Raw genomic sequence first — 115,343 nt, 5'->3', positions numbered from 1 at the left:
CAATATCTCAATGCCAATACCGAGTTTTGGCTGGTTAAACCAGAAGTTTCCAGCAGTGGCGTTAGCGGCCTAGACGCGCTAATTGGCGGCCCCTACATTGCAATGCAAGTTACCGGCAAAGGCGGCACCATCGCCAAACGCTACTCCGCCTTAAGCAAAGCCCCAGACAGCCGAATTCAGCAACCTGGCCTGCGCCTTAAACTGCGAAGTGATGAACTCAGCTCGGTGAGCATCGGCAGTAAAATTTACTATCGTAAAATCGCCGTTGGCCAAGTTGAAAGCGTGGATCTCGATGCCGACGGGGTCAATATTGGCGTATTCATTCATCAGCGCTACGCCAAACTGGTGCATCGCGAATCACAGTTTTGGAACGCCAGTGGCATTAGCATTAGCGGTGGCCTCAGTGGCTTAGATATCCAGGCCGATTCACTCGCCACCATTGTCGCAGGCGGTATTGCCTTTCACACCCCTGAGGTCAAAAAGCCGCAATTGGCATGGGAGGGACTGCGCTACACTTTGCACCCAGACTATCAGAGCACCTTTGCCGATAAAGGCCGCGATATTTTCTTATACTTCAATAGCGGCAGCAGCATTAACAAAGGCACCGAAATAAAATACCAAGGTATTAAAATTGGCGAGGTCATTGCCGTTGAACTCGACACCAATATGGAGGGGGTCAAAGTAAGTGCCCGCCTTGCGCCCTCGGCCAAGGCACTGGCGCGCACCGGCAGTCAATTTTGGGTGGTTAAACCCCAAATTGGGCTGATCGGCACCCGCAATTTAGAAACCCTTGTCACCGGCAGCTATATAAGTGTTCGCCCCGGCTACGGCACACCGCAAACCAAATTCGCTGCGCTGGACAAGCCACCGCCACTGAGCAAGCCCAGTAGCGGCCTCAATTTGATTGTAACCGCGCCCCAGCGTGGCTCGATCAAAGAGGGTGTTAAAGTCTTTTACCGCGACATTCCGGTAGGTGAGGTTTTTGGTTACGAGCTTGCCGAGGACGCCAGCCAAACCCTGATACACATCAATATCGAAGCGCGTTATGCCGGTTTAGTCCGAGAAACATCGGTGTTTTGGAACTCTAGCGGTATCGCCGTAAAATTCGGCTTATTTAGCGGCGCCACCATCCGCAGCAAGTCGATTGAGTCGCTACTTGAAGGCGGTATTGCGTTTGCCACACCCGACGCCACCCCCTTGGCACCGCAAGTCAGTTCAGGCAAAGTGTTCCCGCTTTTCCAAAGTGCCGAACCGAGCTGGCTGGAATGGAAGCCCAGTATTCCGCTCCCGCGCGAAGCCGATACCGGCGAGAACTGGATCCGTACGGATTAACAAGTTGTCACACCATTGCCTTCGCTATAACGATACAATGCGGGCACAATGTTACTTGGCGGGCTATTTACATTACTTGGCTGCCAAGTAAGCGCATTTGCGTCAACCACCATGACGAATACTTTTACGCCCCACAGAGACCATTCGAGTGTTGAAACAGTCTAATCAAGCCGTCATCGTGGCGATCATCCTTATCCTTGCCACGATTATTGCCGGCGCCTTTTACGCAATGAAGCCCCCCGCAGAAACCATCACCATCGTGCCCCCAGAGCTGATAGTTGACGTTGCCATTGCCGAAAAGCAAACCCTGTCTATTGCGGTAAATTCCCAAGGTAATGTCCTGCCTCGCACCCAAACCACCTTGGTAGCAGAGGTTTCTGGCAAAGTTGTAACGGTTGCCCCACAATTTGAAAGCGGCGGTTTAGTTGAAGAAAATACGCTGTTACTCGCTATTGATGACCGCAACTACCAAGTAGACTTAAAACGCGCCGAAGCCAATCTCGCCAGCGCAGAAAGCAACTTTCTTCGCGAAAAGGGCCTGGCCGCCGCCGCCCGCGCCGACCTTAAAAAGTACCCGCGCAAACAGGCAACTAAAGATGCTTTAAGCCTCGCCCTGCGCAAACCCCAGTTAAAAGAGGCCTACGCAAAACTACAAGCTGCCCTCGCTGACGTCAGCTTTGCCCAAAACAATTTGAGCCGCACCGAAATTAGAGCGCCCTACCGCGGCATGATAAAAAGCCGCACTGTTAATCTTGGCCAATACGTCACCACCGGCAGCCAGCTCGGCCAAGTCTTTGCAATTGATCGCGCCGAAATTCGCCTGCCAATTCCCGCAGACCGACTTCGATACCTAGACCTGCCCAGCGGCAGTCAACCCGATGCCGCGCCTTTGGTGAGCATCGAAAATGATTTAGGCCAGCAATGGCAGGGCAAGATCGTGCGTACCGAAGGCGTACTGGATGAGCGCAGCCGCGTACTATTTGCCGTTGCCGAAATTAGCGACCCCTACCGCCTCGACAGCGAGGGTGACACCTTGATGATGGGCAGCTTTGTTAAAGCCGAAATCAGCGGCAAGCAAATCGATCAACTCATTGCCATACCCCGCTATATTTTACGCACCGGCAATAAAGTATGGGTGCTCGACAGCGAGCAAAAACTAAGCAATCGCAATGTTAAAACCCTGCGCACCGAGGGCTCGCTGGTCTATGTATACGAAGGCCTCAACGACGGTGATGTAATTTGCCTGTCTACCATCCCCAATGCCGTTGCAGGCACCAAGGTTAAAATCAATCACCAAAGTAAAACCAGCACCCTAATTAAACCCGCCGCCACGCACAATAGTATTGCCGTTCTTCACGAAGGGCGCGCGCCGCTATGAGTTTAATTCCAGAATTCGACACTCACAAAGGCACCATTCCTTGGTTTGCCCGCAACTCCGTGGCAGCCAATTTACTGATGATTATAATTATCGGCATTGGTATAGGTTCTGCCTTAAGCATTCAGCGCACTCTCCAACCCGATTTTGAATTAAATCTTGTCAGCATCATTGTGCCCTACCCCGGCGCGACCCCAGATGAAGTAGAGAAAGGCGTTGTTCTCAAAATAGAGGAAGCGCTAAAAGACATTGAATCCATTGAAAGCATCGAGTCTACCGCCGACGAATCCGCGGCGACCTTTACCGTTGAGATATTCGACGGCTACGATACTTTGGCGGTAATGGACGAAATAAAAAGTGCAGTCGACGGCATTGTCAGCTTTCCCGAGCAGGCCGAACGGCCCATTATTAAACGTGTCGATTTTAATAACCACGCCGTAAATATTCAGCTCTACGGCAATATTGATGAGCGCGGCCTAAAGGAATTGGCAGAACAAGTTAAACAAGAATTAATGCTCAACGACGATATTGCCTTTGTTCAAATTAATGGCGCCCGCGACTTTGAAATCAGCATTGAAATTCCCGAACACACCCTACTCCAATACGGGCTCAGTCTCAGCGACGTCGCCGAATCAATCCGCCGCTCCTCCCTCGATCTTCCTGGCGGTTCGATTAAAACCAGCAATGGCGACATTATGCTGCGCACTCGGGGCCAAGCCCGCCACCAGCACGAATTTGAACGCCTAGTATTAATCACCAACCCCGACGGCACTCGCCTTACCCTCGGCGACATTGCCACTATCCGCGACGGTTTTGTAGAGCAAGACGGCTTCTCGTTTTTCGACAGTCAGGCCAGTGTTGGCCTGCAGGTCTTTGCGGTAGGTAAGCAAGATATCATTACCGTTGCCGACGCCGCTAAAGAATACGTCGTCAACAAGCGCGAAACCCTCCCCGACGGCGTTAGCATCACTAACTGGGCCGACATCACCTTCTATCTTGAAGGCCGTATGGACATGATGCTAAAGAACCTCGGTATGGGCGCCCTGCTGGTGTTTATTGTGCTGGGGCTTTTTCTCGATGTAAAACTCGCCTTTTGGGTAATGGTAGGCCTACCTATTTGCTTTTTAGGCACCTTTGCGATGATGCCGGTTGTGGGCATTAGCCTAAATATGCTAAGTCTATTTGGCTTTATTTTGGTATTAGGGATTGTGGTGGATGACGCCATTATTATCGGCGAAAGTGCCTACGCCGAAGCCCAGAGCAAAGGCCACTCGATAGAAACCGTGATAACCGGCGCCCTGCGCGTTGCCACCCCCGCCACCTTCGGCGTGCTCACCACTATCATGGCATTTTCACCCACCTTATTTACCGAGGGTGTATTTTCGCCCTTTCCCGAGTCGGTGGGCTGGGTGGTTATATTGTGCCTGTGTTTTTCTTTAATTGAGTCTAAATGGATACTGCCGGCTCACCTCGCCCACAGCAAACCGAGCACGGGTGGCATCTGGCAACAGCTCGACCGCATACCGCGCTTTTCCAACAAAATGCTCACCGCCTTTGTTGAAAATCAATATCGGCCTTTTATCCACCGCGCCATCGCCAAACGCTATATTACTGGCGCTAGCTTTCTTGCCTTACTCATTATCACCGTGGGCTTAATCACCGGCGGCGTTATTCGCTTTGGGCTGATTCCCGAAGTGCCCAGCGAATTTATTAAAGCCAATGTAGAAATGATCGAAGGCAGCCCAGAAACCCAGACTCGGCTGGCCTTTGAACAAATGGACAAAGCGCTTCGCGACATTGATACCGACTACCAAAGCCAGCATCCGGCCGGCGCCAATAAGCGCCTAGTCAGTCACGTGGTTGCCTTTAGCTCTACTGCCCGCACCGTAAATTTTATGGTGGAACTCACCAAAAATGAGCAGCGTGATATTGATGGCAATGAAATTTCTCGCCGCTGGCGCGACAAAATCGGCGACATTCCTGGCGCCAAAATCATGTCGGTTAGCAGTGCCGACCAAAGCTCTGGGCCTGCCATTTCGTTTAAATTAAGCAGCAACTCCAACAGCCAGCTAGAAGCCGCCGCCAAAGAACTAGAAGCAGCGCTCAGCCATTACAAAGGTGTATTCGACATTCGCAATGGCGCTAGTGCCATCCAAGATGAAATTGTCTTAGAGATCAAACCCAGCGCCGAAGTATTGGGAATCACCTCGGCGTCCTTGGGCCGGCAATTACGCGACACCTTTTATGGCGCCGAAGCCCAGCGCATACAGCGCGGCAACGACGAAGTAAAAGTCATGGTGCGCTACCCCCGCAATGAGCGCGAAGCCGTTTCAGACCTGCAAAATATGTATATTCGCTCCGCAGATCAAGCCTATGTACCGCTGAGCAGCGTTGCCGACATTAAAATTGAAGCGGGCTTCAGCCAGCGCAAACGCATCGACGGCGAACGCTCGATTAACGTAACGTCCCAAGTAGACAAGGAGTTCACCAACCCGAGCAAAGTAACATCCGACATAATGGAGAATCTGATTAAAACGCAGTTTGCCAGCCTCTACCCCGCCGTTAAAGTACAGTTCAGCGGTGAAAGTGAGGAAATGGGCACCTTAATGAAAAGCCTAGGCATTGGCTTTGTGGTCGCCCTATTTGGCATATATGCACTACTCGCCGTGCCGCTTCGCTCCTACGCCCAGCCGTTTATTATTATGGGCGTTATACCCTTTGGTATAATCGGCGCCGTGGTCGGCCACATTGTGCTCGATTTATCCTTTAGTATGATGTCGTTTTTTGGGGTTATTGCGCTGTCTGGGGTCGTCGTCAACGACAGTTTGATAATGGTCGACTTTATTAACTCGGCACTGGCCCGTGGTGAACGCCTATTGGATGCCGTAGTCGATTCGGGTTGCATGCGCTTCCGCGCCATACTGCTAACATCCCTGACCACCTTCTTTGGCTTGCTACCCATGCTGCTCGAAGAGAGTCTCCAAGCCCAGTTCGTCATTCCAATGGCGGTATCCTTGGGCTTTGGTATTATCTTCGCCACCGTGATAACCCTAATACTCATACCCTGTATGTATATGGCCCTTGAGGATGTGCGCGGCGTATTTGGGTCTAAATCCCGCCATAAATTGACGGCAGATTACTGAGGCTAGCCTAGCTAGCGCAACAACCCGGGCACAAACACCCAAACACCAACCACTACAGCAAAACCTGCACTAATTAATACACCCGCCGCCGCCACGTCCTTGGCTTTGCCGACTAACTCGTGAGTCTCGGGCACGGCGGCATCGCACACATATTCCAAGGCGCTATTAAAGGCCTCGGCCAGCCACACAAGTGCGATGGCGGCAAACACCAGAATCCACTCTAGCCCACTCAAACCGGTTAATAGCCCCAGTGCCACCACACAAATAGCCGCGAACAAATGAATACGGGCATTGTGCTGCTCTACAATTAAAATACCCAATCCATTTAGGGCGTCGCGCAGGCTGCTAAAGCGGTCTAGCAAAGAAAACTTGCTGCCGCGCCGACGCCGTTCAGTTTTTGTTCTCATCGCGTTACTATAAGCCTCTATTTACAGAACAGATAAACACTATGCCTACGTTTAAACATATCTCTCCCCAAGACGCCCACGCGATGCTCGAGGCGGGCAACTGCCAAGTCGCCGATGTGCGCGACGAGCAATCTTTTGGCGCGGCCCATATCCCGCAGGCCAGCCACTTAGACAATCAAAGTCTGCAGCAATTTATTGAAGCCGCCGACCCAGATCAAGCACTGATTATTTACTGCTATCACGGTAATAGCAGCCAGAGTGCCGCTCAATATTTTGTCGAAAAGGATTTTACCGAGGTCTACAGCATGGATGGCGGTTTTGAATTATGGCGTCAGCTCTATCCACAAAATACCGTTGCCAGCTAAGCGGCAGCATTAGCCGCCGTGGTGAGTTAATAGCGCTTTAGGGCGCAACGCACAAGATGCAATAAGCATATACACCGCGGCTATCGCGTAATTGCAGCATTGACGACCACGCCGGCAATACACTATTTAGCGTGCTCAACAGCGGCGACGAGGTTTGTAGCAATTGCTTGACCATACCCGAACCCAGCAACAGCTGCATCAGCTCTTCTTCTGGACTTAGTGGCAGTTGCAGCACACGGCTATTCGCATCAGGTAAACCCGCTAGCGCCGCGGCCGAGGCCACGGCTTGTTTAAGCCCACCCAGTTGATCTACCAGCCCCAGCTGCTGAGCGTCGATACCGCTCCACACTCGCCCTTCGGCAATAGGCTCAACCTGCTCAACCAGCTTGTTTCTGCCATCGGCAACAATATTGATAAAGCGGCGATAGCCATGCTCAATACCCGATTGAATCGCCCGTGCCAGAATTGGGTCAAGGGGAATATCGGGGCGCAATTTGCCAGCCACTGTACTAGTGCCAATGCCATCGGTACTAATGCCAAGCCCAGTCAACATTTCATCAACCGTGGGAAAGGCGCCAAATATCCCAATTGAACCAGTCAGCGTCGCAGGGGTGGCCCAAATTTCATCGGCACCAGCGGCAATCCAATAGCCGCCAGAAGCCGCCATACTGCCCATAGAGACAACCAGCGGCTTACCCGCTTCCTGCAATTGAACCAATTCGGCGCGAATCACTTCAGAGGCAAAGGCCGAGCCGCCACCACTGTCGATACGCAGCACCACCGCCTTAATGTCATCGTCTTTTCGCGCTTCACGAATCAGGCTAGCCAAACTATCGCCGCCAATTGCGCCCGCGGGTTGACTGCCGTCAACAATATTGCCGCTGGCCACAATAATACCCACACCAGCCGCTTTAAGCGGGTACAGGCCATCGCTCAGCGCCAAATAATCGCGGTAGAAAATATGTTTATAAGTGCCTTCTTTATCTTCGCCAACTCGCTCAGCTAACATGCCGCGAAGTGTTGGCCGACTAACAATGCCGTCGACCAAACCATAATCGAGGGCGGCTTGGGCAGCATCGCCCTTAACCTTGGCCATCACCTCGTCAATATGATTCACATAGTAATCAAATCGCTCAACACTTATTCCCCGCCGCGCCACAACGGTGTCGCGGTAAACCGTCCACAATTGATCTAACCACGCTTTATTAGACACCTTTGCTGCACCCGACATATCGTTGCGCAGCAGCGGTTCAACTGCCGATTTGAAACTGCCCACTTTAAATACATGAAAGCGAATTTTCAGCTTGTTGATGGCATCTAAAAAATAATTGCGAATTACCGAAAAGCCTTCAAGACCTACGCCACCCATATTGTGAACAAAAATCTGATCGGCAAAACTGGCCAGCAAGTATTGATCTTGGTTGTAGTGGCTGGCGGTGGCGACCACGGTTTTACCGCTGTCGCGGAAGCGATTAATGGATTCCGATAATTCCAAGGTTTTGCTTAAACCAATGTGATCGAGTTCATCCAGTTGCAGTAGCATTACCTCGATGCGCGGGTCATCGGTAGCTAGGTCGATGGCTTGGGCTAAATCGCTGAGCAAGGTCTCTGAGGGCAAGCCTGCAGAACTCAGCTGGGTTAAGGCATCGACGGCGGTAATTTGATCAACCACCACCCCTTGTGGCGCCACAATCAACACCCCGCCATCGGGAACACTAATCCGCTCGGTGCTAAACAGCGCCATTAGCACAAGGCCAATAAAAATCAAAAACGCTATATTAAACGTCCAGCGCCGAGTCGCTTCTATAATGCCGCCCACGCGCGAGAAAAATCCCCGTTTCTTTGTTGCTGTCATTCGCCAGACACCCTCTCTACTTGCTTAGACTTCAGCATTTGTGCCTGCCAGCGAATAAATATCGTCGCACTGCAAAACAACATTACCACCACCGCCAACTCAATATAGTTAAACCAGATCACATAAGGCGACATCGCCTCGGTTACCGCCATGGCAAAATACAATAAAATAGCAAAACACAGCCAAGCAATACTGCGCAGCTGGTGTTTAAAAACCCCGTAGGCAAACAACAATATGGGCACCACCCGAATTAGCCAAATAGTAATGCTGGGCTGGCGGCCCTCCTGAACCCAAACCCATGTTCCCAAGCTCAGACTCAATAAAAAAGCGATGTAACTAATTTTCATTACCCATGCTGCCAGTGCCGCACGTTTTTCAATTGCCGTCATTACTACCTCAGGATTGCAGTTTTTTACTTAGAAGTGCCACACGCCGACCCAGTGCTGCCGCTAATTCTAGCTCAGTGTCATCCACCGCGCGGCCGTCTTGCCCCGCCACATGCGAGGCGCCATAAGGTGTGCCACCCGTTTGGGTAGTTGTTAACGCCGCCTCACTATAGGGCAGGCCAGCAATCACCATGCCGTGGTGCAATAGTGGCAGCATCATGCTCAATAAGGTAGTTTCTTGGCCACCGTGCAGGCTCGCGCTCGAGGTAAATACCGCCGCCGGCTTGCCAATGAGCGCGCCGCTCATCCACAAGCTGGAGCTGCCGTCGAGGAAATATTTCAGTGCTGCGGCCATATTGCCAAAGCGAGTGGGGCTACCCATCACTAAACCCGCACAATTGCGCAGATCGTCTTCGCTCGCGTAGAGATGGCCGCTGTCGGGAATATCGTCGGCAGTCGCCTCGCACACCGCAGACACCGCGGGCACAGTGCGAATTCTCGCCTCCACCCCCGCTTGCTCCACTCCGCGCGCTATTTGCTGAGCCAAGCGCTCAGTAGCGCCGTGACGGCTGTAATACAATACCAATACATAAGATTCACTGCTCAACAACACTGCCCTCTACAATTTCCAACTGCATCTAATTAATCAATCAACGCCAATACATTTTCTGGTGGCCGCCCCAATACTGCACGCTCACCGCTGACTACAATTGGCCGCTCAATTAACTTTGGCTCTTGCAGCATTGCCGCCATCAATTGCGCATCGGTTTTACTGGTATCGGCTAAACCCAGTGTTTTATAGGCATCTTCGCCTTTGCGAAGTAAAGCCCGGGGCTTTACACCCAACTTAGCGATTAGGTCTTTAAGCTCGGTTTTAGACGGTGGGGTGTCTAAATACGCTATAATTTGCGGCTCAATGCCACGATCAAGCAATAGCTGCAGTGTTTGTCTCGACTTTGAACACCGTGGATTGTGGTAAATTGTGTAATCGGACATTGGCTCCCCGCGTAATAATTTCACATTTTAACAGCGGGCATTATACACCGCCCGCCCCCTAGACAGGACCAGCATTGAGTACATCCATGACGACAAATTCAATTCGCACACTCCTTGGCACGCTGTTTTTATGTTTAAGCGCCTGTAGCAAACCCGATTTCACCACGGTTAGCGGCGATAGCGGCCAATTCGCTCAGGGTCAGTGGCAGTTTATAAATTATTGGGCAACATGGTGCGGCCCCTGCCGCGACGAGATTCCCGAGCTAAATGATTTTGCCAAAAACCATGCCGACATCCGTATTTACGGTATTAACTACGACGGTTTAGAGGGTGACGCGCTGACCGCCGCCATTGCCGACATGGGTATCGAGTTTTCATCTTTAAGCGCCGACCCGGCCCCTACGTTCGGTATTCCGCGCCCCCAAGTGCTACCGACCACCTTAGTCATCAGCCCCGACGGCAAACTGGTGGCCAGCCTAATGGGACCACAAACCGCGCAAACCCTCGGCGCAGCTATCGAAGCCGCCAAGCAGAAATCAAACAGCGCGAATCAAGCTTTTTAAGCCTCTGTAGCGGCGATGGCAGCCGCCCAGTGGCCGCGCATTTCAGTACTAAAGGCAAGCAAGTAAATGTCCTCTACCGAGCTATTTGCCGCCCAGCGCCGCAGCGCGGCCACCGCGATCTCAGTCGCGGGGCCATTGGGATAAGCGTAAACCCCACAGCTTATTGCCGGAAAGGCAATAGACCGAAAACCCTCGGCATCGGCAACTTCAATGCAACGCCGGTAGCAAGAAGCCAGTAGGGCTGCCTCGCCGTGCGCGCCCCCGCGCCAAACTGGCCCAACGGTGTGAATTACCGCCTTAGCCGGCAGTAAAAATGCTGGGCTGAGTTTGGCATCGCCGGTTCCACAGCCTTGTAATTGGCGGCAATAGGCCAGTAATTCGGGGCCGGCAGCGCGATGAATTGCCCCGTCTACGCCACCGCCACCTAACAAGCTGTTGTTGGCGGCATTAACAATGGCGTCCACTGCCATTGTGCAAATATCACCCTCTACAATATGAAACGTCGCCATAAGCCCCATCCATTAGCTAATCACGCTTGCTATTCTATGACCCTGAATTCAGATTCGGCCACCTCAAGAAACGACTTCAGCACAGAATAAACGCCCGCGTCGTTCAGCAAATCCATATGATGCAGGCCTCGCCCCAACCACTGCCGGTCAGGATAAAAATTCAAATTAAAGCGCGAGTCACGGTGCTGGCCCAGTGCGCTAGTCACCGACACCAAGCCATCGCCGAGCATATTATTTAGTACTGGGTAGGTGTCTAGCGAGGTCGTCGCCGCAATGGCATAACAATCTACCAATTTAGGTAAAGACAACGCGCGCCGCTGATCGCCAGCCATTGCAAAGCGGTCGCCAATAGCCCAGTCCTCGTCGAGCACATTGCCATAACGCAGATCGGTGATGCCGCTGCTGCGGATTTTAGCCAAGCGCGAAAAAGGTGAACTATAGGGATTGCTGTCGAGCAATACGTTAATCCAATTGCCGCCTCTCTCCAAAGCCGCGCCGTGATGGGGCGTACCCAAAAAAACGATTTTCCGTAGCTGTTCTGGCCAGCGCTGCCCCTGCGCGGTGCCGTAATGATAGGCGCTGCGCGACACCAAGCCGCCCATGCTGTGAGCGACAATATAAAACGCCGTGTCGGGGCCGCCGCAGCCGCCGAGCATGTCCATTAACTCCGCGAGCGCGCGGCCATTTTCTGAGGTGTGTAAACCGGTGTTGTAACGCAGATACAAGGGCGTAAAGCCCAGTTCGGTAGCAAGCAATTCACCATGATTGTGACCCCGTCGCGTCCACTGCTGATCATTCATACACAGGCCGTGAACAAATAACGCAATTTCTTTGTGCTCGGCCAGTAAGGCCACAAGCTCAGTGGCATTGAGGGCATTGCCATCGCGACAAAAAGCCATGGTGATCGCAAGTGGGTTGCCCTTGCGCTGCAGATGATCGCCTAATATGCCATTGAGCGCCGACACCACCGCCGCCCGTCCTGGCGAAGCTTGGTTATTGGCAATAGTATTGGTTAAACGCTGAATTAAGGCATCGAGGCCAATACCAAGCCAAGTATTGATGTGCCGGATACTGCGATACACCAAGCCGCTAACGCCTGTGGTGCGCTTGTTGTTTAACTGTTTGGCGTTCTCGTCCACGCGCTGAGCGTCTTCACGTTCGGCATCACCGCCGTCAAGAACACCGCCAAAACTGAGAATAGCGTGGTGCAGGCCTTCGGCGATGTCGGTGACTCCAGCAATCGCATCTATGGTTAAGCGCCCCGCCCCGAGGATGTCACCCAATGCTTTACGATCTTTATTCACCATGTGCTTCTCTCGCCAGTTTTCCGTCGTTAAAGCCACATATCACATGCGGTGACCAACCACGACACTACTACGACCCAAAGCACAAAAACATTGGCCAAAAAATAAATCTTAGCGGCAGCTCAACCCAAGAGTAGCACCACACAATGCGGCAATACTTCGGTTAAACGGAGCTGGGCGAACGAACCGTAAACTAAAGTCGCGGTATTTAACCGTACAAAGGTGTTTATCTAGGAGGAAAACCTCGGCTATCACGCCATACATTCACCGGCAGAATACGCCGAAATTACACGCCAATACTGGCGAGCTTAACCATGATATCTTTTAAAATTCCGGCCACAGTGGGGTGCTCAACCTCAAAACTAGAAACAAGCTCTTCTAAACGATCCTGTAAACTACTGTCTTCCAATACAAACTGAGGGCCAACACCTAATTCGCGGTCAATATCGTCGACCAAGGCATGTAGCTTTGCGCGATTGTCTTGATCAACAGTTAAACCATCAATTTCTGTTTGCAGGCGCTGTAACTGCTCATGCAATTGTTTCGGATCCATACACTTCTCCCTATCAATCAGCTCAGCATACCAACTTAATGCGAACACTCACACATCTACTGAACTGAACGCGATGATATCGCTACCAACGCCGGCTCAAGTAGGCTCATTTCGATAGCGAAAACTAATATAAGAAATAGTCTAATGGAGCCATATTGCAAGCGGCAGAACACCGCTGTTGCCCGCAAAACTATCTAATGACAATTCTAATGAACACTGCGTTGCAGCAAGCGCTGTGTTTCGGCCCGACAGGCAAGGAAAGAATCGACCTCGCCGGTAGCGTCGTAATGACGGGTTAACATCTGTAGGGAAATTTCAATATTGCGCTGCAAGGGCAAGCCTTGGCCTTGGGGGCTGCGCAGGATTGCGAGTAGACGATAATGAACCTCAAGCAAACAATGTCTTTGCAACTGAAGCTCGCCACAGTGGCGCAAGCATTCCGCCAAAAAATGCCCTGACACCATGTAGCGGTCTAAATACGCCAAGTCTGGCACTGAGCACTGTGTCAGCAGTACTTCACTCAGCTCATAGCTTGAGCCTAAATACTTCAGCGCTGCTCGCCAGTCCTTTTGGCTAAGTGCCTCCCGTCCCGCCTCCATCCACTCGTCCCACCGTATTTCTGCCACCGCCTGACTCCGCAGCAACTGCTGGCGGTGGGTCTCACACAAAAAACGCATCGTCATGGTCACTCTCCTTTTCATAAAACCAAGCGCAGACCTAATACTAAATGATAATCATTATCATTTAAACAGAAAAAGTACTTAAATGAGAAGGTATCTGCGCAACGCCTTAGGCTTTGGTGCCAGCGCCATTGTGGTAACACTCCGGTCCATGTTTATAATTGTGGCCACATTCATCAGAGATCAGGCGAAGATTTATGGACTCTAAAGAAATTCAGTTACTTATAGAACAATACGGCCCCGAGATTGCGTCGATAGGCCTGCGCATTGCCGGTGCGCTGGCCATGATCTTGGTCGGCTACTGGATTGCCAAATTTGTATCCGGCATTATCAAAACCGCCATGGGGAAACGCAGTATTGATTCCACCTTAACCAGCTTTATTAGCAAACTGGTTTTTTCCATTTTATTTGCGCTAACCGCAATTCCCGCTCTTGCTCACGCGGGCATTCAAACCGCCTCCGTTATTGCCGCCCTCGGTGCCGCTGGTTTGGCGGTGGGCTTGGCTTTGCAAGGCTCACTGGCCAACTTCGCCGCTGGGGTACTCCTAATCGCGTTTCGGCCCTGTAAGGTAGGTGATTGGGTTGATGCGGGTGGTTGTTCCGGTAGCGTTGAGAGCATTAGTTTGTTTTCTACCATTCTGCTCACCGGCGATTTCAAGCGGATTATTATCCCTAACGCCAAGGTAATGTCTGACGCCATTACCAACTACAGCGTTATGCCCCGCCGCCGCATCGATTTAATTGTGGGAATTTCTTATGACGCCGATATGCGTCAGGCCAAGGAGATCCTACAAAAACTGGTTGAGGCTGAAGCCCGTATACTCAAAGATCCGGCGCCGACGATTGCGGTCGCTGAGCTGGGTGATTCTTCGGTGAACTTAGTATGCCGCCCTTGGGTAGCCACTGCCGATTACTGGCCAACGCGCTGGAAATTGGTAGAAGACCTTAAAAATGCCTTTGACGCCGCAGGTATCGGTATTCCCTACCCACAAATGGATGTGCATTTCCATAAAGAGTCGTGATAAGCACTGCTTTAACTTACCATTAAGGACCACAATGACGTATACGAAAACCACTTTGGCGGCTGCTTTAGCCGCCGCTTTTGGCGCCACTAGCGCTTATGCTCAAACCAATCCACCAAGCTGGAAAGGCGATGTTGAGTTTGGTTACTTTCAGCTTGAAGGCAATAGCAAAGAATCCAATGCCATTGGCAAAACCAATGGTAAACGGGTCAGTGGCCAGTGGACTTACGATATTGCCGCCGAGGCGCAAAACAGCGAAGCGGCAGGTGTGCGCTCTGCAGAAAAATACGCGCTCAATAATCGCCTTGCTTACGATTTTAGTGAGTTTAATTACAGCTTTGGCTATGCCTCTGCCACAAAAGATCGCTTTAGTGGCTATGTATATCAGGCTACTGTTGCTGGCGGTTACGGTCGCCGTTTACTGAAAACCCCAAAAATGACCTGGGACGCCGAAATCGGCCCAGGTTTTAGGGTTAGCGAATTTGAAACCGACAGTCCCGCTGGCGACGGGCAAGTTACCGAAGCCATCTTGCGTCTTTCTACCGACTTCTCGGCAGCTGTTTCTGAGACCGCGACCTTCGAGCAAAAGCTCACGGTGGAATCTGGCGAAGAAAACACCGTCACCAAATCTATTACCTCATTAAAAACTAAAATTGTCGGCGGACTGGGGCTTAAACTCAGCTATACCATGACTTATAACGAAACTGTGCCCACCGATACCGTGCACATGGACCGCGAAACAGCCGTAACCTTGGTCTACAACTTCTAAATCCATTACGCAGTAATAATAACGGCGCCCTAGTGGCGCCGTTATTGTTTTAATCTCGTATTTATTAAACCAAGGCACGCTCTAACGCGTGCGGGTCCATCACCCGCAACTTGCCGTAGGCCAACTCAATAACACCATCAGTCTCCAAGCGCTTTAATTCCCGACTAATCGCCTGTCGCGACACCCCCAGCATTTTCGCGAGGTCTTCTTGGGGTAAATGCACATTGATCAGTGTGCCTTTACCACCGTCGTCTACGCCGTAAAATTTAAGTAATTCTAAAATGCGCTGGGCTAAACGCTCAGTTAGCGAAAATAGCGCCGCCCCTTCTACATAGCTCAGCGCCAAGCGCAGCTTACGACACAGCATGGGAATAAAAAACTGATACAGTTCCGGCCGCGCCGTAAGCAGGGCATCAAATTTTGCGCGTGGCAAAAACAACGCCGCGCTATCGCCCACGGCAATGGCATCGTGGCTGCGCGGTAGACCATCGAGCAGCGAGATTTCGCCGATCCAATCGCCGGGCTCGACCAACATCACCAATAATTCTTTGCCCTCTTTGCTGCTATTGCTCAGCCGAATACGCCCTTGAATCACGCCAAACAAACCGTCGCCGTTATCGCCTTGGGAATAGAGCCGCTCGCTGTCTAGCAACTCGCGCACCACGCTCACTGCCATCAATTGCTCGACCACATCGCCGGGTAAGCCCGACAATAAGGGGTTGGCCGTTAGTATCTGCCGCTTATCAACCACAACACCATCCGTTCACGTAGCACCTTATCGTGTCCAATATCAGTAACATTGTCGCCTAAGTGACAGATTCTCTAGCACCCTGCCGCCAGAATGGACTATAGCTTAACAACAGCCCATGTATTGCCAAATAGAATAACGAGGACGCACGCAATATGACAGTATCACTCAAAGATCAGGTGTCGGAATCAGAATGGCAGTTGCGGGTCGACCTTGCCGCCGCTTACCGGCTGGTGGCCATGTTTGGCTGGGACGATTTGGTCTTCACCCATATTTCCGCGCGTATTCCCGGCCCCGAACACCATTTTTTAATCAATCCCTATGGCATGATGTTCGAGGAGATCACCGCGTCGTCGCTGGTGAAAATTGACCTCAATGGCGAAAAAGTAGCCGACTCTCCCTACCCCGTTAACCCCGCTGGTTTTACCATTCACAGCGCCATTCACCAAGCCCGAGAAGACGCCCAATGTGTTATGCACACCCATTCCTTAAATGGCGTGGCAGTATCTGCCCAGCGCGACGGCGTTTTAGCCCTCTCGCAGCAGTCGACCTTGGTGTTAGCCAGCCTTGGCTACCACGACTACGAGGGCATAGCCCTCAACGAAGACGAAAAGCCGCGGCTGGTCAGCAATCTCGCTGACAATACTTTTTTGATGTTGCGTAATCACGGTTTACTCACCGTTGGCGCTAGTCCCGCTGACGCCTTTTTAGCCATGTACATCTTCGAAGCCAGCTGTATGATTCAGGTGCGCGCACTGGCGGGTAATCGCGATTTAACACCGATTAATCCAGCCATTGTTGAGGGCGTGAAAGAAGCCGCAAAAATTGTGACCGGTGGTTTGTTTGGCGGGCTCGCGTGGCCGGGGCTGCTGCGCAAACTCGATCGCCAGAACCCAGGCTACGCCGACTAAATTTGCATTTCAACAGAGGGTACATCATGAACGAGCACACTGAAGCGCAAACATCCTTCGCAAGTTTTGCCGAATTTTATCCGTATTATCTAAAAGAACACTGCAATAGAACCTGTCGGCGCCTGCATTTAGTTGGCAGCATTTTGGTTCTTTGCGTGCTATTCACTGCCGTGGTCACCCAGTATTGGACGCTACTCTGGTCGCTGCCAATAATAGGTTATGGCTTTGCTTGGGTTGGACATTTTTTCTTTGAAAAAAACAAACCCGCCACCTTTAAACATCCGCTCTACAGTTTTATTGGCGATTGGGTAATGGCTAAAGACCTGTTGTTAAACCGCATTCCCTTTTAATTGACCCAGCGATATTACGTACAAATTATATGCGCCATAAAGTAAACAAAGCATTGTGTAATCAAACAAATTCCCATTAAGCCTTAGTAACCAAGTGTAAATTGATGCTTAAAAATCCAACTATGACACATTAACAAATATGCATATAAATAAAATAAAAGAATGGAGATACTAAAAGCCCCCATTCTTAATACCAAAAAATGGAAAAGTATCGCACATAAATACTAAAGGACATTCCCCAGTATTGGGCTTGCGGTATTAAGTAAATCAATAGCGACTGGCAGCAAACCTCCAGCGAGATCAGAAACAATTGGAATCCCACCACTGAGCGCACCCGAGCCCACAATTGGATCAAGCATAGGCACCGCCGTGTTTGCCGTTTCAATAACAAGCGGCAACGCCATACCGCCAACAGTGCTGGTAAGCCCAGTAAGCACGGGCAACACCCCGCCACCAACAAGGTCATTCGCTACCAGCCCGTTTACGATAGGGAGAGCGCTATTGACTAAATCTAGTGCCACAGGAGTAACACCTCCTAGCAGGGTGGCGGTTGGCAAGCCTGAGCCCAATAGATTAAGCCCGCTCCCACCACCCAAGCTAAGCGTATTGCCTAATAAGCCAGAAACCAGATCTTGCGAATAACTTACTCCGCTCATTGACATTCCCACAGCTAACGCAAAATATTTCACTTTCATTTTAATTCATCAAAAATATCAAATCACTACGACACAAAGCACCCATTGCTTTAGCGATATAACGCAACAATGATGCCAGCCACTCACAACCATATTGAGCAGCTAACTCACAGCATTAGAAATGGGATAAAGATCACACAATAGCGATCACACTCAGAATATTCTGTGCAATAGGGCATGAGGCTTAAATCATAGATTCAAACATTTTAAGAAAAGTCGTTCTATTTTGAAGCATTGACTGGACGGATAGCGGGCATTAATGCCTTCAGAAATTTTTATTTTATACTTGTTTTCTAAAAAATATTTTTGATAAATCACTCAGTAAATTAACACCCAGCCAAGACTGTGTAATTAGCAAGCCAAATCGCATTACTATGGCACTGCGATCATACTACGCAATATTAGTTGCTTATTAACGCCAGCAATTCCTCGCCGCTGAAATCGCGGCGCCCGCCCTGCTCTGCCGCGTGTACCAAGGCTTTCAAACGATTATTGACCGGCGCGTTTAAGCCGTGCTCGCGTGCTAAAGCAATCACCTCGCCGTTAAGCCACTCCACTTCGGTCTTGCGTCCACGCTCGAGATCTTCCCACATCGACGAGCGCGCCCAGGGATCCATTGCTAACATGGCTTGCGCCAAGCGGGTGAACAAAAAATCGGGCAGGTTTAAAACATGGGGCAACATACTTGTCGGCACGGCTGTTAAGCGTTGCACGGGAATTTCGGCGGCGGTAATTGCCGCTAGCGCTTCAGTCTGCAATAAAGCCAAGCAACGCCGATAAGCGCGCTGGGATAGCTCAGTTTTCAAGGGTAAATTCGACAAGGCATTAACTGGGTTATTTAAGTTTAGTAATAATTTAGACCACAGCACCGAACGCATATCGCGATGCGTTTCAAACGGGGTGCCGCTGGCGGCTAGCGCCGCGCTTATTTTATTCAAGCCCTGCGCCGCTTGCACAATCACCGCGCCGTCGGTGCCCGCGTGAAACCGCCCCTCGCCACGCTGTAATACATTAAAGGCAATCATGCCTGACAACACCACGGCACTGGGCATGGCTTGCCGTAACATAGCGGCATTTGCCACGCCATTTTGAAGGCTGATTATTGTTACCGAATCGCTGATAACGGTGGCTAATTGCTCGGCCACCGATGCGGTATCTCCCGATTTCACGGTAACAATAATAAAATCTAGTTTCGGTAAGTCGGTAAATTCAGTATAAAAACGCAATGCCGACGCAGGCAGCGAATATTTCATGCCGCGGAAATCGCTAATATGCAAACCATATTCAGCTAGCTCATTGGCCATGCGGCGACGGCCCAAAAAACTGACTTCGGCGCCACCCATTTGCAAGGCCGCGCCAATATAGCAGCCAATACTGCCCGCGCCGACAATTCCAATTCGCAGGGTCATTTGCGCCTCAACACGTGTATTTGCATCATGTATTTGCAATATTAAAAAGCATTTTAGCCCTTGTCATTTATTCAAAATGGTAGGCAAGCTCTACCCCAAAGCTACGCGGTTCGCCCCACACCACAGCGCGGTCGGCCTGCGGCAGATTATCAATTGCGTAAACCTCGTACTCTTTATCCAGCATATTTTTAGCCCACAGGGCTACGGTCAATTCCCCACGCGCCACGGCCAGTTGGCCCAAGCTAAGATGGGCGTTCCACAATTGGTAAGATGGCATAAGCGTCAGGGCCTTTTGCACATCACCGCCACCTAGTTTGGTGTCCATAAAACTGGTATTTACATTCAATTGTAATGTAGCGGCGGCGCCCTGCCAGATCAGCCAGTCTAGCGCTGCGGTATAGCTATTCACCGGCGCGGCAGAGAACGCGTAACGATGAGTGACGTCATTGCCAAAACTATCTATTACTTCGGTTATTTCGGCGTCAAGATAGGCGTATTCCACGCTCGCCACCACAAACTCACCCAACAGGGCACTGGCATCAAACTCAAAACCGCGCATACTTGCTTGGCCCGCATTCAATACTTTGGTATCGGCGACTGTGCCATTAAGTAAAAAGTTCATTTGCATATCGTCAAAATCGGTTTGGTAAACATCAGCATTGAGGCGTAAACGACCCTTTAGCCATTCACTCTTCACGCCAATTTCAATGCTAAACGCCTTTTCCTCACCAAAGCCATCGGCAAAACCAACGCCGTAATCTATACCGTCGGAGGCCGCGCCCTGCTTACCGTCTAACTGGGGATCGCGGGTGTTAAAGCCCCCACTTTTATAAGCTTCGACGCCCTTGGCATATACATTTATGTCGTCGTTAAATTCGTATTCTAGCAGGCCACTAAAAGAATCGTCTTTGAAGTGGCGCTGCCCAGCAACATTATTAAAACGCCGATCCCCTGGCAGCCCAGCCTGATTAAGCACTGGGTTAATTACGGCGCCAAGTACTGGGTTTTCTGCCAAAGTGGTTAGCGAAAATGCTTGCGGGGCACCCACTGCTGGGTGGTATTCAAAATACACTTCGTCGCGCTGATTTTTCAGGGCGTAACGCCGGTCTCTGGAATGGCGCGCACCTAGGGTGATATGTATTGCGTCGTCAAGGATCGGTGGCGTCCATCGCAGCTGCCCAAATACGGCCGCAGCTTGATTATCGACTTCGTATTTTTGACTAAGCAAATTCACGATATAGACATCGTCGGTTCCGTCGATCAATGAATACAATTGCAAGTGTAAGGGGCCATTGTCTTCTATCCCCTGCTCTTCAAAGTAATAAGCACCCACCAAATACTCTAGACCATAGCCAGCTATCTCGCCGCTAAACTGCAATTCGTGAGATTGTTGATTATGCTCGACGGTCGGCTTGACTGCCGGCGTTGGCCCACCGTTGGCGATTTGCGCCGCAGCGCCGTCGTAGCGATGAGTATCAAGACGAAAAGCCTCCGCCCCTAAACCACCGCCCAGATCGGTATAGGCCGAATCGAATAATTCCCGATACGCACCTATATACTTAATTTCACCCAGCGCTGTATCGGCATGAATAACCAGAGCATGGCCCTCAACCTCGCTATTGGACGCCTCCAGTGGCGCGCTGGTGGCCATTGAATCGAATCGATGTTGGCCAAACTTGGTTCTAGCCTGCGCGCTGCGCTTTATGGCGTCGGCTTGGCCTTTATTACCGTCTTCTGCCGGCGGGTTAATCGCCTGAAACATGTAATTGTAAAATTCCATTTCCGAGCGGTCATAACTGTAATCCAAACGCAGCTTGCCACTAATATCCCAGCCCAAATCAAACCTTAGGCCCTGCACCTCGCGGTCGCCAAAGTCGCCACCCGGCCCTGTGTTCTCCATAAACCCATCGCGACTTTCGGTGAGATAGGCTAATTTAACGGCCAAGCTGTCGGTTACCGGTAAATTGAGACTGGTTTTACTGCGCAAAAACGCACGGTTACCTGCGCCAACGCTCTGATTAAATACCAGCGCTTCAGTGCTTGGCCGTCGGGTGAGTAAATTGATGGCGCCGCCGGTAGTATTGCGACCGTAGAGCGTACCCTGCGGGCCGCGCAGTATTTCCATGCGCGCCAACTCCGCCACATCCATCGCCGTGCCACTCGACCTTGCGATATACACACCGTCCAAATACACCGCCACCGGCGTGTCTTGGGTGACTTGAATGTCGCCCAAACCAATGCCGCGAATATAAATTCGCAAACTGCCGCCATTTATCGGAAAGGGCTCAATGGTTAACCCTGGTACTTTACTGGCGATATCGGCCAAGCCGCTAATGCCTTCAACCTTTAAGCGCTCCTCGCTAAACACCGTTAGTGAAATAGGGGTATCTTGGAGGGATTCGGTCTTTTTGCGAGCACTAACCACGACCTCTTCGAGCCGATTTAAACCCGCAGCTAGGCTGATCTCGCTGACTAAGCTGCCAGCAATGACCATACAGAGCGAGGTCAGCCGACAAGCGCTAATCGTGGTGCGACGCTGACGCCGCTGAAAACAGTCTTTTTCTGAGGATACCGTCAATCTGACCATGGTACGCTGCCTACTCCCTGTGCAATCCAATACGCTAAAACTCGCTAACAATACCATAGGGCTGGGCTTTCGGTGCAGCCATTAGGCATCGCGGTAAATGCGCATAGAATTGAACTCACAGAATATCTAAGCTTAAAAAGCATATACGTCGTCACGCTGTGCAATGAATACACTCTTGTCATCAAGTCGTCACTGTCAAAGACGGAGGGCTTTCTATAAAATGCGCACATTAACACCCATTATTTAATCATGAGGCCGCGCCCCCCTATGTCTGAACAGCGCCAATCCGAATTATTGGAATCTGAGCAAATGTCCAAGCAAAAGCCGCCACTGCTGTTGATGCAGAGTATTTTATTTTCCAGCACCCTGTTAATTGCACTCATTGGCGTACCTTGGTACGGCTTTAGTCACGGTTTTAGCTGGAGCGGCTGGCTAGCATTTTTTGTGGTGCTAGGTGCCAATGGCATGTCGATTACTGCCGGCTACCACCGTTTGTGGGCCCACAACAGCTACAAAGCCCACCCCCTATTAAAACTGCTATTTGCCTTATTCGGCGCCGCCGCGACCCAAAATAGTATTTTGGTCTGGGCCTCTGGCCACCGTCGCCACCACCGCCACGTTGACGATATCGACCACGATCCCTACTCAGCAAAAAAGGGCTTGTGGTATTCCCATATCGGCTGGATGCTGCGCGACTATAAAGCCAGCAGTGAAGACTTCTCCAATGCCAAAGACCTACAGCGCGATAAAATCGTTATGTGGCAGCACCGCAATTATCTTGCGCTAGTGCTAACCATGAATATTGCCCCAGCCGTTATCCTCGGCTTTATCACCGGCAATATGCTTGAAAATATCTTACTCGCTGGCGTGCTTCGCCTCGTTGTGAGCCACCACACCACATTTTTCATCAACTCGCTGGCCCACTACTGGGGTCGCCGCCCATACACCGATGAAAACACCGCCCGCGACAATGACCTTTTGGCCTTGCTCACCTACGGCGAGGGCTACCACAACTACCACCACATTTTCCAAAATGACTACCGCAACGGCATTCGCTGGTGGCAATATGACCCCACTAAATGGTTAATTAAATCTGCCTCGTGGCTGGGCCTAGCATGGGATTTGCGCAAGGTACCCGACTTTAAAATTCAGCGCGCGGTGCTCACCATGCAGTTCAAAAAAGCCGAGCAAGCCCTGCGCGGTCGCAAAGGTGCCGATGCCAAACAGTTTGGTGCATTTCTTGAGCAGGAATATCAACAGTTCTGCGAGCACCTCAACGATTGGAACGCGGTTAGCCAGCGCTGGGTAGAAACCAAGCGCGATGCCCTTAGCGCCCAAAAAGATGCCTTGCAAGAAAACTTTGCCGACAGAAAAGAGCAATTGCAGCTCAATTTGCATAATGCGTGGGAGCACGCCACCCTGCGCACCCGCCTAAAAGAACTTGAGTACGCTTTAAAAATGCAGCGCAAACGCCTGCAAATGCTCAGCGTACAAATGGCCTAAACTGCGCTGATTTTTTCTTATAAAAGGCGCCCAAGCGCCTTTTATAAGAGCTAAAGAAAACTCGCCTTAATCCACGCGGCCCCGCACGCTGAACGCAGGCGATACCAAACTGCCCTGCCATAACGAGGGACTTTCCATACCAGACAACAACAGCGGCGTTTGATACACCAGCCTAAACCGTTCGCTGGCCGCGCTCACCACCATTGCCGACGAGCCACTGGCGCCACGCTCTAATACGTACCAGCGAGGCTGCCCCATATTTAACTCGATCCGATACACCTCACCAGGCGCAAGATTAATAATATCGTTCTCAACCAACACATAGGGTGAACAGCTCTTATCTGCGGCGCTAAAATTGCGGCCGGTATCACCCAATGATTGCAGAGTAAAACCACAGTGTTTCTCGTTATCTGCAATTTTTAGCGGGGTATCAGACACATTCTGCAAACTCAGCACAATCACGGGGCTACGCTGAGCAATGGTGGCGCTATCCCAGTTAAGGGTATTACTGGTGTCACTACTGGGATTAATCTGTTCTAAACGGATTCCCAAACGACTCCAGCGAAAGCCCGTGAGTACAGCGCGACCACTGCTGCCCACCGCCACCGCCATTTCCAAGGGAACTTGAATTTCGCCCAAACCACCCTGCTTTGTCTCGATGGCATGAGCACTACCCTGCTCTACAAAATATTGCTCAATACCGTAGCTCACCGAGATTTGCCCCGCGGTCACTTCTCTGTTCAAGTGGCCACGCAAAAATAGACCAGAGACGGGTGGCTGATCGCTCAGATAATCCAAATCGTACACATCTACCGGCCCCGCTTTTAGCACCGCATATACCGCAGCCCCGCGGGACAAGGCCAACACTGCTTTTCGGCCTCGGTAATGACTAACATCCACGTTATTAATGCCGTAGCTGAGCCGCACATAATCGCCCCGCATTGGATCGCGGGGGTCGATCGGCGCAGTGCGTAAATAAATATTTTCACCGCGATGACGAATCCACTCGCGCTGCCCAGCCATATAGGCAAGCACCCCAAATTGGCCCACTACCAGCGCTATTATTAAGGCTTTACGCACGGGGTTTCTCCAATATACGACGGGTATTTTGTTTGGCGTAGCGCTGGCCAATTACAAACAGCACCCCCCCCAGAATAAGGAACACGCTAGAACGGGCCAACAAGCTGTAAAACAAATCGGTAAATCTTGCCAAGGCCAGTACACTGATCATGACGCAGCCCAACGCCAAAATTTTACCGCGACCGTGCTCGGTGCCGCGGTAGACATAAAGCAAGCTGTAGGTCAAAAACACCAAATTAAATACCAGCCGGCCGACACCCACCACATTTGCCCCAAACATAGCGGGCACCACCACAACTATCAGCACGGCGAGCACTAAGCCACTTTCTAACCACGCTTCTACACCTTGTGGCCGGCTATTGGCGCTAATCAGCACCCACAGCCAAAGGCCAGTGGCGAGCAATAGCGGAAAAAGTAATTGCAATAGCCCAAAGCCCGGCACCGCCGACATTCCCGCTTGCGAAGGCAACCCAATAAAGGTGCCAATAAAAATCAACAGCAGCCACAGCACAACGCCAACGTCGTTAAACACCGATTCAGCGGCGGGGTTGCCAAGCGAGTTTGATAAACGTGCAAAGGCAAAATAACTGGCGGTTAACAGCAATAATACCGGCGCTAAAAACTGCTCACCAAAAGTCCACACCCCAACAATATACGCCAGTGGCAAACTCACCAAGACCACTGCCAGCAAACTTGAGGAGCGCTGCCACCACGCCAGCGGCAACAGGCCCAGCAGTAAAATCCAGCTCGCTTGGGGCATCGCCTGCTGAAACTCAAAAGTCTCTAAGCCACTCCACAACAGTAATAGCACCGCCGCCAATATGCCCTGCGCCGCCGAGGGCAGCGCCCAGGCCATACTCATAGCGGCTAGGCACCACAGTAAAAATCCGTCAGGGTAATGCGCATCGAAATGATAAATTTGTGCTACCAGCCAAATACCGGCGCCAAACAGTAAGGTACCCAACAAATGCAGACTTTCACCAACGCGGCGACGCGGGCCATCAACACGAAACATCGCCATGCCCACGCCGTGAGCAAGTAAAATCGACAAGCCAATCACGGCAAGTTTGAGATAGCGGTGCATCTCGCCCCAGTTATAGGCAAATAATAGGACGACGCCCATGCCAAAAATAGCGACGCCAAGCGCCGCAAAAATCACCTTGCCCCAATGACCACCGCCAGCGCTACTGCTATTACTGTGACTCCCAAGCCTGCGGCCACGGCTGTGCGCTACGACCACTGCCGGATAGCGGGCATAAAGTACCTTTGCCTGCTCGTCATTGATAATGCCTTCCCTGAGCCATTGCGCTATTTCTGCTCGCAACCAAGGATTGTTGTTTTCCATACCGCTCCCGCTAGCCATTAATTTGCCGGACAGATAGATCCGTCACCCCGCAAAATGGTTCCCTGCAAAACCATTATGGGCATTTGCCAACCATGCCGAAAGGGCTAGCAAAGTACAGGCTAAACTATTTATTGCAGAGTAGTGCAAATTCAGCGTTTTAAGTGCATGGCGGCTAAAACAAAAAAGCCCACAGTGGCAACACGGTGGGCTTAGATAGAATTTGTGCCGGCAACAGACTTTAAACGTTAGCGCTTAGGCATCAATACAATAGACTCGGGGTTAACCGCCGCTACCGAACTACTGGGCGCCACACTGCCGCTCAAGGCAGTATTGGTTAAGAAGTTGCGCCACACCTGAATTGCACCGCCGCCATTGGCTTTTTCGGCCACATACAAATCAACTCCGTCAAAGGCAATATCAACAGGGTTTCCCAAGCCCGTTAGCGTCCCTGACACGCTTTTGCTCACCGGCGTAGCGCCATTGGCACTCGATGCAAATTCCACGGCGAGCAATACGCCATCAGTCGCATCTGCGCCAGATCCTACGTCGGCCAGAATCAAGGTATCTGAGCGCTGGTCGTAGCGAACACTGTGTAAATTTGTGGCCGCAGGGCTGAGGGTAATTGTTCGCGACACCCCATTGGCGCCAAGATCAATCGAGAAGTTATCGTAGGCATCGACACTGCCATTGGTTTGCGCAACGTATAAAGTATCGTTGCGCGGATCGTAATCGCTATCCCAAGGCGTGCCGGTACCTGGCAGTGTCGCCAAAGGCGCTGTATTACCCGCGGCGCAACTGCTAAACACCAAAATTGCGCTCGCGCCGGTATCCGCCACCAGAATCAAGCCCAAATCATCGGCTATTTCGACCCCTTTCGGGGTTACCAAGGTCGTTGCTGCACCAGAAATAATACGATCGCGAGAGGCATTAAAGGCCCCTAAACTACGGCCATCAAGCGCACTGATTACCGCAATACTCGGCGCTGCACCCGCATCGAAGCTAATGTAGGCATCGCCGTTGCGATCGAGCACCACATTTTCTATGCCGGTTAAACCCGCTGCCGCGCCAGATACATTAAAGGTTTGCGCAGGCGCACCCAAATTACGCGAGGTTTGGTAGAGTAAGCCAGCGGGGCCCCCTGCTGGGTTGCTAGTAGTCAGCAGTGTGTAAGCCGTGTTTGGATCAGTGATATCGGTAACGCCCACCATTGGCTCTGTCGCTGCCAGCACCGCAATCGACTCTGGTTTGGTGGTAGCAAAAACCACGTCTGCGGCAATATCGCCCCCCGCGCTTTCAAAGATATTGCGGTAAACCAAAATCGCATCATTCGACTTTTCAGCAATGCGCACATCGCTGCCGTCTAACTGCAAATCGACAGGATTACCAAGCAGTGTGGCCGGACCAAAAATACTAACGCTCGGCGTTACACTGCCGGTGGCAGTACTGGCATGGTCAAACACATACACACGCCCGTCGCTGGTATCTGCGGCAGAACCGACATCGCTGACCACTAAGCGGTCTCCCGCTTGGTCGTAATCAATACCGTGAAAATTACTTGTTGCGCCAGCGGTCGCCGAAGTGAATATACGCGGCGCCATCGCTCCTAGGTCAATAGAAAAACGGTCAAAAACCGCGACCGACCCATTGGTTTGCGCCACAAACAAACGGTCGGCCACGTCGTCGTAAGCTATATCCCATGCATTAGCGCCGAGGCTAACCGTGGCTAACGGCGCTTGATCGCCCGCCGCCGCAGCGCCGAACACCAACAAATTATTGGCGCCGACATTGGCAACCACTATGAGGCCTGCACTCGCTATTTTCGCAACGCCTTTTGGCATGGCCAAGCCAGTGTTCGCGCCAGTCAGCGCGCGACTCGCCTCGCCGGTTTTACGAGCAATGGCGTTACACGCGGTAATAATACTCGCCGGCGCCACAGCGTCTTGGGCCTGCACCAAATGACCGGCTCTATCCACCAACAAACCTTCGTTGCCGCCACTGCTGTAAGTATTCAACAAGCCCAGCGACTCATTGCGCACACGGACATTGGTATCGCCGCCGCCATTACTCGCAATCAAAATAGTGGCTGCCGGAAAGGCTGGCGCACCATCCATACCTGCGCTGCCATTTGCACCGTTGCTACCATTCGCGCCATTGCTGCCGTCCGCACCAGCAACGCCCATTGCACCAGCGCTCCCGTCACGGCCATCGTCACCACCACAGCCAGCGAGGCCCATCACCGCAAAGAGCACTGCCGCGGCAAGCGCAGTGCGACGTCGTGGCATAGAATAAAAATTCTGATGTAAATTATTGTTTGAAATATTCATACGCTAAATACCTTTCAGGGAGGCAGCCACAAATCCTGTGCACTGTAGAATTAACCGGCAACGCCGATTAATGACATTGAATAACCGCGGCAAAGCCGCGCATTCAACCAGCCTTACGAGCGGTTTTGCAGAATGGTTTTAGTTAAGATGAAATATTTTAAGAAAGGTGACGTAGATCAACAATTGCCCCCTAAGGGGCGGCAATACCCCTAGCCCAGTTCCTCCAAAACCCGCTCGGCAAAACCGTGGCCGGCCTCGGCGTACAGGTTAAAGGTGACACAGCCCATGCGCAGCAATTCGTCGTGTTCGTCTTGGAATCGCGACACCACGGCGATCTTGCCTTGGTAATTAAGCTGATTGAGTAATTTAACGACCTCGATATTTTCTTCGTGTTTGCTAAGGCTCACTAATATCATTCTGCGCCGCTGCAGATTCGCCCGCTCTAAAAAGTCACGGTCGCTGGCATCTCCCGCCACACAGTTAATACCCGCTAATTTTAGTTGTACGGCCTTATCCGAACTTTCCTCAACCCCAACAATTTTTTCCGGATAATGCTGGCTGAGATAATCGTAAGCGCCGCCGCCAATCCGACCCATGCCAAAGATTATTATTTCCGCCTCGCCCATATTTACTGGCCGTTCCTGCACCAGTAATTGGCCGCGTTCTAGTTTTTGCAAACGCTCGGCAATACGGGCATACAGGCTGTGAACATGAGTATTAAAGGGCACCGCAATAAACAGCGACAGCGCCATGGCCACCGCCAAGGTTGTCAGCCACTCTGCGGGTAAGGTGCCCGCCTTAACCGCCATCGCAGCAACAATCAACCCAAATTCACTGTAATTAAACAGTGACAGGCCAACTAAGAGCGAGGTTCGCGCCCGCAACCGAAATAAAAGCAGCAGTAAAAAATAAATGAGTGGCCGCAGAAAGATCAGACCGGCCAAGGCCAAGGCCACAACCAGCATGGCGCCGCTGGGCATGCCCTCATAGCCGATACTTAAGAAAAACGCGGTGAGAAAAATATCTTTAAAATTAATCAGGCTTTTATACAGCTCCACGGTTTTGCTAGATTTAGACAGCAACACCCCAAACAATAAAGCGCCCAAACCGCCCTCTAGGTGCACAGCCTCAAATAAAGCAGCAGCCCCTAGCGCAGTACCAATTCCAAACAGCACTAATAATTCGCCGTGCCCAGCATGCTTTAGCAGCGCGACTAATACTGGCCGCAGCAGTGGCAAGGCCAATAGGGCAAACGCCCATGGCGAGGGAGCCTGTTCCGCTGAGAACACCAAATAACTTACCGCAAAAATATCTTGAACAATTAAAATACCAATTGCGAGTTTGGCATGCAGGGCAGCGCCTTCGCCGCGCTCGTCAAATATTTTAACCGCAAACACCGTACTCGAAAATGACAGCGCAAAGGCCAGCATCCACGCCACCGGCGTTTCAACTTGCTCTACGCCGGGGATTAGCCAGTGTAAACTTAGTAACACCAATACCGTCAATGGTATTACCACCGCGCTGTGCAAGGTGGCCGTGGCCCAAATTTGTGGCGCCAATAATTCCCGCACATTCAGCTTTAGCCCAATAGTAAATAGCAGCAGAATAATGCCCAACTCGGCCAGCGAGTGAATCACTTCGGCATTGCCTAATTGCAAGCCACCAGCGAAAAATCCCGCCACCAAATAGCCCAACAAGGGTGGCATACCAAGGCGCTTAAATAGCAAACCGGCAATAAACGCGAGGCCAATTAACAGTGGTTCAATCATGGCAAACTACTCGCCGTAAAATAGATTTCAATCGGTTTTCTCTCTCAGTTTCGGCCTGCGGGGAATGAGTACCGGGGTTTGGGCTTTGTAATGTTGGTAGCGCACATTATTACCCCAGCGCTGATCGGCACTGGCTTCTAACAACGGAATACCGCTGACCTTGCTTAGCAGCAATATAACAAATAGCGGTGACAGCAAGCCCAAATACATCCAGCCGCTCAGTACTGGTAAAGCAATAATGGCAATGCCCAACCACAGCAGTATTTCGCCAAAATAATTGGGATGCCGAGACCAAGCCCACAGTCCATGGTGAATAAATTGTCCAGCATTGCTGGGTTCGGCCCGAAACAGCCGCTTTTGCACATCAGCAATAGACTCTACTACCATACCCAACAACCAGCAGGCAAAGCCAAACAAGGTCATAAGACCCAGCGGCTTTGGATTTTCGGTAGCCATCGCCAACAAGGTGCAAAGCAAGATTAAAAAAATCCACATGCCCTGCAAAGTCCACGTCAGTAAAAAGCGATAAAAATCCGGTTTGATACTGGCGAAGCGTGTATCGCCACCGTCCACCCGCACCCGCCAAAACAGAAACGCCCCCAAGCGCAGAGCCCAAATAACAATACAGGCAAGCAGCAAATAATCGCGTGGCGTTGCCGCGCTAAGACTAAAGCCAAAAACCACAATCCCAATATTGGTAGCAGCGCCGGTTAAATCATAAAATTGCTCAGTCTGATAATAGTATGCGTGAACAAACACCAGCCACTGCACGGCAACGGCAATTAACAATGACCACAGCACTAGCGACAGACCGGCGTAGCGAGGCAGGCCCTGCCCAGCCAGCAGCGCGATTAGCGCCGCAACCGCTAGCATCATAAACACTGCCAGCAACGCCGTTTGCGCAGACTTTTTCATGGGCGCCCCGTGAGCGTAATGTTGCGGCTAGTTCACCGCCTTTGGTTAAAGTGGACGCTTCGGGGTTTTCTTTAAGCTCTTATTCAACACCACAAAACCCAATAAACCCGACAATAAGGAACCAATAATAATGCCCAAACGCTCATCGAATAGCTGATTAACACCAGACTCCTCAAAGGCCAGCGAGCCCACGAACAGGCTCATGGTAAAACCAATACCGCAGAGCAAGGCCGTGCCATACAGCGACAGCCACGAGATCTCATCTGGCAAGGTTGTGAGCTTTAACTTTACGCCCAACCAGCAGAAACCAAATACACCAATCTGCTTACCAACAAACAGACCAAGCGCGATACCCAGCGGTACGCCGTGCAGTAAATGATCTACGCCAACACCGCTAAAACTAATACCCGAGTTGCAAAATGCAAACACCGGCAGAATAACAAAAGCAACCGCGGCGTGAAGATCGTGTTCTAAAGATTTTGCTGGGGATTCGTTGCCCTGAACTGGCGACCGCATGGGAATAAACATGGCCAGCACCACCCCCGCCAAGGTGGCGTGTACCCCAGATTTCACTAGCGCCACCCACATAACAAGGCCGATCAGCAGATAAGGGCTTTTTTCGGATACGTTGCGGCGATTCATAATTGCCAAAATCAGAACACACGTCCCCGCCACAACGAGGGCGAGCAGTGAAATCTTACTGGTGTAAAAAAACGCAATAATAAGAATGGCGCCAATATCGTCAAAAATCGCCAGCGAGGTTAAAAACACCTTTAAGGCGATGGGCACCCGCGGCCCCAATAAACTTAACACCCCTAGGGCAAACGCAATATCGGTAGCGGTGGGTATTGCCCAGCCCTGCGTGGCAATCGCATCACCGCGATTCAAAGCCAAATAAATAAATGCCGGCACCACCATTCCGCCTATGGCGCCAAGGCCGGGCAAAATAATTTTATTTAACTCGGCAAGCTCTCCTTCCATAAACTCGCGCTTGAGCTCAAGTCCCACCATCAGGAAAAACACTGCCATTAGGCCGTCGTTCACCCACATCAGCAATGGTTTAGCGAGTTTAAGCGCGCCAATTTGCACCACTACAGGGGTATCAATTAAAAGATTATAAACACTGAGCAGCGGGCTATTGGCCAACACAATGGCCAAGGCACTGGCCAGAACCAGTAAAATCCCGCCGGCGGACTCTTGTTTAAAAAAATGCTGCAAATACGACGAATCTGATTGCGACATACATACCTATAATTGTTTAGAAGGAATTGCCAACCGCAGCTATACGCGCCAAGGCTAACTCAAGATCATACCGACTGGGGCCAACAACACAATGTTTTCTCACCAGTTTCGGTGCGGTGCATTTGTAGCATTTCAGCGCTATGCTTAAGACAAGACCACTTCAAAAGCACAAACGATCAGGAAATAATAAATGACCGATAAGTCAAAATTACACGGTGCCAACTTTCCCTCTGCTCGGGATGAATTACCCAGTAACCAACAAGACCAACCCGCCGCCTATCGGCTGGCCTATTCCGATCAAGATTTTTTGCTGCGCGAGGAACTGCGCGGCCTGCGCTTTCACCTAGAATTGCAAAAACCCGAAATGACCTTAAAAGAACATGGCGTTGAATCCACCATTGTTATTTTCGGCAGCGCCCGCTTTCCCTCGCCCGAGGACGCCGACGCGGCCTTGGTCATTGCCCAAAGCAGCGGCGACCCCGCCAAGGTAAGAGCAGCCAAACGCGACCAACGCAATAGCCATCACTACGAACAAGCCCGTCGGCTAGGCGAGCTCATTACCGCGCACTCCACCAACTGCGACCCCAACGAACAACTGTATGTGGTCACCGGCGGCGGGCCAGGCATTATGGAAGCGGCCAATCGCGGCGCCTGTGACGCTGGCGGCAAATCGATTGGTCTGAATATTGTGCTGCCCCACGAGCAAGAACCCAATCCGTATATCAGCCCTGAGTTTTGTTTTCGCTTTCATTACTTTGGCATTCGTAAAATGCACTTTATGCTGCGCGCCAAAGCCGTGGTAGTGTGCCCCGGCGGCTTTGGCACCTTCGATGAATTATTCGAGGCCTTAACCTTAATTCAAACTGGTAAGTCTAAGCGGGTACCGGTAATTCTGATTGGCCACGAATTTTGGCGGCAGGCGATTAATCTGGAATTTCTCCGCGACGAGGGCGTTATTAGCCCCGACGACGTTAATATGATTAACATTGTCGATACTGCAGAGCAGGCATGGCAACACATAGTTGATTTTTATCAGCTCAGCCCTGGCCAGTGTATTCGCTGCTAAGGAGCGCCCGCTAATTCGCTGTGGGGCCTGTATTTCCCGCAGCGCCCCCCCGCCAGCAAAACCAAAGAGCGCCGAGAAACTCAGGGCAAATATGCTATAGTGGCCGATTATTTTTTGTTAAGACGGTTGCCCATGTCCGCCCCCATTATTCGCTTTGACGCCATTCGCTTTGCCTATCAGCTAGACCCCATTCTCGACAACTTTAGCTGGCAATGGCCCGCTGGGCAGCATCTCGCCATTTTGGGCGGTAACGGCGCAGGTAAAACCACCCTCGCCAAATTAATTACCGACCAGTTGCGGCCTAATGCCGGCGATATCCATTACGCGCCCAATATTGGCCCCGACGATATCGCCCACATCTCCTTCGATTTACACCGCGAACTGATGGAGCACGACCGCCGCTTTGACGACAGCGAGACCCGCGACGACGCCTTTGACGTTGGCACCCCCGTGCGCGCCATTATTTTGCAGGGTAAGCCCGCCAGCGCAGAATTTGACAGCCTGTGCAGCAGGCTAGGCATTAACCACATATTGGATCAGGGCATCCGCTTTATCTCCACCGGTGAAAGTCGCAAAACCCTGCTCGCCCGCGCCCTCTTAGCCAAACCCGCCGCACTGATTTTAGACAATCCATTTGAAGGCTTGGATGTTAAGGCGCAAGCCGAAATGCGCGCCATGCTCGACGAGTTACTCACCTCGCCAACACCGCTGATTCTGCTGACTAAAGATGCCAACGACATTCCCGACTGCATCGACACCGTATATCAGATGGCGCACGGCAAAATGGTAGGCGAATGCAGTGCGGCCGCCGCCAAGCAAGCCAGCAAAGCCCTGCATCACTACGCCAAACCACTGCCAATTGCCGAGGCACCAGCACACCCCGCCGACAGCGCACTATTAGAGCTGCGCAATATCAATGTGAATTTCCGTGGCAATCAGGTGCTCAGCGACATCAACTGGACCTTAATGCCCAACCAACATTGCTGTATTAGCGGCCCCAACGGCGCTGGCAAATCGACCTTGCTCGGCCTGCTCTGCGGCGAGAACGATAAGGCCTACGGCCAAGAAGTGTACCTATTTGGCAAGCGGCGCGGCAGCGGCGAAAGTATTTGGGAGGTTAAATCGCAATTTGGCCTGCTCAATACCAGCATGCAAATGAATAATTTAAAACGCACCAAGGTGATCGACGTCGTCGCGTCTGGCTTGTTTGATTCGGTGGGTTTGTACGCTAACTACAGCGAATCTCAGCGCCAGATGCTGGTGGCATGGTTAGACGCGCTTGAACTGCTGCCGCTTAAAGAGCAGCGTTTCGACCGCCTCTCATTTGGTGAACAGCGCATGGTCTTACTGGCTCGGGCCATGGTTAAGTCGCCCCGCATCTTAATTTTAGATGAGCCCTGCATCGGCCTGGATAACGATCAAAAATCCCGCCTACTCGGCGCAGTAGACCAAATTGCCGCTCACGGCCAAACCCGTATTTTGTTTGTTAGCCACCGCAGCGAAGAACTGCCCGAGTGCATTAATCAATTTATGGAATTAGTCCCCGCGGCGCAGGGCGGCTACACCGCCCACATCCGCGAATCCTAGGTGGCCTAGTCGAAGACTCGGAACCAACCTCGGCTCTTCTCCGGCTCTGGTGCACAACCGCCCTGATCGTGGGGCGCGCTGCCGCTCATAAAAGGCATATAGCGGGCGTTGTCGCACCACGACTGGCTGAGCTTGCCACTAATCCCGTCCACCCATTGGTACTCTATTCCAGCAACCGGCGAAAACGGCATTTGCTCGGTGCTGGCCTCGGCCATAAATTGCCGCCACACGGTTAAGGCCCCGCTGGCACCCGTTAAACCGGTAGAGGTGTTGTTGTCTAAGCCCATCCACACCACCGCCATATAATCTCCAGCAAACCCAGCAAACCATGAATCGCGAGTGTCATTACTGGTACCGGTTTTACCCGCCACGCGATAGTCCTTAGGCAACAGCTGATACACACCCTTACCGGTGCCTTCGCGAACGGTCTCTAACATAGCGTATTGCAGCAAATGAACCGCCGCAGGATTAATCACTTGCCTAGGTTTTTGCGGATACCGCGCCAACAGTTTTCCGTCGTTATCCGTAATCGCGTAGATGGTACGCAGCGGTGTGTAGCGACCGTCGGCAGCCAAGGTCTGATACATTGCCGCCACTTCTATCGGCGCCAATTCGGCGGAACCCAGCAACATCGACGGCACTTCCAATAAAGGCCGCTGTACGCCAAGGCGCTGAAACATGGCCATGACCTTGTCCAAGCCAACTTGCATACCCAATCTCGCGGTGGCCAAATTATAAGAGTGCGCCAAGGCGGTATGCAGCGACACATCGCCATGGGATTTGCGATCGTAATTCGAGGGTTTCCACTGACTGCCATTAGCATTGCTAATCGACACCGGCCCATCCGACACTTTGGTCATCAAATTATATTGATTCGGTTGATTTAATGCGGCCAAGTAAACAGCAGGCTTGGCCAGCGAGCCAATTGGCCGCAGCGCATCTAGTGCGCGGTTAAAACCCGCGTATTTAGGCCGCTTACCACCAATAACCGCAACCACGTCTCCGCTATTTACTTTGGTGACCACCATGGCCACTTCAAGGTCTTTTTGTCGCGCTTCCAACCGCTGCAAAGACTTTACGGTGGCTTTTTCGGCGCGGCGCTGTAAGACCGGATCAAAGGGTGTAAAAATCCGCAGGCCGCTGGTTTGCAGCTCCTTGCTCTGATAATCACGGCTGAGCTGGCGACGCACAAGATCGACATAGGCGGGATACACCCCAGCCAGCGCCGAGGTTTTGGCTAACTCCAAGGGTTCTTTTTGCCAAGCCGCCAATTGCTGGGTGGTCAGCCAGCCTTCTTCCTCCAACTCGCCGAGCACAATATTGCGGCGGGTTTTAGCGCGCTCGGGGTGACGCCAAGGGTCGTAATACGACGGCCCTTTAACCAGCCCCACCAACATAGAAATTTGCGCTAAATTCAGCTCACCCAAGGGCCGGTTATAGTAATGCCGCGCCGCCAAACCAAAACCGTGAATGGCGCGATTACCTTCCTGACCAAGGTAAACCTCATTGATATAGGCCTCAAGAATGCGGTCTTTGCTGTAATGCATCTCGGTTAAAATCGACATCACCGCTTCTTTCGCCTTGCGCCATAAGCTGCGCTCGTTGCTAAGAATGGTGTTTTTAACCAGCTGCTGGGTGAGCGTGCTGCCGCCCTGCACTGTTCGGCCCGCCTTAATATTGGCAAACATCGCGCGCACAATACTGCGCGGCGAAATTCCAAAATGGCTGTAAAAATGCTGGTCCTCCACCTGCACCAAGGTCTCAATCAGCATTTGCGGCGCTTCGGCGAGGCTTAACATTAGGCGGTCTTCGTGGCGACCTGGATACACGCCACCAATCACCATAGGGTCGAGCTGCTCTTCGGCGATGCGATCGCCCATTTGATTGCGCACCACGCCCACTGTCGTGCCATTCATGTCTACTTCAATCTTACGCGCTGGCTGCTCGCCATCGGCAAAGGAAAAAGGCCGAAGATAAACGCTAAAATGATCGCCTTGACGAAAGTAACTGCCAGGCTGATCTACCAAGCGGCGGTTGCTGTAACCCAGTTCGCCCAATTCCGACTCAAGTTCGTATGCGGTAAGAATCGCGCCCGTTGCCAACACCAAAGGCCGCGCATAAACCTTAGCCGGTTGCTCGTAGCGCTGGCGATCAAAAGTGCCCCGCACTTTGGCATCGCAGTAGGCGAAAAAAAATACCATGAGTACTGCAAACGCCAAACTGAGCTTGACGAATAAACCCAACCACGAAAATTTTGCGGAAGAGCCACTTCCCTTAGACGCTTTCTTAACCATTCAATACGACCAGATACATTGCAAATCAGAATTCAAACCGGATAATAGCGGCACTTTACCGCAAGTGACTGGCAATTCAGATGAAAAAATACCACCTTTATGGAATTGGCGCCGCGTTAGTCGATACCGAAATCGAAATTAGCGACGCCGAACTAAAATCCCTTGGCGTGGAAAAAGGCCTAATGACCCTCGTCGATGCCGCCCGTCAGCAGGAAATCTTGGACAAGCTCAGCGGCCATATGGTTCACGCCAAACTCGCCAGTGGCGGCTCCGCCTGCAATAGTATTGTGGCTGCCGGCTATTTTGGCGCCAACAATTACTATTCTTGCAAAGTGGCTAACGACGAACACGGCCACTTCTTTATGAACGACATTAAAGCCGCTGGCGTCGATGCTAACTTTGACGGCGACAAAGCCACCGGCATTACCGGCAAATGCGTAGTACTCATCAGCCCCGACGCCGAACGCAGCATGAATACCCATTTGGGTATCAGCGAAACCCTATCGGTGGCCGAAATTGATGCCGAGGCACTGGCCAACTCCACATACTTTTATGCCGAAGGTTACCTAGTTACCTCCGACTCTGGCCGCGCCGCCGCCATCGCTGGCCGCGAACTTGCCGAGCGCAGCGGTGTTAAGACCGCACTCAGCTTTTCAGACCCTGGTATGGTGAGTTTCTTCCGCGACGGCTTGAACGACATGCTGGGCAACGGCGTAGACCTCATCTTCTGCAACGAAGCCGAAGCGCTGGGTTGGGCCAACACCGAATCGATTGACGAAGCCGTTGCCGCACTGCAGCAAGTTGCCAAAACGTTCGCAATTACCCTCGGCGCCAAGGGCGCACTGGTGTTTGACGGCAAGCAGCTGCACAACATTGCTGGCCACCCAGTTAAAGCCGTAGACACTAATGGCGCAGGTGATATGTTTGCCGGCGCCTTTCTCTACGGTATTACCCACGGCTACAGCTACCCACAAGCCGGCGCACTAGCCAGCCGCGCCGCTGCCGAAGTCGTATCGCAATATGGCCCACGCCTGCTCGGGCCGCGGCATCAGGCATTGCTTAGCGAGCTAAACGGCTAAGCTATTTTTAGCGTGGCTTTCTCGCGCCCCTCGACGCCGAGAAAGCCGCGCCCTCATCTTGTAGCACTTGAAATTGCTAGGCGCAGGCCACATATCATCGGTATGACCACCTGTATTTAGGACTAGCCATGAGCAATACACCCTCACTACAACTGATCTGCCCAAGCTGCGCCGCCATCAACCGCGTACCCGAATCACGCATCACCGATGCGCCGGTATGCGGCAAGTGCAAACACCTATTGCTCGATGGCAAGGTAATCAATGCCAGCGACGCTAACTTCAACCGCTATATTCAACAAAGCGGCCTGCCCGTGCTGGTCGATTTTTGGGCACCCTGGTGCGGCCCCTGCCGCTCATTTGCGCCGGTCTACAGTGAACTTGCCAGCGAGATGCCCAGCCGCGCCAGTTTTATAAAGTTAGACACCGAAGCCAATCAAAATACCGCTGCGCAATTTCAAATTCGCTCCATCCCAACCTTGATTCTGTTTCATCGCGGCCAAGAAATTACGCGACTGTCTGGCGCCTTGCCAAAAGGGCAGTTTAAGCAGTGGCTAGAACAGCAACTCGGCGGTCTACACAATTAATTTAGCGGGACATTCCAAGCAACAACCGTACTGTTCTATCTGATATCAGCGGGCTTATCGTGCCCCTGTATTGATTGATACGTACATAAGTCCTGCGACCCCACCTTTATGATAAACATTCTTTTGCCATCATAGGCGGTGAAAGGCTTATCCGCCTGAAGCAAGCGTTCAAGAACCTCTTATTTTTTACTCACTATTGTACGCACAGCTACCTGCCGTCCATTAAGCTTCACGACATAACTGGAATTCACCGATGAAAAAAATAATCTTTTTAATTTTAGCAACCTCTGCAATCGCCAAGCCTTTCAAGCGCTTGCTCAAATCGCACAAAGCACCGCAGATGTTGATACCGCAGCTGATCGCGTTTACTAACTTAAAAAATATACGGTTTCCTGGGAGGAAGGAGAGGAAAATATCGTTAAAGGGCGAGACTTAATTAAGCGTGGAAATAGCCGCATTACCGAGGGTGAGTCCAATATTACAAAAGGCCATAAGCTAATCGAGATCGGTCGCGTGAAAATGCAGGATGCGGAATCTAGCTATCGTCCGTAATCTTTGCAGGCATTTCATGGTCGACATCTATGCAATATTGTAATTTATCCCGCGACGGACGCATCCTCCCGTAGTATTTCAGACACAAAAAAAGGCGGTGCGTTTAACGCAACCGCCTTTCGTAAGCTAGCCGATTAGCGCTAGTTTTTACGCAAAAAGCCTACCAGTTTCGGGTCGTCAAACATGCTGTTAAGCACCTCTACCACAAGGCCGTTAACCAGTTCGGCATTGTGCGATTCGCTGGGTGCATTGAAAAATTTCTGTTTGCGCTTCACTCGGTAGCGACCTTCATAGTGCTCATTGCCGCGACGGACTTCTACATTAACAGTGGCGAGCATGTCCATATCGTAACCAACGCCATCTTCTTTGGGGTGGTTATACACCAGCGACTCGAAAATTACGTGCAGGTCGGCGGTGTTGGCGCTGAGGCTATCGGTGTCGTAGCCCATTGCGGCCATGTGAGCTGCCAGCGGCTTTTCTACCGCGAGGGACAAATCGTTGCCTATGGTCACCACCGAGGTGTCGCGGTAGGTGCCACCGCGACTGCCCAAAACTTTGTTCTGGCGCTGATCGCTAACCCTGACATGCACGGGGCTGTTATTGCCATTGTGGCTGGTGGGCGCCGCGAACTGCGGCGCCAATTTAATGGCTTGCGGGCTAGAGGCGCAAGCGGTAAGCCATACGCTGGCGGCAAGTACGCAGGTTTTAAGTAAAGTAGAGTAAGCCATCATTTATCCTTGAGATAACAAGTCACGTAAATCGGTTATAGCACCATTGGCGCGGCTAATATAAGACGCCATCACCAATGAGTGGTTGGCTAAAAGGCCAAAACCACTGCCATTTAAGACCATTGGGCTGAACATTGCCTGCTGGGTTCCCTCTAGCTCACGAATTATTTGCCGCAGGCTCACGCTGGCATTTTTATTGGCCAAGACGTCGGCAAAATCCACTTCAACCGCTTTAAGGAAGCAAATCAGCGCCCAAGCCGTGCCGCGAGATTCGTAAAACACATTGTCGATTTCCAGCCATGGGGTTTTTATCTGTAACTCTGTTGAGGCCGCCGTAGACTGCCGCGCATTGGCGTCGTTGGCCAGATCGGTGTTCAAGCGCGGCCGGCCAACACTGGCACTGAGACGCTGCGACAAACTCCCCAAGCGCGATTCCACTCCCGCCAACCAGTAACGCAAGTTGTCGGCGCGGGCGTAAAATTGGGCCTGAGGCTGATCGACATCGGCAAGACGGCTGCGATAGGCCTTAAGGAATTTAATGCCCTGACGGTATTCTGATTCTGAGGCCGGCACCGCCCAGCTATTATTAGAGAAGTTAAACCGCGGCTCAGCCCGAGATAAATCGCCATCTTCTTGGGATTGCGACTGCGAGCGGCTAAAGTTTTCGCGCATAGCGCGGCTAAGATCCCTAACCTGAATGAGCACACCGTATTCCCAGGCGGGCATATCGTCCATAAAAAGGCCCGGCGGGCTAATATCGTTGCTAATAAAACCACCGGGCTTGTCGAGCAAGGTTTCAGTTACATCGATTAAGGCCGAGGTCGTTGCTGTGCCAATAACAGCCACTTTTGCGTCTTTTTGTAAATACTGGGTATTGGGCATATCGGGCGTAAAGCTCCAATACACACCAAAAACGATCACCACCAACAGATAGACCGGCACGACCACAGCAGCAACCTTGAGTACAAATCCATTGCCAAGCCAGTCCTGCGCGCTCTCTTTGGCCCTAGCGGCTAAGTCGTTTACTTTGTCAATCATCAGTGCATTCCTGTGTGTTCGGTAGAGCTCATATTGGAGCTAGAGGTACTTTTGCTGGGCGCAGATTTAAGCACGCTAACCACTGGGGCATCGATGGCGATAATCTCACCGCCGTCAGTTTTAAGCGTAAACTGCACTCGGTCGCCATCTGCCAGCGGCCGCGTCAAATTGATCAGCATTAAGTGGTAAGCCCCTGGCGCAAAGACAAATTCGCCCCCAGCAGGCACGGTGATGCTGTCTTCACGCTGCATCGACATCATGCCATTGCGGTGCTGATGCCCATGTATTTCTAAATCCTCGGCGGCGTCGCTGACACCGGCAACAATCTGAATGTCTTGATCGCGATGATTTTGCACGCTGAAAAACGCCGCCGTATTGCGCTGACTCGGCGGTAAACCGCGCACATAGGCATTTTCTACCGTAATCTGATTGGGCTGAGCCTGTAGCACCGCACTGAATAGCAGCGCAGCCAACAAACTAACACTCATCCGTTTACAACTCACACATCCTCCAAGGTGCCACCTATTGCTTCGGCGACACAATTATTCGAACACCCTAGTCTGTACTATTACATTCAAGGCCACAGCGCAATTTAATACTGGTAAACTCGCTAGCAATTTATCATTAGGCATCGAAACACCTAATTATGACGTATCATAACGCCACCACCGCAGTGATTGTATTTATGAAACCGCTTTTATTATCGCTTATTTTTCTGGTCTTTGGCGCCAATGCCCATAGTCAGGATTTTTTCAACACCGCCCCGCAAAGCTTTGGTGATAGCAATCCCAGCTTTTTGCCGGTGGAACAGGCCTATCAAGCGGAACTGCTGTGGAATGACGACGACTTATTACTCGGCTGGAAAATAGCCAACGGCTACTATCTCTATCGCGAGCGCTTCCAGCTCAGTGCCAGTGCCGACGGTAAAACCCTTGGCATTACCACCCGCTTTGAAGACGGCAAAGTGAAGCAAGACCCCTATTTTGGCGAAACCGAAGTCTATTACCACAATACGTCGATAATAATCAGCGATATACCCACCCAGCCCTTTACACTTAGCATTACCTCGCAGGGCTGCGCCGATGCGGGGCTGTGTTATCCCCCACAAACCCAGCACTACCGTATTGAGCCAAGCAGCCAAACGATTCAAGATTCTGCGCCCCCTAGTCCGGCCGCAGCCGCCGTTATTCCCACCACCGCGACCACCGGCACTAATGATCAGTCGCTTTGGCTAATCCTAGTTTTTGCCGCCTTGGGCGGCGCCATCCTTAATTTAATGCCCTGTGTTTTTCCGGTATTGGGTCTTAAGGTGCTGAGCTTTGCCAATGCCCGCAGCGGCAGTCCCGCTAGTCATGGTGTGGCGTACAGCGCCGGTGTGGTTTTGAGCTTTGTTGCCGTGGCCGGTGTATTAATCGCGCTGCAACAAGCTGGGCAGGCCATTGGCTGGGGCTTTCAGTTGCAAACACCGTGGTTTGTAGCGCTACTTGCCACCCTATTCTTTGTATTGTCACTGAACTTACTCGGCTTATTTGAAATTGGCGGCAGCTGGATGAACATCGGCGGCGATCTTAGCCGCCAGTCCGGTTACAGCGGCAGTTTCTTCACTGGGGTATTGGCCACCGTGGTCGCCAGTCCCTGTACAGCGCCCTTTATGGGCACCGCAGTGGGCTTTGCCGCCAGTCAAACACCCGCCATTTCACTGCTGGTGTTTGCCTTTATCGGTATTGGCATGGCCCTGCCAGTTATGCTGCTTACCTTGTTCCCCGCAGGGCTGCGCCGCCTACCCAAACCAGGGCAATGGATGGTGACACTGCGCCAGCTACTCGCCTTTCCTCTGCTCGCTACCGCAGTTTGGCTGAGCTGGGTGGTCGGCCGTCAAACCGGCGCCAATGGCATGGCGCTTATTTTGTCTGCTTGGCTCTTGATTGGCTTTGGTCTGTGGCTCTACCCGTTGGGGCGGCTTGCTAAAGTACTGGCGACTACAGCTTATATTGGCGCACTCAGCCTGATGCTCAGCGGCCTCAATAAACCAATCGAAACTGCCAGCGCGGCGAGCGGTTTTGACGTCAGCCAAATTCAGCGCCTGCGCGAGAATGGCCAAAATGTGTTTTTGGACGTTACCGCCGACTGGTGTATTACCTGCGCAGCCAACGAGGCATTGGTATTACATACCGACACCATTCGCGCCGCGTTCATTCTGCACAATGTTCACTATGTCACAGCCGACTGGACTCGCTACGATCCCGCCATCACCCAGCTACTCGCAGATTATCAGCGCAATGGCATTCCACTCTACGTCTACTTCCCAGCCGACCTCACTGCGAGGCCTGTCGTATTGCCGCAGGTATTAACCAAGAGCTTGCTGCTAAGCTTGCTCGACGAGTCAATTTAACCCAGTTTTAGGCCCGCCAAGTGTTAGCACCGAAAACACTGGGGGTTACAAAATTCCGGTTATCTTCTGCAAACTTGCGGCTAACTGCACGCTATCTTAAAAAATTCACGGGATGCGTTGGACTCATAAATACAAATAAGGCACAATCTGCCTATAATCTGAATTAAGCAGCACAGCAGTGACCTATGGCATCGATACTCGTACTTCACGGCCCCAATCTCAACCTACTCGGCAGCCGCGAACCGGGCGTTTACGGCAGCGCCACACTTGCCGATATCGACACTACGTTACAGCTATCTGCCAAGGCGGCGGGGCATCATTTACAATCGATGCAAAGCAATGCCGAATACGAGTTAATTGAACGCATTCACTTAGCTCGCCCAGAAGGCATCAACTTTATTATTTTTAATCCCGCGGCGTTTACCCATACCAGCATTGCTCTGCGCGATGCGCTGTTGGCCGTCGACATCCCTTTTATTGAAGTGCATTTATCCAATGTGCACGCGCGGGACAGTTTTCGTCACCACTCTTATTTTTCGGATATAGCTCAGGGCGTAATCTGCGGCTTGGGCGCCGCGGGCTATGAATACGCCCTTCAAGCAGCAATAAGCCACTTAAGCAAATAACAACATTAATTAATCAATTCACTCACATTAAAGAGAGTCACTAATGGATATTAGAAAAGTAAAAAAGCTAATTGAGTTACTCGAAGAATCGAATATCGACGAGTTAGAGATTAAAGAGGGCGAAGAGTCGGTGCGCATCAGCCGCAACAGCGCCGCCAAAGGTATGATGGCACCTCAGTATATGCAGCAGCCCATGCAATATGCACCGCAGCCCGCTGCTGCGCCCGTCGCTGCTGCAGCGGCTCCAGTTGAAGCGCAAGGCCCAAGCGGTCACTTAATCAAGTCGCCCATGGTTGGCACCTTCTACCGCTCACCATCACCATCTTCACCGGCCTTTGTTGAAGTGGGTCAGCACGTTAAAGCCGGCGATGTTATCTGTATCGTCGAAGCCATGAAAATGATGAACCAAATTGAAGCGGACAAATCTGGCGTAATCGAAGCCATTCTGGTTGATGACGCAGAACCCGTGGAATTTGATCAACCCTTGATCACCATTGTGTAACATCGGCAAAACCACGATCAAAGCACCAAAAGAGGGATTGATTCCAAATGCTTAAAAAAGTCGTCATTGCCAACCGTGGTGAAATTGCCCTGCGGATTTTGCGCGCTTGCAAAGAATTGGGTATTAAAACGGTAGCAGTACACTCGTCAGCAGACCGCGATCTGATGCACGTCCGCCTAGCGGATGAGTCAGTGTGCATTGGCCCCGCGCCGTCACCGGCCAGCTACCTGAATATTCCAGCGATTATCAGCGCCGCCGAAGTCACCGATGCCGTCGCCATTCACCCTGGCTACGGTTTCCTCGCCGAGAACGCCGACTTCGCAGAACAAGTCGAAAAAAGCGGTTTTGTGTTTATTGGCCCCACGCCAGACCTTATTCGCATGATGGGCGACAAGGTTTCGGCTATTAAAGCCATGAAAAAGGCCGGCGTACCCACCGTGCCCGGTTCAGATGGCCCAATCACCGATGATAATGAACACACCCTAAAAGTAGCCAAACGCATTGGCTACCCAGTGATTATTAAAGCTGCTGCTGGTGGCGGTGGCCGCGGTATGCGCGTGGTGCACAGCGAAGCGGCCCTGCTCAACGCCGTGTATGTTACCCAGTCTGAGGCGAGCGCCGCCTTTGGCGATGGCACAGTCTATATCGAAAAATTCCTCGAGAACCCGCGCCACGTCGAGATTCAGGTTCTGGCCGACGGTCAAGGTAATGCAATTCACCTTGGCGACCGCGACTGCTCACTGCAGCGCCGCCATCAGAAAGTGTTAGAAGAAGCACCTGCGCCGGGCATTCCCGACGAGATTCGCGCCCAAGTCGCCAAGTCTTGTGTCGACGCCTGTATAGCCATTAATTACCGTGGCGCCGGCACCTTTGAGTTTCTGTACGAAAACGGTCAGTTCTTCTTTATTGAAATGAACACCCGTATTCAGGTTGAACACCCCGTTAGCGAAATGGTAACCGGTGTTGACCTCATCAGACAGCAGCTCTTAATTGCCGGCGGCGAGAAGTTGTCCATTACCCAGGACGACATCAAAATTAAAGGTCACGCCTTTGAGTGCCGAATTAACGCCGAAGACCCCAAGACCTTTATGCCCTGCCCAGGCCTAATCAAGCACTACCATGCGCCAGGCGGCTTAGGGGTGCGGGTCGACTCGCATTTGTACAGCGGCTATACCGTTCCCCCCCATTACGACTCGATGATCGCCAAAATCATCACTTGGGGAGACAATCGCGAAATCGCCCTTGCTCGGATGCGCAATGCATTGGATGAGCTGGTGGTAGACGGCATTCGCACCAATACCGACTTACATCGGGACCTGGTTCGAGATGCAGCTTTCCGCGAAGGTGGCGTAAGTATTCACTACCTAGAAAAGAAGCTTAAACTGTAAAATAGTTTAAGCTGCACACTCAAAAGGGGCTTCGGCCCCTTTTTTACATTCTGCCAAACTTATTAAATTTCAAAAAGAGTTAGCCCTATGACATGGTTACAACTGCGCCTAGACACCAACCCAGCCTCTGCACCCGCGCTAGAGGATGCCCTACTGGAAATAGGCGCCGCCGCAGTGACCATGGAAGACAATGCAGATCAACCCGTTTACGAACCCGGCGTGGGTGAAACCCCAATGTGGCAACAGACTCGGGTCACGGGGCTGTTCACTGCCGACACCGACATGGACGCCATCCTCGGCGCCCTTGAAGCCCAATTTGGCGCGGCACTACCACCCCACCGCAGTGAAATTCTGGAAGACCGCGACTGGGTTCGCGAGTGGATGGACAGCTACCACCCCATTCAATGTGGCGAGCGCCTGTGGATTTGCCCAAGCTGGCGCGAGCCAGTTGACCCCAGCGCGGTGAACCTACTGCTCGACCCTGGCCTCGCCTTTGGCACCGGCACCCACCCCACCACGTGGTTGTGCATGCAGTGGCTGGATCAGCAAAACCTCAACGGCTTAACCGTTATCGATTACGGCTGCGGCTCGGGTATTCTAGGCATTGCCGCATTATTACTCGGCGCCAAAAAAGTCATTGCCATCGACAACGACCCCCAGGCACTGCTTGCCACCCGCGACAATGCCCAGCGCAACAATATCGACGACGACCGTATCGACTGCCTGCTCCCCGAGCAAATACCAAGCAATTTGCACGGCGACGTGATGGTTGCCAACATCCTCGCCGGCCCGCTAATCTCGCTGGCACCCAATTTAGCCGCGGCGCTCAGCGCCGACGCGCCAATTTGCCTGTCGGGTATTCTCAACAGCCAAGCCGAAGAATTGCTGAGCTGCTACCGACAGTGGTTTAATGAGCTGGAGATAACGGCCAAAGACGAATGGGTCCGCGTTAATGGCAGTAAGAAATCTGAAAACTCACAAAACTGATAAGCGCCGCCAATGCCGACTGAGTTAACAGCAATCCTCGCCGAAAGCGTGCAATGCCCCCAGTGCCAAACGCGTTTTCGGGTCACCGCTCAGCAACGCGAATTAGCCGCTGGGCTGGTGCGCTGCAGTGTATGCATGAGCATTTTCAATGCCGCACCGCCAGCAGCAGAACCTAGCGAGAGCATTAGCAATACCGCCGAAGTAAATACCGAACAAGTAGAAACAGAGCTTGAGATAAGCGCAACAAGCCCAGAAGCGGCCGCTGAACCCGATGATGAACAAGATACCTCGCCATTAGACCTCCTCGATGGCCTCAGCACGTTCAATCACGATTTTGAACACCATCAAATTCGCCGCAGGCCCCGCAGCTGGCCTTGGCTAGCCGCCAATATCATCGCCTTTCTCGCCCTCGCTGGGCAGATAGCCCTATGGCAAAAGCCTTTACTGTTTGCCAGTCCCGCCGGCGAATATTTACGAACGCTGTGCCCGCTGCACCCACTCTTGTGTGAAACTAAAACGCCCACCACGCGCTTACTTGGCAATGTGGTCAGCACTCACTTACTGGTGCGCAAACACCCCAGTAGCGCCAACGCCCTCATTGTTGACACCATTTTATTAAACCGCGACCCCGTTGCGAGCCACTTCCCAACGCTGCAGCTACGCTTCAGCGACATCGGCGGTCAAACCCTCGCCAGCCGTGCATTTCGACCTAGCGAATACCTTGCCGGCGAACTCAATGCCCTGTCTGAACTGCCCAGCCAGCAACCCGTGCACGTCGCCCTAGAAATTGTAGACCCCGGCCCGCAGGCCGTTAACTATCAGTTACAGCTGCTGCCGTAAAGCCTCATTTTTGCACTTCTTTCACACTCAGAGCTGGTTATTTTCTGAGCGCAAGTCTTCCGGTGAAGTCCGTTACCGAGTATCATAGCTGCCCTGTTTTCCCACTGTTAAACTCCCTTTTTCAGGGCATGGCGATGATCCAGATTGGTTCTCACAAGCTTCCTGCTCGCGCCGTATTGGCGCCGATGGCAGGCATCACCGACCTGCCTTTTCGACGTTTATGCCGAGAGTTTGGCGCCGGTTTAACTGTGTCAGAAATGGTAATTAGCGACGCACAGCTGTGGCATACCCGCAAAAGCCATCTGCGTTTGGCCCACGACGACAATACACCCCGCGCGGTGCAAATTGCCGGTGCCGAGCCAGCGATGATGGCCGATGCAGCCAGACGCTGCATGCAGATGGGCGCCGATATTATTGACATAAACATGGGCTGCCCAGCGAAAAAAGTTTGCAAGCGCGCAGCCGGTTCGGCCCTGCTAAAAGAGCCTGAACTGGTTGAGCAAATACTCAAAGCCGTGGTCGGCGCAGTCGATATACCGGTCAGCTTGAAAATTCGCACCGGCTGGTCCACCGATCAGCGCAACGGCGTAGACATTGCCAAGCTAGCCCAAGACTGCGGCATCCACTCACTGGCAGTGCACGGCCGCACGCGACAGTGCCGGTATTTGGGGATGGCTGAGTACGATACGATTGCCGCCATAAAACAGGCAATCAGTATTCCCTTATTCGCCAATGGTGATATCACCAGCGCCGAACAGGCCAAATATGTATTGGACTACACCGGCGCCGACGGGGTTATGATTGGCCGCGGCGCCCAAGGCAAGCCGTGGCTATTTCGAGAAATAACCAGCTACCTCAGCACTGGGGTTTTGCCACCGGCCGCCACCGCAGCGGAAGTACAAGCAGTAATGCTGAGCCATCTCAGCGCGTTACACCTTTTTTACGGAGAACAGAACGGCCTGCGTATCGCGCGCAAACATTGCGCATGGTATTTGCAGGAGCACGATGCCAACACTGGCTTTCGCAGCGAATTCAACCGCCTCGAATCTGCCAGTGCACAACTAGATGCTGTACATCGCTATTTTGAACAGCACGGCCAATACCTACAGGACACAGCCGCATGAATTTAATGAGCACCGATACCGCAGTGATCGCCGAGGTCAGCCCCGAGCTTAGCCCCAGCCCTTCGGCCGACGATATTAGCAAGGCAAAGACTTTGCGCGACAGCGTAGCCATCGCCCTCAATAACTACCTGACCAATCTCGATGGCCAGGACGTTTGCGATGTATACAATATGGTTTTGTCAGAAGTTGAAGCGCCACTTTTAGAAGAAGTGATGCGCTACACCCGCAACAATCAGACTCGAGCCTCGCAAATGCTGGGTTTGAACCGCGGCACCCTGCGCAAAAAGCTCAAGCAATACGATCTACTGTAAGCAGTGCGATCAACACCAGACAAACGCATTAACCATTTTCAACCTTAAGGTAACTCTCTCTGCATGACTACTGACAATCAGGCCCGTCCCGTAAAACGCGCGCTCATCAGCGTTTCTGATAAATCCGGCATTGTTGACTTCGCTCGCGAACTTAACAAACTGGGTGTTGAATTACTGTCTACTGGCGGAACCTTTGCCCTGCTTAAGCAGAATGATATAGCCGTTACCGAAGTATCTGATTACACCGGCTTTCCCGAAATGATGGACGGCCGCGTTAAAACTCTGCACCCCAAAGTTCACGGTGGCATCCTTGGTCGCCGCGGCATTGATGACGGCATTATGGCCGAGCACGGCATAGACGCTATCGACATGGTTATTGTCAATCTCTACCCCTTTGAAGCCACCGTGGCCAAACCGGGCTGCACCCTTGAAGACGCTGTAGAGAATATAGATATAGGCGGGCCCACCATGGTGCGCGCCGCCGCTAAAAATCACCGCGATGTAGCAATCGTTGTTAACGCTACTGACTACCAAGTGGTATTGGATGAGCTGCAAGCCAATGCTGGCTGCACCAATCTCGCCACCCGCTTTGACTTAGCCATTAAAGCCTACGAGCACACCGCCGCTTACGACGGTATGATCGCCAATTACTTTGGTCGCCTCGTGCCCGGTGGCACCGAGAAATTCCCGCGCACCTTTAATAGCCAATTTATTAAAGCTCAAGACATGCGCTACGGCGAAAATCCCCACCAGGATTCAGCCTTTTACGTTGAGCGCCACCCCAGCGAAGCCTCAGTTGCCACCGCCACTCAGCTGCAGGGCAAGGCGCTGTCGTATAACAATATTGCCGACACCGATGCGGCACTGGAATGCGTTAAGTCCTTTGTGAAGCCAGCCTGCGTTATTGTAAAACACGCCAACCCCTGTGGTGTTGCGGTTTCCCTAAACGGCATCGGCGAAGCTTATGATCTGGCTTTTGCCACCGATCCCGAGTCGGCCTTTGGCGGCATTATCGCCTTTAACCGCGAGCTCGACGCCGCTACCGCCAAGGCGATTTGCGACCGCCAGTTTGTTGAGGTGATAATTGCGCCGACCGTTAGCGAAGAAGCCGCGGCCATCATTGCCGAAAAGAAAAACCTGCGCCTGCTCAGCTGTGGCCAGTGGGACAAAAGCAGCCCCGCCTTCGACTACAAACGCGTTAATGGCGGCCTGTTGGTTCAAGACCGCGATCTCGGCATGATTACCGCTACCGACCTTAAAATTGTGACCAAACGCCAGCCTGAGCCAAGCGAGATCGACGATATGATCTTTGCATGGAAGGTTGCTAAATTCGTTAAATCCAATGCCATTGTCTACGCCAAAAACCGCCAGACCATTGGCGTTGGCGCCGGCCAAATGAGCCGCATCAACTCCGCCCGCATCGCGGCGATTAAGGCCGAACACGCCGGTTTACAAGTGGCTGGTGCCGTCATGGCCTCCGACGCCTTCTTCCCCTTCCGCGACGGTTTGGATAACGCCGGCGCTGCCGGTATTAAATGCGTCATTCAGCCCGGCGGTTCGATTCGCGACGAAGAAGTGATCGCCGCAGCCGACGAGTACGGTATTGCGATGGCGTTTACCGGTATGCGCCACTTCCGCCACTGATCGCGATAGATACTCGAACGGAAGATGCTGGACGGGAGGCGGGGATGCAAAAGACCTCGGCCTCCTAACCCAGCCTTGAAACTAAATACAGATAAAGGAGCTTGAACGCCGATAGCGATGATAGACCGAGTTTTGCGTCTCCCATCTCCCATCAAGCGTTCACCCAAGCATATGAATGTACTCATCATTGGCAACGGCGGCCGCGAACACGCGCTGGCGTGGAAGGTTGCCCAATCAGCACAAGTCGAAACTGTTTTTGTCGCGCCCGGCAATGCGGGTACCGCCCTAGATAGCAATATCGAAAACGTGGCAATTGCCATTGACGACTTTGCAGCATTGGCAGACTTTGCCGAAAACAATCAGGTCGGCCTCACCATCGTTGGCCCAGAGGCGCCGCTGGTCGAGGGCGTTGTCGATTTTTTCCAAGCCCGCAACTTGCCTTGCTTTGGCCCCACCAAAGGCGCCGCACAGCTCGAAGGCTCTAAGGCCTTCACTAAAGATTTTCTCGCTCGCCACCAAATCCCCACCGGCAGCTACCAGAACTTCACCGAATTGGAACCCGCACTAGCCTACCTGCGCGAACAAGGCGCACCGATTGTAGTTAAAGCAGACGGTCTCGCCGCGGGCAAAGGTGTAATCGTTGCCGAAACCTTAGCGCAAGCCGAAGACGCCGTGCGCGATATGCTGTCGGGCAACGCCTTTGGCGACGCCGGTTGCCGCGTGGTTATTGAAGAATTTTTAGAAGGCGAAGAAGCGAGCTTTATCGTGATGGTCGACGGTGAGAACATTCTCGCTATGGCCACCAGCCAAGACCACAAACGGGTTGGCGACGGCGACACCGGCCCCAACACCGGCGGCATGGGTGCTTACTCGCCAGCGCCAGTTGTGACCCCAGAAATCCACGAGCGGGTAATGAAAGAAGTTATCATTCCCACCGTGCGCGGTATGGCCAGCGAAGGCAATCGCTACACCGGATTTTTATACGCCGGCTTAATGATTAATGCCCAGGGCGAACCCAAGGTCATTGAATACAATTGCCGCTTTGGCGACCCCGAAACGCAGCCCATTATGCTGCGTTTAAAATCAGACTTGTCAGCTCTTTGCCTTGCCGCCATTGCCGGTAAACTCAATACCGTTACTGCCGACTGGGATCCCCGCCCCGCCGTTGGCGTGGTCTTGGCTGCCGGCGGCTATCCGGGTAGCTACGCCAAAGGTGAAGCCATTACCGGCATTCCTACGGAGACAGATTCCAGCAAGGTCTTTCATGCTGGCACCCGATTAGCCGATGGTAAGTTGGTAACCAATGGCGGCCGCGTGCTTTGCGCCACGGCCATGGCCAACACCGTAGCCGAAGCCCAGCAGCTTGCCTACGCAGCAGCGAAACAGATAAAGTGGCAAGATGCCTTCTATCGCAACGACATTGCCTACCGCGCCATCGACCGGAAGTAAATTTCGGTCGTGTAGCCTAATGTGCCGGTCGCTGAGGCAAGCTTTACTCGCAGTAGTAATGCTGTGCCTCGGTGCTGTCGCTCAGGCCGCTCCAGTACTCAACCTGGACTTAAGCCAAGACAGCAATAACCTCTCGCAATATAGTGATATTCTCAATGACGCCGAGAAAGCCTATCGCATTGAAGATATTCTTAGCCCAGCGCTAAACACCCAGTTTCGGCCAAGCAACATAGGTGACCTTCAGCTTTCTGCTAACAAGCGCTATTGGTTTCGATTTACCCTGCGCAATAATAGTGACGAAACCCAGCAACAATTACTGCAAGTCTTGCCTGCCAACCCAAAATTCGTTCAATTTTATCATGGCACCCAAGGTATCCCTCAGTTTGCCAACGCTAAACTTATCCGCGCTGAAACCCTGTTTGCAATTAACCTGGATGCGCACAGCAGCACTAGCTATTACCTTGCCGTTGAGTACGCCTCCTCGCGGCGCCTCGACATTGAACTGCACAGCTACGCCAGTTTTCTTGGCAAAGTTAGCACGCGCGAATTTATCAACGCCGTACTCTACGGCTCTCTAGGTCTGCTCCTGATTTTTAATTTAATTAGCGCCGCGCTTCACAAAGGGGCCCTGTTTGCCAATCAAGCAGCGTATAGCGGCCTTGTTATTTTTATTCAATTATTAGCATGGGGATATATCGGCGAAGCACAGGGATTTCTGCCGCCTTGGCAAGGATTTGGCGTAATATTTGCGTTAATGGGCATCGCAATCCTTGAGCTCATCTACGCCCGATGCTTTCCTATTTACCCGACCAGTCGCCCTAGATACTGGCTAACTGCCATCCACGCCATGATCGTTGTAAATGCGCTATTCATCGCTATTGGCGTTATTAGCAATGGCCGCAACACCAGTATGTTGATCTATATAATAGCGCCCACCAATGCAATTTTATTATTCGCCATGGCGCTGAACTGCTATTTGCAGAGTTACAGCCGTTTGGTTTTTTATTACCTCATCACTCGCAGCACTATTATATTGGTGTACGCCGTTAGCCTGCTGAGCCACTTCCTAAATATCACCGATATCCACTTGGTTAATACCATCATGGCGACCACGGCAACTGCCGCGGGAATTAGCCACACCGGTTTGCTCATTGCCCGCCACCGCTACCGCCTGCGCAAACAAATGCAAGATGAGCAGCGCATTGCCATTCTCGGCGAAGTCAATCGCGCTAAAACCGATGTACTGGCCCGTATAACCCACGACATACGTACCCCCCTCAGCGCGATGCTTGGCGTAACAGAACTGCTACAAGACACCCGCCTAACGGCCAGCCAAGAGGACTATATCAGCACCTTGCAGCGCTCTAGTCATGAACTGCTCCAACTGCTCGACGAGGCCAGTCAAGCCGCTCGGTTCAGCGAAAGCGATGTAGAGCTGAGTAATCAATTAATCAATTTGCCAGAAATCATCGACGAATCCCTCGCCGGTTTCCGCAACATTGCCGCTGAGCAGGTCATTGAACTGGTCTGTGATATCGACAGCATGGTTAGCGAGCAATTAATAGGCGACCCCTCTCGTATTCGGCAGTTGCTGTCACACGTGATGAATAGCGCTTTTGAACATTACGAAACGGGGTTTATCTTGCTTAAAGTCTACCCCTCAGAAACAAAACCTGGTTTGCTATTTTTTGACCTTAGCCACCAAGGCAAGCCCTTTAGCGCCCAAGAAAAGCAGGCATTAAATCGATCTATTAGCGACGACAGCAGCATTGTTAATGCGCGGTTTGCCATCGCTGCACAGCTTATTAGCCTTATGCGCGGCCAAGTAAGCGTTCGCACCTCACCAAATGGTGCCCACATATTGAGCTTTTCACTGCAGCTTGGCGCCCCCAAAAACCATGAACACAACCACCTAGCGGCCACCGAACTACTCGCAGGTAAGCGCCTGTTAGTGGTCGACAACAACCAAACTTTTTGCAAGGTCCTAAGCAAGCAATGCAGCAACTGGGGAATGCAGGTCTTTACCGCGAATAATGACAACGCTGCGGTAGCGCTGGTGCGCAATCAAAATTTACTGCTGGCCCCCATTGAGATTTTGCTCATTGACCAAGCCCTCGCCAGCGGCGGTTTAAAATTGGCCAAGCGAATACAAACTGAAAGTGAGGCGCAAAACTTACAGCCTATTACGCTGATGCTGGCCCACGCTAATATCAGCTTTGATCGGGAAGAATTGCACAGCGCCGGTATTCGTCGGATACTCAGTAAGCCCCTGAGTAGCGTCGCCTTGCGCAGCGCACTCTTAAGTGAATGCCATTTTAACGCCAGCATAAGCCATCGCTCCCCAGACCAATACAGTACCGACGCGCTCAACCTCACTTCACTGCAATGCCTAATTGCCGAGGACAACCCCACCAATGCACAGGTGCTAACCCGAATGTTAAGTAGCCTCGGCATTGAAGTACACCATGTTGAAAACGGCCAGCAAGCAGTAAATACCTTTATGCGCCGCCGCGTTGACTTTGTGATTATGGACATTGAAATGCCCATAATGGACGGCGCAGAAGCCACCCGGCTAATTCGTCAGTTTGAAGAAGAAGAGGGTCGCGAGCGCACCCCCATTTTTGGCCTCACCGCCAACAGCCTAGATGAACAGCGCGACAGCTATTTTAGAGCAGGCATGGATTTACATTTGGTAAAGCCAATTCGCCTATGGGAATTGGCTGAAGCCATCAAACGCTGGACGGGATACCAGCAAACTAAAAGCACAATCAAAATAGAAAACCCGCCGGCGCCACCACCGAAATAGCCAATGTGGCGTATAATAGGCCACGGAGGATCCACCATGACACGCGAATATTCCCTGCTCGACCGCGCCATAATGAGCGCCGATCGCAGCCTAAAAACACTGGCCAAAGGCAGCGCCACTGCCAAGCGCAGCAACCCCAGCCACGCATTAAATGCGTCGCAAAGTGAAGACTTGCAACGCCGCCACGCCGCCGGCCTAATGCGCATCAATCACACCGGCGAGGTTTGCGCCCAAGCCCTCTACCAAGGCCAAGCCCTAAGCGCCAAAAACGCCGCAGTCAAAATAGCCATGGAACAGGCGGCAAACGAAGAAATAGACCACCTCGCGTGGTGCGAACAACGCCTGCAAGAACTCGGCAGCCACACCAGCCACCTCAACCCACTTTTCTACATCGCCTCATTCGCCATCGGCGCAACCGCTGGCGCAATCAGCGACCGCATCAGCCTTGGCTTTGTTGCCGCCACCGAAGACCAAGTCTGCGCGCACCTGCGCGAACACTTAGAAACCCTACCCGAAGACGACGTAAAATCCCGCGCCATTATCACCCAAATGCTAGAAGATGAAGCCGCCCACGCCACCATGGCGATCGCCGCCGGCGGGCAGGTTTTTCCAAGCCCTGTGAAAAAAGCGATGAGTTTAATGGCGAAGGTAATGACAGGCAGTACGTATTACGTTTAAAAGCCAGGATACGCGTTACGGGAGACGGTAAACGCTTAACAATACACCCATATTTTTTGCGTCTCCCGTCTCCGGTCAAGCACCCCTGCCGCTTATCGGCGGATGATAAATCATCTGCACCAAATTACCGTCGGGATCCAAACAGTAAAAACTGCGCGCGCCGTCGCGATGAGTGCGGGGCTCAGCTTTAATTGCCACGCCATTCTCGAGCAGAAACGCGTGCCAAGCATCGACATCGTCGGGGCTGTCGATAATAAAACCAATATGATCTAAGCGCTGCCCAGCTAAAGGTCGCTCCCCGCCCTGATAGCGATGCAGGGCGAGATTGTCGCAGCCGGAGCACAAATAGATATTATCTGGGTCTGGCCGCCACTCAATCCGCATGCCCAATAGCTCGGTATAAAAGTGCAGGGTTTCATCGAATTTCGCAATAAACAATGCAATATGTCGCATACCCGCATGGGCTTTCGGCCGGCTTAACATGACTACTCCTCGCCCGCTATCTCGTAGCTGTGGCTCACATCTACGCCAGCCGCTTCCATCATAATGGAGGCAGAGCAGTATTTTTCAGCCGAGAGTTCAACCGCGCGTTTAACATGCGCTTCTTTCAGCCCCTTGCCACTCACCACAAAGTGCAGGTGAATCTTGGTAAACACCGCTGGCACGGCGTCGGCGCGCTCGGCCTGTAATTCACAGCGACAATCACTTACATCTTGGCGCGACTTTTTAAGCATACTCATCACATCAAAGGAGGCGCAGCCGCCCATACCCAATAGCAACATTTCCATAGGGCGCACGCCCATATTGCGACCGCCGTGATCTTCTGGGCCATCCATGACAACCGAGTGGCCACTGCCGGACTCCGCCAGAAACATTGCGCCATCAACCCACTTAACTGTTGCTTTCATTGTATCCTCTTAACAACACTATAAATTTGCCATAAGCTTACCACAGACCCTAGGATTCAGGCTCGCCATCGCCAGCAAAGCAGTTCATACTTAGCTGGCTTGCTTACACACGCATTGGACATTCTGCTTGATCAAGAGACCCCACAACCGTGCTGAACCCGCTAAAACCAGAAATCGCAAATCTCGAAGGCTTCTTGGGCCATTGCCACCGCCGCCGCTACCCAAGTAAAAGCACCCTAATCTACGCTGGCGACGCCAGTGACGCGCTGTTTTACATTACTGAGGGCTCGGTCACCGTTATCATAGAAGACGACGAAGGTCGCGAAATGATTGTTGCCTACTTAAACAAAGGTGATTTTTTTGGCGAAATGGGTGTATTCGACGAAGACAGCCCAAGCACCCGCAGTGCATTAGTAAAAAGCCGCACCGAATGCGAAATTGCAGAAATTAGCTACAGTAAATTTCGCGAACTCAGCGAGCAGTACCCCGATATTTTACTGGCTTTGGGTCGCCAAATGGCCAAACGCCTGCGCTTAACTACCCGCAAAGTGGGTGACCTAGCCTTTCTCGACGTTACCGGCCGCGTGGCCCGCACCCTGCTCGACTTGTGCAAACAACCCGATGCAATGACCCACCCCGACGGCATGCAGATTAAAATTACCCGCCAAGAAATCGGCCGCATTGTTGGCTGTTCACGCGAAATGGTGGGCAGAGTACTAAAAACCCTAGAAGATCAGGGACTAGTCAATGTGAAAGGCAAAACTATGGTGGTATTTGGCACACGCTAGGTTTGCTTAATACTGGACGGGAAACGGGAGATGCAAAAGCGAGTGCTAATCGCATCTACCCCCCATTGCGAAGCACCTGTCTTAGCACTTTTTGCTACTTATCCAACTTCTCAGCTAAACAGTTCCGCTAATTTGGCACCCGGTTCTTCGGCGCGCATAAATGCCTCGCCCACCAAAAATGCATTAACACCTTTGCTGCGCATCGCCGCAACATCCACTGCAGTGTGGATACTGCTCTCGGTTACCACCAAAAACTCACTGCCAATATCGGCCAGTAAATCAAAGGTAGTTTGCAGGGTGGTTTCAAAATTATGCAAATTGCGGTTATTAATGCCCACCAAGCGATTGCCCAACGGTAAAGTACGCGCCAACTCTTCGGCGTTATGTACTTCAATCAGCACGTCCAAGCCCAGCTCCGCTGCTAGCGAATTCAAGCTCGCCATATCGGTATCATTTAGCGCCGCAGCAATCAACAATATGCAGTCGGCGCCAATCGCCCGCGCCTCATAGACCTGATAGGGATCGACAATAAAATCTTTGCGTATTACGGGTAGCGAGCACGCCGCACGCGCCTGTTGCAAATACGCCTCGCAACCCTGAAAAAAATCAGCATCAGTGAGTACCGACAAACACGCCGCGCCACCGCGCTCATAACTTGCCGCAATCTCAGCGGGATGAAAATCCTCGCGAATTACGCCCTTAGACGGCGAGGCTTTTTTAATCTCGGCAATGACCGCCGACTGCCCAGCCGCCAACTTAGCCTCCATCGCCCGCACAAAACCCCGCGGTGCAGAGGCCGTTTTAATCTGCTCTTTGAGCATGGCAATCGACACCTTGGCGCTGCGCTCGGCGACTTCTTCGCGCTTGCGGTCGATTATTTTTTTTAAAATGGTGGGGGTATTTAATGCTGAACTCATTGCGGTGCTCCGCCAACCAAGCCTTGACTAAAGGCGGCTAACTCGCCCATTTTTTCTAGTGCCTGACCACCGTGAATGGTGTCTTCGGCCAGCGCGACGCCATTTTTAAGACTAGTCGCCACACCCGCCACGTACAGCGCGGCACCGGCGTTTAGGGCAATCATATCTGCCGCCTTCTTCGCCGCGTCGGTGCTGCGCTTACCCAGCGCATCGCGAATCAACGCCAGCGATTCAGCGCTATCCGCCACGTCTAAACCCACTAAACTCTGGCTCGCGATCCCTACATCCTCTGGGCTTAGTAAATATTCAGTAATCACGCCGTCTTTCAATTCGGCAACTTCGGTGGCGCTGGCTAGGCTAATCTCGTCTAAACCGTCTTTAGCATGCACAACCATCACATGCTCAGCGCCAAGGCGCTTCAACACCTCAGCTAAGGGCCGACACAATTCCGAGCTAAACACCCCCAACACCAAGCGCGTAACGCCGGCAGGGTTAGTTAACGGACCAAGGATATTAAAAATAGTGCGCTGGGCGATTTCGCGGCGCACACCAATCGCGTATTTCATCGCCTTGTGGTGATTAACCGCAAATATAAAGCCTACACCAACCTCGCGAATGCAGCGCGCCACTTGCTCGGCATTCAAATCGAGCTGAATTCCCGCCGTCTCTAACAAGTCGGCGCTACCGCTTTTAGAAGAAACCGAACGATTGCCGTGTTTGGCAACCCGCGCTCCCGCCGCCGCTATAACAAAGGTGCTGGCCGAGGACACATTAAACAAATTGGCACCGTCGCCACCCGTGCCGACGATGTCTACCACATGGTGCAGACCACTAATATCAACTGGCACAGCCAGCTCGCGCATTACTCTTGCTGCGCCTTCAATTTCGTCGATGCTCTCACTCTTCATGCGCAGGGCAATCAAAAACGCGGCAATCTGGGCGTCACTGCACTGGCCGGTCATGATTTCGCGCATAACCGACGCCATTTCTTCGGTCGTCAAACTCAGGTGCTGAATAACCCGACCCAAAGCTTCTTTAATCGTCATGCTCATACGCCGCGCTCCAAAAAGTTCTTAAACAGTTCGTGGCCTTGCTCAGACAAAATCGACTCTGGGTGAAATTGTACACCCTCTATATCAAGGGTTTTATGACGCACACCCATAATCTCGTCAACACTGCCGTCGTCTAACTGCGTCCACGAGGTGATTTCCAAACAGTCTGGCAAACTTGCTTTTTCAATAACCAAAGAGTGGTAACGAGTTGCGACCAAGGGGTTATTTAAACCCGTGAACACACCGCTATTGTGGTGGTGCATCGGCGAGGTTTTGCCGTGCATCACCTGGCGCGCACGCACGATTTTTCCGCCAAACACCTGGCCAATACTTTGATGGCCAAGGCAAACCCCCAAGATTGGGATTTCGCCGGCAAAGGCTTCGATGGCGGCCATGGAAATACCCGCTTCGTTTGGCGTACAGGGCCCTGGCGAGATCACCAAATGACTAGGCGCCATGACGCGAATATCCGCCACGCTCACCTCGTCATTGCGCACAACTTTGACCTCGGCGCCCAATTCGGCAAAATATTGCACCACGTTATAGGTAAAGGAGTCGTAATTATCGATCATTAATAACATTATGACGCCTCCTCTTTATTAGCCACACCACTCTGCACCATAGACGCCGCCTTAAATACCGCCCGCGCCTTATTCATGGTTTCTTTCCATTCCAAGCGCGGCTGGGAGTCGGCAACGATACCGGCACCGGCCTGAATATGAAGCTGACCATCTTTTATAACCGCAGTACGGATGGCGATGGCGGTATCCATATTGCCGTTCCAGCTTAAATAGCCCACCGCGCCGCCATATACGCCGCGCTTAACGGGTTCTAATTCGTCGATGATTTCCATGGCCCGCACCTTCGGTGCGCCGCTCAAGGTGCCCGCCGGCAGGGTCGCGCGCAGCACATCCATCGCGGTAATATCATCGCGCACCTGGGCGCGCACATTGGACACGATATGCATCACGTGGGAGTAGCGCTCAACCACCATTTTATCGCTAAGCTCAACAGTACCGGTTTTGGCGACACGGCCAGCATCATTGCGGCCCAAATCGATAAGCATTAAATGCTCGGCAATTTCTTTGGGGTCCGCCAACAACTCCTTCTCGAGCTCGAGATCTTCTGCGTCGTTGTGGCCACGACGGCGAGTGCCAGCTATGGGCCGCACCGTAACTTCACCGTCTTCTAGCCGCGCTAAAATTTCTGGCGAGGAACCAACAATATGGAAATCTTCCAAATTAAGGTAGTACATATAGGGCGAAGGATTAAGGTGACGCAGAGCACGGTAAAAATTCAGCGGCGAGGCATTAAAAGGAATACTTAGTCGCTGAGATAAGACCACCTGCATGGTGTCGCCGGCCAGTACGTAATCTCGTACTTTCTCGACCACTTCTTTGAACTTATCCTCACCAAAGCTCGATACAAAGTCGGTTTCAGCAACGCCATCGGCCTCTAAGTTCAAGGTCGGCAGCATGGGCGACAAACCGCGGAGCATCTGCTCGTAGGAATCCAATCGTTCTTGGGCCTTGCCGTAAGCATTACTGTCTGCCGGATCAGCGTGGGTAATAATTTTGACGATGCCCGACAGGTTATCGAAAACCAGCAGCTCTTCAGACACCATTAATAGGATATCTGGTGTACCGAGCACATCTGGTGGGGTGGTGGCCATCAACTTGGGTTCGATATAACGCACGCAATCGTAGGCGAAGTAGCCAACCAAGCCGCCGTAAAAAGCTGGCAGTTCATCTAAGTCGGGTACTTGATAGCGTGCCTGAAAGGCTTCGACAAAGGCCAGCGGATCTTCGCAGTGGTGAGACTCAATGAGCTTACCGTCGCGGTGAATCGTGACCTTTAAGCCCTCGGCCCGTAATACGGTGCGAGCGCCAAGGCCGATAATGGAGTAACGCCCCCATTTTTCACCGCCGTGAACAGACTCAAATAGAAAACTATAAGGCTCGGCGGCGAGTTTCAGGTAGGCACTAAGTGGGGTATCGAGGTCGGCGAGCACATCGCGGTAAACCGGAATACGGTTATAGCTTTGCTGCGCCAGTTCATTATATCGCTGGGCTTGCATGATAATTCCTTGAAAATGGTGGGTTGGCTGGCTAATTTGCGTCTGCAATAGCTACCATCGCCATCGACGGCAATCACTCAGCGGTGTTATGCGGGCCTTATGCACCATTTTTTCAGACTCATCACACTAAAATTAGAATTGGGTTCATTGTAACCGAGGCTAGCGAACGGGGAAACCTCAAAAACAAACCTGCGACGGCCCCAACTTAGCTATTAATAACAGACCGACGGATTTGACGGCTAAGCGATACTGACGAGGCTGGCATTAAGCGTTACCGAATCAAAAGCAACCTCATGATAACAAGGCATTTTTGTGTTTTATAAGGAGAATTTCACTAAATGGAAATAATTGAGTAATTGCCAGCAGTATTGGCACTCAAGCTAAACTCTCCCGAGCCGAGCGATAATGTAAAATACAACTCGGCACTCCCGTGGCCAACAGCTATATCTACTCCAAAATTATTGGGCAGCGACCACGCACAATAAAATATAACCCAAGCATCTTCAGACGCCCAAGTTAAAAACACACGCAAAGTGTGTGGACTCCGTCACGGAATTAAACGTAAAACCCTGCAGCCCTATGCACTATTGAGTGAACAGCAATACCGTTGCTGACCTCGAGATCAATATATTTTGCCCTCGGCAAAAAAATAAAACCTTATTACTTCTTGATATTTATTTCCAAAAAAACAATGACTTATAAACACATCTAACTACCCAGCAGACAATAACCACAAGCTAAACAGGTGTATTGCTCACGCGATTACGAGACAACTCTATTGACTCTCAAATCAATAGCGTTAAATTAGGCGCAGACGAACCTTATGCTGTCTCGAATTACTGAGAAAATAAGCTAGGTGTAATTTAAGGCTAATTTGGCTCGTTTCTATAGATAAAATTGCATCAAAATTACTGCAACTAAGAGTGCGGTACGCTTATCGAGGTGAGGGTTAATGATAACAAAATCAAGTAGCACAGGAATTTCAGCCAGTGCGGGAAAATCTGTAGGAGCGCACGCAATTGGCTTGTTTATTGCCATGTCGCTGGGCTCGTCTTTAAGTTTCAGTAAAAACAGCCTAGAAGAAGTTGTAGTTACCGCACGGAAAATGTCTGCCAACGCACAGGACGTTTCTACCAGTATTGCTGCATACAGTGGCGAAGAGCTGAACGCTAAAGGTATTTCGGATATCAAGGACTTACAGAATGTAACGCCAGGTCTGATTGTGACCGAGATGGCCAGTTACAGCTTGATATTCCTGCGCGGTATCGGTTCAGACGCATTCCAAGGGCCAATTGACTCCAGCGTTGCGACCTATATGGACGGCTTGTATATAACCTATACATCCAGCCAAGCACAGTCACTGGGCGTAGTTGAATCCGTAAACGTTCTAAAAGGTCCACAAGGTACACTCTACGGTCGTAATGCAGTGGGTGGTGCCATCGTAGTTGAAACTAAAAAACCGTCATATCAAGACGTAGAGGCCATTGTTGGCGTGGAAGGCGGTAACTTCAACCTACTGAAGGGCAAAGCGCATTTGTCTGGCCCTATCGGCGATAATTTTGCTGTTGGCATTTCAGGTATGTACACCAATCGCGAAACCTACCTAACCTACACGCCAGACCCTAGCCAAAAGCATAAAGATTACGATGACCGCGGCTATAAATTCGCTGCTCGTTGGCAGCCAGCTGACTGGTTAGAAGTTAACGCCAGCACCTATAAAATACGCCATTCATCAGCTGACGGCGTTCCATTAACTAACTCAGAAGTTAGCCCAGCATTCAAAGCACTGTTAACTGAAAATGACGACCCATGGGAAACCGGTGTGGGCACCGAAGTGTTCACAGAGATGGAGTCGGTTTCTAGCCAAATCTCTTTTGATATTCTCACCGAATACGTGAACACCAAGGTATTGTTTGGTCATACCGAATTTTTCAGTAACATCTATTGGGATTTCGATCTATCTCAAGAGAAAGTACTTATTATCGAGGCCGTTCCAAACACTGCCGACACAGATTCAGTCGAGTTTGTTTTCAACTCTACTGACTGGGGTCCAGATTGGTTCTCATGGGTTGGCGGTATCTATCTTGAGGATACCTTTAAAGACCAGCGCACTCCGATCTATGTTGACGCAGTTGCTGTTGTTGATGGCGCCACAGGTATTGATCTGAACGCACTAAATACATTAGTAAGCAAGCTAGGACTGGGTGCGCTCGGCCTATCCGACACCGAAACGGTTAACGCCGTATTATACGGTGGCGTTCAAACCGACGCTTTCGCTGCTTACGCTGAGTTCACTTTCGACATAACCGACTCTATCTCCGCTCGAATTGGTGGCCGCTACTCCGATGAGACGCGCGAAATCACCGAGTCGTGGGTAGATGCACGCGCACAGGGACTGCCATTAATTGGCTCAACCAATTACATTCGCGCATTCGACTACCCTTCTGAATCGACAACGTGGACAGACTTCAACCCGAGCGCAGGTGTTGACTGGCGCTACAACGATACGTCGATGGTTTATTATAGCTACACAACTGGCTTTAAGTCCGGTAACTATAATGCACTTAACATCAACGCAGCCCCAGAAGCAATTGAACCAGAAGAAGCTGAGTCTCACGAGATTGGCTTAAAGGCAGATTGGTTTGATGGTGATTTGCGGACAAATTTAGCGGCATTTACGACAACCGTTAAAAATGGTCACTCACAGATACTATCGTTAGCAAGTGGCGGTGTAACCCGTCTAGAGAATGCCTCTGAATACACCGTTAAAGGTGCCGAAGCTGAAATCACCTACACCGGTTTAATTGATGGCTTGCGAATGACCTTTGCCGGAACTTGGTTGCAAGGTGAGTATGCAGAGTTTGAATGTACTGGTTTCGACCCGCAAACAGGCTTACAGCGGACCTTCGATTGCTCCGGTAAAGATACGGTTCGTACACCTGATTTCAGCGGCACAGTAGATATCGCTTACTCATTTACTGTTTCACGCTTCGAAGGTGAAGTTGGCGTCGGCGCCTACTACAACTCTGGTTTCTGGTTTAACCCGAACAACAACGTACCAGAAGAGGAGTATGTCAAAGCAAACGCGCGTGCCAGCTTATTTGATCCCGAGACCAATCTTAAGCTGTATGCTTGGGGTTCTAACCTGAACAATGAAGTAAGTCATTTGCAAAAGTTCCGTCAGGACTTTGGTGTGGGTGAATCTTATGCTCCTCCGCGTATGTATGGCCTAGGCATTGAATACAGCTACTAAGTATTTTTAAAGCTAACTTGATTAGTTAGAAGTGTGAGCCGATTCACGGCTCACACTCAAATAAAGAAATATGATGTTATTGTAAATAATACTGGAGACGATAATGAATAAATTAAAGAACACGCTTGCGGTAGCAGGTTTGGCATTACTCTGCAGTAGCGCAAGTTACTCTCAAGTACCCAATGTTGCATTTTTAACAAATATTGGCAGCGCTTTAAGCTTTGACGCAATCAACGCGCCATCACTTGGCTCACTACCTATTGGCCTTGAGTCACTATCTGGCGCTGGCTCACTACCTGGCCTTGGCGCCCTGCCGTTGCTTGGCGATTTAGGTGCTTTGGGTGGCGGCCTTGAGGGTATCCCAGTATTGGGACCAGCACTTGCCTATATCGTAGGCGGAGACTTTCTTCCTAGCTTACTGCCGACCACAACTGAATTGACCCAGTTAGCGGGCGGACAAGCCGTAGTCACTAGCATTGTTTTTGGCGCCATAGGTGAGCCGCAAGCAGTATTATCTACAGTGAATGAGCTCGGTGTAAATGCCGGAACCGCGGCAGCACCAGTCCTTGCCGTGCTACTAGAGAATCCAGCCGGTTTGGTTGATTATTTTGTAGCGGGTGGAACAATTTTAACAACTGCGCTAGACGGCACCAATGGCGGCTCCATAGCGCCAGGAATCCCCATTGTAACGATGGCATTCCCACTTAGCCTGTAAGTGTACTAAAGACTACCCCCTTGGCCTTTGTTGCCTTGGGGGTAATTACCAAAGCGGGCTCACCGAGGCACAAGTAAACCCTTAGCAATACCCGCTCCCTTCGCGTAAAAATTTCTCTCTCAGTTTAATTCAGATTTATACCTAAACACTCGAACCCCATATATTTCGTCATAAAGAAATTAAACGCACCCTACAAATACGCCAAGCAAAATGCAGTCTTAATACTCGGATAACCGCCGCGCTAAAGCCTAGATTAATAGTTGCGCCCTGCCAAAACCGACAGCCATATTTAAAGCATTCACTCCCCTCTTAACCCACATCGCTCATGTGCAGATAATTTACACCACCGTTATTGACTCCAAGATCAATAAAATGTATATTACTCAAACTCGCCGCCACAGCAACATCAAATAAAGAGGTGCCCCATGAACATCAAACCTGAAGCGCGCAAAATAGACGTCGACTTTTCTGACGCCCGAATTGACTGGATCCCCAACGACCCAGAACTCGCGCAATTCTGGAATGCCGTAAGCATTGGGTTACCGCTGCTTGAAGGGTATTTGATTCGCGCCCTTGCCAAAGCTAAAAAAATGCTTCCCGAAGGCAGTGATTCACTGTTTGCGGATTGCGAGTTGTTTTGCCAGCAAGAAGCCAACCATTCCAAAACCCATATGAAGTACAACGATATGGTACGGGCCACTGGTTTTTACCCTGAAATGGATAAATTTACCGATCGCCTAAAGGCCGACTACGAGCGGTTCGACAAAAATTACGGCCTGCGCCACGCCATGCTATACGCCGAAGGCTTTGAAACCGCTGGCCCTATTTTTGCTGCCTACTTTTTGGTACAAGCCAACAAACGCTTGAAAGATCAAGACGTTGATTTGATTACCCTGTCTTTGTGGCGCTGGCACTTATCAGAAGAGTTCGAACACCGCAGCTGTGCGTTTAATGTGGTAGAAGCACTTTACGGTACTTACTGGGGACGTCTTGGCGGCATAATTAAAGCCACTTCGCACCTAATTGGCTTTGCAGTACCACTTAGTGAATACATGCTCAAACAAGACATTGAAGCCGGACGTGTTAATGCTGGATTCAAAGGATTTGTTCGTAAATTTAAGTCTTATTCAGGCATGTTTTTCTTTATTACACCACGCCTATTGCGCGCCTTTAGTCCTTGGTATAACCCCAAGAATCTTAAAGAACCTAAGGGCTGCGAAGCGGTATTGAAAGTCGCTTCAGAAACTCTTAACTTAAACGCAATGGCGGCACGTGCTCGCGAGACCGTTTAAATTAGAGTAGCGTGATGTCAAAATCACCCTAGCGTAAAGAACAAGCCGGCGTCCATGCCGGCTTATTAGTATCTGCAGCCCCCACTCCCCAAAAGCTCCTACAATACAGCGCTATAATTTCACCACCACTTGCCAGCGAAGGGCTTTTAGGTGAAATTACCAGCACGGCAAACGTAGACCAAGCCGAAGTTAAATCTCACACGCATAAAAAAGCGGATCACTGCCGTCACAAGGAAAGCCCCTTGCTTAAAACCAAAATAAGCTATTTAAGCTTAGCGCTATTTATTTTCAGCGGACTTGCCAGCGTCTTTTACTATGCGTATTCGCCAGCAGTATCCCCTCCTAGCGAGCTGGCCAACTTACAGCAAATCCAAATTCAAGTTGGTGGCCTGGCGCGCAGTTACAGCCTGTACATACCTGCCAATCTCCCCAGCCATGCACCGCTGGTAGTCATGCTCCATGGCTCGCTGCAATCGGGAGACGATATTCGCATGTTCAGTGGCTACCAATTTGAGCAACTCGCCGAGCAACACGGCTTTGCGCTTGCCTACCCCTTTGGATATGAAAATAACTGGAACGATTGCCGCAAAGCGGCCAGCTACCCAGCCCGCAACGAGCAGATCGATGACCTGAATTTTATCGAGGCCATTACCTTACAAGTGCACCAACGCCTAAGCACCGACCTAAACAAGACCTTCATCGCAGGCTATTCTAGTGGCGGTCAACTCGGCTTCCGCTTTGCACTTGAACGTCCCCACAGTGTTGCCGGTATTGCGGCCATCGCGGCGAGCTTACCCGCTGCTGACAATCTCGCCTGCAGCGAATCTGGTGTCGCCGTGCCGGTACTCATCATGAACGGCACCGAAGACCCAATTAACCCTTATTACGGCGGCCTAGTGAGCTTATTTGGCATTGCCAACCGAGGCCACGTTAAATCTGCGGTAACCAGTGCCGAATATTTTGCGCACCTAGCCGGTTATATCGGCGGCCCCACGGAAATTAAAAATTTTAAAAACACCCGCGCCAACGACCCGACCAGCACCAAATACTACGCGTGGCGCGACCGCAGACGCCCAGAAGTTATCCTTTACACCATTACCGATGGCGGCCATGTGATCCCTCAAGAGGTATACCGGCCAATGCGGCTGTTAGGTAAGACGAGTGTGGAAATTAATGGACCAGAAGAAATTTGGGCGTTTTTTGCACGGCAGCTAGACAAGCAATAAGTGGCGCCAGCCGTAAGGGAGTAATCTTAAAAGGGCAGGCTTAATGCAAGCTACTTTACGCCGTAAACAGCACACGCTTACGCCGGCTGGCGCAGCGCTCATTACTCATACTCTGTCCACGCTGACGGCAAATGCACTAAATCTGCGGCCTCATCAATATCGTGAACGGCTGGCCGCTCTAAAAGCCGCATCGCGCTATTGTCCAAACGCTGACGAGTAAGGCTAGCCACGCGCGCCGTACTCCACGGCATATCCGAAAACAAACTTGGCAAGTAGCACCGCAACCCGAGCAAGGCATAGCCACCGTCAACACTTGGAATCATCACACTGTCGTGGCTAAGCAAGCCTTGGGCTGCCCAGTGTAAGCTTGCCGCCGAAATCTCAGGGCAGTCGCTTCCGATCAAAATAACGCCATCGCTGCGTTCAAGACCATAGCGAACGCCGGTGGCCATTCTCGCGCCCAAATTTCCCTCGCACTGGCTAAACACCGCCATCTCAGCGGGAACATCCACGCCAAGCCAATCTGCAGAATCGATATTTGGGGCTGCCCACAACTCAGCAGCCAGTGTGTATTGCGCAGCGGACTGGGCCATTGCCTGCTGACATACAGCCAAGCTATTGGCCAACATCCGCGCGGCCAAGGCCGCTGCCGCCTCAGCGCCAAGCGCCGGAATCAAACGAGTTTTCACCCGACCGGCAACGGGAGCCTTGGCAAATAATTGCACCACTACTCGCGGTAACGGCGCGACCTCAGTCATAGCGACTCACCAATTGCTCGGCGGGCACACCCCGCCAGTAGAGATAGCGCAGCCGCCACATTAAAATAATGGTTCGCCAAATTCCTCGTTCCTGCCAACGCCGCCCCGAGGTTTCCACTTTATTGCGCAAACACACCGGCGCCTCTCGCTCACGCAGCAAGGCCGACAGGGCAATATCTTCCATAAGTGGTTGATCGGGGAAGCCACCCGCCTCAATAAAGGCGGCTTCGCGCACAAAGATACCTTGGTCGCCAGTGGCAATACCGCTGAGCCGCGAACGCCAATTCATAAACCACGCGATAACTTTAAACATTGGGGCATCACCGCGAATAAGAACGTCGAAACGCCCCCACACACCACTTTGCAAGGCGGTGATGACCCGCGAAAATGCCCAGTCGGGCAATTGAGTATCGGCATGTAAAAACAAGAGATTAGAACCCGCTGCGGCAGCTGCGCCAAAGTTCATTTGCCTAGCCCGCCCCTGCGGACCAACCACCACCCGAAAAGCGCTGGCAGCAATTAAGCCTACCGAGTTATCACTGCTGCCACCATCGACAAAAATAATTTCAACACCGACTTGGCATTGCTCGCACTGCACAGCTAATTCAGTTAGCAATTCTGGTAGTACGCCTGCCTCATTGAGTACCGGTACAATAACCGACAGCACGACATCCGAGTCGCTCAAGCTCATATTTATTCACCCACATCATTCAGGGCCCAATCATAATTACTGTAGGCTATGGCAAGCTTTCCGGAGATAAGTTGCGCCTTTTCGGAATCGCTTAGGCCTAACGCCTTAGCATAAATTGCTAAGTAGGCGCGCAAAGAGGTAGCGCCCTGCCAACCTTTACTAAAGTCTTGCACATACCACTTAAAAATCGGCGACACCACCAACACACCGTCAACCATACCATTGCGCCGCCGGTCACTTAAAAAATTGCGACTAACCGTATCTAACTGGCTCTCTAAGGTCTCGGCTTTATACGCCCTGTTCAATAAAGCCGGACAGCCTATACTGGCGCAATTTACTGCGAAATGAATACGGGGTTCTCCGTAACGGGCGGTACCGCGAATCAGTTTATGCTCGATATCGTCAAGGCTGCGGGTTTCACCGAGTAGAGATATAAAACGTTTTGACCACGGTGAAGACCAAAAAAAGTCAATGTCTTTAATGGAGTCTAACTTTGGGTAGCGAGACAAAATCAGCTTTACCGTCCACGCATTATAGGCGTTGATTAAAAATGCGAGCTGGGCGTCGTCAGGCCAACTTTCAAAGTTCTGCTGGCTAACACCGCTGAGCCGCGCTAGATAGTTGTCTAATACTGTCTCGTTTCGCTTAAAGGCGGCGTAATCAACCCTACTTTGCTGCCCCCGAGGCCCCATTTGCACGTTTTCTTGCAGCAGTTGATTCCACTGGCTATGGGAAACATCAGCCGCATTCAGCGGCGGGCATACCACCAGTAATACTAAGTAAACTACGCGTGTCAGCGACCTCATATCACCCCCTACGCCATTGATGAAAAGCCCGTAGATATTTATACGCCCATTCCGGCGCATGAGCTTTTTGCCACTCACCGGCCACGTATTTATTAGCCTCACTCATGCTGGGATAACTGTGAATGGTGCCGAGAATTTTTTTCAGGCCCAAACCGTGCTTCATCGCTAACACGTATTCGGCAAGCAGTTCACCTGCTTGCGCACCCACAATAGTCACCCCAAGGATGCGATCTTTACCCAGCACGGTAAGTACCTTAATAAAGCCCTCGGCTTGGCTGTCGCAAATAGCTCGGTCTAAATCATCTATCCCGTAGCGGCTCACCTCAAAGGCAATGCCCTGCTCAGCGGCTTCGGCTTCACTTAAGCCCACCCTCGCCACCTCGGGGTCAACATAGGTTACCCAGGGGATAACGGAATAATCGGCCTTAAACTTCTTAAACCCGCCAAACAGGCCATTTACCGCCGCGTACCACGCTTGGTGCGCGGCGACATGGGTAAACTGATACGGCCCAGCCACATCGCCCGCCGCGAGAATATTGGGGTAGATGGTTTCTAGGTAGGCATTGGTTTTAACGGTGCGCGCAGTATCAATACCCAAGGCCTCTAAACCATAGCCCGTCAGGCGGGCACTGCGGCCAACCGCGCAAATTAGGGTATCAAAGGCTATCGCCTCTTCTTCGCCGCCGGAATTCAGTACTACGAGCTGTTTTACGCCATTGTCTTGTTCACAGCGCAGCGCCTTGCTATTGCAGCGCACGTCAACGCCATCGGCAACGAGTGAGCGAGCCACTGCCGCCGCCACGTCATCGTCTTCACGGATCATTAATCTTGGTAACATTTCCACTTGCGTCACCGCCGACCCTAACCGCGCAAAGGCCTGGGCCAATTCACAACCAATTGGGCCACCGCCTAGCACCACTAAACGCCGCGGTGGCTCAGCTTGATCGGCCAGCGCATCCCACAAAGTATCACTGGTCAAATAGCCGACCTCGTCCAATCCCGGCAGTGGCGGCACGGCGGGCTGGGCACCGGCGGCAATAATAATTGAACGGGATGTGAGGCGCTGACTACCGCCAGTGGTTAAGGCAATATCGACCGTCCACGGGTCCACCAAGGTGGCATAACCAGCAATAACCTCCACCCCTAACTCGGTGTAGCGCTCAACACTGTCGTGGGGCTCAATTTGCGCAATCACGTTTTTAATTCTGGCCATAACCTTTCTAAAATCAACGGCCGGCACATCACTATCCAGACCATAGATTTCGCCGTGACGCTGCTGATTAACGAGTTTGGCGGTTTTAATAAGGGCTTTACTGGGCACGCAACCGTAATTTAGACAGTCACCGCCCATTTTATGAGCTTCTATCAAGGTAACCTTGGCCTTAACTGCTGCGCCAATATAGGCGCTAACCAAGCCGGCCGCGCCACCACCAATCACAATCAGATTGCGGTCAAAATGCGCGGGGCGCGTCCAGCGCGCGTACACCCGCCGCGCTTTAATAAAGCCCAAAATCCACTTGGCAATGAACGGAAATACCCCCAGCAACACAAACGAGCCAAGCAATGCTGGCGACAAAATACCTGACAAACTTTTTAAGTCGCTAAGCTGGCTCCCCGCATTCACATACACCAAGGTGCCCGGCAACATACCCAGCTGACTAACCCAATAAAAATGGCGGCCCTTAATTGGGCTTAGCGCCATCAACATATTTATGAGAAAGAAAGGGAAAACCGGCACTAGGCGCAAGCTAAACAAATAGAAAATACCGTCGCGCGCAACGCCATCATTAATTGCTTTTAAGCGATCACCGAAGCGCTTTTGCACGCTGTCGCGCAGGATATAGCGCGTCATCAAAAAGGCCAACGTCGCACCAACACTCGAGGCAAAGGAGGCAATCAGCATTCCCCAACCCAAGCCAAAGCTGGCGCCCACCAAAAGCGTCATCACCGCCGCGCCAGGCAGCGACAAAGCGGCAATCGCAACATATGCACCAAACAGTCCCGCTGCCAACACCAGCGGCCGTTCTAGGCGCAGTGCGGCAATCTCGGCCTGAACAGGCTTTATGCCCTCCAAACTCAGATAGCGATCAACATCGGCGGCAAAAAAGCCAACAACACCCAACACAATCAAGCACAAGAGTAGTATTTTTGTTTTCATTAATAACTCGGTAATACGGGCAATGAATATCAATCCAAGCTAAAGATAGCAGTTAAATCGGATTAATAGGGATACGCAGCACATCGGTATTTAGATTCTGCGGCAGGATCGCCGCCGCGAGGCTTCATTATTATTTTCAATACGACAAATACAGACTGGAGCGGTGAACAAATAGCGTTTTATTCAAGGCCGGGCGTATTTCCCAACGCCGCGCCGCTTACGATTAAGCGCGGGAGTAACCGCGCATCAGTTCAAGAAGATTAAGGGGCGATATAACCAGAAACCAAGGAGTGAATAGTTTTGTGGACGGTTTTCGGTGCACTGCCACAAAAGCGCATATGCGCAATTGTATGGGCCATACCCAGCACAACTCTGGCGGCATCGGCAGCTTGCAAATTTGGCGATATCGAATTGTCGGCGCGACCCTCTAGCAGTAATTTCCGCAAGGCCAACACAGTTGCAGCATAAAACTCCTGATACAGCTCCCAAATATAGCCCTTGGTGAAACCACTCCACTCTAGCCATATAGTAATATAGCTGCGATGCGTATCCACTGCTTGCCCGAAGGAATTTAACATATCCTCAATACGCTCATGCGCGGGCGAGTCAACATGCGTACGAACTAACACAAAACCCTCCAACAGGAAGCGACGCACCTCTTTAATAACAGCAGATTGCAGATCTTCCATCGTCGGAAAGTAATGAAATACGGTTGGGCTGGCCACGCCAGCCAGCTTAGCAATATCCGCGTGGGTCGATTTTTCGATGCCCTGAGCAGCAAAAACATCTACCGCGCACATCAGTATCTGCTGACGCCTAGCCTCTGGCGACATTCGCTTAGCCCGCACTTTCACCTCAGTGCCGTTATTGAGTGCTTTTTTTTCCTTTGCCACCTGCCTACCTCTTATCAATATCAGCTTTATTTACTGACACTACGCTCTGCGTATGTTTTGGGTATTTTATTAGAAAACAATACCTTAATCACCTATTCAGAACATATATCGCATTCATCTAGCTGCACAACACTGAAGCTGACTATACAGGGAATTTTTGCCCGCAGCTGAAATATCACTCAAGCACCATTGCGAAGTAAGGCACTAAGAAAACACGCTTTCGCTACGTTTAAGCGCCAAATACCGGCCTGATTTTATAGCACCGGTTTACCGCGCAACGACTTAGTTCGGCCCCGCTTAACTTTCTTGTCGACTCGTCGCAATTGCGAACCCTTTGTTGGCCTAGTCGGGCGGCGGCTCTTTTTTATCACCGTGGCCGCCAAAATCAAGTCTTTCAGTCTATCCAAGGCTTCTTGACGATTTTTCTCTTGGGTGCGGTGGGTTTGGGCTTTGATGACAATCACGCCATCGGAGGTTATCCGTTGATCGCTTAAATTGAGCAAACGCTGCTTATAAAAATCGGGCAGCGAAGAATTCACTACATCAAAGCGCAGATGAATAGCGGTAGACACTTTATTGACGTTTTGCCCGCCGGACCCCGTAGCGCGGATCGCACTTATATCAATTTCATCACTGGGGATAATGAGATGGCTGGAAAGACTAATCATAATCACTACTCAACGTCGAGGCTACGGCCCTAATAACACGATGATTTTTTACACCCTGCCTATTTAAAAGATTCAAATTTATATGCTCATTGTAGCAAGGCTTGGCGACAACTTAACCCGCGCATTTTACAAAGCGCCCTGCATTAGCCAAAACCGAAACAGCAAATTTATTACTCCTTGAACAATGCAAATACACTGGCTACTACGGTCATAATAAATAAGAACCACTTTAGACCGCGTTGGCTCGTTTTTAATGCCAAGCGCACGCCAATTTTGGCACCAACAACTGAACCACAAGCGAGAATAATGCCTAGTAGCCACGCCACCAGCCCCTGCCAAATAAATACCGCCAGCGCGGCAATCGTCAATGCCGCCGTGCACAGCATTTTCAGGGCATTGGTCTTTACTAGATCGTAGCGCAAGCCTCCCGCTAACGCGGTAATTAATACAAACCCCACACCCGCCTGCACAAAGCCACCGTAAATCCCAGCAAAGAACAAGCCCCAAACCGCCTGTTGGCTGTCTGCAACCCGTTTTGTAGGGGTTCCTAAGGGCGGCGCAACCACACTGGGCATAACAAGAATAATTAAGGCCATGGTCACCATAGCCAAAAGTAACGCAGGCTTCAAAAACTCGGCCGGTGCAAACGCAGCAGCCACCGCGCCAAATACTGAGCCGAGTAATACCGGCCTTAATACACCCCAAATATCATCGCGCGCCAATTGCCCGTGGCGGTCGAAATCCCTCACCCCACTCAACGACTGCATCAACACCCCAACGCGATTGGTGGCATTGGCAACATCGGCAGGTAAACCCATCACCATCAGCGCTGGCAAAGTTAAATTTGAGCCGCCGCCAGCCAAGGTATTAATAATCCCCGCCACCACCCCCACAACAAGCAATAACACCACAAACCAAGGATTTAGCCCTGAGAAAACGCTCATATCAGCCATGTACACCACACCCCTAAGTTCCGACCGAAAACCGTCTTGCTTCTGCCATTAATTACGCTCCTGTCTAGATGAGCCATTTCCGCCAAAAAGACTTACCTATATGCATATGTACCAACTTTGTAAGTACAAGCGCGAATCGAAACCCCACGTAATTTCGCTACACTAAGTCTCACAAATCGACTTTTCTGACAAACCATACGATTGCCCCTGATACGCCGGAGGAACCATGAAAGCAGCAAATAACATCAATATTAGCATCCCCCTTATTGGCAATATCGCGCTGCTCGTGGTGACTGCCTCAGCTGCGCAGCTAAGCCTTGGTGCTTTGCCGATGATCGCTATGGGTGTAGCCCTAGTGCTTTGTATCACCGCATTAAGTAACTAATAACTCAGCGTAATGCGGGAAAGCAGCGCTTAAGTAATCCCGCCCATCACCGCTGCACCCACTCCACAGGCAAGCCCTAGGGTGCTTATATCCCCAATCAAACTGAAAATTCTTAAAAAATGTTATAATATCGGTCCCCACGCCCGACCATCTGTATAAGCACAAGGACGATATGATACTGGATCCACAACGCGTTCAGGATATAACTCGGAACAAAGCCAGTCTGATTACCGCTATATCGCAACTGTTTCTAAGCGAGCTTCCTGCTATGATCGATAGTATTGAGCTGCAACTAGAGCAGGGTGACAAAAAAGCCTTATCCAATGCCGTCCACCGCTTAAAAAGTGCGCTCGGCAACTTTGCCAATACCAGCTATTATCAAGAAATCAGTGCATTAGAGATAAGTGCACTAGAAGCCGAAGCACAACAGTGGCGGGTAAATTGGCTTACTGCAAAAGACAAGCTAAACACATTGAGTGCAGAATTAAAGCAGATGGCAGGACTATAACCCTCTATGGATGTACTGATTGTCGACGATGACGCAGTAACCCGACTCGCGCTTAGTGCCGCACTGGAAGAGTGGGGTTTTGTGCCTATTCTTGCCGAAAATGGTGAGAAAGCACTCAAGAAACTGGAAGTCGATACCGCCCCTCACCTACTAATCATAGATTGGTCTATGCCAGGCATGAGTGGCCCTGAGCTGTGCAAAACCATTCGCAAACGTGAAGACGGCCAGTTCTTTTATATTCTGATGCTCACCGGCAAAGAAGGTAACGAGGCCATTATTGAAGCAATGGAAGCCGGCGCCGACGATTTTCTTAACAAGCCCTTTGACCACCGAGTGCTCAAAGTACGTATTGCCGCTGGCAGCCGAATTGTTCGCCTTGAGCAAACCCTAAATCAGCTCGCCTCGCGAGACGCCCTGACTCAGTGCTGGAATCGGCGCATGATTGACGAGTTATTTACCACTAGCATTGCCGAATCCGCTCGCAAGCGCAGTGCGTTTTCCATCATGGTTGTCGACATCGACCATTTCAAGATCGTCAACGACACTTACGGACACGCGGCTGGGGATGTCGCCCTAAAGCATGTTGTGAACATCCTCAACACCAATCTTAGAGAATACGATCAAGTCGGGCGCTACGGCGGCGAAGAGTTTGTGGTTTTGCTACCCGCTACCGACCAAAATGAAGCATGGGGCGTCGCCGAGCGAGTGCGATCCGCCATCCAATTTCAACCTACACTGGTTGGTGATGACATTAGCATTGACCTCACCGTTAGTATTGGTATCGCCCAATTCGATCGCGGTCGCGACACCAATCAAACCACCTTTTTTGAACGCGCAGACCAAGCTCTTTACACCGCTAAACGCTCAGGTCGCAATCGCATTATTTGCGCCGAGTAAGTCTATCGCCGCGCCCAATACCTTGGCGGCAAATACCTATAATCATAAGCCCCACAACTAAAAACGGCAGCCGAAGCTGCCGTTTTTAGTTGTGGAGCTTATCACTACATTCCAACAATCGGCTGTATCAAACGCGCCAACCAGCCTTTAAACACTAGCGGCGCATCCATACCTGCCAAGCAAATACAGTCTTCGTCACTATCCGCCATCGGTTGGTGCTCAACACTCGATTCCAAATCGGCAACGTCACCCATATTGAATTTACCCACATTATCGCTGTAACCGCCGCGCAAGATCATCGTTAACTCGCTGCCGCCGTGACTGTGCACCGGCATTTTTTTGCCTGCGCTAATTCGTAACAACCGCACATCGCCTTCGCCGCAATTAAGCACAATTTGTTTAAGGCCAGGGGCAATCGTGCGTTTCCACGGCAGGGCATCAAGATTGTCCTGCTGCAAAAGCCCCTGCAATAAACGCGGAACCGAGCCTTGCGGGCGACTGACTAATACCGATTTAGGTTCTTGGATAAATTCATCGGCACCCTGCTCATCTAAGCGCGCCAACACACTCTCCCGCGCGCGACTCGATAGCGCCTGCGGCGACAAAGCCACCATCAAACCAGCCCCTAAGGCTTCGCCAGCGCTAACACCGGATCGGCACTGCTGGCAATATTGTAAATGACAGCCCACAACCAGCGCCAAGCTGGCCGGCAGCGAACCCGCCGCATAGCTAAGCAAGGTCTCTTGTGTAGGATGATGTTCAATCTGGCTCATACGCCATCTTCTCCAAAATACTGACGGAAAGCTTTTATCGCCAGCCGTAAACTTGATTTCACGCTGCCCAGTGGCATTCCCGTTTCTTCGGCAATTTCACTGTGGCTTTTACCTTCGTAATAGGACTTGTAAACCACCTGCGCCTGATTTTGCGGCAGCGTATCTAACACTGCCCTCAAGCGGTCGCCATCGGCATTTAGGCGAACTTCATCGTCGACGGTTTCCGCTAAATTCTCGTCCGACTCATAGGCGACTCCCCGCTGCTTGCGCAAACGATCAATCCACAAATTTCTCGCCACCCGAAACAGCCAAGTACTTACCGCCGCTTTTTCACGGTTGTATAAGTGCGCCTTGTTCCACAGCGCCAACAAAGCCTCTTGGGTGAGATCCTCGGCCATCGACGGCTCGGCGCCTTGACCCAATAAATAGGCATTTACTCGGGGTGAGAAATAATCAAACAACAGCATAAAACTGCTTTTATCCCGCTCGCGGGCAATCTGGTCCATGCAATCGGCCCAGAATTCACCACTGCGGACTTGCTCAACGGCAAGCTCTACCATTTATAAACCCCTTGTTAACTGTGTATACGTCGCAACTGCGCGCATAGATCAAACTCTCTTTATTATCATCTACAGTCGACTTAACAACAGCGATCAAAACAAACTGCCAAGATTTAAACAATACTGTCGTTTACATAATTCTAGCCTAGCACAGACCCAGCTATAATTAGCATTGCCGCTGCCGTCCCCCACCTATACCATTAGACTTGTAAAAAAACGGAGTAAATCATGTCCTTGCCCACCTACAAGTCTATGCCCGACCTTATTGGCGATACCCCGCTGATTTTGCTTAAACAGGTGTCCGAACTCACCGGCTGTACCATTCTGGGCAAAGCAGAATTTTTAAACCCCGGCGGTTCCGTTAAAGACCGCACCGCACTCGGTATCATTCGCGACGCAGAAGCCAAGGGCACACTGCGCCCAGGCGGCACCATTGTCGAAGGTACCGCCGGCAACACCGGCATTGGCCTAACCTTAATAGCCAACGCCTTGGGCTATCGCAGCGTGGTGGTCATGCCCTACAGCCAAAGCCGCGAAAAAATTGAATTACTCGACCTTTACGGCGCCGACCTGCGCCTTGTTCCCGCCACTAGTTATAGCGACCCCAACCACTATATTCACACTGCGCGGCGCTTGGCTGAAAGCCTTAATGAAACCGAGCCCAATGGCGCGATATGGGCTCGCCAGTTTGACAACACTGCGAATACCGATATTCATGAACGCACCACTGGCCAAGAAATCTGGCAGCAAACCGGCGGTGAAATCGACGGTTTTATTTGCGCTGTGGGCACCGGCGGCACCTTGGCAGGGGTTAGCCGCGCCTTAAAAGCCCACAAACCCAACATCACCATTGGCCTTGCCGACCCCAAGGGCTCGTCGCTCTACAATTACTTTACCAATGGCGAGTTACGTGGCGATGGTCGCTCCATTACCGAAGGCATTGGCATCAGTCTTGTAACCGACAATTTGCGCCTTGCCGCCATTGACGAGGCATTTGAAATAAACGATGCCGAAGCGCTGCCCTATATCTTTGACATACTTCGCCACGAGGGCCTGTGCCTCGGCGGCTCATCGGCAATCAATATCGCGGGGGCCGTGCAGTTAGCGCGCAAGCTCGGCCCAGGCCACACCATTGTAACCATACTGTGCGACTACGGCGATCGCTATAAAAGCAAGCTGTTCAATCCCGTGTTTTTAGAAAACATGGGGCTACCGGCGCCGAACTGGACACGTAGTTAAATCCTAAAAACTGCAGATTCAACACCAAACAAAATTAACTAAGAGACACCGCCATGTCGGAATGCCCCTTTGCCAACTTGCTGAACCCCGACACTTACGCGAAGGGCATGCCCTACGAACTACTGCGTCAGCTGCGCCAAGCTGGCCCCGTGCTTAAAATGGACGACCCCATTACCGGCGTGCCTTACTGGGCGGTGGTGGGCCACAAAGAACTCGATTACGTTTCGAAGAATCCTGCGCTATTTTCCTCGGCGCTGCGCAGCTCCTTTCCCATGGAACACTCCCAGGACATGGTGGATTTCATTTTCAGTCACACCATCATCAATATGGACCCACCCCGCCATCAGAAAGTCCGGCGCGTCGTTCACGAGGCCTTCACCCCCAAGCGCGTCGACACCTATGAAGCCGCCTTTAGAGTGCATGCCAAACGAATTATCGACGCGGTAAGCCCACGCGGTGAATGCGAGTTTGTCGAAGAAGTTGCCGCCGAATTACCGCTGATTGCCATACTCGAATTGCTTGGCGTTCCCCTCACTGACCGCAAACAGTTCTTTGAGTGGACCAACACCATGATCTACGCCGATGACCCCGACATGGCCACCAGCGAAGAAGACGGCCAAATCGCCGCTGGCGAGTGTATTAATTACGCCTTAAAACTTGCCGAGCAACACCGCCTTAACCCAATGAACAACATCACCGGCACCTTGCTTGATGGCGATGTCGACGGCGTGCCGATTTCAGAAGAAGATTTTGCGTGGATGTTTATTTTAATACTGGTCGGCGGCAATGAATCGACCCGTACGGTAATGTCGCAGGGTATGCGCTTACTCATGGAGCACCCCGATCAACTAGCCTATTTAGCCGCCAACCCCGACAAAATTGCCGCCGCGGTTGACGAAATACTGCGTTACAACACCGCGTTTACGCAAATGCGCCGCACCGCGACTCAAGATATTGCGCTGGGCGGGCAAGCCATTAAAGCTGGCGACAAGGTGATTTTGCACTACCACGCAGTCAATCACGACGAGGCGGTATTTGGCGACGACGCCATGCAATTTGATGTGCGCCGCGCCGAGCGCATGCCCAAACTCGGCCAGCAATTGCGCTCCTTTGGCATTGGCCAACATTTTTGCATAGGCTCGCACCTAGCCCGCCTAGAATTGTTGGTGATGTTTGAAGAGCTGATTCCGCGCTTGCGTAATGCTCAGCCCACGGGCGAAATTGAATATATCCGCTCTTATTTTGTTAACGGCATTAAAAAAATGCCAATTCGCTTTGAGGCAGGTCTTTAAGACTAATATTAACGATACATTTGTAGCCACAACTATCGCCACTGGGACCTAAATCGCCCCGTACTAAAATTAAAATCAGCAAAGGAACCAGACATGGAAATCGGTCTCATCATCAGCCTTGGCATTGTTATTTTTAGTATTTTTTATATTGTCATGCTCTATAACGGCCTTGTGAGTCTTAAGCACAGCGTTAGTAAACACCTCGCTAACATCGACGTATTACTCAAGCAGCGCCACGACGAGCTACCCAAACTCATCGAAACCTGCAAACAGTATATGAAACACGAGCAGGAAACGCTGACCAAAGTCATCGCCGCCCGCCAGCAGGTCTCCGTCGCCCAGTCCAACCACGACATGATCGCCCTCGGCCAAGCCGAAACGGGCATGCGCGCCGCCATGGGCCAACTGTTTGCGCTGGCCGAAAACTACCCAGACCTGAAGGCAGACAGCAGTTTTAACGCCCTGCAAGAACGCATTTCGGCACTGGAAAATGCCATTGCTGATCGCCGCGAGGTCTACAACGAAGCGGTCAATAATAACAATGTGCGCATCGAGCAATTTCCCGATGTCATCATTGCCCGCTGGTTCCGTTTTAAAGCCTTCGATCTGCTTAAATTTAACAAAGACGAGCTGCGCGACGTCAACGTTAAATCGCTGTTTGATTAAGTACGGCGAATAAGTATGGCACTCGACTATTTGGCGCTTGGTATCAGCGGCGTAATTGCGCTGGGCTGCGGCTATGGCAGCCTCAGCAGCTTACTGTCTGCCCGCGTAATTGAAGACACACCAACCTCCAAAATTCGCTCAGCGCACCAAGGCTATGTGGAATTAATTGGTTTCGCGAAAGCTGGTCTCGGCAATATGCTGCTCAGTGGCCTGAGCCAAACCCCCTGCCTTTGGTATAAGTACAATATTGAGCGCTACGAATCCTCGGGGAAAAACAGCAGCTGGCGCAGCGTGGAGCGCAAAACCAGCGACCAGCCCTTTATGATTAATGATGGCAGTGGCGACTGCGTGGTTTACCCAGATCGCGCCGACGTCAGTACTCAGCGCAAAAAAACGTGGAAAGGCGGCGAGCGACACCCAAGCGGCACGACCAGCAGCCACAGCTTATTTGGCAGTCGCTACCGCTATACCGAAGAAATACTCTGTGCCGACGACCTGCTCTACGTCATTGGCCAATTCGAAACCCGCAACCCACCGAGCAACAGCGAATTACAGCAGCGCGCAATGACGGAAATACTGAATGAATGGAAGCAAGATTACGATAAGCTGGTGGCGCGCTTCGATCGCAATGGCGACGGTGAAATAGACCTTCAAGAATGGGATTTAGTGCGCGCCGAAGCGCTGCGCAAAGCCCAGCGCGATATTAATAAACAAGCGCCGCAAAACCCAATACACACCATCAGCTATTCGCCCAGTCGCCGCCAACCCTATATGATTGCCAGCTCAGAGCCAGAGTCGCTGAGTAAACGCTTGCGCTGGCAGGCGTTTTTCCTGTTGCTCGCCAGCATAGCGGGAACCACCGCCTTTGTTTGGCAGATACTCCAAGCGCAAAACACCTATTAGCGCCACAACCGGCGCACCTAAATTTGTAGAAGAAGGACAGTGCAATGGCGACCCGCCGCAATACCAAGCAACGCATACTCGACATCGCCGAGAACCTGTTTGCCCAGCAGGGCTTTGCAGCAACCTCGGTGAGTGAAATTGCCGTGCAGGTTGGCATTAGCAGCCCAGGTATTTACAAGCACTACAGCAATAAATTTGCCATTTACGAGCAAGTTTGCGAGCGCCTATTTACGCCGTTGGCCGAAGCGACCGAAGGCATGGCAACCGACGCCGACTTTACCGACACCCGTCAGCAAATTTATCAAGTTATGTCACTACTCGCGAGCAAGCCCAATACCGCGCGCATTGTTCAGCACGCCACCCTCGCCAAAGACGAAACCTTGGATTTGCTGAGTGACCGCTGGTACCGCCAGTTTTTTGCCTCGATCAGCGACCCCGCCGAAAATCCAGACAAGGGCTGGATTGACGTACCCACCGCGATGGCCTTTCACTGTATGATTTTAGGCTATGTGACCTTGGCGCCGCTGCACCAGTCTATTTTTGGGGTAGATCCGTTGCAGCCCGAGCAGCTTGAGGCTCAACTGCAATTTCAACAGAACTTGGTTAACGGTTTAAATCAATTAATGCGTCAGCCAAAAAACGCTGAATAGGCGGGCACCCTATTATTCTGATGCATTCGTCGCCCTAACGTAGAGTGCAAAGATGCGCGGCGGCGGCGTGTATCTTGTCGCTATAACTCGCCTCTAGCAGCGCCATCTCAGCGCTATACGTCGCCCGCTGCTCGCTGCTAAGGGCCTTCCAATCGCGATGCGTTGGAATATGTGCCAGCGCTGCGGCCATCTTAGTAAATACTGCGGTATCTTCAGCGAATGCAGCATCAACCTGCGCCGTCTCTGCCAACACCGCAACCCGCAATGCCAGTTCACTGGCACCAAGCTGACCGCCCACATAGCTGCGGGCCAGAATCGAAATACCCTGCCGCGCTTCAAGGCCCTGCTCTGCAGCACCGCGCTCATACTCGGCACGTTCATTATTTTGGCGCTGGGTTTGCTGACGCAATAACCACAAAAAGCGGATCGCCACCGCGGCCAGCACCAAAACCACTAGGCCAGCTGCAAGTAACCAAACTCCGTATTCCGCCATTATTTTCTCCACCGTGTATTATTTGCCCAATAAGCCGCCATTCTGACATCCACACCGCCAAACGCCTAGGAGCGCGGCCAGCTCTGCCTTATAATTGCCGCCCAGAAAAACGGAGGCACCCCGTGACAAGCCCCAGCGCAATTAAATGGTCGGCAAATCAATTAGCCTTGCTAGATCAACGCATTTTACCCAATCGCATCGACTATATCTCGTATAGCGAGCCGCTGGCGGTGGCCGACGCCATTCGCAGCATGGTGGTTCGCGGCGCCCCAGCCATTGGCATTGCCGCCGCTTACGGCATGGCCTTAGCTGCCCAACAGTTTGCAAATAAACCCATGGCAAATACCGCCGACTGGAAGCAGGCTTTACAGCCTGCGCGCGCGGCCCTCGCCGACTCCCGCCCCACCGCGGTTAATTTATTTTGGGCCTTAGAACGCTGTGACCGCGCCATTGAAGAGCATGGCAGCGGCGATCTAGTCACCGCACTGTGCCAATTAGCCGAGCAGATTCACGCCGAAGACATCGAAATTAATCAGCGTATTGGCGATTTTGGCGCCAGCCTAATTCCAGCAAACAGCATTGTGTACACCCACTGCAACGCGGGCGCGCTCGCCACCGGCGGCTATGGCACTGCGCTGGGGGTAATTCGCTCGGCCCATCGCGACGGCCATATTCGCGGCGTTATTGCCGGCGAAACCCGACCGTGGCTACAAGGCGCACGACTCACTAGCTGGGAGTTGATGAGCGACGGCATTCCGGTAACCTTGGCAATTGAAGGTGCAGCCGCTCACCTAATGCGCGAGCAGCGCCCCAGCTGGATAATTGTCGGCGCCGACCGAGTGGCCGCCAATGGCGACGCTGCCAATAAAATCGGCACCTATAATTTAGCCATCATTGCCAAATACCACGGCGTAAAAGTGATGGTTGCCGCGCCCACCAGCACCTTCGACGCGACCATAGACGGCCCGCAAATCCCCATAGAACAGCGGCCCAGCGAAGAGATCAGTCACAGTTTTGGTCAGCGCATCGCGCCAGAAAATGTGGCAATTGCCAATCCCGCTTTCGACGTAACGCCAGCCGATTTGATCGATGCTATCGTTACCGAACACGGTATTATTCATCAGCCCGACCGCGCCAGAGTACTGGCCCATTTGCAAGCGGCGGCGCAACAGCAAAGGTAGACAAGCCATGATCGACAGCAAACTTTTCTATCAACAGGCCGTCGCCTTGGCCGCCGCTGGCGAAGACCTTTACCAGCGCGGTTGGGTACCGGCGACCAGCGGTAATTTCTCCTGTCGGTTAGATGCAGACTCGGCCATCGTCACCGCCTCGGGCAAGCACAAGGGCCGACTTAGCCCCACCGATTTCATCGCTGTCGACCTCAATGCCCAGCCAATTAGCAGCGGCAAGCCCTCGGCAGAAACCGCCCTGCACACCCAGCTGTACGCCCGCTTCCCAGAGATTGGCGCCGTGCTGCACTGCCACTCCCCCGCCGCAACAGTTTTATCGATGGCGATGGCAGGCAAATCACTGCTCAAGCTCAGCGATTACGAACTATTAAAAGCCTTTACCGGCATCGATACCCACGCCACCAGCGTGACCATCCCCATATTTGCCAATACCCAAGAAATCGACACCTTGGCTGCCAAGGCAGACAGCTATCTCGCCGAGCACCCCAATTGCCCTGGCTATTTAATTCGCGGGCACGGCGTGTATTGCTGGGGCAGCGATCTGGACAACTGCCTGCGCAAGCTCGAAGCCCTCGACTTTCTTTTACAATGCGAACTCGAACAATTGCGCCTCAGCCGCTAGGAGCCACCATGAGCACACTCACTGTTTACTCAGATAGCAATAGCCAACAACCGCGCGCACTAACTACTGACCCCGCCACCATTACGACCGAACTCGCCGCTGCCGGTATTCGCTTTGAACAATGGCAAACCCGCAACGATATTCAGGCTGGCGACAGTCAAGAACGCGTACTGGAGGCCTACGCCAGCGACGTTCAGCGGCTTATTAATGAGCAGGGTTACCAGAGTGTCGACGTAATTAGCATCGACCGCCACAACCCCCAAAAAGACGCGCTCCGCCAAAAGTTTTTGGCCGAACATACCCACAGCGAAGACGAGGTGCGTTTCTTTGTGCAGGGCCAAGGTTTATTTGCCCTGCACCTTGGCGATCAGGTTTTTGAAATACTGTGCGAAAAAGGCGACTTATTGAGCGTGCCCGCTAACACCCAACATTGGTTCGATTTAGGCCCCGAGCCCGACCTTGTTGCGATTCGGTTTTTTAACAACCCCGACGGCTGGGTGGCCAACTACACTGGCAGCGACATTGCCCAGCACTATTCACGTATTGAATCCCGCATTGCCGCCAGCCAGTAAACTGAGGAGCTATTGTGATCAAGGCCATTGTTACCGATATTGAAGGCACCACCAGCTCAATTCATTTTGTTCACGACGTGTTATTTCCCTATGCCGCAAAGCACCTACCGGCCTTTATTCGGGGAAATCGGTCAATCCCTGCAGTGGATAACGCTTTACAAGAAGTCGCCCGCATCTCCACGCTCGCCCCTGACGATACTGACGCCTTAATTACCCAGCTCCTGCAATGGATTGCCAGCGACCAAAAAGTCACGCCGCTGAAAACACTACAGGGCTTGGTGTGGGAACAGGGCTACCGCAATGGCGATTACAAAGCACATATTTACCACGATGCCTTAGCCGCGCTACAGAAATGGCATCAGCAGGGCTTGGCTCTTTATGTCTATTCTTCAGGCTCAATCTACGCCCAAAAATTATTCTTCGGCTTTAGCGAGGGCGGGGATTTAACAACTTTATTCCAAGGCTATTTCGATACGGTAACTGGGCCCAAGCGCGAAGCGGACTCGTATCAAAAAATCCAACAGGCCCTAGGCTGGCCGGCAGAAGAGATTTTATTTCTATCGGATATCGTTGAAGAACTGGATGCCGCCGCCGAAGTAGGTATGCACACCGCGTGGCTACAGCGCGAGGGCGATATGCTCCAGCACCCCCGCCACCAGTGCGCAACCACCTTTACCGATATTGCGTTGGACTAAACGCAAACTCGATATAGCCGCTTATTGGCTGCGATACACCTTAGAAATCGCTTCTATACCGCAGCGTATTGGCAGGCCGTCGCTGGGCACCAATACTTCGTCAAAACGGGTGAGGATATTAGTGCGGGTTTTAAATGCCAATTGCTGCGAGCCGCGCAAATCCGCACAGGGGCGATTTAAGCTCACTAAATAGTGTTCAGAAATGCCATTACTAAAGATCAAATGGCGGTCATCCAGATAGGTCCAATCACTAATTCGGTAGGAGCTAATACGATCAATGCTCTCGCCTGGGCGATAGCCAGATTCCGCTAGACGTTCATCTAAGCCGCGCTCATCTTTCACGGTAGAACACGCAACTACGCTTGCGAGCACACATAACGCGACTCCAAACTTAATCAATTTTGTATACATATCCACCTCCGAGAATGAAGGTGCGCAAAGCTGCCGCACTTCTCTCTGACCGCAGGCCCACGGGGAGGTTCAGCCACCCATCAAAACTCATCATCTCGAGCAGACAAAATGGTTGCGACGGTATCAACATTAAATTCAGTGTAAATAATCTGCCTCGAATAGCGCCAAGCGGAAAGTTTTCATCCCTGAGCTAAATTTAAGCTGAATATTGCGCTGATCGACAGCCAGCACAGCGCCGCGACCAAATTTACGATGTTCAAGAATATCGCCAACGCGATACGCTCGCGTGGCTAAATCTTCGCTGACGCGCGTTGACTCTAGTGCCAACACTGGCTGCAGCAAACGTTGCGCAAGCAAGTGCGGAAAGAAACGACGCTGACCGCTAAATTGAATACAGACGCCCTGTTCATCAAGCTCTATTACGCGCCCGTCGCCATAAGTAATGTGTTTGCACCAGGCGCCCAATAGTAATCGCGCTGTGCCAAACGTACTGGTGTTCGAGTCCACAACCGCGTTCGAAGACTGCCAATCGGGGACTACGGTATCTAAATAGCGTTCGGCCACATTGGCGACCCCGCCTTTTACAAGATCAAACAAGCTATTAGCATCGTGCAGCTGCCCCGCCACCCGCTGGGCCAACGCCAAGTTCATTTCTGCTAAAAACGGGCTGGGCAATTGATGTAGCTCCGGCCGCCGCTCGGTAGACCAACCATTTTTAACATCGAGGCCCGGCGCGAATAAATACAAGGCATCGATGGCGCGGGTCATGGCAACATACATCAAGCGCCGCTCCGCCTCGATCTGATCGCGCTCTTGGCGGCGACGATTACCGGCCTGATAGGGCATGTAATGGGCACTTAACCCCGGCAGCAGCACCACCGGCCACTCCAAGCCCTTGCTGCGATGCATGGTGGTGATGGTTACTGCGTTAACCGTAGCAAGTCCGCCCGGCAAAATCTCCCCGGTCTCAGTTCCGCCGTGATCGCTCAGCGCCGCCAGCATTCCCAGCACCGCGGCTGGGCTTTGATCTTTTTGCAAGGCCACAAATTCGATAAATGCTGTCACTGTGGCCGCACGGTTTTCGCCGTCTTCTTGGCTCAGGGCGTTGTCGCGCATTAAAGTCAGCAGATCGAGTTGCGCAATGAAGCGATTTAAACCGCGGCCAACCAAATGCTCGTCCTGTAAATCAGTCAGCACCTCACCAAGGCGCTGCAGACGTTTTTCCTGATAAATCGACAGGCTGTCTTCGGAGCGCTGCAAGGCCGTAAAGCCAAACTCGGCAATGCGCTCGGCATATCCGCGCAACACCTCGTGACGAATTTTTAATTCGCAGAACTTCAAAACATCAAACAACAGACGGCTGTGCGCGTCACTACCATCAACACCCGCACCCTGCTCTGCTGAGGGTTCCAAAAACTCCCCCGCCATTAAACGAATTAAGGTAATTAAAACTTTGACCTCGCCGCGCTCCAATACTCGGCTGCCGCCCATCACGCGATTGGGAATACCCCGCTTAAGCAGGGCGAGCTCGACCGGCGCCGCCTGCGCCCAAGTACGGCACAAAAACACCATATCGCTATAGCGGTGACCCGCCGCGCACGCGGCCTCGCAGGCCTGCGCAAAGGCGGCGCCATCGGCGGTTTGCAAGCAGAGCTCAACATTGGTGGGCGCCGCCGACGCTGCGCTGATACACAAAACTGGGTCGCGCCGCTGGTTGTGGCTAATTAACTGTGCCGCCGCTAAGGCCAACTGGTGACCGTAGCGAAAGGTGCGCGACATTTCATAGTGTTGATGGGGATAGCTGTCGCCAAAATAATTGAGCATGTACTCCGGCTTGGCGCCGCGAAACTCATAAATACACTGATCCGCATCGCCAACCACCTGCAGCCGAGCGCGCTCACCGGCCAAGGTTTTAAGCATAAAAAACTGAATGTCATTGATATCCTGAAACTCATCAACAACGAATAACTCGACCCGATTGGCTAAGAACTCGGCCAGTGCGGGATCGGCGGCAATCACTCGGCAGGGGTCGTACAAAAAATCAGCAAAGCTGACCCGCGCCGCCCGCTTGCGCCACTGTTCAAAACGCGCAAAGGCCTCGATGAAAAGCTGATATTGCTCTGGATAGCCCCCAGCAATAAAGCTGGACTCTGGCGCGGCCAGAGTCGATTTGGCCAAGTCGACAAAGCCCGCGAAGGTATCTAGCCATTGCTGTTGTTCGTCGTATATTGCGCTGCGCTGGGCGCTAGTTCCCGCGGAGGCCTGCAGGGCCTTGAGCATTTCCAAACGCGCCTGCGCTTCGCCAAGCGGCGAGGGATCAAACGACGGCAGATGCCCCTCTTTGGCTAGAGACATGGCCAAATTTCGGCCCATGGCGTGAAAGGTGCGCACCGGCGGCAGTGCGGTATTGGCGCCGGCGGCCTCGCGCAATTTACGACTAAAATCTTCTTGCGCGGCTTTGTTAAACATCACCACCCGAATCAGCCGCGGATCCATGCCATCGCGCAGGCGCTCTAATACATAGCGCACCATGGTGGTGGTTTTACCGGCGCCGGCCACCGCGGTAACGCGAGCGTGGCCGCGGCGATGGCGAGTGACGCGCTGCTGTTCTTTGGTAAGCATAAAGGTGGTTTAGCTACTCGTTTGAGGGCAGTGCGGTATAGCGAACTCGCTTATATAAACGCATTCACGTCGGCGATAAAGGCATCTAATTGATCGTGGTGTAACCAGTGACCAGCATCTTGATAATACACAATGCGGGCATCTTGAAAGTGAGCAAAACGGCCATTAGCAACCGGTTCCGACATGAAAGTCTCGGTGCCCCACGCCATTAGAATTGGGCACTTGATTTCGGCAATTAAAGCCCGCAACTGATCTTCACCAAGATCCATCGGGCTAAGTCGCCGGCTGTAGTTGTCAAACTTCCAGCTATAGCTGCCGTCCTCATTTTGCGACACACCATGGATCGTCAAATGTCGCGCCTGTTCTGCACTCAGATGCTTGTTTTCGTTGTGCATACGCTGAATGGCCTCAGCCAAGGTGGAATAGCGTCTGGGCATGCGTGCAGCCAAGCCGTGGCGGTATTTGATCCACTCCTGCATCTTTTCGGTAAAGGGCATGTTATGCCGCTCGTCGATATACTCTGGGGAGAGGCCCAAGCCTTCCACCAAGACCATTTTTTTAACCTTTTCGGGAAAAACGGCCGCATAGCGCACCGCGATTGAGCCGCCCATAGAATGGGCAATAATTGTCGCAGGACTAAGGTTCTTTTGCTGGATGAGCTGATCTAAATCACATAGATAGGCATCGAAACTGTAATAACCATCTGGCGACCAAGCGCTGTCGCCGTGCCCCCGCAAATCCGGCGCAATAACGTGCCAGTCCTTACGCAAATGCTCTGCCACCCAGTCCCAGTTGCGGCAGTGATCTTGGCCACCGTGCAATAAAATCAAAGGCGGAGCGTCAGGATTTCCCCAGTCAACATAGTGCATGCGCAAGCGCTGAGAGAAGTAACTGTGTGAGGTCGGGCCAAAGGATTCCATCCGCAAAGGTCTCTACTATAAGGCAAATTATCTAGCGCATAATGCCACAAAGTCGCGCGCTAAGCAGCGCTTGCGGCCAGGCCACTACAGTGCTAACTGCGCTCAAGTGCCTGAAAAACCTTCGGCGAAAGCAGCTTTTATCGCGCCTATAGATGGCGCATATGGCCCAAGACATGCAAAATACCGGTCTGCTCCACAGTAGGGGCATTTAAGGCTGGGCCAACGCCATAGTGCGATCTAAACCGCCAAAACGATATTGCCAAAGGATAAAAGATGAATTTTCAGGAAATAAAAGTCGAGATCCGCGAGTCGGTCGGCATACTCACCCTCAACGTACCAGCAACACTCAACGCCCTCACCCCCATTATGGTGAATGAGATAAACACCGCCATTGACCATATTGCCAGCAATGCCCGCGCGCTGATCATTAGCGGGGCGGGCCGCGGCTTCTGTTCAGGCGCATCGCTAGACCCAAGCAACCCACTGGCGCCAATGCCGGAAGATCGCAGCGAACGCGATATCGGGCTGGTATTAGAAAACCATCTAAACCCCATCATGCTCAAACTGAAGAACCTGCCAATCCCTTGGATTACGGCGGTACGCGGCAGTGCAGCAGGTTTCGGTGCATCCCTAGCGCTGGCCGGCGACATGGTGGTTGCCAGCGAAAACGCCACTTTCATCCAAATTTTCTCGAAAATCGGTTTGGTTCCCGACGGCGGCGCCACCCACCTATTAAGCCGCACAATTGGCCGAGTGCGCACCATGGAACTGATGCTGACCGGTGAGCGGCTTAAGGCCGAAAAAGCGCTGGAATGGGGTTTGATTAACCGCGTAGTAGCCGACGAGAATTTGGAGCAAGAAGCCTTCAATTTGGCATTGGCATTTGCCAAGGGCCCCACCATCGCACTCAGTCTGATCCGCAAAGCAGTGTGGACCGCTGTTGATGCCGACTGGGAAACCAGCCTTCAATGTGAACGTGAACTGCAAAAAATTGCTGGGCAAACCACCGATTTCGACGAGGGTGTCGCGGCTTTTGTAGAAAAACGCGCAGCGAAATTCGAAGGCAAATAAGCAAATCTGGTTACAGGGTGGTAACAAAAAAGGGGGCTTGTTATCACCGCTGACGCGCATTCCATGCACAAAAATGGTGCCAAACACCGCAAAATTAGCTTCATTTTCTGTTTACAATATCCAGACAGTCAAAAATTTGTAAACTGAACTCGAATTAATACGCCAAGCCTATGCAATTGCCGGCAAAATCGCCGACAATACAGCTCCGGTTTTACTCGCCCTGATCATGCAACTGCCGAGGCGAACAGACTGATAAAAAAAATAGGCGTCATGCAGCTGACATGACATTAAAAGAAAACCTCCTGGAAAACAGATATGAGTGAACATTGCATTGTAATCGGCGCCAGTCATGCTGCCGCCCAACTGGTCTCAAGCCTGCGCCAAGAAGGTTGGGAAGGAAAAATATCTATCGTCGGTGACGAGCCCTACCTACCCTACCACCGGCCGCCACTCTCCAAAGCCTTTTTTGTCGGCGAAAAGACCGAAGAAGATCTGCTAATTCGCTCTGCGGACTTCTACACCAAGAATAAGGTGGACTTACTGCTTGGCAGCCGAGTTACCCGCATTGATCGCGACGCAAAAAAAATCATTTTAGAAGACGATGTTGAGGTTCCCTATACTAAGCTGGTCCTCACCACCGGCGCCCGCGTGCGCAAAATACCCTTTGTTGGCAGTGAGCTAGCAGGGGTGTTTTATATGCGCGACCTTAATGATGTAAAGCAAACCCATAAATTTACTGGCCCCGGAAAATCGGCAGTAATTATTGGCGGCGGTTATATTGGCCTTGAAACTGCCGCGTCGCTGCGCAAAATTGGCATGAACGTCACCGTTATCGAAGCTATGTCACGGGTTTTACAGCGTGTGACGGCACCGGAAGTGTCGGCGTTTTATACCCGCATCCACACCGAGGAAGGCGTCGACATTCGCACCGAAGCCGGTGTTGACGCCATTACTGGCGAACAACACGTTGAGGGCGTACGCCTAGCCGATGGCAGCACTATCCCCGCCGATTTGGTTATTATTGGTGTTGGAGTGCTACCCAATGTCGAACTCGCAGAAACCGCCGGCCTCACCGTTGACAACGGGATTGTGGTTGATGAATTTGCGACCACCAATGACAGCGACATTTTTGCCGCTGGTGACTGTAGCAACCACTACAACCCAATTTATAAACGTCAACTGCGTTTAGAGTCAGTACAAAATGCCACCGATCAAGCTAAAATAGCCGCCAAGGCTATTTGCGGCAAGCCGGAGGTTTACCGTGCCCTACCGTGGTTCTGGTCAGATCAGTACGATCTAAAACTGCAAATAGCAGGTCTGTCGCAGGGCTTTGATCAAGTTGTCATTCGCGGCGATAGCGAGCAGGGCCGTAGCTTTGCCGCGTTTTACTTCAGCGAGGGCAATTTGATTGCAGTAGATGCCATTAATCGCCCCAAAGAATTCATGATGTGTAAGCGCGCCTTAACTGCAGGGCAATCTGCAGACCCATTGAAGCTTGCTGACGAATCCATTGAAATCAAAGACGCTTTTAACTAATACGAAATACGAGAAGAAATACCATGCCATTAATTATTTACAAGTCACATGACGGAAACACCCAAGAAGTCCACGCCGAAACTGGCACCAGCATTATGCAAGCTGCTGTCGACAACGGCATAGACGGTATTTTGGGCGAGTGTGGCGGCTGCTGTAGCTGCGCAACCTGTCATTGCTATATTGATCCAGCCTGGGTCTCAAAAGTAAGCCCAGCCGACAGCACCGAAACCGACATGCTGGATTGCGTGCTTGAGCCCCAAGAAACTAGCCGCTTGAGCTGCCAAGTTATTATTACTGACGAAATGGATGGCATCATCATTGCGATGCCTGAGTCGCAATATTAATTTGTGTGTAAAAAGCTGGGGCCGTAACAAGCTCCAGCTTCCTCAGATCACCTCTTTCAAGCCTACTTACCGTATTAATCGTAACCTAGCCTAGCTTGACCTGCGCTATTCAAACGGCTCACAAAACCTTATTCGCTAGCGTATTTCCGTATAGCACACTAGGTATCCAGTTGACTTACATCAACCTTTTCTACGCCAGGTAAATCCTTGGTGATTTCAAAAATACGAAAGATCATTGACACTGAATCAACCTTCCCCGAAATACTTATAGCGCCATTTCGATTGCTAACTTGAATATAACCCATCAATTTATCATCTGTTTGCAATTGATCAATCACCACCTTACTGAGCAACGCATCGTGCTCCGCAACAGCAAAGCGGGAATCTTGAACAACAAATAAATTTGCTTTGGAGTTAGTGCTGGCGGCTAAGGCTAAATGGCTATTCATCAGCATTGCTGTAAAAATAACCGCAATTGCTTTTAGACTAAAATATTTCATGGTGTATCTCCCTGCTAATCCAAAATTAAACTGCGCCAAGTAATGAGCGCAATAACATGGCTTTATACGGGAGTTAATGCAAAGTAGATTTACTCAAGAATCTTGCGTAGGGATTTCTCGCAAATTAGCCATTCAGGTTAATAGGCGGTGCCTTAACCTCACCAGATAACACCGCCAACTCTAACGTCTTTAGTGTTTTATCCAGTTCAATAAACAGCGCAGAATCCCTATCGTCAGTATTCATTAGTCCGTGTATTAATACCTGCGCTTTATTACTGAAAACATCGACAGGACTTACATTCAGCATACTTGAAGTGCCCGCAATCGCGTGCACACTGCGGTAAACCTCTTGCAGCGAATCTGCGGCATAGTCGCTATTGACACATTTTTGCCATGCATTCATTAACGGCGTAATGCGGCCACGCAAGCCCGCAATATAGTCGTTTTGAAGCTCAAGCAATTGTGAATCCACACTAGCGCTTCCACTAAATTCGTCATCACTCATGGCACGTTGCCCAGATTGCGCGTACGTCGTTTGCTAAGGTCATGGGATGGAAGGGCTTGGTAATCACATCAACCGCGCCGAGCTTTTTAAATTGTTCAACTTCATCGGGTTGCACTTTCGCCGTAATAAAAATAACTGGCGTAAGCATAAATTCAGGCATCGTTCGAAGCTTGCTCAGTATTTGCGGCCCGTCCATTCCAGGCATCATTACATCCAAAATAATCAGCTGCGGCATGAACTCATGAATCAAGCTCAAACCCTCTTCGCCATTGGCACAAGTAATAACGTTTAATTTTCCAACTTGGCGCAAGGCGATTTCAGCAACTAAGCGTATATCGGGTTCATCCTCGATGTATAAAATCTTTTCCAGTGCTGCGTAGCCTTTCATCACTGGTTTCCTTGTCGTTGTATTTGCTGTTTAAGATCAATATGAAATTCGGTTCCTTCGCCAATAACAGACTCAAAGGAAAGCTCGCCATGATGCCGTTCTATAATCGCTTTCGAAATGTGCAGCCCCAAACCCGTACCACTCATCTGGCGTTTATCTGAGGTGTCTGCCTGAGTAAATTTATCAAACACTCTGCCTTGGAAACTTAAGGGAATACCAGGGCCTTTATCGCGCACTGTGATACGAACATTTTCCGCCCGTTGCTCGGCCAGTACTTCGACCAATGCATTTTGGTGCGAAAATTTCGCGGCATTCGACATTAAATTACTCATTACCTGCATAAGCCGGTCGGGATCGACATGAATATAAAGGTTTTTTGAACAGCGGAGCAGGCTAAACTTAACATGATGCTTTTCGGCATAGGCTTGGTTGTCTGAAATAGCCGTTTCCAAAAAGCGACGCACTGACACCCGTTTTAGATTCAGCTGCATTTTTTCAGATTCGATTTTAGATATATCCAAAATGTCGTTAATCAATAGTAATAAGCGGTCGCTGTTTTTATGCGCGATACTGATTAGCATTTTTTCTTGGTCTGAACCTGCTACAACAACATCGCCAATAATTAATTCCAAAGCGGCCTTAATCGACGTCAACGGGGTTCGCAACTCATGACTCACCGTGGCAATAAATTCGTCTTTAATTCGCTGCTCGTGCACTCGCCGCATGGCTTCGCGCAGTTTCTCTTCGGTCTCTTGACGCTCAGATATATCGCGCACAATACCCGTAAACATACGCTGACCATTGACCTCCATCTCACTAATGGCAAGTTCTAGAGGAAAAGTAGTGCCGTCTTTACGCAAGCCTGTTACTTCGCGGCCAATTCCGATAATCTTTTTCTCGCCGGTATTCAAGTAATTACTAAGGTAACCGTCGTGCTCACTCCGGTACGGTGCCGGCATTAGCATTGACACATTCCGGCCGCTAATTTCATCTAGGCGGTAACCAAAAATCTTTTCCGCAGCGGGGTTCACGGTTTCTATGCTACCGCGATCACTGATGGTAATAACGCCATCTACAATGGTGTCGAGAATGGCTTTAGTGCGGGCAAAGAGCTCTCGCAACTTGTCTTCCGTCACTTTACGCTGGGAGATGTCCCGAACAATACCGGTAAACATCCGCTGGCCGTTAACTTCCATCTCGCTAATGGCGAGTTCTAGAGGAAAAGTAGTACCGTCTTTACGCAGCCCCGTTACTTCGCGGCCAATACCAATAATTTTCTTATCGCCTGTGCTTAGATAATTATCCAGATAGCCGTCGTGCTCTTTGCGATAGGGGTTGGGCATTAACATAGCAACATTCTGCCCAGACAATTCCGCTAAGCTGTAGCCAAAGATGTTTTCTGCAGCCGGATTAACCGTTTCAATTAAACCGCGATCACTGATAGTGATAACGCCATCCACAATCGTTTCGACAATAGCTTTGGTGCGCGACAGTAAGTCATTTACTGCATCCTGATCTTTCATTCTATCTCCTGATGAGCAGAGACTTCTTATTTCAAATGCCAGTGTAAACGGCTTAAAACCGCAGGGGTAACTGGGGGATGTACTTACCGTCAACAAACAACGCGATGAGTGGCCTTACTAATTGATAAATAAAGAAATAGTCCACACTAATGGTTGCCAGTAATACGCATCCAAAAGGGTAGATAGCGCTATATTTAAGCAAGCACCGCAAGCATAATACATTTTTTGTGCAATAGCGCTAACGTTGAGACGGCGTCCGAATGAGATCCGACTGGGCACCGCGGAGAAAACGGCTCGGCTGAGTTAAACCGAATTGAATAAAAAAAGAGCAACTCGGCAAGCCGAGCTGCTCTTTTTATCCCGCCTTAACAAAGACCTTCTGTTCTATTATTACAGAGCGAAATAGAATTTAGCACCCAAAGACAGCATATCTACATCGGTATCGTCGATATCGTAACGATCAAAGCCAACGGTTAAATGCAGCTCACGGCTGACTTGGAACGCAGCGCCAATACCGTAGTAAAGATCGCTGCCGTCTTCACTTTCGCTGGTAGAAATGCCGCCAAAGTTTATTTTAGCGTCGCTATCCCATGCAATTAAACCAACTCGGCCAGTCAATTCAAAGCCTGGCTGCAGTGGAATAAACAGGCCCAAACCAGCAAACGCACCGCCGGTCTCAACCGAAAGAGAATCAGTGCCATTACTACCAGACACCTCGCCTAAATCGACATAACCAGCTTCTACAGATAGATTTGGCCCCATACGCACGCCAATACCCATGCTATAACCATTGTCTTCGTCGTCGATGTTGGCCGAGCCGCTGCCCAAATCGTAACTGGTTTTACCAAACTGCCCCGTCACATAGATCGTTCCGGTATCGGCCAAACTTGCCAGTGGCATCGCCGCCGCCAAGATCACACTTGCTAGACCCATTTTCTTATTCATAACAACATCCCCGTAAAATAATCAAAAATACGCCTAAAATTTTTAGGATCGACATCGGCGCCGTAACAACCGTATAGCGGGTGTAAAATGCTATTGTCACTTGCTCCCGTGTCATGGCCATCATATCAAGCCCCGCACAAACTTAGCTATGCGTTTACAGCACCACAATTAACAGGTTTTGTTGGTGATTATATAGATTCCGCTCCAGCTCAGCCGCCATAAAAAGCGCGGTGGCGCCAAACAAAATAGGTATACTGTACTCTTAGCGTGCTTTACGACAGCCTCCCACTGGCGCGGCTCACCAATGCCAGAGAGTTCACACAAGATGAAAAATTCAGGCGATAATTTCATTGCCCCCATCTGCCACGAACAGATAAGCCTGCTGTTTCAGGATGATCACCTACTTCTCGTCAACAAGCCCAGCGGCTTATTGAGCTTGTCTGGCAAAAACCCACTCAATAAAGATTCGGTGCATTTTCGTTTAGTGCAAGATTATCCCCATGCCACCTTGGCACATCGCCTTGATTTCGGCACCTCTGGCATTATGCTCGTAGCCCTAAACAAAGCAGTAAATGCCCAGCTCACACGGCAATTTCAAAGCCGAACGCTGATAAAAACGTACATCAGCATCCTTATGGGCATAGTGAAAGAAGACTCGGGCGAAATTGTGGCACCCATCGCCAAGGATAAAGCCCACTTCCCATTACAAAAAATTTGCACTCACGAAGGCAAACACGCCGTGAGCCGATACCAAGTTCTAGAGCGCCTACACAACCCACCACGCACCCGCGTCACCTTTACACCAAGTACCGGCAGAACCCACCAGCTTCGTATCCACAGCCGCGAATTTGGCCACCCTATATTAGGCTGCGATCTCTACGGCAACCCCCAGACTCACGCCCTTGCTGAGCGCTTACTTCTGCACGCCGACAGCCTTAGTTTCAACCACCCAATCTCGGGGCAACGTATGACTGTCCACTGCCCCTGCCCTTTTTAAAAGACCAGCCAAATTCGCATTGAGAGTTGAAACGATTAAATACAATCACTTAAAGTAAAGCGCAGAATACCAATATTTATATTCACAATGAGAGAATGACCCCACGATTCAGATCCGGTATATTAAATTGTTCTTTTAATATCAACCATGCTGAACTAGGAGTGCGAGAGCGGGCGCCATGGATAGCCATTATTATCTAGAAAGCTTCAGCAGAAGCATGGATTTCCCTCAACAAATTCCACTCCACGCCCTGCCAATTACAGTTGGCCGTAGCACTGATTGCGATTTTGTAATTAATAACTCAGCGCTTTCGCGGCGCCACGCTCGCATCGAATGGCACAACGACACACTCACCTTAACCGACCTTGGCAGCACTAATGGCAGCTTCATCAACCATCAGCGCCTTACTGAATCGGCGCCAATACACAATGGCGATGTGGTGCATTTTGCCGGAGTGGAATACTGCCTAAAGCACGCGCCCAAGATTGTCGACGACAGCGCCGATGACCGCACTCGGATTAATCACCGAGCCTTAACTAGCAACTACCCTATTCGCGGGCGAGAGTTCTTGGAGCTCTTAGAACAAGGCTGCGTTACTAGCTATCAACAATGCATTATGGATCGTAACGGAGATTTATATGGTTACGAATTACTGGGGCGTGGCCGTCACCCCAATTTAAATGAGAATCCATTCGAACTCTTTATGATCGCCGAGCAAATGTCGAAAGAAGTCGAATTGAGCGAGCTACTTCGGCAGCGCAGCTTTGCAATGGCAAGTGCCGCCAATATCAACACGCCTTTATTTTTCAACTGTCATCCATTGGAATGCCAAGCACCAGAAAAATTATTTTCTGGTTTACAACACCTGCGTCGCTGCTACCCAGATTTACGCTTAATATTTGAAGTGCACGAAACTGCCGTAACCGACATTAAGCTCATGAAGCGAATTCGCGCCGGCCTTAACGACTTAAACATTGGCCTAGCCTACGATGACTTTGGCGCTGGGCAGACTCGCCTACTGGAATTGGCCGAGGTGCCTCCCGACATTCTTAAATTTGATATCTGCCTCGTTAAAGGCGTTGGCGCCAAAGATTCTGCCCATAACCGCCTACTCTCGTCGCTAAACACTCTTGTTCAGGATATGGGAATTGCGACCCTAGCCGAAGGTATAGAAAACAAAGAAGTGGCTGATGCCTGCATAGCCATGGGCATCGATTACTTTCAGGGCTTTTACTTTGGCCGCCCAGCCGAAATCCATGTGGATCAATTACGCACTTAGATCGCGGCCCTCGACCCGATTTCGGCCACCTTGCTTCGCTTTATACAATTGCTCATCCGCAGCCCCCAATAATACCGCCACGTCATTTTCATCCAGCGGGACAATCGTCGCTACGCCAACGCTGATGGTGACGTAAGCAGCATTAGCCGATGCATCGTGAGGCAAAGCTAGATCTTCGAGCTGCCGCCGCAGGCTTTCAGCTTTACTCTTTGCACCAATTAAATCGGTTTCGGGCATAAGACAAACAAATTCTTCGCCACCGTAGCGGGCGACTAAATCTCGCCCCCGCCAATTGCCGTCGCGAAGGATTTTTGCCACTTGCTTAAGACAATTATCGCCTTCTAAATGACCGTAGTGGTCGTTGTATTTTTTGAAATGATCAACATCGATCATAATGACCGACAATGACGTATTAGCGCGCCGGCAAGCGCGCCACTCCGCCGCCATGCGTTCGTCAAATAAGCGGCGATTGGGAATGCCGGTCAAGCCGTCAATAGACGCTAAAGTTCGCAGGGCGTCAGCCTGAACCTTGAGTGTTAAATGGGTTTTGACTCGCGCTCTAACCACCGCCGGATTTACCGGTTTGGTAATAAAGTCTACTGCACCAACTTCTAGCCCCTGAGTTTCCTCTTCAGGGCTATCTTGGGAGGTAACAAAAATCACGGGAATATTCTGAGTCTCTGGGTCGGCCTTAAGTTGCTTACAAACCGCAATGCCGTCCATATCGGGCATAACAACATCTAATAAAATTAAGTCTGGACTTTTTTGCCGACAAACCTCCAATGCCTGCTGGCCACTCGTCGCCATAAACACGTCACTGTCCTTGCCAAAAATTTGATACAACACTTGAAGGTTAACAGGTTGGTCGTCAACAATAAGTAAGCGCGGTCGCGCAGGAAACAGTGCGTCTGGCATCCATTCCGACGAAAACAAGGGGTTTATCTCAGTCATACCCTAGGTCCACTATTGGTCTTTAATTGCGGTTGTATATAAACACCTAACGTTGTTCTTTATCGTTTCTCATTTTGGTAAGCGCAGCATAGGCGCTGGCAAAATCGAGGCCCGCCATAGCGTCTCGCACACCCGCAGCCACATCATTTTGGGCCACAAAAAAGTCGTTTAATTCCGCAAAAAGGTCTAACGCCCGCATATTGCTGTCTTTTAGCAACGCGGCAAACTCGTCGAGCTTAATGTTAACTTCGGCATCCACCGCACCGCTACCAGCAGTTTCGGCGCCCGCAGCCCCAGTACTCGGTGCAGACGGAACAAGAGTTTCAGCAAGTTCAAGCATAACGGCACAAGCGTTTTGCAGCAAACTATCTGCTGTTCCCAACATCGCCTCAATATCCGCAAGCGCCGTTAACCCCTTGGCAGCAGCTTCAGCTTCAGCCAAACACGCCGCCAAGGCTTGCGCGCCAAGGGTCGCAGATACGCCCCGCAAGGTATGCAATTCCCTCACCACCGCCGGACGGCTGCCACTCTTTAGGAGTTCATGGATATTATTCACGTCCTGACCATGACGGCTAGCAAACATTCGCGCCTGACTGGCGTACAAGCCGCGATTATTACCCATACGCAGCAATGCTTCTTTAAAAGAAAACCCCACTGGGGGCTCTGGCAACGGAATAACATCTGGCGTAGCCGCGCCTGCTTCAAGCGCCGCTGTGGCGCTCGGCTTACGCCCACAGGCTTTTTGTAATACGGCAACCAGCTCCGCAAGATCAAAGGGCTTGCCAATATGATCGTTCATACCCGCCGCCAAACAGGCTTCACGATCTGCCGGCATGGCGTTGGCCGTCATTGCCACAATGGGCAAATAGCTAAGTTTTAAGGTATTACGAATCTCTTTCGTTGCCGTATAGCCGTCCATCACGGGCATTTGCAAGTCCATCAAGACAACGTCGAACGGTACGCTTGCATGTCGAATACTATCAAGCGCGATCTGGCCATTATCTGCCACTTCAATCTCGGCCCCTTCTATTGCCAACAGCTCCCGCGCCACTTGCTGATTAGTAATATTGTCTTCAACCAGTAATATCCGCATCCCCGCCAAACCATCATTGGCTGTCTGTGCCTGCTGGGTGGCATCTTGCGGCCGCGCAGGCTTGTCCGATACCGCTTGGGAAATTGCATTGTAAATATCTGAAGCCGTAACTGGCTTCATCAAAAACCCGTCTAAGGGTACATTGTGGGCATCGACTCGCTGAGCAAACACTTCACGCGCGTGGGCAGTTACCATAATAAGGCGCGGCATGGGCAGCTCGGTCTCTATTTCGCGAATTGCCTTAGCCGTCTGCCAGCCGTCAAGTTTGGGCATCATCCAATCGATAAAGGCAATATCATAGGGCCGGCCCTCATTAAAACTTTGCTTAATCTTCGCCAGACCGATCTCACCACTAGACGCCTCTTCAACATCCCAGCCTAGAGACTGGCAAATACCGCTGATAATCTGCAGCGCATTATCATTGTCATCCATCACCAAAATACGCATGTTTTTGTATTCAAGAGGGAGCTGACGGCGCTTTACTTCCCCGAGCTGGACGTCGCTGGCTTTGTTTGCGATAAGTGAAAAAGAAAATGTACTGCCCTTGCCCTCTTCGCTCTCTACCTCTAATTCCCCGCCCATCATTCGAATTAAACGCTGACAAATAACAAGACCGAGTCCTGTGCCACCAAATCGCCGCGTGGTTGTGGCCTCAGCTTGGGTAAAGGATTCAAAAACACGCTTTTGCTGTTCAGTCGACATTCCAATTCCGGTGTCGCTAACCTTAATTCCCAACACCAAGCGCTGACCTTGCTCGTGTTGCACAAACACCGACAACATCACCTCGCCGTGATCGGTAAACTTAACCGCATTACCCGCGAGGTTAATGAGAATTTGCTTTACTCGCAGTGAATCACCCAGCACCATTCTTGGCACCGCTGGGTCTATGTTAAATAGAATTTCCACATCCTTATCACCAACATTCATACTCAAAATAACAGCGATATCTCGCAATACTTCATCAATCGCGAAAGGGCGAACATCCAGTAGAAGTTTACCTGCTTCTATTTTTGAGAAATCGAGAATATCGTTGATAATCCCCAATAGCGCTTCAGCGGCGCCGCTAGCTTTAGCAACATAATCGAGTTGGCGATCGGTCATTTCAGTGTATTTAAGTAAATTCAACATCCCCAGCACAGCGTTCATTGGGGTGCGAATTTCATGGCTCATATTTGCCAAAAACTCACTCTTTGTTTTACTGGCCTCTTCGGCTTTTGCCTTTGCGGCAATCAATTCTATTTGTTGTTGCTTCTGCGCGGTCAGATCGCGAGCAATGCCAATGTAGCCAGTGACGTTGTGATCCTTGTCGTATAAGGTATTACTTTTAAGCTGCACAGGGAGCCGCGAACCATCCTTGCGAACAAACTCCCACTCCCGCTCAAAATTAACCTCTAGTGCAATTTCCTTGGCATTCCGCGCAGCACTGCGTCCTTCTGCTAGTGCCGCTTCGCGCTTTGCCATATCCGCCAATGCAGCTTCTATTTCAGTTTTATCGAATAGAATCTGCATTGGCTGCTTGTTTACCAACTCCTCAGAGGAATAACCAAGCATCGCCTCAGCGGCAGGATTAAACAAAGTAATAATTCCGTCGCGTCCGTTGGCAAAAATAGCATAACCGGCGTTTTCAAAAATAGCCTCTTGTAGCGCCGACGCCGCCTCTAGCTCTTTAGTACGAGCCGCAACCTGATGCTCAAGACTTTGGTTTAACTCGAGTAATTGTGCCTGAGCTGCCTTTGTCTCGGTAATATCGCGAATGATATTTGAAGCGCCAATTATCTCCCCATCCGTCGCCTTAACCGGCGATACCGTTACAGAAACATCAATTAGCTCACCATTTTGATGTTGCCGCAGGGTTTCGAAATTCGGAATGGTTTCACCGCGATAAACTCGCTCGCGAAGGCTGGCTGCTTCGGCCGTTAAACTGTCTGGCACAATGAGGCTAGCTATTGTTTTACCTAAAGCTTGCTCAGCACTATAACCAAACATTTGCTGTGCAGCCTCGTTCCAGCTACGAATAACACCATCGGGTGTTTCACTGACAATGGCATCATTGGAGCCAGCAACAATAGCCGCTATTCCGGCGCGTCGGTTCGAAAATTCCCTTTGCCGAGAAATATTCAAAGCCACAAGGTACAGAAAAATAAGACCGACAATAAACAAGAAAAGTAAAATGAATATAATAAATAGTCGAGAGTCAGCTACAACTTGATTAACTTTATCTTCTGGCGCCAAAACGGCTATTTTTATAGCGTCGTCTCGATCATAATAGCTTTCATTGCTTGCAACAAAAAACACCTTTCCGTCGCGAAGCCGCTTAAATTTATACGCCCCTTGACTAAGACTTTTACCAAATTCATCCTGCCACCGAAAAGGCTTACCCAATTCAAACCCAAACGCCTTATCGGCTTCTGGGTGCATGAGGTAATCACCGCTTGAATTTATAATATATACCTGCTCAGCGGACGAGAAACTTGCTACTGCATCTGCAAAAATCTCCAATAGATTGACGTTAATTACAATTACACCAAAAACAGTTCCTGTCTGATCTGTAACAGCAGTAGCAAGCCTTAGGGTCGGAATATGAGGAACTTCAATTTTCCCGAATTCACGATTGAGATCAATTTTTGACGCATAAACCTCGCCAGGCGATCGCGCCAAAGCATTTATAAAATAATCACGATCTGCCTTGCGCTGTAGTTTTGAGTTCTCGATAACAATAACGTTATGCGCTTTTCTGTCGACTCGGACTAATTCACGCCCTTGATCTGCAACACCAATAAATCGAACTTGCTGAACCGCTGGCTGAGTGTTTAAGTAACCCGAAAAAATCTCTTGCAATCGAGCCGTCCACACCTGCGTCGTATCATTCTCTTTAGAATCTAGGCCGTTATTATACGTGGCCCTAATAATACCCGAGACTGCGGGAGTACCTGCAAGAAATACAGCATCTCGCTTTATGCGCTCAATACTCGCCATAAATGCTTTGCTGCGCTCAACGGCAACGTCTCGCAGGTGGCTTTCTAATTGGCGCTCTTCGTTTGTACGTACACTGTGATCAGAAAAGTAGATCATCACAGTCGCAAGTAAAGCAAAAAGAAGTATCACAAGAACAATCGATCTTTTCGTGAATGTTGTCACAAAAACTTTCAAGCCTTCAAACACGCATCTCGCCTTTTATCATCACTTTATGAAACCCATACGCAGTATAAACAAATATAGGTCGTTTCGAAGCACCGCATTTGCAACACCAAAGCCGCCAGCCACGCCCATTCAACCACCTAAATTTAACAAAATCAGTAATTTAGCTAAGTATATACAATACTTTATGGCAAGGCGTTCTCAACCGCGACTATTTCTATTATTGTGTAACAATTAAGATACGCACGATTTTTGAAAGAGTGGTAATAATGAATAGTAAAATGGTCTATTCACTTACAACCTTTGTCATAGCTGTCTATGCAATCGCCTTTTTGAGGTCCCCCCCAGCTAACGTCCGTGACGACACCATCAATAGCGTAAATTGGCAGATTGTTGGTGACCAACTTGCGGCAGGCCCCCAATTAATAAAGCAGGTGCAAGGTCAAACGCTGCATCTTATTGTTCAAAGTACGAGAGTAGGACAATTACAGCTACAAGGATATGACGAAACCCTTCAACTAACGGAGAACACACCTCAAGAATTAACTGTACGGCTGGATCTAAGCGGGCGTTTCAGGCTGATTCTACTCCCTCAGGAGCAAGTTCTCGGTATTGTAGAGGTTAGCTCAAAATGATAGATCGCAGATGTATTTTTCCGTTATACGGTGCCTCTATCACTACAATTAAGCGGTTACATCGGTCTTATTGAAGCCTTTTCCTAATGATGGTTAGCTCATAATCCATCGACACGCACCGCTATACGCTCGGCTTCAGCATACGGCATTGTTAGTCGTTGCCAACTCCGCCCCAGTAAGGCGCAAGACACGCCAAATTAGACCATACAAAAGTCACGTAAAAAATGAATTGTAAAATGTCACCAAAATTCACATTGCAACAACGGCTAACGACTGCTCGGGAAGCACTAGGCTAACTAGCGCGTCCATTCCAGCACCACTATCAACAATAAATGACTTCTGCGGACAGCCAAAAGCTGCCAAACATTGCAGTATTGCACTTAAAGAATTTCGCATAAGCGGCTTGTCATCATTTTCGTAGACATTTAACACCCTCCCCTCCAAGGCAATTGCCGCGATATACATTTCGCTAGCGGATAAATGAATATAAACTTCTGACAGTGGCAACGCCGCAAGCTGATCGGTAAATACTTTGGTCATAAATCACCTTTTATTCTTAACAACTCACAAGATACTTTTGGTAACACCGGTTATTTGTCTTACGTAAAATGCTCGCAAAAGGATGCACAAAAAAAATCCTCATTGCCGCTATTACTCGACTGCAATACCTAACGATTAGTGTTTAAGCAAAAACAGAGCCAACAGTGAAAATTATCTCAAGAAAGCCCGCAGCGGGATTTTCTTTACTCAACAAACCATTATAGGAAGCCTACATGAACCTAGAACCTAAACTCGTGGATGCCACATTAACGGTCAAATCTGGCTATGCCATTCTACGTTTTGAGCGCGACGACGTGCGCAATGCGCTTACCGGCACAAACCTCATTAATGACGTGTGCGACGCAATCACCTGGGCCAACGCCAATAAGGCTATCTCCTGTCTTATCATTACCGGCGCGGGCAAAGCCTTTAGCTCCGGCGGCAACGTTAAAGATATGCGTGATAAGCAGGGTATGTTTGGCGGCACGCCCGCTGAGATCAGCGAGAGTTACCGCAATGGTATTCAGCGTATCTCAAAGGCAATGCACAACGCCGAGATAGTCACCATTGCTGCCGTTAACGGCGCCGCAGTAGGTGCTGGTTTTGACCTCTGTTGCATGTCGGATCTGCGCATTGGCTGTGAGCACACTCGCTTTGGTGAGACCTTTATCAACCTAGGCATTATTCCCGGCGATGGCGGCGCATGGTTTCTGCAGCGCTTGGTTGGCTATCAGCGCGCCGCCGAGCTCACCTTTAGCGGCCGGATAATCGACAGCACCGAAGCCTTAAGCATGGGGTTATTATTAGAGTGCGTGGCTGCAGAGGATTTAACGGCGACCGCAGAGCGCTATGCAGCGTCTTACGCCAGCAAGCCTCCGCAGGCACTACGGCTAAGCAAACGGCTTATGAAAGCCGCCCAGCGGCAGGAATTAGGGGATTTTCTCGATGTATGCGCCGATGTCCAAGCTCAGTGCCATCACACCGCCGACCACCACCGCGCTTTAAATGCCTTTCTCAATAAAACGACCGCGAAATTTGAGGGCAACTGAGCAGGCCAAATCGCCCTTATCAAAACAGCCCTCGCCGAGCAAAAATTTACGCTCCGGCTGGGGCCACCTCAATCTTATCAACTACGCCTTTGCCCTCCTCGAAAATTTCCATGGTAACGGTAAAACCCCACAGCCGACTCAGATGCTTTAAGACTTCGCCAGCATCATCGGTAAGCGGACGCTCGCGCAGCCGGTTATAACGCAACACCAACGATCGGTCACCCATGTGCTCGTAGCACACAATCTGGATATCTGGCACTAAAACATCGCGATTGTATTGTTTGGAGAGTAAGCGGCGCACCTCGCGATAGCCTTCTTCATTGTGAATAGCCTCAACCCGCAGGTGATCCGCTTTTTGCTCGTCGGCAATCGCGAACAAATGAAACTCGCGAATTAACTTAGGGGATAAATACTGGCCAATAAAGGATTCATCTTTGTAATTACGCATGGCAAAATCCAGCACTTCGCGCCAGTCCTTGCCAACAATATCGGGAAACCATGCGCGGTCTTCGTCATCTGGCTCCTCACAAATGCGGCGAATATCGCGCATCATTGCAAAGCCCAGCGCATAGGGATTTATGCCTGAATAAGCGGGGTGGTCAAAACCAGGCTGCATCACCACGTTGGTGTGCGACTGCAGAATCTCGAACATAAAGCCGTCATCCACCAAGCCGCGATCGTACATGCTGTTGAGCAAGGTATAGTGCCAAAAGGTCGCCCAGCCCTCGTTCATCACCTTGGTTAAACCTTGGGGGTAAAAATATTGGGCCAGCTTGCGCACAATGCGCACAATCTCACGTTGCCAAGGCTCAAGTGTCGGCGAGTATTTTTCAATAAAATACAGCAGGTTTTCCTGGGGTTCGGGAGGGAATACCCGCTTTTTCTTTTTGACGTTGGCGCCGTCATCACGTTTCTGGGGTAGTGTCCGCCAGATATCGTCGTATTGCTTCCAAGCGTGTTCCTCGCGCTCATGCTGGCGCTGAAGCTCGTCCTCGGCCGACAGCGGCGAGGGCCGATGAAAGCGGTCTACGCCGTGATCCATCAAGGCGTGGCAGGCATCCAAGGTCTCTTCTACCCGAGCTTCGCCGTAGCGCTGTTCACATTCAAAGATATATTTGCGCGCAAACACCATGTAGTCGACTATCGCATCTGCGCTGGTCCACTGCTTAAACAAGTAATTACCTTTAAAAAACGAATTGTGTCCGTAACAGGCATGGGCAATTACCAGCGCCTGCATGGGCATGCTGTTATCTTCCATTAAATAGGCAATACAGGGGTCGGAGTTAATCACCAGCTCATAGGCCAGCCCCCGCTGGCCGCGCCGGTAGGCTTCCTCATTTTGAATAAACTCCTTGCCGTAACTCCAGTGCGCGTAGCTTATTGGCAAACCTACAGACGCGTAGGCGTCGAGCATTTGTTCCGAGGCAATCACCTCGATCTGATTGGGGTAGGTATCTAGGCCAAACTCTTTGGCGATAATGCCAATTTCTTTGTCGTAGCGCTGCAACAGCTCAAAGTCCCAGTCGCCACCCCGCGATAACACGCTGTCTTTCAATGGCCTCATGCAGTCTCCCTCTGAAACAGCTCCCGCAACACTGGGTAAACATCCCCGCGATCCATCACCGTACTCATGGCAAAGGTGGCGTCGCGAATTTGGCTATACGCCGCCGCCAGCGGAGTAATACTGCTAGGGCTGTCGGGAATCTCGACGTAGGCAAAGTACCTGCACAGGGGCAGAATATCTTTGCTGAGCCGCATCGCGCTGCGCTGAGGGTCACTGCCAAAGGCATCGCCGTCGGAAACTTGCGCGCCGTAGATATTCCACTGACTCGGCGAGTAGCGGTCTTCAAGGATTTCGATCATTAAATTAAGCGCCGACATCACCACGGTACCGCCGGTTTGGGGGTCGTGAAAAAACGCGTGTTCATCGACCTCCTCTGCATTGGAGGTGTGACGAATAAAGACCAGCTCGACGTGTTCGTATTTACGGCTAAGAAAAAGATAAAGTAAGGTAAAAAAGCGCTTGGCCAAATCCTTCTTCTGCTCCGACATCGACGCCGACACGTCCATTAAGCAAAACATCACTGCGCGGCTAATTGGCTTGGGCTCTTTTACGCGATGACGAAAACGCAGATCGTACTCATCCAGAAATGGAATTCGCTCAATTCGTTTTTCCAGTGCCGCAATATCTTCGGCGGAGCCAGCGTCTGCTTTCAATTCTGCCAATTCGCGATTTAGCGGTGCGCGCAGGGCGATGCGTCTGGCCATGGCATTTTGCAGCGAGCGCGGCACCGACAAATTCGCCGGCACCCCGCTTGGCGTGTAACCCGCACGACGATAGGTAAACTGCTTTGAATCACCCAGCACATTGCGTGCTAAGCGGGGCAGTTCAAGATCGTCAAAAAACAAGTTCATAAACTCTTCTTTAGAGAGTGTGAACATAAAGTTGTCTTGACCTTCCTCGCCCTGACCTTCGCCACCGCCAGAGCCGCCCCCACCACCGCCACCAGAAGGCGGCTTGGCGATACGGTCACCGGTGGTGAACTCCTTATTGCCAGGATGCACCATTTCGCGGTCGCCACCGCGACCAACGCGAAACTTTGGTTCAGAAATATCTTTTACCGGAATACCAACCTCGCCGCCCCGCGACATGTCGGTAATCGAGCGGTCGGCGACAATATCGGCGACCGATCTGCGCAGCTGCGCCTTGTAACGCCTGATAAAACGCTGGCGATTGCTGGCGTTTTTATTGCGATCATTCAGGCGGCGGTCAATGATCATTGACATATTACGCCCCTTTCATTGACTGAGTTTTAACCCGATTTTCTAACCCGCAAATACCACTCGGACAGCAGTCTGACCTGTTTCGGGGTATAGCCCTTCTCAACCATACGCGTCACAAAGTTCTCGTGCTTCTGCTTGTCTTCCACAGAGGCCTTGGCGTTGAAGGAAATAACGGGCAACAGCTCTTCGGTACTTGAGAACATTTTCTTCTCAATAACTTCACGCAATTTTTCGTAGCTAGTCCAACTGGGATTGCGACCCTCGTTTTGCGCCCGCGCCCGCAACACAAAATTAACTATTTCGTTGCGGAAATCTTTGGGGTTGGCGATGCCGGCGGGCTTTTCAATTTTTTCTAATTCGCTGTTTAAGGTTCCGCGATCAAAAATTGCACCGGTTTCTGGGTCGCGATAATCTTCGTCTTGTATCCAATAATCGGCGAAGGTCACGTAGCGATCAAAAATATTCTGACCGTATTCTGAGTACGATTCCAAATACGCGGTTTGAATTTCCTTACCCACATACTCGGCGTAGCGCACTGCGAGCCAGCCCTTGATAAACTCTAGGTAAGTGCGCTGGGTGTCTTCCGGCAATTGTTCGCGAAGAATACGCTGCTCTAGCACATACATTAAATGTACGGGGTTGGCGGCAATCTCGGCGTTGTCGTAATTAAATACCGCCGACAATACTTTAAAAGCAAAGCGGGTCGACATGCCGGTCATGCCCTCGTCGATGCCCGCGTAATCGCGATACTCTTGGAAGGATTTAGCAGCTGGATCGGTGTCTTTTAAGGATTCGCCGTCATAGACCCGCATCTTTGAATAAATGCTGGAATTTTCTGGCTCTTTGAGCCGAGACAAGACTGTAAACTGGGCCAACATTTCCAGCGTTCCGGGTGCGCATGGCGCCTTAGACAAAGAGCTGTGGCGCATCAATTTCTCGTAAATTTTGACCTCTTCGGACACCTGCAAACAATAGGGGACCTTAACGATATACACCCGATCAAGGAAAGCCTCGTTGTGCTTGTCGTTTCTAAAAGTCAGCCATTCCGACTCATTAGAGTGAGCCAAAATCACCCCTTGAAAAGGGATCGCCGAGAAACCTTCAGTGCCTTTGTAATTGCCTTCTTGCGTAGCGGTTAACAGCGGGTGCAGCATTTTGATGGGCGCTTTGAACATCTCCACAAATTCAAGCAGACCTTGGTTGGCTAAACACAGACCGCCGGAATAAGAGTAGGCATCGGGATCGTCTTGGGCATAAGCTTCCAGCTTGCGAATATCTACCTTACCGACCAAGGTGGATATATCTTGGTTGTTCTCGTCACCTGGCTCGGTTTTTGTAACCGCAATCTGCTTCAAGACCGAAGGTTGAATTCGCACCACACGGAATTTTGTTAAATCACCTTCGTACTCATCTAGGCGTTTAATTGCCCAAGGCGAAGACAGGCCGGTGAGATAACGCGTGGGAATACCATATTCTTTTTCCAGTTGTTCACCGTCGCGCAGCGGATCAAACAAACCCAGCGGCGACTCATTAATTGGTGAGCCTTTGAGCGCATAAATTGGCGCCGCTTCCATTAATTTTTTTAATCTTTCTGCAATTGACGACTTACCACCACCAACCGGCCCCAGTAAATACAGAACCTGCTTGCGCTCCTCCAAACCTTGAGCCGCGTGTTTAAAGAACGCCACAATCTGCGCAATAACATCTTCGAGGCCATAAAACTCCTCAAAGGCTGGGTAGCGGGGAATAAGACGATTAGAAAAAATACGGGATAAACGCGGGTCTTTGCGGGTGTCAATAAGCTCTGGCTCGCCGATGGCGGCCAACATACGCTCCGCAGGGGTTGCGTAAGCAAGTGGGTCCTGACGACAGAGGTCTAAATAGGCCTCAAGGGACATTTCTTCTTCACGCCCCTTCAGGTATTGCTCACGAACATTGTCTAATATGCCCATCTTTGCAATCTCCTTCTGTGCTGTGCTGCGGTGCCAAAACTCCAACCAAGGGAAATTTCTAACCGCCCTTTAAGTGTGCAAGCATCTTTACTGTACTCCGTTACGAGATGACCATCCAGCTGGATTATCAATAATTTACGGAATAAATATAAAATAAAATTCGCTCACCTGTTGAACTTTATACTATGCAAGTAACGCTAAAATCATGGTGCGAATTGGCGCAGTTCACCATCTTGGATACTACCTATCTAACGCCGGTATATGCCTAAGTCAGCAACAAAATAATTCACCGCGCCGCGCTTAAATTACTCTTTTAAAGTCGTCATTAAGTGTTAAGCAAGATTGCGGCCAGACTAAAAGCGCATTTAAAAATTAAATTTAAATAGCCTCAGATCCACCGCCATTTCCCTCTAACAAAAAGCAGATACAAAGCACTGCGCATGCGGCGCAACAGCCCGCGCGGCACGTTTAGATCTTTAGAGTGTTAATGGGGAATTGTACAGGCCGCCCTAGCAGCGGATCGAATCAGTGCTGGGGCTGTAAAGAAGGAGGATTACGGCGATGCACCACTACGGTGCGATCACATCAAAACATTAAGGAGCGCTAAATTGCGGAGTTACCTCTCAATTTGACCGAGGTTAGCGTGAATAACGCTGCCGTTAATCACCGGATTAGCCGCGCAGAACCATATAGTGGCGGCAATTTCGGCGGGATCGATCAAGCGGCCAAAGCTAACCATACCGGTAATATTGGCTAACACCGCAGGGTCATCGCCGAGCATGCCCCTCAGCATGCCCGTATCGGTAAAGCCTGGGCAAATACAGGCGCTATGAATTCCCGAGCCAATCAAATCTTGGGTGGTGGCGCGCATCAGTCCAATAACCCCGTGCTTACTGGCAATATACGAAGCGCAACCTGCAACTGCCTTTTCACTAAGGGTAGAGCCCATATAGAGAATTGCCGAGCCTGGCTTCATTAAAGGTATTAGCAAGGTATTTAATTGCTGGGGCGCAATCAAATTTACCTGCAGAACTTGGCGAAAATCGTCCGCCGCTAAACTGCCTACACTATCGCCGTCGTGACGGGCAGCGTTGTGTAATAGCACCAGCTGATCGGCCTTGCCCGCTATTGCCCGCAGCTCAGCCTCGCAGCTGCTCAGCCAGTCTGCATTTTGCATATCAACACAGATCTGCTGGGCGTCTTCAAGCGCAATGCCGCGCCGAGACAAATTAACAATGTGGTAGCCTTCGGCCTGAAAACGCTGTGCAGTGGCATAGCCAATACCCTGACTGCCGCCGCTCACAATCAATACTTTATTCATTTGATACTCTCTAAGTCGCCGCTAAACGCGGGTCCAGCTCGCTGATCCCCACTGACCAGGGCCAGAGGACACTTTCATTGTTAATTCACGAATCTCGTTGCCTTCAATAAATGGCGCATCGCAGAGTAAGAGCTCCAGCAGATAGCGGGCGAACTCCTCCACAGTGGTATTACGCACCGGCAACAACAGGGTATCTGAGATCAAAAATGGGATTTCTTCGCCATTAAATTCGGCAATATAAAGAGGCCCTTCACTGCGCACCCGCATATACGGCGATTCTGCTGGCAGCAAAGTGTATTCATCGAGCTGAGCGCAAAGCTTGCGCAGCCGAGTTTTAATTTCTACATAGCTAAAGCACATGCCGTTCTCACCAACATCAGCGGTAAGCAACAGGCTAACTTTGAAATTATGACCGTGTAAACGCTCGCGATCGGTGGCCGAGAATATGGTGAAATGCGCGCCGGAAAACTTTAGGTCTTCCTTACTTATTTCAATACAGGTGTAGGCTTTAACAGGCATTACGGAGGCAATTCCTTATCTTTATCATGGTGCGGATTAACGCTGACTATCGAATACTGGGCAAAATCAAGGCTTAGCTTAACTCTCTAGCCTAAGCAAGCAAAGCCCGCACACCCTCAGCTAAGCGAAGCTTGCACCGCCGCCAGTAACTGCACCTCGTTCAAATCACGGCCATCAACCACGATATCGGCGTAGCGCTGGTATAGCGGTAAACGCTCGGCGTATACCGCTGCCAAGCTCTGCCCTGCTGGCCCAGCAATACCGCGATCCTGAAAATTTTGAACCCTAGCTTCAATTTCTGCCAGCGGAATATCCAAAAACACACAGGGCCCACACGCCTTTAAATGGCTCATTGCCACCGCACTATATACCGCGCTGCCGCCGGTAGCGACTACTTGCCCAGCAAAGTTATGCGCTAATAAAACCTGTTCTTCTAGCTCGCGCAAGGCAATATAGCCACGGTTATCGAGTAGCGCTTGCAAGGTCTGACCTGAGTTCTGCTCAATCAAACGATCGCTATCTACCAGCGGCAGCCCTCGCGCGCTCGCCAAACCGGCGCCAATAGTCGATTTACCCGCGCCGGGCATACCAATCAAAATAATAGCGGGACTCTTACTCGCTTCAGCCATATCCCTAGACATCAGTGATCTCAGTATTTTCCAAAGTGTGCATCTCTAAAGGTGGCTTTCAAGGCCTATATCTCAAGGTAATTGCCGCCACATTGCCACATATACGGTAAAAATAAACACACTAAACACAATAAAAAAAGGCAGTGACCGCAAAGCGGTCACTGCCAAGGTACTAAAAGGAGTAGAGGTATTGCGGCTATTAAGGTTGAAACATTTCTAAAATTGCCGAGAAATCACGCTGCGCATTGCCTTTCGATGAGAAAGACGCATACAAGCTGCGAGCCAGTGCACCCATGGGCACAGAGCTCTGGGTACTCAAGCTGTTTTCCATTGCCAAGCCAAGGTCTTTTAGCATCAGCTGCACCATAAAGCCTGGCTTATAGTCATTGGACGCGGGCGCCGTTGGCATAACCTCTGGATACGGATTGTAATTCTCTAGTGACCAGTTTTTGCCAGAGCTATTCAGCATAATCTCAGACAAAACCTTGGGGTCAAGACCGTTGTTTGCACCCAACTGCAGCGCCTCTGCGGTACCAATCATGTGTACGGCAAGGAGCATATTATTACAGATCTTAGCGATCTGGCCGGCGCCGTGATCACCGGCGAGGAAGATGTTTTTACCCATGCCTTGCAGTACTAATTTGCCACGCGCAAATGCCTCGGCATCGCCGCCACACATAAAGGCCAAAGTGCCAGCCTGAGCCGCTTTAACGCCACCAGATACCGGCGCATCAATCATTTGCAAGCCTTTAGCTGTCGCTGCCTCGCCCACTTTGCGCGCAGTTTCTGCATCAATGGTACTGCAATCCATAAACAAGGTGCCGGGATTCGCTTTAGCGATCAAGCCCTCATCGCCGAGGTATAAGCCCGCAACATGCTTGCCCGCTGGCAGCATCGTGATCACCGTGTCGGCGCTAGCGAGGGCCTCTAGTGCCGTGGCCGCTTTGCTGGCGCCCTGTGCAACTACCGCATCCATCGCAGCGTCAACCAAGTCAAAAACCGTCACTTGGTGGCCAGCTTTAACGAGATTGGCGGCCATTGGCCCGCCCATATTTCCTAAACCAATAAACGCTACCTTAGCCATATTCCTCACCTATTTATTAGATTACTGACGACCCAGTGGCCGCCCGAAGATCAAAAAATGGAGCAACCTAGGCCGCCCCAAAACCCTTGCTTAGCTTTTAATTTTCCTGCTTAAAATCGATATCATTTATAGGTCGTGCAGAGGGTTCTCTGGCCACGGCGCGGTAAAATGATGATCGATTAAAGACTGCGGTAC

Annotated in this window: 107 protein-coding genes (1 of these 107 running past the window's edge); 50 read left to right on the top strand and 57 right to left on the bottom strand. The window is 51.2% G+C overall.

Annotated elements, in window-relative coordinates:
• The 3 genes from P1U47_RS06100 to P1U47_RS06090 form a co-directional block, all read left to right on the top strand.
• Positions 1 to 1,332, top strand: partial view of an MlaD family protein gene (locus tag P1U47_RS06100; protein WP_301027744.1) — the 3' portion only. The gene continues 990 nt to the left of window position 1, outside the view; the window shows 1,332 of its 2,322 coding nt (coding positions 991-2,322); its start codon lies off the left edge, out of view; its stop codon occupies positions 1,330 to 1,332.
• A gap of 148 nt (positions 1,333 to 1,480) precedes the next feature.
• Positions 1,481 to 2,710, top strand: a complete 1,230-nt coding sequence (locus P1U47_RS06095) for an efflux RND transporter periplasmic adaptor subunit (protein ID WP_301027743.1) — start codon at positions 1,481 to 1,483, stop codon at positions 2,708 to 2,710.
• Positions 2,707 to 5,850 carry an efflux RND transporter permease subunit gene (locus P1U47_RS06090; RefSeq protein WP_301027742.1) on the top strand — a complete coding sequence of 1,048 codons (3,144 nt, stop codon included), beginning with the start codon at positions 2,707 to 2,709 and terminating at the stop codon, positions 5,848 to 5,850. Before P1U47_RS06095 ends, P1U47_RS06090 begins: the two co-directional genes overlap by 4 nt.
• Positions 5,851 to 5,861: 11 nt before the next feature.
• Here P1U47_RS06090 and P1U47_RS06085 read toward each other — a convergent pair whose 3' ends face one another.
• Positions 5,862 to 6,257, bottom strand: a complete 396-nt coding sequence (locus P1U47_RS06085) for a diacylglycerol kinase family protein (RefSeq protein ID WP_301027741.1) — start codon at positions 6,255 to 6,257, stop codon at positions 5,862 to 5,864.
• Between the two features lie 41 nt (positions 6,258 to 6,298).
• Between P1U47_RS06085 and glpE the strand changes: the two genes are divergently transcribed.
• Positions 6,299 to 6,622, top strand: a complete 324-nt coding sequence (gene glpE / locus P1U47_RS06080) for a thiosulfate sulfurtransferase GlpE (RefSeq protein ID WP_301027740.1) — start codon at positions 6,299 to 6,301, stop codon at positions 6,620 to 6,622.
• Between the two features lie 37 nt (positions 6,623 to 6,659).
• Here glpE and sppA read toward each other — a convergent pair whose 3' ends face one another.
• From sppA to arsC, 4 genes are read right to left on the bottom strand one after another with little or no spacing between them, the layout of a single operon-like run.
• The gene (gene sppA, locus P1U47_RS06075) at positions 6,660 to 8,477 is read right to left on the bottom strand and encodes a signal peptide peptidase SppA (RefSeq protein ID WP_301027739.1); all 1,818 of its coding nucleotides are present in this window, start codon (positions 8,475 to 8,477) and stop codon (positions 6,660 to 6,662) included.
• Entirely contained in the window at positions 8,474 to 8,866 is a 393-nt protein-coding gene (locus P1U47_RS06070; protein WP_301027738.1) for a DUF2069 domain-containing protein, read from the bottom strand. Before P1U47_RS06070 ends, sppA begins: the two co-directional genes overlap by 4 nt.
• A 7-nt stretch (positions 8,867 to 8,873) precedes the next feature.
• Positions 8,874 to 9,470 carry an NAD(P)H:quinone oxidoreductase gene (wrbA, locus tag P1U47_RS06065; RefSeq protein ID WP_301027737.1) on the bottom strand — a complete coding sequence of 199 codons (597 nt, stop codon included), beginning with the start codon at positions 9,468 to 9,470 and terminating at the stop codon, positions 8,874 to 8,876.
• Between the two features lie 35 nt (positions 9,471 to 9,505).
• A complete protein-coding gene (arsC, locus tag P1U47_RS06060) occupies positions 9,506 to 9,859 on the bottom strand; it encodes an arsenate reductase (glutaredoxin) (RefSeq protein ID WP_301027736.1) in 354 nt (117 codons plus the stop codon).
• A gap of 86 nt (positions 9,860 to 9,945) precedes the next feature.
• Here arsC and P1U47_RS06055 point away from each other — a divergent pair, with 86 nt between their 5' ends.
• Entirely contained in the window at positions 9,946 to 10,422 is a 477-nt protein-coding gene (locus P1U47_RS06055) for a TlpA disulfide reductase family protein (RefSeq protein WP_301027734.1), read from the top strand.
• Here P1U47_RS06055 and P1U47_RS06050 read toward each other — a convergent pair.
• The 4 genes from P1U47_RS06050 to P1U47_RS06035 form a co-directional block, all read right to left on the bottom strand.
• Positions 10,419 to 10,931, bottom strand: a complete 513-nt coding sequence (locus tag P1U47_RS06050) for an O-acetyl-ADP-ribose deacetylase (protein WP_301027732.1) — start codon at positions 10,929 to 10,931, stop codon at positions 10,419 to 10,421. The two genes, P1U47_RS06055 and P1U47_RS06050, sit on opposite strands and share 4 nt — an antisense overlap.
• Before the next feature lie 29 nt (positions 10,932 to 10,960).
• On the bottom strand, positions 10,961 to 12,238 hold the full coding sequence (locus P1U47_RS06045) for a hypothetical protein (protein WP_301027730.1): 1,278 nt from the start codon (positions 12,236 to 12,238) through the stop codon (positions 10,961 to 10,963).
• Between the two features lie 283 nt (positions 12,239 to 12,521).
• Positions 12,522 to 12,788, bottom strand: a complete 267-nt coding sequence (locus tag P1U47_RS06040) for a DUF4404 family protein (protein WP_301027728.1) — start codon at positions 12,786 to 12,788, stop codon at positions 12,522 to 12,524.
• 206 nt (positions 12,789 to 12,994) lie between these two features.
• Positions 12,995 to 13,471 (bottom strand): hypothetical protein, encoded by a 477-nt coding sequence (locus P1U47_RS06035; protein WP_301027727.1) that lies wholly within the window; start codon positions 13,469 to 13,471, stop codon positions 12,995 to 12,997.
• A gap of 194 nt (positions 13,472 to 13,665) precedes the next feature.
• Here P1U47_RS06035 and P1U47_RS06030 point away from each other — a divergent pair, with 194 nt between their 5' ends.
• A complete protein-coding gene (locus tag P1U47_RS06030) occupies positions 13,666 to 14,490 on the top strand; it encodes a mechanosensitive ion channel domain-containing protein (RefSeq protein ID WP_301027725.1) in 825 nt (274 codons plus the stop codon).
• A 34-nt stretch (positions 14,491 to 14,524) separates the two neighbouring features.
• Positions 14,525 to 15,259: a YdiY family protein gene (locus P1U47_RS06025; protein WP_301027724.1), complete on the top strand. Its 735-nt coding sequence runs from the start codon at positions 14,525 to 14,527 to the stop codon at positions 15,257 to 15,259.
• Between the two features lie 64 nt (positions 15,260 to 15,323).
• Here the strand turns inward: P1U47_RS06025 and P1U47_RS06020 are convergent, their stop codons facing one another.
• Positions 15,324 to 16,010 (bottom strand): Crp/Fnr family transcriptional regulator, encoded by a 687-nt coding sequence (locus P1U47_RS06020; RefSeq protein ID WP_301027723.1) that lies wholly within the window; start codon positions 16,008 to 16,010, stop codon positions 15,324 to 15,326.
• Between the two features lie 152 nt (positions 16,011 to 16,162).
• On the opposite strand from P1U47_RS06020, the gene P1U47_RS06015 reads away from it, so the two are divergent.
• Positions 16,163 to 16,918 (top strand): class II aldolase/adducin family protein, encoded by a 756-nt coding sequence (locus tag P1U47_RS06015; RefSeq protein WP_301027722.1) that lies wholly within the window; start codon positions 16,163 to 16,165, stop codon positions 16,916 to 16,918.
• 26 nt (positions 16,919 to 16,944) lie between these two features.
• Entirely contained in the window at positions 16,945 to 17,268 is a 324-nt protein-coding gene (locus P1U47_RS06010) for an Mpo1-like protein (RefSeq protein ID WP_301027721.1), read from the top strand.
• 224 nt (positions 17,269 to 17,492) lie between these two features.
• Here the strand turns inward: P1U47_RS06010 and P1U47_RS06005 are convergent, their stop codons facing one another.
• From P1U47_RS06005 to P1U47_RS05995, 3 genes are all read right to left on the bottom strand, one after another.
• A complete protein-coding gene (locus tag P1U47_RS06005; RefSeq protein WP_301027720.1) occupies positions 17,493 to 17,924 on the bottom strand; it encodes a hypothetical protein in 432 nt (143 codons plus the stop codon).
• A gap of 440 nt (positions 17,925 to 18,364) precedes the next feature.
• The gene (locus P1U47_RS06000) at positions 18,365 to 19,372 is read right to left on the bottom strand and encodes a 2-dehydropantoate 2-reductase (protein WP_301027719.1); all 1,008 of its coding nucleotides are present in this window, start codon (positions 19,370 to 19,372) and stop codon (positions 18,365 to 18,367) included.
• A 67-nt stretch (positions 19,373 to 19,439) separates the two neighbouring features.
• A complete protein-coding gene (locus P1U47_RS05995) occupies positions 19,440 to 21,959 on the bottom strand; it encodes a TonB-dependent receptor (protein WP_301027717.1) in 2,520 nt (839 codons plus the stop codon).
• Between the two features lie 267 nt (positions 21,960 to 22,226).
• On the opposite strand from P1U47_RS05995, the gene P1U47_RS05990 reads away from it, so the two are divergent.
• Positions 22,227 to 23,462 carry a fatty acid desaturase gene (locus P1U47_RS05990; protein WP_301027715.1) on the top strand — a complete coding sequence of 412 codons (1,236 nt, stop codon included), beginning with the start codon at positions 22,227 to 22,229 and terminating at the stop codon, positions 23,460 to 23,462.
• A gap of 66 nt (positions 23,463 to 23,528) precedes the next feature.
• Here P1U47_RS05990 and P1U47_RS05985 read toward each other — a convergent pair whose 3' ends face one another.
• The 6 genes from P1U47_RS05985 to nhaA all read right to left on the bottom strand — a co-directional run bounded on the left by P1U47_RS05985 (position 23,529) and on the right by nhaA (position 32,137).
• On the bottom strand, positions 23,529 to 24,542 hold the full coding sequence (locus P1U47_RS05985; protein WP_301027714.1) for a GDYXXLXY domain-containing protein: 1,014 nt from the start codon (positions 24,540 to 24,542) through the stop codon (positions 23,529 to 23,531).
• On the bottom strand, positions 24,535 to 25,887 hold the full coding sequence (locus P1U47_RS05980; protein ID WP_301027712.1) for a DUF2157 domain-containing protein: 1,353 nt from the start codon (positions 25,885 to 25,887) through the stop codon (positions 24,535 to 24,537). Before P1U47_RS05980 ends, P1U47_RS05985 begins: the two co-directional genes overlap by 8 nt.
• A gap of 245 nt (positions 25,888 to 26,132) precedes the next feature.
• Positions 26,133 to 28,211, bottom strand: a complete 2,079-nt coding sequence (locus tag P1U47_RS05975) for a hypothetical protein (RefSeq protein WP_301027711.1) — start codon at positions 28,209 to 28,211, stop codon at positions 26,133 to 26,135.
• Positions 28,212 to 28,420: 209 nt separating this feature from the next.
• Positions 28,421 to 29,980 carry a cation:proton antiporter family protein gene (locus P1U47_RS05970; RefSeq protein ID WP_301027710.1) on the bottom strand — a complete coding sequence of 520 codons (1,560 nt, stop codon included), beginning with the start codon at positions 29,978 to 29,980 and terminating at the stop codon, positions 28,421 to 28,423.
• A gap of 27 nt (positions 29,981 to 30,007) precedes the next feature.
• Positions 30,008 to 30,895: a DUF1295 domain-containing protein gene (locus P1U47_RS05965; protein WP_301027709.1), complete on the bottom strand. Its 888-nt coding sequence runs from the start codon at positions 30,893 to 30,895 to the stop codon at positions 30,008 to 30,010.
• A 45-nt stretch (positions 30,896 to 30,940) separates the two neighbouring features.
• The gene (nhaA, locus tag P1U47_RS05960) at positions 30,941 to 32,137 is read right to left on the bottom strand and encodes a Na+/H+ antiporter NhaA (RefSeq protein ID WP_301027708.1); all 1,197 of its coding nucleotides are present in this window, start codon (positions 32,135 to 32,137) and stop codon (positions 30,941 to 30,943) included.
• A 190-nt stretch (positions 32,138 to 32,327) separates the two neighbouring features.
• On the opposite strand from nhaA, the gene P1U47_RS05955 reads away from it, so the two are divergent.
• Both P1U47_RS05955 and P1U47_RS05950 read left to right on the top strand, forming a co-directional pair.
• Positions 32,328 to 33,203 (top strand): TIGR00730 family Rossman fold protein, encoded by an 876-nt coding sequence (locus P1U47_RS05955; RefSeq protein WP_301027707.1) that lies wholly within the window; start codon positions 32,328 to 32,330, stop codon positions 33,201 to 33,203.
• 132 nt (positions 33,204 to 33,335) lie between these two features.
• Entirely contained in the window at positions 33,336 to 34,790 is a 1,455-nt protein-coding gene (locus tag P1U47_RS05950; RefSeq protein WP_301027706.1) for an ATP-binding cassette domain-containing protein, read from the top strand.
• A gap of 5 nt (positions 34,791 to 34,795) precedes the next feature.
• Here P1U47_RS05950 and mrcB read toward each other — a convergent pair whose 3' ends face one another.
• Positions 34,796 to 37,084, bottom strand: a complete 2,289-nt coding sequence (mrcB, locus tag P1U47_RS05945; RefSeq protein ID WP_301027705.1) for a penicillin-binding protein 1B — start codon at positions 37,082 to 37,084, stop codon at positions 34,796 to 34,798.
• An 80-nt stretch (positions 37,085 to 37,164) separates the two neighbouring features.
• Between mrcB and P1U47_RS05940 the strand changes: the two genes are divergently transcribed.
• Positions 37,165 to 38,163: an adenosine kinase gene (locus P1U47_RS05940; protein ID WP_301027704.1), complete on the top strand. Its 999-nt coding sequence runs from the start codon at positions 37,165 to 37,167 to the stop codon at positions 38,161 to 38,163.
• Positions 38,164 to 38,291: 128 nt separating this feature from the next.
• Positions 38,292 to 38,747 (top strand): thioredoxin TrxC, encoded by a 456-nt coding sequence (trxC, locus tag P1U47_RS05935; RefSeq protein WP_301027703.1) that lies wholly within the window; start codon positions 38,292 to 38,294, stop codon positions 38,745 to 38,747.
• Between the two features lie 692 nt (positions 38,748 to 39,439).
• Here trxC and P1U47_RS05930 read toward each other — a convergent pair.
• The 3 genes from P1U47_RS05930 to P1U47_RS05920 are packed head-to-tail and all read right to left on the bottom strand — an operon-like array spanning position 39,440 to position 41,568.
• The gene (locus P1U47_RS05930; RefSeq protein WP_301027701.1) at positions 39,440 to 40,027 is read right to left on the bottom strand and encodes a YajG family lipoprotein; all 588 of its coding nucleotides are present in this window, start codon (positions 40,025 to 40,027) and stop codon (positions 39,440 to 39,442) included.
• Positions 40,028 to 40,030: 3 nt separating this feature from the next.
• Positions 40,031 to 41,065, bottom strand: a complete 1,035-nt coding sequence (locus tag P1U47_RS05925) for a DUF2333 family protein (RefSeq protein WP_301027700.1) — start codon at positions 41,063 to 41,065, stop codon at positions 40,031 to 40,033.
• Positions 41,065 to 41,568 carry a copper chaperone PCu(A)C gene (locus P1U47_RS05920; RefSeq protein WP_301027698.1) on the bottom strand — a complete coding sequence of 168 codons (504 nt, stop codon included), beginning with the start codon at positions 41,566 to 41,568 and terminating at the stop codon, positions 41,065 to 41,067. Before P1U47_RS05920 ends, P1U47_RS05925 begins: the two co-directional genes overlap by 1 nt.
• 143 nt (positions 41,569 to 41,711) lie before the next feature.
• Between P1U47_RS05920 and P1U47_RS05915 the strand changes: the two genes are divergently transcribed.
• The 12 genes from P1U47_RS05915 (at position 41,712) to coq7 (ending at position 55,812) form a co-directional block, all read left to right on the top strand.
• Positions 41,712 to 43,457: a protein-disulfide reductase DsbD gene (locus P1U47_RS05915; protein WP_301027697.1), complete on the top strand. Its 1,746-nt coding sequence runs from the start codon at positions 41,712 to 41,714 to the stop codon at positions 43,455 to 43,457.
• A 185-nt stretch (positions 43,458 to 43,642) separates the two neighbouring features.
• Positions 43,643 to 44,083 (top strand): type II 3-dehydroquinate dehydratase, encoded by a 441-nt coding sequence (gene aroQ, locus P1U47_RS05910; protein ID WP_301027696.1) that lies wholly within the window; start codon positions 43,643 to 43,645, stop codon positions 44,081 to 44,083.
• A gap of 43 nt (positions 44,084 to 44,126) precedes the next feature.
• Complete coding sequence (gene accB, locus P1U47_RS05905) at positions 44,127 to 44,585, top strand: acetyl-CoA carboxylase biotin carboxyl carrier protein (protein WP_301027695.1); 459 nt, start codon at positions 44,127 to 44,129, stop codon at positions 44,583 to 44,585.
• A 47-nt stretch (positions 44,586 to 44,632) separates the two neighbouring features.
• Positions 44,633 to 45,973, top strand: a complete 1,341-nt coding sequence (gene accC, locus P1U47_RS05900) for an acetyl-CoA carboxylase biotin carboxylase subunit (protein ID WP_301027694.1) — start codon at positions 44,633 to 44,635, stop codon at positions 45,971 to 45,973.
• A gap of 87 nt (positions 45,974 to 46,060) precedes the next feature.
• Positions 46,061 to 46,960: a 50S ribosomal protein L11 methyltransferase gene (gene prmA / locus P1U47_RS05895; RefSeq protein ID WP_301027693.1), complete on the top strand. Its 900-nt coding sequence runs from the start codon at positions 46,061 to 46,063 to the stop codon at positions 46,958 to 46,960.
• Positions 46,961 to 46,972: 12 nt separating this feature from the next.
• Entirely contained in the window at positions 46,973 to 47,800 is an 828-nt protein-coding gene (locus P1U47_RS05890; RefSeq protein WP_301027692.1) for a zinc-ribbon and DUF3426 domain-containing protein, read from the top strand.
• A gap of 128 nt (positions 47,801 to 47,928) precedes the next feature.
• Positions 47,929 to 48,924: a tRNA dihydrouridine synthase DusB gene (gene dusB, locus P1U47_RS05885; RefSeq protein WP_301027691.1), complete on the top strand. Its 996-nt coding sequence runs from the start codon at positions 47,929 to 47,931 to the stop codon at positions 48,922 to 48,924.
• A gap of 5 nt (positions 48,925 to 48,929) precedes the next feature.
• The gene (fis, locus tag P1U47_RS05880; RefSeq protein WP_301027908.1) at positions 48,930 to 49,235 is read left to right on the top strand and encodes a DNA-binding transcriptional regulator Fis; all 306 of its coding nucleotides are present in this window, start codon (positions 48,930 to 48,932) and stop codon (positions 49,233 to 49,235) included.
• A 63-nt stretch (positions 49,236 to 49,298) separates the two neighbouring features.
• The gene (purH, locus tag P1U47_RS05875; RefSeq protein ID WP_301027690.1) at positions 49,299 to 50,879 is read left to right on the top strand and encodes a bifunctional phosphoribosylaminoimidazolecarboxamide formyltransferase/IMP cyclohydrolase; all 1,581 of its coding nucleotides are present in this window, start codon (positions 49,299 to 49,301) and stop codon (positions 50,877 to 50,879) included.
• 171 nt (positions 50,880 to 51,050) lie between these two features.
• A complete protein-coding gene (gene purD / locus P1U47_RS05870; protein ID WP_301027907.1) occupies positions 51,051 to 52,328 on the top strand; it encodes a phosphoribosylamine--glycine ligase in 1,278 nt (425 codons plus the stop codon).
• Positions 52,329 to 52,386: 58 nt separating this feature from the next.
• Positions 52,387 to 55,134 (top strand): response regulator, encoded by a 2,748-nt coding sequence (locus tag P1U47_RS05865; RefSeq protein WP_301027689.1) that lies wholly within the window; start codon positions 52,387 to 52,389, stop codon positions 55,132 to 55,134.
• 36 nt (positions 55,135 to 55,170) lie between these two features.
• The gene (gene coq7, locus P1U47_RS05860) at positions 55,171 to 55,812 is read left to right on the top strand and encodes a 2-polyprenyl-3-methyl-6-methoxy-1,4-benzoquinone monooxygenase (protein WP_301027688.1); all 642 of its coding nucleotides are present in this window, start codon (positions 55,171 to 55,173) and stop codon (positions 55,810 to 55,812) included.
• A gap of 75 nt (positions 55,813 to 55,887) precedes the next feature.
• Here the strand turns inward: coq7 and P1U47_RS05855 are convergent, their stop codons facing one another.
• Complete coding sequence (locus tag P1U47_RS05855; RefSeq protein WP_301027687.1) at positions 55,888 to 56,295, bottom strand: VOC family protein; 408 nt, start codon at positions 56,293 to 56,295, stop codon at positions 55,888 to 55,890.
• A gap of 2 nt (positions 56,296 to 56,297) precedes the next feature.
• Positions 56,298 to 56,720, bottom strand: a complete 423-nt coding sequence (locus P1U47_RS05850) for an OsmC family protein (RefSeq protein WP_301027686.1) — start codon at positions 56,718 to 56,720, stop codon at positions 56,298 to 56,300.
• Positions 56,721 to 56,869: 149 nt separating this feature from the next.
• Here P1U47_RS05850 and crp point away from each other — a divergent pair, with 149 nt between their 5' ends.
• A complete protein-coding gene (gene crp / locus P1U47_RS05845) occupies positions 56,870 to 57,508 on the top strand; it encodes a cAMP-activated global transcriptional regulator CRP (RefSeq protein ID WP_301027685.1) in 639 nt (212 codons plus the stop codon).
• Between the two features lie 110 nt (positions 57,509 to 57,618).
• On the opposite strand, the gene trpC is transcribed toward crp, so the two are convergent.
• Genes trpC through trpE form a run of 4 tightly spaced genes read right to left on the bottom strand, consistent with a single transcriptional unit; the run spans position 57,619 to position 61,554 of the window.
• The gene (gene trpC, locus P1U47_RS05840) at positions 57,619 to 58,425 is read right to left on the bottom strand and encodes an indole-3-glycerol phosphate synthase TrpC (protein WP_301027684.1); all 807 of its coding nucleotides are present in this window, start codon (positions 58,423 to 58,425) and stop codon (positions 57,619 to 57,621) included.
• Entirely contained in the window at positions 58,422 to 59,471 is a 1,050-nt protein-coding gene (gene trpD, locus P1U47_RS05835; protein ID WP_301027906.1) for an anthranilate phosphoribosyltransferase, read from the bottom strand. Before trpD ends, trpC begins: the two co-directional genes overlap by 4 nt.
• Positions 59,472 to 59,473: 2 nt before the next feature.
• Complete coding sequence (locus tag P1U47_RS05830) at positions 59,474 to 60,058, bottom strand: aminodeoxychorismate/anthranilate synthase component II (protein ID WP_301027682.1); 585 nt, start codon at positions 60,056 to 60,058, stop codon at positions 59,474 to 59,476.
• The gene (gene trpE, locus P1U47_RS05825; protein ID WP_301027681.1) at positions 60,058 to 61,554 is read right to left on the bottom strand and encodes an anthranilate synthase component I; all 1,497 of its coding nucleotides are present in this window, start codon (positions 61,552 to 61,554) and stop codon (positions 60,058 to 60,060) included. The genes P1U47_RS05830 and trpE overlap by 1 nt, the downstream gene beginning before the upstream one ends.
• Before the next feature lie 952 nt (positions 61,555 to 62,506).
• Between trpE and P1U47_RS05820 the strand changes: the two genes are divergently transcribed.
• The 4 genes from P1U47_RS05820 (at position 62,507) to P1U47_RS05805 (ending at position 68,040) form a co-directional block, all read left to right on the top strand.
• The gene (locus P1U47_RS05820) at positions 62,507 to 64,807 is read left to right on the top strand and encodes a TonB-dependent receptor (protein WP_301027680.1); all 2,301 of its coding nucleotides are present in this window, start codon (positions 62,507 to 62,509) and stop codon (positions 64,805 to 64,807) included.
• Positions 64,808 to 64,910: 103 nt separating this feature from the next.
• Positions 64,911 to 65,522: a hypothetical protein gene (locus P1U47_RS05815; protein ID WP_301027679.1), complete on the top strand. Its 612-nt coding sequence runs from the start codon at positions 64,911 to 64,913 to the stop codon at positions 65,520 to 65,522.
• A 425-nt stretch (positions 65,523 to 65,947) separates the two neighbouring features.
• Positions 65,948 to 66,814: a metal-dependent hydrolase gene (locus P1U47_RS05810; protein WP_301027678.1), complete on the top strand. Its 867-nt coding sequence runs from the start codon at positions 65,948 to 65,950 to the stop codon at positions 66,812 to 66,814.
• A gap of 242 nt (positions 66,815 to 67,056) precedes the next feature.
• Positions 67,057 to 68,040, top strand: a complete 984-nt coding sequence (locus P1U47_RS05805) for a PHB depolymerase family esterase (protein WP_301027677.1) — start codon at positions 67,057 to 67,059, stop codon at positions 68,038 to 68,040.
• Between the two features lie 101 nt (positions 68,041 to 68,141).
• Here P1U47_RS05805 and P1U47_RS05800 read toward each other — a convergent pair whose 3' ends face one another.
• From P1U47_RS05800 to P1U47_RS05770, 7 genes are all read right to left on the bottom strand, one after another.
• The gene (locus P1U47_RS05800) at positions 68,142 to 68,798 is read right to left on the bottom strand and encodes a TIGR04282 family arsenosugar biosynthesis glycosyltransferase (RefSeq protein WP_301027676.1); all 657 of its coding nucleotides are present in this window, start codon (positions 68,796 to 68,798) and stop codon (positions 68,142 to 68,144) included.
• Positions 68,791 to 69,489 carry a TIGR04283 family arsenosugar biosynthesis glycosyltransferase gene (locus P1U47_RS05795; protein ID WP_301027675.1) on the bottom strand — a complete coding sequence of 233 codons (699 nt, stop codon included), beginning with the start codon at positions 69,487 to 69,489 and terminating at the stop codon, positions 68,791 to 68,793. The genes P1U47_RS05800 and P1U47_RS05795 overlap by 8 nt, the downstream gene beginning before the upstream one ends.
• Before the next feature lie 2 nt (positions 69,490 to 69,491).
• Positions 69,492 to 70,295, bottom strand: a complete 804-nt coding sequence (locus tag P1U47_RS05790) for a DUF547 domain-containing protein (protein WP_301027673.1) — start codon at positions 70,293 to 70,295, stop codon at positions 69,492 to 69,494.
• Position 70,296: 1 nt separating this feature from the next.
• Positions 70,297 to 72,453 carry an FAD-dependent oxidoreductase gene (locus tag P1U47_RS05785; RefSeq protein WP_301027672.1) on the bottom strand — a complete coding sequence of 719 codons (2,157 nt, stop codon included), beginning with the start codon at positions 72,451 to 72,453 and terminating at the stop codon, positions 70,297 to 70,299.
• A gap of 260 nt (positions 72,454 to 72,713) precedes the next feature.
• Positions 72,714 to 73,346 (bottom strand): TetR/AcrR family transcriptional regulator, encoded by a 633-nt coding sequence (locus tag P1U47_RS05780; protein WP_301027671.1) that lies wholly within the window; start codon positions 73,344 to 73,346, stop codon positions 72,714 to 72,716.
• A gap of 254 nt (positions 73,347 to 73,600) precedes the next feature.
• Positions 73,601 to 74,014, bottom strand: a complete 414-nt coding sequence (gene arfB / locus P1U47_RS05775; protein ID WP_301027670.1) for an alternative ribosome rescue aminoacyl-tRNA hydrolase ArfB — start codon at positions 74,012 to 74,014, stop codon at positions 73,601 to 73,603.
• A gap of 170 nt (positions 74,015 to 74,184) precedes the next feature.
• On the bottom strand, positions 74,185 to 74,967 hold the full coding sequence (locus P1U47_RS05770) for a sulfite exporter TauE/SafE family protein (protein ID WP_301027669.1): 783 nt from the start codon (positions 74,965 to 74,967) through the stop codon (positions 74,185 to 74,187).
• Between the two features lie 226 nt (positions 74,968 to 75,193).
• Here P1U47_RS05770 and P1U47_RS05765 point away from each other — a divergent pair, with 226 nt between their 5' ends.
• The 3 genes from P1U47_RS05765 (at position 75,194) to P1U47_RS05755 (ending at position 76,757) form a co-directional block, all read left to right on the top strand.
• Positions 75,194 to 75,352 (top strand): hypothetical protein, encoded by a 159-nt coding sequence (locus P1U47_RS05765; protein WP_301027668.1) that lies wholly within the window; start codon positions 75,194 to 75,196, stop codon positions 75,350 to 75,352.
• A gap of 172 nt (positions 75,353 to 75,524) precedes the next feature.
• On the top strand, positions 75,525 to 75,860 hold the full coding sequence (locus tag P1U47_RS05760; RefSeq protein WP_301027667.1) for an Hpt domain-containing protein: 336 nt from the start codon (positions 75,525 to 75,527) through the stop codon (positions 75,858 to 75,860).
• A 6-nt stretch (positions 75,861 to 75,866) separates the two neighbouring features.
• Entirely contained in the window at positions 75,867 to 76,757 is an 891-nt protein-coding gene (locus P1U47_RS05755) for a diguanylate cyclase (RefSeq protein WP_301027666.1), read from the top strand.
• Between the two features lie 104 nt (positions 76,758 to 76,861).
• On the opposite strand, the gene P1U47_RS05750 is transcribed toward P1U47_RS05755, so the two are convergent.
• Positions 76,862 to 77,530 carry a ChrR family anti-sigma-E factor gene (locus P1U47_RS05750; RefSeq protein WP_301027665.1) on the bottom strand — a complete coding sequence of 223 codons (669 nt, stop codon included), beginning with the start codon at positions 77,528 to 77,530 and terminating at the stop codon, positions 76,862 to 76,864.
• Complete coding sequence (locus tag P1U47_RS05745; protein ID WP_301027664.1) at positions 77,527 to 78,090, bottom strand: sigma-70 family RNA polymerase sigma factor; 564 nt, start codon at positions 78,088 to 78,090, stop codon at positions 77,527 to 77,529. Before P1U47_RS05745 ends, P1U47_RS05750 begins: the two co-directional genes overlap by 4 nt.
• Positions 78,091 to 78,318: 228 nt before the next feature.
• Here P1U47_RS05745 and P1U47_RS05740 point away from each other — a divergent pair, with 228 nt between their 5' ends.
• From P1U47_RS05740 to P1U47_RS05720, 5 genes are all read left to right on the top strand, one after another.
• A complete protein-coding gene (locus P1U47_RS05740) occupies positions 78,319 to 79,329 on the top strand; it encodes a cysteine synthase A (RefSeq protein WP_301027663.1) in 1,011 nt (336 codons plus the stop codon).
• A 53-nt stretch (positions 79,330 to 79,382) separates the two neighbouring features.
• Positions 79,383 to 80,621 (top strand): cytochrome P450, encoded by a 1,239-nt coding sequence (locus tag P1U47_RS05735; RefSeq protein WP_301027661.1) that lies wholly within the window; start codon positions 79,383 to 79,385, stop codon positions 80,619 to 80,621.
• 93 nt (positions 80,622 to 80,714) lie between these two features.
• Positions 80,715 to 81,287, top strand: a complete 573-nt coding sequence (locus P1U47_RS05730) for a LemA family protein (protein WP_301027660.1) — start codon at positions 80,715 to 80,717, stop codon at positions 81,285 to 81,287.
• Positions 81,288 to 81,302: 15 nt separating this feature from the next.
• Complete coding sequence (locus tag P1U47_RS05725) at positions 81,303 to 82,190, top strand: GIDE domain-containing protein (protein ID WP_301027659.1); 888 nt, start codon at positions 81,303 to 81,305, stop codon at positions 82,188 to 82,190.
• A 44-nt stretch (positions 82,191 to 82,234) separates the two neighbouring features.
• Complete coding sequence (locus tag P1U47_RS05720) at positions 82,235 to 82,840, top strand: TetR/AcrR family transcriptional regulator (RefSeq protein WP_301027657.1); 606 nt, start codon at positions 82,235 to 82,237, stop codon at positions 82,838 to 82,840.
• Between the two features lie 34 nt (positions 82,841 to 82,874).
• Here P1U47_RS05720 and P1U47_RS05715 read toward each other — a convergent pair whose 3' ends face one another.
• Entirely contained in the window at positions 82,875 to 83,333 is a 459-nt protein-coding gene (locus P1U47_RS05715) for a DUF2489 domain-containing protein (protein WP_301027656.1), read from the bottom strand.
• A 122-nt stretch (positions 83,334 to 83,455) separates the two neighbouring features.
• Between P1U47_RS05715 and mtnA the strand changes: the two genes are divergently transcribed.
• The 4 genes from mtnA to mtnC are packed head-to-tail and all read left to right on the top strand — an operon-like array spanning position 83,456 to position 86,412.
• Complete coding sequence (mtnA, locus tag P1U47_RS05710; RefSeq protein WP_301027654.1) at positions 83,456 to 84,514, top strand: S-methyl-5-thioribose-1-phosphate isomerase; 1,059 nt, start codon at positions 83,456 to 83,458, stop codon at positions 84,512 to 84,514.
• A 7-nt stretch (positions 84,515 to 84,521) separates the two neighbouring features.
• Positions 84,522 to 85,145 carry a methylthioribulose 1-phosphate dehydratase gene (locus P1U47_RS05705; protein WP_301027653.1) on the top strand — a complete coding sequence of 208 codons (624 nt, stop codon included), beginning with the start codon at positions 84,522 to 84,524 and terminating at the stop codon, positions 85,143 to 85,145.
• A gap of 8 nt (positions 85,146 to 85,153) precedes the next feature.
• On the top strand, positions 85,154 to 85,717 hold the full coding sequence (locus P1U47_RS05700) for a cupin (protein ID WP_301027652.1): 564 nt from the start codon (positions 85,154 to 85,156) through the stop codon (positions 85,715 to 85,717).
• A gap of 14 nt (positions 85,718 to 85,731) precedes the next feature.
• Positions 85,732 to 86,412: an acireductone synthase gene (mtnC, locus tag P1U47_RS05695; protein ID WP_301027651.1), complete on the top strand. Its 681-nt coding sequence runs from the start codon at positions 85,732 to 85,734 to the stop codon at positions 86,410 to 86,412.
• Between the two features lie 21 nt (positions 86,413 to 86,433).
• Here mtnC and P1U47_RS05690 read toward each other — a convergent pair whose 3' ends face one another.
• The 3 genes from P1U47_RS05690 to P1U47_RS05680 form a co-directional block, all read right to left on the bottom strand.
• Positions 86,434 to 86,823, bottom strand: coding sequence for a DUF6491 family protein (locus P1U47_RS05690; protein ID WP_301027650.1), 390 nt, complete (start codon positions 86,821 to 86,823; stop codon positions 86,434 to 86,436).
• 135 nt (positions 86,824 to 86,958) lie between these two features.
• On the bottom strand, positions 86,959 to 89,445 hold the full coding sequence (locus P1U47_RS05685) for an ATP-dependent helicase (protein WP_301027649.1): 2,487 nt from the start codon (positions 89,443 to 89,445) through the stop codon (positions 86,959 to 86,961).
• A gap of 50 nt (positions 89,446 to 89,495) precedes the next feature.
• Positions 89,496 to 90,365 (bottom strand): alpha/beta hydrolase, encoded by an 870-nt coding sequence (locus tag P1U47_RS05680; protein WP_301027648.1) that lies wholly within the window; start codon positions 90,363 to 90,365, stop codon positions 89,496 to 89,498.
• Positions 90,366 to 90,638: 273 nt separating this feature from the next.
• Here P1U47_RS05680 and P1U47_RS05675 point away from each other — a divergent pair, with 273 nt between their 5' ends.
• The 3 genes from P1U47_RS05675 to P1U47_RS05665 all read left to right on the top strand — a co-directional run bounded on the left by P1U47_RS05675 (position 90,639) and on the right by P1U47_RS05665 (position 93,316).
• Positions 90,639 to 91,436, top strand: coding sequence for an enoyl-CoA hydratase-related protein (locus tag P1U47_RS05675; RefSeq protein WP_301027647.1), 798 nt, complete (start codon positions 90,639 to 90,641; stop codon positions 91,434 to 91,436).
• 315 nt (positions 91,437 to 91,751) lie between these two features.
• Positions 91,752 to 92,972, top strand: a complete 1,221-nt coding sequence (locus tag P1U47_RS05670) for an FAD-dependent oxidoreductase (RefSeq protein WP_301027646.1) — start codon at positions 91,752 to 91,754, stop codon at positions 92,970 to 92,972.
• Positions 92,973 to 92,995: 23 nt separating this feature from the next.
• Positions 92,996 to 93,316, top strand: coding sequence for a 2Fe-2S iron-sulfur cluster-binding protein (locus P1U47_RS05665; protein ID WP_301027645.1), 321 nt, complete (start codon positions 92,996 to 92,998; stop codon positions 93,314 to 93,316).
• A gap of 158 nt (positions 93,317 to 93,474) precedes the next feature.
• On the opposite strand, the gene P1U47_RS05660 is transcribed toward P1U47_RS05665, so the two are convergent.
• The 5 genes from P1U47_RS05660 to P1U47_RS05640 form a co-directional block, all read right to left on the bottom strand.
• Positions 93,475 to 93,816 (bottom strand): BON domain-containing protein, encoded by a 342-nt coding sequence (locus tag P1U47_RS05660; RefSeq protein ID WP_301027644.1) that lies wholly within the window; start codon positions 93,814 to 93,816, stop codon positions 93,475 to 93,477.
• 124 nt (positions 93,817 to 93,940) lie between these two features.
• Positions 93,941 to 94,321, bottom strand: a complete 381-nt coding sequence (locus P1U47_RS05655) for a hypothetical protein (RefSeq protein WP_301027642.1) — start codon at positions 94,319 to 94,321, stop codon at positions 93,941 to 93,943.
• Positions 94,314 to 94,709 (bottom strand): response regulator, encoded by a 396-nt coding sequence (locus P1U47_RS05650; RefSeq protein WP_301027641.1) that lies wholly within the window; start codon positions 94,707 to 94,709, stop codon positions 94,314 to 94,316. The genes P1U47_RS05655 and P1U47_RS05650 overlap by 8 nt, the downstream gene beginning before the upstream one ends.
• Positions 94,709 to 96,232 carry a PAS domain-containing sensor histidine kinase gene (locus P1U47_RS05645; protein ID WP_301027639.1) on the bottom strand — a complete coding sequence of 508 codons (1,524 nt, stop codon included), beginning with the start codon at positions 96,230 to 96,232 and terminating at the stop codon, positions 94,709 to 94,711. The genes P1U47_RS05650 and P1U47_RS05645 overlap by 1 nt, the downstream gene beginning before the upstream one ends.
• Before the next feature lie 390 nt (positions 96,233 to 96,622).
• Positions 96,623 to 97,177: an outer membrane beta-barrel protein gene (locus tag P1U47_RS05640; RefSeq protein WP_301027638.1), complete on the bottom strand. Its 555-nt coding sequence runs from the start codon at positions 97,175 to 97,177 to the stop codon at positions 96,623 to 96,625.
• Between the two features lie 325 nt (positions 97,178 to 97,502).
• Between P1U47_RS05640 and P1U47_RS05635 the strand changes: the two genes are divergently transcribed.
• Both P1U47_RS05635 and P1U47_RS05630 read left to right on the top strand, forming a co-directional pair.
• Complete coding sequence (locus P1U47_RS05635) at positions 97,503 to 98,174, top strand: RluA family pseudouridine synthase (RefSeq protein ID WP_301027637.1); 672 nt, start codon at positions 97,503 to 97,505, stop codon at positions 98,172 to 98,174.
• A gap of 178 nt (positions 98,175 to 98,352) precedes the next feature.
• Positions 98,353 to 99,453 carry an EAL domain-containing protein gene (locus P1U47_RS05630; RefSeq protein ID WP_301027636.1) on the top strand — a complete coding sequence of 367 codons (1,101 nt, stop codon included), beginning with the start codon at positions 98,353 to 98,355 and terminating at the stop codon, positions 99,451 to 99,453.
• On the opposite strand, the gene P1U47_RS05625 is transcribed toward P1U47_RS05630, so the two are convergent.
• The gene (locus P1U47_RS05625; protein WP_301027635.1) at positions 99,442 to 100,404 is read right to left on the bottom strand and encodes a PleD family two-component system response regulator; all 963 of its coding nucleotides are present in this window, start codon (positions 100,402 to 100,404) and stop codon (positions 99,442 to 99,444) included. The genes P1U47_RS05630 and P1U47_RS05625 overlap by 12 nt on opposite strands.
• Positions 100,405 to 100,450: 46 nt before the next feature.
• On the bottom strand, positions 100,451 to 104,569 hold the full coding sequence (locus P1U47_RS05620; protein WP_301027634.1) for a response regulator: 4,119 nt from the start codon (positions 104,567 to 104,569) through the stop codon (positions 100,451 to 100,453).
• A 335-nt stretch (positions 104,570 to 104,904) separates the two neighbouring features.
• Here P1U47_RS05620 and P1U47_RS05615 point away from each other — a divergent pair, with 335 nt between their 5' ends.
• The gene (locus P1U47_RS05615) at positions 104,905 to 105,270 is read left to right on the top strand and encodes a hypothetical protein (RefSeq protein WP_301027633.1); all 366 of its coding nucleotides are present in this window, start codon (positions 104,905 to 104,907) and stop codon (positions 105,268 to 105,270) included.
• A gap of 249 nt (positions 105,271 to 105,519) precedes the next feature.
• On the opposite strand, the gene P1U47_RS05610 is transcribed toward P1U47_RS05615, so the two are convergent.
• Positions 105,520 to 105,810 carry a DUF6482 family protein gene (locus P1U47_RS05610; RefSeq protein WP_301027632.1) on the bottom strand — a complete coding sequence of 97 codons (291 nt, stop codon included), beginning with the start codon at positions 105,808 to 105,810 and terminating at the stop codon, positions 105,520 to 105,522.
• Between the two features lie 233 nt (positions 105,811 to 106,043).
• Here P1U47_RS05610 and P1U47_RS05605 point away from each other — a divergent pair, with 233 nt between their 5' ends.
• Positions 106,044 to 106,859 carry an enoyl-CoA hydratase-related protein gene (locus P1U47_RS05605; RefSeq protein ID WP_301027631.1) on the top strand — a complete coding sequence of 272 codons (816 nt, stop codon included), beginning with the start codon at positions 106,044 to 106,046 and terminating at the stop codon, positions 106,857 to 106,859.
• A 46-nt stretch (positions 106,860 to 106,905) separates the two neighbouring features.
• Here the strand turns inward: P1U47_RS05605 and P1U47_RS05600 are convergent, their stop codons facing one another.
• The 7 genes from P1U47_RS05600 to mmsB all read right to left on the bottom strand — a co-directional run bounded on the left by P1U47_RS05600 (position 106,906) and on the right by mmsB (position 115,148).
• Positions 106,906 to 108,423 carry a SpoVR family protein gene (locus P1U47_RS05600; protein WP_301027630.1) on the bottom strand — a complete coding sequence of 506 codons (1,518 nt, stop codon included), beginning with the start codon at positions 108,421 to 108,423 and terminating at the stop codon, positions 106,906 to 106,908.
• A complete protein-coding gene (locus P1U47_RS05595) occupies positions 108,420 to 109,646 on the bottom strand; it encodes a YeaH/YhbH family protein (RefSeq protein ID WP_301027629.1) in 1,227 nt (408 codons plus the stop codon). Before P1U47_RS05595 ends, P1U47_RS05600 begins: the two co-directional genes overlap by 4 nt.
• 26 nt (positions 109,647 to 109,672) lie before the next feature.
• On the bottom strand, positions 109,673 to 111,595 hold the full coding sequence (locus tag P1U47_RS05590; RefSeq protein WP_301027628.1) for a PrkA family serine protein kinase: 1,923 nt from the start codon (positions 111,593 to 111,595) through the stop codon (positions 109,673 to 109,675).
• Positions 111,596 to 112,211: 616 nt separating this feature from the next.
• A complete protein-coding gene (locus P1U47_RS05585) occupies positions 112,212 to 112,916 on the bottom strand; it encodes an SDR family oxidoreductase (RefSeq protein WP_301027626.1) in 705 nt (234 codons plus the stop codon).
• A 21-nt stretch (positions 112,917 to 112,937) separates the two neighbouring features.
• Positions 112,938 to 113,435, bottom strand: coding sequence for a 6-carboxytetrahydropterin synthase (locus P1U47_RS05580; RefSeq protein WP_301027625.1), 498 nt, complete (start codon positions 113,433 to 113,435; stop codon positions 112,938 to 112,940).
• Positions 113,436 to 113,551: 116 nt separating this feature from the next.
• Positions 113,552 to 114,076 carry a shikimate kinase gene (locus P1U47_RS05575; protein WP_301027624.1) on the bottom strand — a complete coding sequence of 175 codons (525 nt, stop codon included), beginning with the start codon at positions 114,074 to 114,076 and terminating at the stop codon, positions 113,552 to 113,554.
• Between the two features lie 187 nt (positions 114,077 to 114,263).
• Positions 114,264 to 115,148 (bottom strand): 3-hydroxyisobutyrate dehydrogenase, encoded by an 885-nt coding sequence (gene mmsB, locus P1U47_RS05570; RefSeq protein ID WP_301027623.1) that lies wholly within the window; start codon positions 115,146 to 115,148, stop codon positions 114,264 to 114,266.
• Between the last annotated feature and the right edge of the window lie 195 nt (positions 115,149 to 115,343).

This window comes from Zhongshania sp. (genome assembly GCF_029212375.1).
In the GTDB taxonomy this organism is placed as follows: Bacteria; Pseudomonadota; Gammaproteobacteria; order Pseudomonadales; family Spongiibacteraceae; genus Spongiibacter.
This window is presented reverse-complemented; position numbering and strand designations above follow the sequence as displayed.

Excerpts from the sequence above, each read along its gene's own strand:
- P1U47_RS06090 (WP_301027742.1), top strand. The coding sequence starts at position 2,707 with ATGAGTTTAATTCCAGAATTCGACACTCACAAAGGCACCATTCCTTGG.
- P1U47_RS06085 (WP_301027741.1), bottom strand. The coding sequence starts at position 6,257 with ATGAGAACAAAAACTGAACGGCGTCGGCGCGGCAGCAAGTTTTCTTTG.
- glpE (WP_301027740.1), top strand. The coding sequence starts at position 6,299 with ATGCCTACGTTTAAACATATCTCTCCCCAAGACGCCCACGCGATGCTC.
- sppA (WP_301027739.1), bottom strand. The coding sequence starts at position 8,477 with ATGACAGCAACAAAGAAACGGGGATTTTTCTCGCGCGTGGGCGGCATT.
- P1U47_RS06070 (WP_301027738.1), bottom strand. The coding sequence starts at position 8,866 with ATGACGGCAATTGAAAAACGTGCGGCACTGGCAGCATGGGTAATGAAA.
- arsC (WP_301027736.1), bottom strand. The coding sequence starts at position 9,859 with ATGTCCGATTACACAATTTACCACAATCCACGGTGTTCAAAGTCGAGA.
- P1U47_RS06055 (WP_301027734.1), top strand. The coding sequence starts at position 9,946 with ATGACGACAAATTCAATTCGCACACTCCTTGGCACGCTGTTTTTATGT.
- P1U47_RS06050 (WP_301027732.1), bottom strand. The coding sequence starts at position 10,931 with ATGGCGACGTTTCATATTGTAGAGGGTGATATTTGCACAATGGCAGTG.
- P1U47_RS06045 (WP_301027730.1), bottom strand. The coding sequence starts at position 12,238 with ATGGTGAATAAAGATCGTAAAGCATTGGGTGACATCCTCGGGGCGGGG.
- P1U47_RS06040 (WP_301027728.1), bottom strand. The coding sequence starts at position 12,788 with ATGGATCCGAAACAATTGCATGAGCAGTTACAGCGCCTGCAAACAGAA.
- P1U47_RS06035 (WP_301027727.1), bottom strand. The coding sequence starts at position 13,471 with ATGACGATGCGTTTTTTGTGTGAGACCCACCGCCAGCAGTTGCTGCGG.
- P1U47_RS06030 (WP_301027725.1), top strand. The coding sequence starts at position 13,666 with ATGGACTCTAAAGAAATTCAGTTACTTATAGAACAATACGGCCCCGAG.
- P1U47_RS06025 (WP_301027724.1), top strand. The coding sequence starts at position 14,525 with ATGACGTATACGAAAACCACTTTGGCGGCTGCTTTAGCCGCCGCTTTT.
- P1U47_RS06015 (WP_301027722.1), top strand. The coding sequence starts at position 16,163 with ATGACAGTATCACTCAAAGATCAGGTGTCGGAATCAGAATGGCAGTTG.
- P1U47_RS06010 (WP_301027721.1), top strand. The coding sequence starts at position 16,945 with ATGAACGAGCACACTGAAGCGCAAACATCCTTCGCAAGTTTTGCCGAA.
- P1U47_RS06005 (WP_301027720.1), bottom strand. The coding sequence starts at position 17,924 with ATGAGCGGAGTAAGTTATTCGCAAGATCTGGTTTCTGGCTTATTAGGC.
- P1U47_RS06000 (WP_301027719.1), bottom strand. The coding sequence starts at position 19,372 with ATGACCCTGCGAATTGGAATTGTCGGCGCGGGCAGTATTGGCTGCTAT.
- P1U47_RS05995 (WP_301027717.1), bottom strand. The coding sequence starts at position 21,959 with ATGGTCAGATTGACGGTATCCTCAGAAAAAGACTGTTTTCAGCGGCGT.
- P1U47_RS05990 (WP_301027715.1), top strand. The coding sequence starts at position 22,227 with ATGTCTGAACAGCGCCAATCCGAATTATTGGAATCTGAGCAAATGTCC.
- P1U47_RS05980 (WP_301027712.1), bottom strand. The coding sequence starts at position 25,887 with ATGGAAAACAACAATCCTTGGTTGCGAGCAGAAATAGCGCAATGGCTC.
- P1U47_RS05975 (WP_301027711.1), bottom strand. The coding sequence starts at position 28,211 with ATGAATATTTCAAACAATAATTTACATCAGAATTTTTATTCTATGCCA.
- P1U47_RS05970 (WP_301027710.1), bottom strand. The coding sequence starts at position 29,980 with ATGATTGAACCACTGTTAATTGGCCTCGCGTTTATTGCCGGTTTGCTA.
- P1U47_RS05965 (WP_301027709.1), bottom strand. The coding sequence starts at position 30,895 with ATGAAAAAGTCTGCGCAAACGGCGTTGCTGGCAGTGTTTATGATGCTA.
- nhaA (WP_301027708.1), bottom strand. The coding sequence starts at position 32,137 with ATGTCGCAATCAGATTCGTCGTATTTGCAGCATTTTTTTAAACAAGAG.
- P1U47_RS05955 (WP_301027707.1), top strand. The coding sequence starts at position 32,328 with ATGACCGATAAGTCAAAATTACACGGTGCCAACTTTCCCTCTGCTCGG.
- P1U47_RS05950 (WP_301027706.1), top strand. The coding sequence starts at position 33,336 with ATGTCCGCCCCCATTATTCGCTTTGACGCCATTCGCTTTGCCTATCAG.
- mrcB (WP_301027705.1), bottom strand. The coding sequence starts at position 37,084 with ATGGTTAAGAAAGCGTCTAAGGGAAGTGGCTCTTCCGCAAAATTTTCG.
- P1U47_RS05940 (WP_301027704.1), top strand. The coding sequence starts at position 37,165 with ATGAAAAAATACCACCTTTATGGAATTGGCGCCGCGTTAGTCGATACC.
- trxC (WP_301027703.1), top strand. The coding sequence starts at position 38,292 with ATGAGCAATACACCCTCACTACAACTGATCTGCCCAAGCTGCGCCGCC.
- P1U47_RS05930 (WP_301027701.1), bottom strand. The coding sequence starts at position 40,027 with ATGGCTTACTCTACTTTACTTAAAACCTGCGTACTTGCCGCCAGCGTA.
- P1U47_RS05925 (WP_301027700.1), bottom strand. The coding sequence starts at position 41,065 with ATGATTGACAAAGTAAACGACTTAGCCGCTAGGGCCAAAGAGAGCGCG.
- P1U47_RS05915 (WP_301027697.1), top strand. The coding sequence starts at position 41,712 with ATGACGTATCATAACGCCACCACCGCAGTGATTGTATTTATGAAACCG.
- aroQ (WP_301027696.1), top strand. The coding sequence starts at position 43,643 with ATGGCATCGATACTCGTACTTCACGGCCCCAATCTCAACCTACTCGGC.
- accB (WP_301027695.1), top strand. The coding sequence starts at position 44,127 with ATGGATATTAGAAAAGTAAAAAAGCTAATTGAGTTACTCGAAGAATCG.
- accC (WP_301027694.1), top strand. The coding sequence starts at position 44,633 with ATGCTTAAAAAAGTCGTCATTGCCAACCGTGGTGAAATTGCCCTGCGG.
- prmA (WP_301027693.1), top strand. The coding sequence starts at position 46,061 with ATGACATGGTTACAACTGCGCCTAGACACCAACCCAGCCTCTGCACCC.
- P1U47_RS05890 (WP_301027692.1), top strand. The coding sequence starts at position 46,973 with ATGCCGACTGAGTTAACAGCAATCCTCGCCGAAAGCGTGCAATGCCCC.
- dusB (WP_301027691.1), top strand. The coding sequence starts at position 47,929 with ATGGCGATGATCCAGATTGGTTCTCACAAGCTTCCTGCTCGCGCCGTA.
- fis (WP_301027908.1), top strand. The coding sequence starts at position 48,930 with ATGAGCACCGATACCGCAGTGATCGCCGAGGTCAGCCCCGAGCTTAGC.
- purH (WP_301027690.1), top strand. The coding sequence starts at position 49,299 with ATGACTACTGACAATCAGGCCCGTCCCGTAAAACGCGCGCTCATCAGC.
- purD (WP_301027907.1), top strand. The coding sequence starts at position 51,051 with ATGAATGTACTCATCATTGGCAACGGCGGCCGCGAACACGCGCTGGCG.
- P1U47_RS05865 (WP_301027689.1), top strand. The coding sequence starts at position 52,387 with ATGCTGTGCCTCGGTGCTGTCGCTCAGGCCGCTCCAGTACTCAACCTG.
- coq7 (WP_301027688.1), top strand. The coding sequence starts at position 55,171 with ATGACACGCGAATATTCCCTGCTCGACCGCGCCATAATGAGCGCCGAT.
- P1U47_RS05855 (WP_301027687.1), bottom strand. The coding sequence starts at position 56,295 with ATGTTAAGCCGGCCGAAAGCCCATGCGGGTATGCGACATATTGCATTG.
- P1U47_RS05850 (WP_301027686.1), bottom strand. The coding sequence starts at position 56,720 with ATGAAAGCAACAGTTAAGTGGGTTGATGGCGCAATGTTTCTGGCGGAG.
- trpC (WP_301027684.1), bottom strand. The coding sequence starts at position 58,425 with ATGAGTTCAGCATTAAATACCCCCACCATTTTAAAAAAAATAATCGAC.
- trpD (WP_301027906.1), bottom strand. The coding sequence starts at position 59,471 with ATGACGATTAAAGAAGCTTTGGGTCGGGTTATTCAGCACCTGAGTTTG.
- P1U47_RS05830 (WP_301027682.1), bottom strand. The coding sequence starts at position 60,058 with ATGTTATTAATGATCGATAATTACGACTCCTTTACCTATAACGTGGTG.
- trpE (WP_301027681.1), bottom strand. The coding sequence starts at position 61,554 with ATGCAAGCCCAGCGATATAATGAACTGGCGCAGCAAAGCTATAACCGT.
- P1U47_RS05820 (WP_301027680.1), top strand. The coding sequence starts at position 62,507 with ATGATAACAAAATCAAGTAGCACAGGAATTTCAGCCAGTGCGGGAAAA.
- P1U47_RS05815 (WP_301027679.1), top strand. The coding sequence starts at position 64,911 with ATGAATAAATTAAAGAACACGCTTGCGGTAGCAGGTTTGGCATTACTC.
- P1U47_RS05810 (WP_301027678.1), top strand. The coding sequence starts at position 65,948 with ATGAACATCAAACCTGAAGCGCGCAAAATAGACGTCGACTTTTCTGAC.
- P1U47_RS05800 (WP_301027676.1), bottom strand. The coding sequence starts at position 68,798 with ATGACTGAGGTCGCGCCGTTACCGCGAGTAGTGGTGCAATTATTTGCC.
- P1U47_RS05795 (WP_301027675.1), bottom strand. The coding sequence starts at position 69,489 with ATGAGCTTGAGCGACTCGGATGTCGTGCTGTCGGTTATTGTACCGGTA.
- P1U47_RS05790 (WP_301027673.1), bottom strand. The coding sequence starts at position 70,295 with ATGAGGTCGCTGACACGCGTAGTTTACTTAGTATTACTGGTGGTATGC.
- P1U47_RS05785 (WP_301027672.1), bottom strand. The coding sequence starts at position 72,453 with ATGAAAACAAAAATACTACTCTTGTGCTTGATTGTGTTGGGTGTTGTT.
- arfB (WP_301027670.1), bottom strand. The coding sequence starts at position 74,014 with ATGATTAGTCTTTCCAGCCATCTCATTATCCCCAGTGATGAAATTGAT.
- P1U47_RS05770 (WP_301027669.1), bottom strand. The coding sequence starts at position 74,967 with ATGGCTGATATGAGCGTTTTCTCAGGGCTAAATCCTTGGTTTGTGGTG.
- P1U47_RS05765 (WP_301027668.1), top strand. The coding sequence starts at position 75,194 with ATGAAAGCAGCAAATAACATCAATATTAGCATCCCCCTTATTGGCAAT.
- P1U47_RS05760 (WP_301027667.1), top strand. The coding sequence starts at position 75,525 with ATGATACTGGATCCACAACGCGTTCAGGATATAACTCGGAACAAAGCC.
- P1U47_RS05755 (WP_301027666.1), top strand. The coding sequence starts at position 75,867 with ATGGATGTACTGATTGTCGACGATGACGCAGTAACCCGACTCGCGCTT.
- P1U47_RS05750 (WP_301027665.1), bottom strand. The coding sequence starts at position 77,530 with ATGAGCCAGATTGAACATCATCCTACACAAGAGACCTTGCTTAGCTAT.
- P1U47_RS05745 (WP_301027664.1), bottom strand. The coding sequence starts at position 78,090 with ATGGTAGAGCTTGCCGTTGAGCAAGTCCGCAGTGGTGAATTCTGGGCC.
- P1U47_RS05740 (WP_301027663.1), top strand. The coding sequence starts at position 78,319 with ATGTCCTTGCCCACCTACAAGTCTATGCCCGACCTTATTGGCGATACC.
- P1U47_RS05735 (WP_301027661.1), top strand. The coding sequence starts at position 79,383 with ATGTCGGAATGCCCCTTTGCCAACTTGCTGAACCCCGACACTTACGCG.
- P1U47_RS05730 (WP_301027660.1), top strand. The coding sequence starts at position 80,715 with ATGGAAATCGGTCTCATCATCAGCCTTGGCATTGTTATTTTTAGTATT.
- P1U47_RS05725 (WP_301027659.1), top strand. The coding sequence starts at position 81,303 with ATGGCACTCGACTATTTGGCGCTTGGTATCAGCGGCGTAATTGCGCTG.
- P1U47_RS05720 (WP_301027657.1), top strand. The coding sequence starts at position 82,235 with ATGGCGACCCGCCGCAATACCAAGCAACGCATACTCGACATCGCCGAG.
- P1U47_RS05715 (WP_301027656.1), bottom strand. The coding sequence starts at position 83,333 with ATGGCGGAATACGGAGTTTGGTTACTTGCAGCTGGCCTAGTGGTTTTG.
- P1U47_RS05705 (WP_301027653.1), top strand. The coding sequence starts at position 84,522 with ATGATCGACAGCAAACTTTTCTATCAACAGGCCGTCGCCTTGGCCGCC.
- P1U47_RS05700 (WP_301027652.1), top strand. The coding sequence starts at position 85,154 with ATGAGCACACTCACTGTTTACTCAGATAGCAATAGCCAACAACCGCGC.
- P1U47_RS05690 (WP_301027650.1), bottom strand. The coding sequence starts at position 86,823 with ATGTATACAAAATTGATTAAGTTTGGAGTCGCGTTATGTGTGCTCGCA.
- P1U47_RS05685 (WP_301027649.1), bottom strand. The coding sequence starts at position 89,445 with ATGCTTACCAAAGAACAGCAGCGCGTCACTCGCCATCGCCGCGGCCAC.
- P1U47_RS05680 (WP_301027648.1), bottom strand. The coding sequence starts at position 90,365 with ATGGAATCCTTTGGCCCGACCTCACACAGTTACTTCTCTCAGCGCTTG.
- P1U47_RS05675 (WP_301027647.1), top strand. The coding sequence starts at position 90,639 with ATGAATTTTCAGGAAATAAAAGTCGAGATCCGCGAGTCGGTCGGCATA.
- P1U47_RS05670 (WP_301027646.1), top strand. The coding sequence starts at position 91,752 with ATGAGTGAACATTGCATTGTAATCGGCGCCAGTCATGCTGCCGCCCAA.
- P1U47_RS05665 (WP_301027645.1), top strand. The coding sequence starts at position 92,996 with ATGCCATTAATTATTTACAAGTCACATGACGGAAACACCCAAGAAGTC.
- P1U47_RS05660 (WP_301027644.1), bottom strand. The coding sequence starts at position 93,816 with ATGAAATATTTTAGTCTAAAAGCAATTGCGGTTATTTTTACAGCAATG.
- P1U47_RS05655 (WP_301027642.1), bottom strand. The coding sequence starts at position 94,321 with ATGAGTGATGACGAATTTAGTGGAAGCGCTAGTGTGGATTCACAATTG.
- P1U47_RS05650 (WP_301027641.1), bottom strand. The coding sequence starts at position 94,709 with ATGAAAGGCTACGCAGCACTGGAAAAGATTTTATACATCGAGGATGAA.
- P1U47_RS05645 (WP_301027639.1), bottom strand. The coding sequence starts at position 96,232 with ATGAAAGATCAGGATGCAGTAAATGACTTACTGTCGCGCACCAAAGCT.
- P1U47_RS05640 (WP_301027638.1), bottom strand. The coding sequence starts at position 97,177 with ATGAATAAGAAAATGGGTCTAGCAAGTGTGATCTTGGCGGCGGCGATG.
- P1U47_RS05635 (WP_301027637.1), top strand. The coding sequence starts at position 97,503 with ATGAAAAATTCAGGCGATAATTTCATTGCCCCCATCTGCCACGAACAG.
- P1U47_RS05630 (WP_301027636.1), top strand. The coding sequence starts at position 98,353 with ATGGATAGCCATTATTATCTAGAAAGCTTCAGCAGAAGCATGGATTTC.
- P1U47_RS05625 (WP_301027635.1), bottom strand. The coding sequence starts at position 100,404 with ATGACTGAGATAAACCCCTTGTTTTCGTCGGAATGGATGCCAGACGCA.
- P1U47_RS05620 (WP_301027634.1), bottom strand. The coding sequence starts at position 104,569 with ATGATCTACTTTTCTGATCACAGTGTACGTACAAACGAAGAGCGCCAA.
- P1U47_RS05615 (WP_301027633.1), top strand. The coding sequence starts at position 104,905 with ATGAATAGTAAAATGGTCTATTCACTTACAACCTTTGTCATAGCTGTC.
- P1U47_RS05610 (WP_301027632.1), bottom strand. The coding sequence starts at position 105,810 with ATGACCAAAGTATTTACCGATCAGCTTGCGGCGTTGCCACTGTCAGAA.
- P1U47_RS05605 (WP_301027631.1), top strand. The coding sequence starts at position 106,044 with ATGAACCTAGAACCTAAACTCGTGGATGCCACATTAACGGTCAAATCT.
- P1U47_RS05600 (WP_301027630.1), bottom strand. The coding sequence starts at position 108,423 with ATGAGGCCATTGAAAGACAGCGTGTTATCGCGGGGTGGCGACTGGGAC.
- P1U47_RS05595 (WP_301027629.1), bottom strand. The coding sequence starts at position 109,646 with ATGTCAATGATCATTGACCGCCGCCTGAATGATCGCAATAAAAACGCC.
- P1U47_RS05590 (WP_301027628.1), bottom strand. The coding sequence starts at position 111,595 with ATGGGCATATTAGACAATGTTCGTGAGCAATACCTGAAGGGGCGTGAA.
- P1U47_RS05585 (WP_301027626.1), bottom strand. The coding sequence starts at position 112,916 with ATGAATAAAGTATTGATTGTGAGCGGCGGCAGTCAGGGTATTGGCTAT.
- P1U47_RS05580 (WP_301027625.1), bottom strand. The coding sequence starts at position 113,435 with ATGCCTGTTAAAGCCTACACCTGTATTGAAATAAGTAAGGAAGACCTA.
- P1U47_RS05575 (WP_301027624.1), bottom strand. The coding sequence starts at position 114,076 with ATGTCTAGGGATATGGCTGAAGCGAGTAAGAGTCCCGCTATTATTTTG.
- mmsB (WP_301027623.1), bottom strand. The coding sequence starts at position 115,148 with ATGGCTAAGGTAGCGTTTATTGGTTTAGGAAATATGGGCGGGCCAATG.